The sequence below is a fragment of the Hafnia alvei genome (genome assembly GCF_034424155.1).
Classification (GTDB): domain Bacteria; phylum Pseudomonadota; class Gammaproteobacteria; order Enterobacterales; family Enterobacteriaceae; genus Hafnia; species Hafnia alvei.
Map to the genome: position 1 here is coordinate 2,360,763 of NZ_CP139992.1, position 115,343 is coordinate 2,476,105.

Consider the following 115,343-nt stretch of genomic DNA (forward strand, 5'->3'; position numbering starts at 1 on the left):
GACAACTGTATTACCCGCCTGCGCCTCTCGGTGAAAGACATGAAGCTGGTTGATGACGCAACGCTGAAAAATCTGCGTGCCATTGGCGTGGTGCATGTCAATGAGCATAATTTGCAGGTTGTTATTGGGCCACAGGTACAGTCGGTCAAAGATGAATTAGACTACCTAATAGCTCAGCCAAGCGTATAACCTTGTTTGACCATACATTTGGGGCGCTTAGCGCCCCGCTTTATTTCTCATTCGAGCAAACATCAAATTAAGGCGAATGAAATATGTTTGATTTTTCTAAGACTGTTGACCGTCACGGCACATGGTGTACCCAGTGGGATTATATTGGCGATCGTTTTGGTGTTAACGATCTGCTACCGTTCACCATTTCCGATATGGATTTTGCAACCTCCCCTTGCATTACGCAGGCACTGGAAAAACGCATTGCGCACGGCGTGCTCGGCTACAGCCGCTGGCAGCACGAAGATTTCCTCGGCGCACTGCGTCACTGGTACGCTAAGCGTTTTAATAGCGCTATAGATACCGACACCGCCGTTTATGGTCCTTCCGTAATCTATATGGTGGCACAGCTCATTCGCCTGTGGACTCAGCCCGGTGAATGCGTTGTCACCCATACGCCTGCCTACGATGCTTTCTATAAAGTAGTGCTTGGTAATCAGCGCCAATTGCTGGCCTGCCCGATGAAACAGTCTGAGGGTGAATGGTTCTGCGACATGGCCCACTTAGAGGCGCTACTGGCTCGCCCACAAACCAAAGTGCTGTTGCTATGCAGCCCGCAAAACCCAACGGGGAAAGTTTGGACACGTGCCGAACTGGAAACCATGGCTGAGCTGTGTGAACGGCACGACGTGAAGGTCATCAGTGATGAAATTCACATGGATATGACGTGGGGCGATCGTCAACACCTTCCGTGGAATGAAGTGGGAAAAACACCGTGGGCATTGCTCACCTCCGCCTCCAAGTCTTTCAACATCCCTGCCTTAACCGGTGCCTATGGCTTCATTAACGATCCCGCCACTCGTGACGCCTATTTCTTGCAGCTCAAAAGCAAAGATGGTCTTTCTTCTCCGGCGGTGCTTGCCGTTGCGGCGCATATCGCTGCCTATCGTGAAGGCCAGCCGTGGCTAGACGAACTGCGCGCGTATCTGCAGTCTAATCTGGAATACGTCGCTACCGAGCTTAACCAAGCCTTCCCACAATTGGCCTGGAAAATCCCACAGGCAACGTATTTGGCATGGATAGATCTGCGCGTTCTGGGCGTAGACGATCAAGAGCTACAGCGCGTACTCATCGACGAGGAAAAGGTGGCAATTATGCCCGGTTTTACCTACGGTGAAGAAGGCCGTGGCTTCGTTCGCCTTAACGTTGGTTGCCCACGCAGTAAGGTTGAATTAGGCGTGCAAAAACTGATTTCTGCCTTAAATAAGCTAGTTAAATAGCTAATCTAAACATCCCCCGTTGCAGCTCAGCGACGGGGAAATAAACCCCCGTCAAATTTAACGCCCAAACCGACTCCTCTCACGTCCCAGCAAAACCCTTGTGCTCAAAAGCGGCACACTTCCAGCGCCCCATTTACTGGTTGAAAGTTTGTTCGAACGCTTCTATAGTCAACGTACGGAAAAATACCGTACACATCCAATGTTGAATTTATTCGAACCGTTTAAAACCTATTTGTGAAAAATGACTGCCGCAAGCGCGAGCCGTCGAGGAATACAGTATGTCTGCATTAAAAAAACAGCGTATCGATCTTCGCTTAACTGACGAAGACAAAAACGCCATTGAAGAAGCTGCGGCGATGTCCAACCAAACTATCACGCAGTTTATGCTTACCAGCGCCTCTGAACGTGCAGCGGAAGTTATCGAGCAACACCGTCGCTTGATCCTCAGCGATGAGTCATGGAATCTGGTAATGGATGCCATCAGCACCCCACCGGCACCGAACGATAGACTTAAACGCGCAGCCAAACGCCTGCAAAGTATGGAATAGTCAATGCCTGACTTAACCATTGCGATTTTTTCGAGTGAGGCTGAATACGATTTCTCCGACTTTGACTGCGGCGAAGAATCCCTGAATGTATTCCTTACCGATCATTTGGCCCGCCAGCATAATGCGCGAATTTTACGTGGCTATTTACTCATAACCCAAACGCCAAAACCCAAAGTCGTTGGTTATTACACGCTATCTGGTAGCTGCTTCGAAAAGGAAACGCTGCCGTCAAATACCCAGAAGCGCAAAGTGCCTTATGTCAACGTACCCAGTATCACTTTAGGGCGTCTCGCCATTCAAAAAGATCTCCATGGACAAGAATGGGGAACGGCGCTGGTGACTCACGCGATGCAAGTGGTCTATCGAGCATCGCTCGCCGTGGGCGTTCACGGTATGTTTGTCGATGCACTCAATGAGAAAGCAAAGCAGTTCTACATGAAGCTTGGATTTATCGCTCTTACGGGCAATAACGCAAACTCGCTTTTCTACCCAACCAAATCCATCGAAAAGCTGTTCGAGGATTAACCGCCTATCTCATAATAGCCATACCTATTTTTTACCATTTTATTAATACTGTATATTTATACAGTCACCCGTAAAATTGAGACTAGCACCCATTATTTGTGATTAATATCACATTTTTATGCAACTCACTGGCAATTTGCAGTGTATTGTTTTTATACTGTTACGCACTTTATCCAGAATAACTGAGAGTGCATATCATGATTGACACCCGCCTTCCTCTGACCGATATCCATCGTCATCTTGACGGTAACATTCGTCCACAAACTATTCTGGAACTGGGTCGTCAGTTCAATTTGGCGCTGCCTGCCGAAGAGCTGGAAGCCCTGCGCCCTCACGTACAAATCACCGATACCGCACCAGACTTAGTCAGTTTTCTACAGAAACTAGATTGGGGCGTTGCTGTTTTAGGCTCTCTAGACGCGTGCCGCCGCGTTGCCTACGAAAACGTGGAAGATGCATTACGTGCCAGTATCGACTATGCAGAGCTACGTTTCTCGCCGTATTACATGGCGATGAAACACCAGTTGCCTGTGCAAGGTGTCGTGGAAGCCGTGATCGACGGCGTGCGTGCAGGCGTTCGTGATTTTGGCGTTGAGACTCGCCTCATCGGTATCATGAGCCGCACTTTTGGCGAAAGCGCCTGCTTAAAAGAATTAGATGCCCTGCTGGCCTGCCGTGAAGGCATCACCGCATTGGATTTAGCCGGTGACGAACTGGGCTTCCCAGGCTCTTTATTCCTCAATCATTTCAATCGCGCACGCGACGCGGGCTTACGTATTACGGTTCACGCAGGCGAAGCAGCTGGTCCTGAAAGCATCTGGCAAGCTATTCATGAATTAGGTGCAGAGCGTATCGGCCATGGAGTTAAAGCGGTTGAAGATACCAAGCTGCTGGATTATTTAGCTGAAAATCGCATCGGGATGGAATCCTGCCTGACGTCAAATATTCAAACCAGCACCGTAGCTTCACTGGAAAATCACCCGCTGAAAACCTTCCTACGTCACGGTATTCTGGCTTCCATTAACACTGACGATCCGGCAGTAGAAGGCATTGAGCTGGCGCATGAGTATAACGTCGCCGCACCTGCCGCAGGGCTGACGCCGGAAGAAATCCGCACCGCCCAGATCAATGGATTGGAGATGGCGTTTATTTCTGAAGATGAGAAACGCGCTCTGCGGGAGAAGAAATTAGGGTAAGGTTTCGTTCGCCAAGTGCCAATGCTGCCTTGGTGTAAAGTTTCGTCCGCCTATCAATAACGGCTATCACATATAGCTAAATCGAAGGCGTACGATGAGGGGCGCCAGCGCGCGCCCCTTCAATCCTCGCGCTTTTATCCGAGACGCCATCTCCGCACCGGGTCGGCATGCGCCATCCTTGGCGCCTCCTCCCCTAACGCTAACATCCTGTTAGCGTTGCTCCTTCTCCCAAGACTTAAACTAAATGCTGACAAAGTTATTTATCTTTTGATTTTGATTTTTTCTGGCACGTTACCGGACAGCCGAATGAATCATGCAGGTTAGGATTCGCCTACAGGGATGTAGGCGAAAGAACAGAGGAGCCATGGACAAATTTGCTGGGAGCAAATTTGAACAACGCTTGCGTTGGCCCCGTAGGGGTGAGGCGCAAGGATGCGCCGAATATCCGCGATTGCCGTTCGTTCCGTTAAGACCGGAATGATGAAATGAGGGCACCCGCGTAGCGGGCTGGAAGGGGGTGCCAAGCCGGGTTGTTAGGGGGCGGCGATTGGCCCCCTAACACGGACGCCTGCACGATGCACAGGTAGAATTCGGAATTTTAGGCGGACGTAACTTTACACCACACTTAAGCTATAAAGGCGATTGAGCCGCCTTGCTCGGACGCCTTCACTAGTATATCAATGGAACTCGGTATAATAGGCGGACGAAACCTTACACAAAACCCACATATTCATACCCTATTCCTTCCTCTGCTCCTCGGTCACCTTCCTCCCCCGATTGACATACCTTTGCGCCAATACCGCGCATACCATCAGCTGGATTTGGTGGAAGATCATCAACGGCAGAACCATCATGCCCACCGCTGAGGCTGGGAAAAGTACGTTTGCCATCGGAATGCCATTTGCCAAACTCTTTTTAGAGCCACAGAACACAATGGTAATTTCATCCGCGGTATTAAACCCTAGCCAACGAGCAGCAAAGGTATTGATAACCAGCACAATGGCTAGCAGCACGGTAGAGAAGACAACGATTGACAGCAATGACCAAACATCAATCTGGTGCCAGATGCCTTCAATAACGGCCTCGCTGAATGCGGTATAGACCACCAATAAAATCGAAGACCGGTCAGTAATATTAATCAGCTTGCGATGACGATCGACCCATTTGGCAATCAGCGGGCGAGACAAATGCCCCACCACAAACGGAACCATCAATTGCAGGATAATCGAGCCAATCGCGTGCAGCGTATCGGTTTCGCCCCCTTGCGTATGCATCAACAGTCCCACCAGCAGTGGCGACAGGAACACACCCAGAATGCTGGACGCCGATGCGCTGCAGATAGCGGCGGCAACGTTTCCCCCCGCCATCGAGGTATAAGCAATCGCCGACTGAACGGTGGCAGGCAAAGCGCACAAATAAAGGAAACCGAGATAAAGCGCGGGGCTCAAGAGATTAGGCACCACCACGTTGAGCGCTAACCCGAGCAGAGGAAAAAGCGCAAACGTACTGAGAAAGACCACTAAATGCAGCTTCCAATGGCCCATCCCAGAAACGATGGCCTCACGTGAAAGCTTGGCACCGTGCATAAAGAACAACAACGCAATCGCCGCCGTGGTGAGGTGTTCAAAGACCGTTTTGTAGATCCCTTCACAAGGAAACAACGACGCCAGAATCACCACGCAAATCAGAACCAGTAAAAACTTATCAATCCGCAAACGTTGCAGCCAAGACATAACTCAACATCCCTTACCAAAAAAAGTGCATTTACATAGGGTCGAATAAAAAAACAAAGCCTTCTTTCTGTGATTCTATAAATATACGAAAGAAGGCTTATCTGAGACTACTCGCCGTAACATCAGCGAACAGGTATCAGCACGGAGATAACGGAGCCGCACTAAACAGGTAACGGCAACGCTCTTTGCTGTAGCGAAGACTCTTGTCCCAGCTCTAGCAGTTCCATCACGGTTATCGCCTCGCAAGCCGGCACGGGATTATCACCGTCACCGTTAATCGCATCACGAATACCGGCATAATACGCCGGATAGTTACCCGGAATAGTCAGCAACGACTGCTCAGCCATAATGTCGTCTTGCACCAGCGTTAGCACGCCATCACGCATGTCATAACCCCAATCCGCCTGCGGTGGGCGCTCACCGGCCTTCAAACGATCTTCTTGCGGATCTAATCCATGCTTGATGTAACTGCCTTTCGTGCCATGAACCACATAACGTGGCGTTTCAGCGGCCGTTACCATGCTGCCGTGCAAAATAACGCGCTTATCGGAGTAATACAAAATGGCGTGAAAATAGTCCGTGGTCTGCGAGTTTGGCCGCATCGCTGCCAGATCCGCCAACAGACTTTGAGGTTTGCCAAACAGCTGTAAAGCTTGATCGAGCAAGTGTGAGCCAAGATCAAACCAGATCCCACTGCCCGCGCCCGCTTTTTCGCGCCAGCGGTCACGCACTTCCAGACGAAAACGATCGTAGTGGGATTCAAACTGCACCACATCACCCAGCGCGCCTTCCGCCAGTAGGGTTTTTAGCGTGAGAAAATCGCTGTCCCAACGGCGATTATGAAACACTGACAACAGCCGTTTTTGCTGCTTAGCCAGCATGTCTAACTCGCGTGCTTCCTGTAGATTTACCGTGAAAGGCTTATCCACCACCACATGTTTACCCGCTCGCAGCGCCTGCTTTGCGAGAGGGTAATGCGTAATGTTCGGCGTTGGGATAACCACCATATCAATATTGGGATCGGTAAAAAGCTGCCCTGGTTCACCCACCACCGTCATTCCCGGCCAATCAGCGCGCACTTTCTCGGCATCGCTGCTTGAAACCGCCGCTAATGTTAGCCCCGGCGTGCCAGCAATCAACGGTGCATGGAACGTTTTACCGGCAAAGCCATAGCCGATCAGCCCAACACGAATTGAATCCGCCATACAAAACCTCGCTGCCCTAGCAATCAAAAGAGTGAAAGACGACCTAAGATCATCTTTTCAACTTATACATTGTTATCGAAATATTAAGATAGTGCTATTTGATAGCCTGTTTTAGGACAAGGAGCAAGGGGACGCAGTGCGATCTTGATTAGGCGGGTAATTATTAAACAAGAACTCCGCTATGCAAACACAGCAACTGTGGCACTCGCATAGCGGAACAAAATCAAAATATTGGAGAGCAAAAAACAGCAGGAGTTTATGGTCAGAGAATACAAGAAAAGTGACATTGTCACCTATCTAAACTCTCAGCAACGTACTCTGTCTTTCGCTCTGCCGGCGCTCTCCCGCGCTCATCGATGAGGAATCATTAACTTCATGATTACGACGACGGTAATCGCTCGGACTAACACCAACGCGCTTGCGGAATACGCGTGAAAAATAGAGCTGATCGTCGTAGCCCACCACGCGGCCAATGGTTGCAATGGGTTCTTGAGTGGTTTGCAGCAGAAGTTTAGCGCGGATAACCCGCTGATCTTCACGCCATCGCAGAATATTCACACCAACCTGTTCACGGAAAAGATGTGCAAGGCGCGACGGAGATAAGCAAACGTGTTTCGCTACGTCTTCAATGCGCAACTCATCAGCCAAATTGCCGGTAATAAACTGACAGGCTTCAATAATACGAGCATCCATAATGCGCTGCGGTGCCTGAGGATCTTCTTCCATCGCGCGCAGCAGCAACCGCTCGAGTAAATTCATTGCCAGTTCTTCCGCAAAGCGACGACCCGATTTGTGTGTTTGCTCAATATTGGCAAACAAGCGATCAAACTCTAGCAATGTATTTTCAGGCAGCACCATGTGCCCTACGCCGTTAACCTGACTGTGCCATTCCAACCAGTCGGCCCAATAGGCGCGCGGACGAAAATAGACCCAGCGGTGATACCAACAATCGCTTTCCGATGAGCGTCCATAAAAATGACTGGCTTTTGGTGGAAATAACAGCAACTCTCCCGGTTTGCTGTATAACGTTTCTTCTCCCTCTTTGCCGCTAAAAATGCGGCCTTCACCTTTGATCGTCAAATTGAGGATATAGCCTTTCATGCCCTCAGGACGATCAATAAAGAAGTCTAATGGTCCATCGGCAGTAATCGGCGTTAATCCTGCGACCAAATAAGCGTTAAAACTGTATCCCGGTAATAAGGGGTTTGGTTGTGGGTCCTGCGTTAAACGTTGATACATCGTCCCTCCCATCCATTAGTAAACCACCTAATCAGTTTACAGAGCAGCGAAAACGCTGCTCATAATTGCTGTAAAAATGTGAAGCAGATAAATAATTATCTATAATTTAAACTTAACAATCAGGACTCACTCTATTTCAGCTCACGTTTCAGGCGTAAATTTTGTCCCCAATGGGATTACCCCAGACTTTTCTTGGAGAGCTGTTTGTAGCGGTCAAAAATTACCGCTGCCAGCAAGATAACCCCGCGCACCACGTACTGAGAGAACGGTGAAATATTCAGCAAATTCATCGCATTTTCCACCGTACCCAAAATCAGTACACCCGCGATGACATAAGATATTTTGCCAATCCCCCCCTTGAGCGATACGCCCCCCAGCACGCAGGCCGAGATCACAATCAGCTCATAGCCAATTGACGTCATTGGCTGACCGCTGGTCATGCGCGAAGCCAAAATGATCCCCGCCGCCGCCGATACCAACCCCGACAACACGAAGATAATAATTTTGGTACGCACCACCGGGACCCCAGCGAGACGAGCGGCCTCTTCGTTACCGCCAATCGCTAAGGTATTTCGCCCAAAAGTGGTTCTATTGAGCAAGAAACCGAACAGAATAAAACAGATAACGGTGATCCAAATCGGTGACGGTAGTCCTAGCCAGTTGGCATAGCCCAATTCAAAAAAGCGTTCGTCTTCGATACCCACCGCTTTACCATCTGAAATAATGTAGGCTAAGCCGCGCACAATCTGCATCGTAGCTAACGTGGTGATCAACGCATTAATCTTTAAACGAGCAATTACAAAACCATTCACCAAACCACATACCGCGCCCAGCAACAAACCGGCAAAAATACCGATCCACAGGCTTTCGGTCATGTTAATGACCACAGCCGTAGTAACGCCCGCGCAGGCAATGACCGAGGCAACTGACAGGTCAAAATCACCCGATGCTAAGCAAAACAGCATCCCACAGGCCACCATGCCCGACATCGAGATAGCCAGCCCCAGCCCCTTCATATTGATAAACGACCCAAAATTAGGCACAAAAATCAAACAGGCAATAAATAGCGCGGCAAACACCACTAGCATGCCGTAACTATCCCAAATGCGGCTGAGATGAAGCCCCTTTTTTCCTGCTTTAACCGTCGCCGGCGTAGACGTGACACTCGACATAATTCTGCTCCTAGACTTTTTCAGGCCGCATGAGAGGAAGTGGATATACCCGGCATGGCGAGCGCCAGCGCTTTGGCCTCGCTGGCGTCTTCACGCAGCAACTCGCCAGACACTGCGCCCTCACGCATCACAATGATGCGATCGGCAAGGCCAAGCACCTCAGGCAAATCACTCGATGCAAACAGCACGGCAATACCCTGATCTGCCAGCTGATAGATCACATGATAGATTTCGTGTTTAGCGCCTACGTCAATGCCGCGCGTCGGCTCATCCAGTAAAATGACCTTCATATCTTCAGACAGCCAGCGTCCCAAAATGGCTTTCTGCTGATTGCCGCCGGAGAGATTCATAATCAGTTGCTCTGGACTTGGGGTTTTGATATTTAGCGCACTGATACGTTGATCCGCATTCTTAACTTCCCACGGATGATTTATCAGGCACCCTGCGGTTAGCGTATTGCGCCGTGCGCTGATGTTAATATTCTCGCGCACCGAATGAACGGGAATAATGCCGTCTGCTTTGCGATCCTCGGGGCATAGCATCATACCTTGGCGTATCGAATCTATCGGGCTGCGCACCTGCATATCATGCCCGTCCAACAGCACTTTTCCCTGCGTGATTTTGGTGCCACCAAACAGTGCTTTCATTAGTTCGCTACGGCCAGCGCCGACTAATCCAAAGAGCCCAACAATTTCGCCTTGTTTGACCTGCAACGAAACCGGCTGCTTAACACCCGGTGCCAACACCTCTTCAACCGCAAGACGAACCGGCCCATGTTCACGCGGCTGATAGCCGTAAACATCACCCAAATCACGTCCCACCATGGCCTGAACCAACGACTCATGATTGACCTGCTGCATGTCGACAAACGTTTTTACATATTTGCCGTCTTTAAACACCGTAATGGCATCGCTCAATGCGAAGATCTCTTCCATGCGATGTGACACATAGATAATCACGCGCCCTTCCGCCCGAAGTTCGCGGATCACGCGAAATAGCTGTTCTATTTCCCGCGACGACAGCGAACTGGTGGGTTCATCAAAAGCAATCACTTTGGCATTTCGTGCCAGTGCCTTAGCGATCTCAACCATCTGCCACTGACCGATGGAGAGATATTTCAGCGGCGTTTGCGGATCAATATCCAACCCTAAATGTTCAAGCTGCAAACGGCTTTCGTAATTCAGCAGTGAATTATTCACGAAGCCTTTTTTAGCCGGTAACTGGCCCAGATAAATATTTTCAGCCACCGTCATTTCAGGCACTAAATGCAGCTCTTGGTAAATAATGGCCACGCCAGCATCTAGCGCATCGGTGGTTTTATTGAATTGAACCGACTCGCCTTTAAGCACAATTTCACCCTGCGTCGGCGTATAGCTGCCGCTGAGAATTTTCAGCAACGTTGATTTTCCCGCGCCGTTTTCGCCCATCAGGGCATGGATCTGACCGGCTTGGCAGCTAAAACTGATGTCATCCAGCGCCTTCACCCCAGGAAATGTTTTCCCGATATGACGGAATTCCAAATAGGGTACGTTGGAGGTCATAAACCCTCTCCTTGCCAGCCTGCGACCAAAACAACAGTTGGCTAAAGTCATGAATTGATAGGATCTCGCCCTCGAAGTACGAGATCCGTTTCACTTTAAAATGAAGACTGCCGCTATAACCCTTTCTTTTTCAGCTCTTCTTTGAAGTTATCACGCGTGATCAGCACCACGTCGGTCACCGCCGTGAACTTGGCGGGCTCAACGTCTTTCGTCACCCAATCATTCAGCATCTGGATGCTCTTGTAGCCATGGATATCGGGGCTTGGTAACAGAGAACCGTAGAAGCCCGTTGGGTTGGCTTTAGAAAGTTCGCTAACCGCATCGACGCCGTTGATACCAATACCGATGACGTTATCGGCTTTAAATCCTTGGCCTTCCGTTGCGCGCACGCCGCCAAGAACGGTGTTGTCATTCATGCCAACGATCAGCCAGTTTTTGACTTTCGGATACTGAACTAACATGGAGTTGGCCGCGTCAAACGCGCCGGGAATATCATTCGATTTGGTTGGCACCTTGTAGATTTGTTTTTCAGGGAAGCCCGCCGCTTTTAATGCATCCATTGAGCCTGTGGTACGGCGACGTGCGGTATCCAGTTCATCGGCGGTAATCGCCATCACCCCAGTTTCATCGACTTTCCAGCCGCGCTTGTTCATCTCTTTCCACAGCTCTTGCCCTTGGCGCGCGCCAATTTCACTGGCCGCCATCATCACCAATGGCACATTTTCCATCGGCTTGCCTTTGGCATTCACAAACTGATCGTCGACGGCGATGACTTTTAAATCGTAGCTACGCGCCTTAGCGATAATCGCAGGGCCTAACTTGGGATCGGGAGTACAAATGACAAAGCCTTTAGCACCGCTAGCCGCGAGGCTATCAATCGCGTTTAACGTTTTCTCACCGTCAGGAACGGCAATTTTAATCACGTCGAATCCCAAATCCTTTCCGGCTTTATCGGCAAATGCCCATTCCGTTTGGAACCAAGGTTCTTCCGGTTGCTTAACCAAGAAACCGAGTTTCATGTTCTCGGCCATAGCGGATTGTGACATAACGGCAGCCAGTCCAATGGCAGCCAAAGCCTTAGTGAATTTATGCATATTTCTAACTCTCCAATTTCGTCATTCTTATGTAGCAGATTTGTCATGCAGACCATGCTGTTTAACGACGCAAAGCTAGGTGTACGAATTTAGGGGGTTTAGCGCAGCAGATACCAAACATATTGATATCACGCTGCAATGTAAGGTCGTTGTGTAGGACGGGCTAAGTTGTAGCGGCTAATTAAAGAACAAATAGAGAGCAAAATCACACCAGAAAAATACAGCCATTTTGTGCATATATTTAGCAATTCAATAACATTCAAAACTTTTGATGCGGGTCACATAAAAGCAAGTCGTAGCTGAAAAATACATACATGTAGCTAAGCCATCCTCACGCTAAAGGGGGCCTATTTCCTATGTTGGTTAGCAGTGAAATCTATATAACAGGAGATAGGGAATGCGCGTGAACCCCATTGCAATCGGGCTGGATTTTGGTAGTGACTCGGTGCGTTCGCTCGCCGTAGATTGTGTGACCGGTCAGGAGTTAGATACCGAAGTCGTCTACTATCCGCGCTGGAAACAAGGACTGTTTTGCGATGCGCCCGCCAACCAATTTCGCCACCATCCGCTCGACTATATTGAATCGCTCGAAAAGGCGATCAAAGCTGTGGTAGCAAGGATGAATGCGGAACAACGTGCTGCGGTGGTCGGGATCGGTGTCGATTCCACCGGCTCAACGCCAGCGCCGATTAATGATGACGGCGATGTGCTGGCATTACTGCCGGAATTTGCCAATAACCCGAATGCGATGTTTGTGTTGTGGAAAGACCATACCGCTATCGAAGAAGCTGAGGAGATCAACCAACTATGCCGCAACGGTTTGTTCCCTGACTACACGCGCTATATCGGCGGCGTGTATTCGTCTGAGTGGTTCTGGGCGAAAATTCTGCATATCAGCCGTCAAGATCGCGCGGTACGTCAGTCCGCAGCCTCATGGATTGAACTTTGCGACTGGGTGCCTGCGCTGTTGTGCGGTAAACAGCAGCCGCATCAGTTAAAGCGTGGCCGTTGCAGCACCGGACACAAAGCCCTTTGGCATCCATCATGGGGCGGTGTTGCTCCACGCGAATTTCTTGAAGCGCTCGATCCTTGCCTCAGCGAAAACCTGCAACAGCCTCTGTTTAGCGAAACCTACACCGCCGATCTTCCCGTGGGGAAATTAAGCGATGAATGGGCGCAGCGCCTAGGCCTCTCTACCAATGTTGTTCTCTCCGGCGGCGCTTTTGACTGCCATATGGGCGCCGTCGGTGCGGGTGCACAGCCGTATACGTTGGTAAAAGTGATTGGCACTTCTACCTGCGACATTCTGATTGCCGATCAACAGTTAATCGGCGATCGCACCATTGCTGGCATTTGCGGACAAGTTGATGGCAGCGTGATCCCAGGCTATGTCGGGCTAGAGGCCGGCCAGTCGGCGTTTGGCGATATGTACGCTTGGTTCAGCCGTTTGCTGACTTGGCCGCTAGAACAAGTCGCCAAACAACACCCAGAGCTAGCACCACAGCTAGAATGCACCATGAAAAACCTATTGCCGACGCTCACTGAGGAGTGGGCCAAAGCGCCGCATCTTAATCATCTCCCCGTCGTTTTGGACTGGTTCAACGGCCGCCGTACGCCTTTTGCCAATCAGCGTCTGAAAGGCGTGATCGCCGATCTTAATTTAGGAACTGATGCGCCAGCACTGTTCGGCGGGTTTATTGCCGCGACGGCCTTTGGCGCCCGCGCCATCATGGAATGCTTTGAACATCAGGGCGTACCGGTGGAAAACGTCCTGACACTCGGCGGGATCGCACGTAAATCACCGGTGATCATGCAGGTATGCTGCGATGTGATGAATCGCCCGGTGCAAATCGTGGCCTCCGATCAGTGCTGTGCGTTAGGTGCCGCAATTTTTGCCGCCGTCGCCGCAGGCACCTATCCCGATATCGCCACCGCCCAGCAGAACATGGCCAGCCAAGTTGAGCGCACGTTACACCCTAACCCCGAGCGCGTGGCGCGTTTCCAACAGCTTTATGAACGTTACCAGCAGTGGTGTCAGAGCGCTGAGCCCTGCTACGCCGCCGTCAAACATTAATTCCATTTAGAATTTACGGAGTCATCATGCAACAGTTCCAACAAAACGAAGTTTGGTTCGTTATCGGTAGCCAGCATTTATACGGTCAGCGTACGTTACAGCAGGTAAAGGAGCAGGCCGAAAAAGTGGTCGCCCATCTTAATCAAGTGGGTTTACCGGTCAAACTGGTGCAAAAACCGTTAGCGACTACGCCCGATGAAATTACTGCGCTGTGCCGCGACGCGAACTATCAGGACAACTGTCTTGGCCTGCTCGTCTGGCTACACACGTTTTCTCCAGCAAAAATGTGGATCAACGGGCTACGCCGCCTAGAAAAACCATTGCTTCAATTCCACACCCAGTTTAATGCCCAGATTCCGTGGGACAGCATGGATATGGACTTCATGAATCTGAACCAAACTGCGCATGGTGGCCGCGAGTTCGGTTTTATCGGTGCACGTATGCGCCAACAGCACAGCGTGGTTGCTGGACATTGGGAAGATCGACAGGCACAGGAAGGCATCGCACGTTGGATGCGCGTTTGTGCCGCAAAACACGAGAGCCAGCATCTGAAAGTGGCGCGCTTTGGCGATAACATGCGTGAAGTGGCGGTAACCGAAGGAAATAAAGTCAGTGCTCAAATTCAGTTTGGCTATAGCGTGAACGGCTATGCACTGGGTGATTTAGAACAGGTCGTTAATGAAGTTAGCCACAGCGATATCAGCGCGCTGGTGGAAGAGTATGAGGCCAGCTACATCCTAACTGACGCGGTGAAAAACGGCGGTGCAAAACGCGAGAATCTGCTGGATGCTGCACGCCTTGAGTTAGGCATCGAACGTTTCCTTCAGCAAGGCGGTTTTCAGGCCTTCACCACCACATTTGAAAACCTGTACGGGCTGAAACAACTCCCCGGCCTCGCCTGTCAGCGATTGATGCAGAAGGGCTATGGCTTTGGCGCTGAAGGCGATTGGAAAACCGCGGCTCTGCTGCGCATTATGAAAGTAATGGCGTCAGACCTACAAGGCGGCACCTCATTCATGGAGGACTACACCTACAATTTCCAGCCGGGTAACGATCTGGTGGTGGGGTCGCATATGCTGGAAGTCTGCCCGTCGATAGCCAAAGAAGAAAAGCCGCTGCTGGATGTTCAGCATCTTGGCATTGGTGGTAAAGCCGACCCCGCTCGCTTGCTCTTTTCCACCCCTGCCGGCGCAGCGTTGAATGCCAGCCTGATTGATTTAGGCGATCGTTTCCGCCTCTTGGTTAACTGCGTAGATACCGTTGAACAGCCACGTGATTTACCAAAACTGCCTGTTGCACGCGCCATCTGGAAAGCCCAACCGTCATTAGCCACCGCGGCTGAGGCGTGGATTTTAGCCGGAGGCGCGCATCATACGGTGTTTACCCAAGCGCTCGACGTTGAATATCTGCGCTTATATGCAGAAATGCACAATATCGAGTTCTTACTCATTGATAATGCCACCACGCTTCCTGCATTTAAAAATGAGATCCGCTGGAATGAAATGTATTACATGTTGAACCGTAAATAGCCTAGCACGCGATATAACATGGTGGCGCAGTGGTTATAACTGTGACCGCCATTTTTATGGTTTCACACAACTAAACTCTGCACAAACTGCAATCACAAATATAAAAGCACACCTAGTTTAATTAACTGCTTCATTTTGTTTATAAGTATTTCAACACATTTAATTAGCCGCCAATGATCTTGTACCTATCCCCGTTGATATATTGGACAGAAGATTATCGCGTTACCTTTTAAATTATATCCTTTTTTTTGATTATGTAACACGTATCACTAATATTGTACTAGACAGATGGTTTTCACTACATATACTGGAATCTCTTCTGAAATCCTTCCTGTTGATGAACATATAAAATGAACGTAAATGATTATCTGCTCAAGTTCCGCAGAGTTAGCACGCTGGAAAGCTTAGAAAAACTCTTTGACCATCTTAATTATTCTCTCGACGAGGATGAGGAAATTATTAATATGTATCGCGCCGCCGATCATCGTCGTGCGGAATTAGCCAGCGGCGGTCGTTTATATGATGTGGGCTGTGTCCCGAAAGAGATCTGGCGCTACGTTCAATAAAAATCATTAACCGCATTATATTGCCAGCAATCACCGGCTATTCGTTTGAATGCGGTTTCACGTTAACATTTGCTGCTTAAATGAACATATTTTTTGTTATCTTTCGGCAATAAACCCATTTGCCGTAGCCTTATAGCTAATTCCCTTTAAATTCATTTTATTAATAAGCAAAAAGCATGAGAAAAGAGTACTTACTCAGCCCATTTTAGCGTTTACTGGCTGCTTATTTTTGCCAAGGAAAATGCCTACTATGCGCTCTCGTGCTGCCACCTTTCTCCCGCTTATTGGCTCATTATTTGCCCTGTATATCATTTGGGGTTCAACTTACTTCGTTATTCGTCTTGGCGTAGAGAGTTGGCCGCCGCTGATGATGGCAGGCGTACGCTTTTTCTGCGCGGGTCTGGTAATGCTCACGTTTCTACGTCTGCGCGGGCATAAAATGCCGAGCGGTCGACCGCTATTAAACGCGGCAATCATCGGTATTTTACTGCTTGCCGCCGGTAACGGCGCGGTGACCGTAGCCGAACATCAGGATGTTCCCTCGGGAATTGCTGCGGTTATGGTTGCCACCGTTCCCCTTTTCACCCTGTGCTTTAGCCGATTGTACGGAATGCCGACGCGTTGGCTAGAATGGCTCGGCATCGCGATCGGTCTGTGTGGCATTATCTTACTTAACAGCGGTGGACATTTGAGCGGCAATCCGTGGATGGCGCTGCTCATTTTGGCGGGCTCAATGACATGGGCGTTCGGCTCGGTGTGGGGTTCGCGCGTTGAGTTACCGGCAGGGCTGATGGCCGGGGCGATCGAAATGCTCACCGCGGGGATCGTGTTACTGATTGCTAGCGCCATCGCCGGTGAACGTATGACACAGATGCCAAGCCTGCAAGGGATTCTGGCGGTAAGTTATCTGGCGGTTTTCGGCTCTCTGATCGCGATTAGCGCATATATGTTTTTGATTCGTAACGTTCGCCCCGCCGTTGCCACCAGCTATGCCTATGTGAATCCGGTGGTCGCCGTATTGTTAGGTACCGGCTTAGGCGGTGAAACGCTGTCGTCAACCGAATGGCTGGCGCTGTGCGTCATTATCGTTGCGGTTCTTCTGGTGACACTGGGTAAATATCTACTGCCACAAAATTGATTTCTCGCAGAGTAAACGTTTGCGTAGTGTGAAATATTACGCGCGAAAAATGAGTGTCGGGCGGTTTTCTCCATTGAGTGTACTGCCCGATAGCCTATAATCGTCGCCATTAACCTGTTTGCCTTTACCTGTTTTTGCAAGGATCACGACCCCATGACGTCCCTCTCCGAACAGATGCATGCTCCTCAGTTAAAACCTATCTCCCAGATCGCTGAACAGTTAGGGATCCCAACGACCCATTTGATCCCCTATGGCCATTACGCGGCAAAAATAGACATCAAGGCAATTAAACCTGAGCAAGGTACTGGCCAGCTCGTATTGGTTTCCAGCATTACGCCAACTCCGCTCGGTGAAGGTAAAACCGTCACAACCATCGGTTTAAGCCAAGGGCTAAACTTTATAGGCAAAAAAGCGTTGGCCTGTATTCGTCAACCGAGCCTTGGCCCAGTGTTCGGGGTAAAAGGCGGCGCGGCCGGCGGCGGCGTAGCGCAAGTTTTGCCCATGGAGCAGCTTAATCTGCATCTCACCGGCGATATTCATGCCATCACCGCGGCACATAATTTAGCCGCGGCAGCGCTGGATGCCCGTCTGTTCCATGAACAACGATTGGGCGATAAGTTTACTGAGCACACCGGATTAAAACGTCTCGATATCGATCCAGAACATATCCTGTGGAAACGCGTGATCGACCATAACGATCGGGCGCTTCGTAGCATTGATATCGGCGTGGGCGGCGGCAATAACGGCGTTCCGCGTCACGACGGTTTTGATATCACCGCGGCATCCGAGTTGATGGCTATCTTGGCACTGTCTGAAAGTTTGACCGATATGCGCCAACGCATTGGCCGCATTATTTTGGCTTATACGTTACAGGGTCACGCCATTACCACCGAAGATCTGGAAGTGGCTGGCGCAATGACCGTATTAATGAAAGAAGCCATTCATCCCACCTTGATGCAAACCAGTGAAAACACGCCGGTGCTTATTCATGCGGGGCCATTTGCTAACATCGCTCACGGCAACTCTTCGGTTCTTGCCGATCGCCTCGCCCTACAACTGGCCGATTATGTGGTCACCGAAGCGGGCTTTGGTTCCGATATGGGTATGGAGAAGTTCTTTAATATCAAATGTCGCCAGTCGGGTATCAAACCCTCTTGTGTTGTACTGGTTGCTACGCTGCGCAGTTTAAAAGCCAACAGCGGTAAGTTTAATATGAAACCAGGGCAGTCTTTGCCCGAAGAAGTTAAGCATGCCAACCTGCCTTTACTGACCGAAGGCGCGAGCAATTTAGCGTGGCATATTGGCAACGCATCCCGCTATGGATTACCGGTCGTTGTGGCTATCAATCACTTCCCAGAGGACAGCGCGGAAGAGCTTGAGTTCATACGCCAATTCGCGATGGAACACGGCGCTTTCGGCGTTGAAATCAGCGATGCGTTCTCAGCGGGTGGTAAAGGTACAGCTCAGCTAGCCGAATGTGTCACAGCCGCCTGCCGCAGCGGCGGCGAAGTGTCGTTGCTTTATCCCGATGACATGTCTCTGGCGGATAAATTACAGACGCTGGCAAAAAATGGTTACGGCGCGTTACGTGCCGAACTCACCCCAGAGGCGCAGGACACAATGCAGCAGCTCGAGCTAGCGGGATTTGGTCATCTACCGTTGTGTATGGCAAAAACGCCGCTCTCAATCAGTGCCGATCCGGCCCTGAAAAACGTGCCGCGTGATTTTGTGCTGCCTGTCACCGATCTGAAAGTGTCGGCGGGCGCCGGTTTTATTCGTGTTTATGCCGGTAACATTATGACCATGCCGGGGCTTAGCACCTTGCCCGCCTACCGCCATATTGATATCGATAACGCGGGAAATATCGTCGGGCTGAATTAAAGGAATAACGAAGTTACGCCGTAACATCGAATAAATTATCGTCATTTCGTGCATGCCGTGACCCGTTGACGGCTCGGCAGCACGATATCGATGATAGCGTTTCAATTAGCCTGTATGATGCGTAACGCTGAAATTTGGATTTAACGTGACGGCTATGCTGAAGGCATGTCGAAAGAAGGTGGCATTATGAAAACAAAACGGATTGGTGGCTGGCTCGTTGCGCCGCTGGCTTACATGATTGTCTCCTTGCTGTCGTCGAGTCTGATGCTGATTATCTTTTTGATGACAATCATCCAGCCCGCGAGTCGCAGTCAGTTGCTTTCGCATAGCCCCACGTTCTCCAGCCAGTGGATGCTGTCGTTTGCCATTACCGTGATCATCTGGGCCTTCACGTTGTTTAATCTGTACCTTTTTGGCAAACGCTCTCGCCGCTTCCCTAAATTTTTCATTTTATGGCTGCTGGTTATGGTGCTTTTAGCGTTGAAATCCTTTGCGTTTTCTCCGGTTACCGACGCCGCGGCGTTACGTAACATGGTGATGCCGTTGTTGGCTGCCGCTATTTTTGTTCCTTATATCAAGCGCTCAAGCCGCGTACGCGATACGTTTATTGAGCCGTAATAGGCTGTTTTTATCGGCGTTCAGTACTCCCTCATTCGAGTTAATTCGCAATAAATCGAATAACCTTGTACTTGATCTGTTGTCGTCCGGCGGCTAAATCCCGATAATACGGCGGTTTTTCTTCGTCTACTGTTTTTCTTGCTAGGTTTAGTTGATGACCGATTATTTGCTGTTACTGGTCGGTACCGTTCTGGTCAATAACTTTGTTTTAGTTAAGTTTCTCGGCTTATGTCCATTTATGGGCGTATCTAAAAAGCTGGAAACGGCCATTGGTATGGGGCTGGCAACCACCTTTGTACTCACCCTCGCCTCTGTTTGTGCGTGGGCAGTTAACGAATTCATTCTGGTGCCGCTGGCGCTAGGATATTTGCGTACCTTAACCTTTATCTTAGTGATTGCGGTCGTAGTGCAGTTCACCGAGCTGGTGGTGCGTAAAACGAGCCCTGCGCTGTATCGACTGCTCGGTATCTTCCTGCCGCTGATTACAACCAACTGCGCCGTACTTGGCGTGGCGCTGCTTAACGTCAACCAGTCGCATAACTTTATGCAATCTGCTGTTTATGGCTTTAGCGCCGCCGCAGGCTTCTCGCTGGTAATGGTACTGTTCGCCGCAATTCGCGAACGTTTGGCCGTGGCTGACGTGCCCGCGCCGTTCCGCGGTTCTTCTATTGCACTGATTACCGCCGGACTGATGTCCCTTGCGTTTATGGGCTTTACCGGGTTGGTGAAATTCTAATGTCGTCGTTGTGGATTGCTATTTGTGCCGTCGGCGCTATCGCGCTGGTTTCCGGTATCGTGCTCGGCTTTGCCGCGCGCCGTTTTAAAGTTGATGCTGACCCTATCGTTGAACAGATCGACGCTATTCTGCCGCAAAGCCAATGTGGCCAATGCGGCTACCCGGGCTGTCGCCCTTACGCCGAAGCCGTTTCAGGCGGTAGCGAAAAAATTAACCGATGTGCCCCTGGTGGCGAGCAGATGATGTTGAAGATTGCCGAACTGCTCGCGGTAGATCCTCAGCCTTTAGACGGCGAAGCCGCTCAGTCGGACCCGGTACGTCAGGTGGCGCTTATTGATGAAGAGAACTGCATTGGCTGTACGAAATGCATTCAAGCCTGCCCCGTTGATGCCATCGTGGGCGCAACGCGCGCTATGCACACGGTAGTGAGCGATCTGTGCACCGGTTGTAACCTGTGCGTCGCTCCGTGCCCAACCGACTGCATCACGTTAGTGGCGGTGCCAACCACCACGGCAAACTGGAAATGGGACCTAAACACCATTCCAGTCAGAACAATTTCCGTAAATGAACGCGAAGTGGAACACCATGTTTAATCTGTTTGCAGCGCTGAAAAAAGACAAGTTGTGGGACTTCAAAGGCGGCATTCATCCGCCTGAAATGAAGCACCCATCCAGCCATGTTCCGCTGCGCCATGTTTCGCTGCCGCCGATGTTGATTATTCCCGTTCAGCAACATATCGGGCCGGAAGGTGAACTGTTAGTCAAGGTCGGCCAGCACGTCATGAAAGGTCAGCCGCTCACGCGCGGCACAGGTCGCATGCTGCCGGTTCACGCTTCTACTTCAGGGGTGATTAGCGCCATCTCGCCTCAGATCACCGCGCACCCGTCGGGCCTGCGCGAAACCTGTGTTACCCTCATTCCCGATAATCAAGACCGCTGGGGAGAGTTGCATCCGGTCGCGGATTACCGCGCAGAGTCACCGCTAGCCCTCACTGAGCTTATCCATCAGGCGGGTATTGCAGGCTTAGGCGGTGCGGGCTTTCCGACTGGGAACAAATTGGAAGGCGGCTACGGCAAAGTTGAAACGCTGATTATCAACGCCGCCGAGTGCGAGCCCTATATCACCGCCGACGATCGTCTGATGCGTGAACATGCCGCTGAAATCATCACCGGCTGCGAAATTCTGCGCCATATTTTGTCACCTCAGCGCACCCTGATTGGTATTGAAGATAACAAGCCGGAAGCCATCGCGGCGCTGAAGCTCGCATTGCAAGGCCACGACGATATCAAACTGCGGGTAATCCCGACTAAATACCCTTCCGGCGGTGCCAAACAGCTCACCAAAATTCTCACAGGGATGGAAGTGCCTTTTGGCAAACACTCCGCTTCTATCGGCGTTTTAATGCAAAACGTCGGAACGGTGTATGCGATCAAACGCGCCATTATCGACGGTGAGCCGTTGATTGAACGCGTGGTCACGCTTACCGGTGAATTGATGAAAAAACCGGGCAACGTGTGGGCTCGCTTAGGCACGCCGGTTAAACATCTTTTGCAGGCCGGTGAATTTGAAGCTCAGAACCGCTCGCCGATGGTGATTATGGGCGGCCCATTGATGGGCTTTACCCTCGCCTATCTCAATGTGCCGATTGTTAAAATCAGCAACTGCATTTTAGCACCGTCAAAAAGTGAGTTTGACGAAGCCAGTGAAGAGCAGGCCTGCATTCGCTGTAGCCAATGCGCCGATGCCTGCCCTGCGGGTCTTTTACCACAGCAGCTTTATTGGTTTAGCCGTGGTCAAGAACATGAGAAAGCGCGCCAGCATCATCTGTTCGATTGCATCGAATGCGGCGCCTGCGCCTACGTTTGCCCAAGCAGCATTCCGCTGGTGCAGTACTACCGCCAAGAGAAGGCTGAAATTAAAGCCGCCGATCAGGAAGCCGCACGAGCCGCTCAGGCGAAAGAGCGCTTCGAAGCTCGTCAGGCGCGTTTAGAACGTGAAAAAGCCGCTCGAGAACTGCGCCATAAACAGGCCGCGGTGAAAGTGACCGAAACCGACCAAAGTGCGGTACAGGCTGCGGTAGCGCGCGTCAAACAGCGTCAGGAACAGCAAAACGGTATCAGCTCAATTCATCCGTTTAACAACGATCAGGAAGATAACAGCATTCGCGCAGCTCGTGAGGCGCGTAAAGCCTTGGCTCGCGAACGTAAGCAGGAAAATGTTTCTCAACCTGAAACCGAAGCCGATCCGCGTAAGGCAGCCGTTGCCGCCGCGCTCGCTCGCGTTAAGGCCAAAAAAGCCGCTCAGGCGAATACCGCTGAAGGTGCTACGACGGCCGATGAGAATATCGTTGTTCCTACTGACGTTGCTGAAGATCCACGCAAAGCCGCCGTTGCGGCCGCTATCGCGCGCGCCAAAGCGAAAAAAGCGAATGTCACTTCTGCTGTGGAGCAAGCAGAAACTACCGTTGAGGCCGATCCGCGTAAGGCCGCTGTGGCCGCGGCGATTGCGCGCGCTAAAGCAAAAAAAGCGGCTCAGGCTCAAGAAACCGATACGGTTTCAGCGCCATCTAATGAAGGCATTGATACCCAACAAGACCCACGCAAGGCCGCCGTTGCAGCCGCCATTGCCCGTGTAAAAGCGAAACAGGCCGCGCAGAAATCCGCCGCGGTTAACGAGGAATAAATGGCTTTTAGAATCGCCAGTTCACCCTTTACTCATAATCAGCAATCAACTCAGCGCATCATGCTATGGGTGATTTTTGCCTGTATCCCTGGCATTGCTGCTCAAGCCTATTTCTTTGGCTATGGCAATCTGATCCAATGCGCATTGGCCATTGTGACGGCGCTGCTGACCGAAGCGCTGGTTTTGCGCTTGCGTCATCGAAACGTAGCTAAAACCTTGGGTGATAATTCCGCCCTGCTGACGGCGTTGCTGCTGGGGATCAGTCTGCCTCCGCTTGCGCCTTGGTGGATGGTGGTATTAGGCACGGTCTTCGCCATCGTGATTGCCAAACAGCTGTACGGTGGTTTGGGGCAAAACCCGTTTAACCCTGCGATGATTGGCTATGTCGTTTTGCTGATTTCGTTCCCAGTGCAGATGACCACGTGGTTGCCGCCAGAGAGCTTGATGAGCGCCCCGCTGAATGTGAATGATACGCTGCTGCTTATTTTTAGCGGGCATACCGCTGACGGCACGGTCATCCATCAGCTGATTCAAACCGCCGACGGCATCAGCCAAGCCACGCCGTTAGACAGCTTTAAAACCAGTCTTCGCTCTGGCCATGACGTGGCTGAAATTCTGCGTCAGCCAATTTATCAAGGCGAATTTGCCGGTTTAGGTTGGCAGTGGGTAAATGCCGGGTTCTTGCTGGGTGGTATCGTGTTACTGCTGCGCGGTGTGATCCATTGGCAGATCCCTGTGAGCTTCATTGTGGCCTTAGCGGCATGCTCGGCTCTCGGCGGTTATTTCTCTCCTGAAAGCGCAGTGCCGCCGATGTTAGAGCTGTTCTCCGGCGCAACCATGCTGGGGGCTTTCTTTATTGCTACCGATCCAGTGACGGCATCCACCACACCGCGCGGGCGTTTGATTTTTGGTGGGTTGATTGGCGCATTAGTGTGGATTATCCGTACCTATGGTGGCTATCCAGACGGCGTGGCCTTTGCCGTGCTGCTGGCGAATATCACCGTACCGCTAATCGATCACTACACCAAACCACGCGCTTACGGACATCGCTAAGGAAACGCTATGCTTTCAACTATGCGCCGCCATGGCACCACGCTGGCATTGTTTGCCGTATTAGCCACAGGTCTGACGGCGGTGGTGAATGAATTAACCAAAGACACCATTGCTCATCAGGCCGAACTACAGCAAAAACAATTATTTGATCAGGTTCTGCCAACCGAGATGTATAACAACGAACTGCAACATGAATGTTACGTTGTCACGGATAAGCGTCTTGGGTCTGCTGCACCGCACCATTTATATCTAGCACGCAAAGATGGCGTACCGGTGGCTGCCGCGGTTGAGTCTACGGCACCCGATGGCTATTCCGGAGCGATTCAACTGCTGGTTGCCGCTGATTTTTCCGGTAAGGTGTTGGGCGTACGCGTTTTAGAGCATCATGAAACGCCCGGTCTTGGGGATAAAATTGATGCCCGAATTTCTGACTGGATTAACAGCTTCCGTAATCAAACCGTTCACGGTGATAATGACCCACGCTGGTTTGTGAAAAAAGACGGCGGCATGTTTGATCAGTTTACCGGTGCCACCATTACGCCACGCGCGGTCGTCAATGAAGTTCGCCATACGGCGGTTTTCTTACAAGAGAACCGCGAACGTATTGAATCCATGCCACGCTGCCAGATAACAGCAGGAGAAAGTAACTGATGAGTGAAGCCAAAACGCTGCTGGCAAATGGCCTGTGGAAGAATAACTCCGCGCTGGTTCAGTTGCTCGGCTTGTGTCCTTTGTTGGCGGTATCCTCTACCGCCACCAACGCGCTGGGCCTGGGGCTGGCAACCACGTTAGTGCTGGTTTTCACCAACAGCGCCGTTTCTGCCCTGCGCCGCTGGGTTCCGCACGAGATCCGTATTCCAATTTATGTGATGATCATCGCCTCGGTGGTGAGCACCGTGCAGATGCTGATCAACGCCTATGCCTTTGGGCTCTATCAGTCGTTGGGGATTTTCATCCCGCTTATCGTCACCAACTGTATCGTGATTGGCCGCGCCGAGGCTTACGCGGCTAAAAATCCGGTCGGTCTTTCTGCCATTGACGGTTTAGCAATGGGGCTGGGCGCAACCTGCGCGCTGTTCGTCTTGGGTTCGCTACGCGAAATCTGCGGCAACGGTACGCTGTTTGACGGCGCCGATTTATTGTTGGGCTCTTGGGCCAAATCATTACGCATTGAAATCTTCCACACCGATACGCCATTCCTACTGGCTATGCTGCCACCCGGCGCATTCTTGGGCCTAGGATTTTTGCTGGCGCTGAAGTATGTTATTGATCAGAAAATGAAAGCACGTCAGGCAGCGCGTCAAACGGTTGCTCCGACTCTCGATAATGGAAGTGAACGAGCACTATGAATCAGGAAAAGCGCACGCTGATCCTCAAGCGGCTACAAGAGAATAATCCTCATCCCACCACTGAATTGGCCTACAGCTCAAATTTCGAGTTGCTGATTTCCGTGCTGCTATCGGCGCAGGCTACCGATGTGAGCGTAAACAAAGCAACGGCGTTGTTATATCCGGTGGCAAATACCCCTGCGGCGCTGCTCGAACTGGGCGTTGATGGCATCAAGCAGTACATCAAAACCATCGGCTTGTATAATAGCAAAGCAGAAAATATCGTTAAGACCTGCCGGATCCTGCTTGATGAGCATAATGGTGAAGTGCCAGAAAACCGCGCTGCGCTTGAAGCTCTGCCCGGCGTTGGCCGCAAAACAGCCAACGTGGTGCTCAACACCGCCTTTGGTTGGCCAACAATTGCCGTAGATACGCATATATTCCGCGTGTGTAACCGCACCAGTTTTGCTCCGGGAAAAAACGTTGATGAAGTCGAAGCCAAGCTGTTAAAAGTCGTCCCGAAAGAGTTCAAGCTTGATTGTCATCACTGGTTAATTTTGCACGGCCGCTACACCTGTATTGCGCGCAAGCCGCGCTGTGGCTCATGCATCATCGAAGATCTGTGTGAGTTTAAAGAAAAAGTTTATCCCGAATCCTAATCAAACCGAAACATAATGCGCAGGCATTTTCTTGCGCATTATTGAATTCCGTCTCCCCGATAGACCTCAAATGCCCCCCGCAATATCCTCCTTCGACTGTGAGCGTGTTCGCTTTTTTCACAATATGTGTGAAAAGCTATCCCAACGTTGAGATCAAGGGTTTTTGTTGTCATTTTTTTGAAATAGATCACATTTATTAGGTCACGAAAAATAACTATTTTCATACAAAATGTGAATTTTTTGGATAATTATGCACATAAACAGTTATGCATTATTATTACAATGACATTTTTATAGAAAGCAGTCGATCACACTGGATATCTTTACAATAGAAGAATATATAACGCAAAGCGCTCTGATTATGATTTAATCAAAACATTAATTTGGGAAAGAGCAAAAACACAATGCTTCACTCTGCATAACATTTGTAACAACTCGCGGATGTTCTGCATAGAGTTTATGTAACAGAATATTTCATAGGTATTGTCAGACTGCATCATATAGTGAACATTAACCCTCGATCTTCCCACTTATAACAATGCAAAAGGATGCTTCCCCGCATCACTCTTTGTTTCCCTGTCACTGATGGGGTATGAAAAAATTCGAGGTATTTGTGTCAACCGCAAACAACAACAGTAATAAGGCCGATGAGAGCGTTAGCCTAAACGCCTTTAAACAGCCTAGAGCTTTCTACCTGATTTTCTCCATCGAACTATGGGAACGTTTTGGTTACTACGGCCTTCAGGGCATCATGGCCGTTTACCTGGTCAAAATGCTTGGAATGACCGAGGCCGACTCGATCACCCTGTTCTCTTCCTTCAGCGCACTGGTCTACGGCTTCGTTGCTATCGGTGGCTGGTTAGGCGATAAAGTTCTCGGCGCCAAACGCGTTATCGTGCTGGGTGCATTAGTCCTCGCCGTAGGTTATGCCTTAGTTGCCTTCTCAGGCCACGACATCACGTGGGTCTACGCAGGTATGGCAACTATCGCCGTAGGTAACGGCTTGTTCAAAGCCAACCCATCTTCTCTGCTGTCAACTTGCTATGAGAAAAACGATCCGCGTTTGGACGGTGCATTTACTATGTACTATATGTCCATCAACATCGGTTCCTTCTTCTCAATGCTGGCAACCCCTTGGTTGGCTGCAAAGTATGGCTGGAACGTCGCATTCTCACTGAGCGTTGTGGGTATGCTGATCACGCTGGTTAACTTCATGATGTGCCGTCGCTGGGTTAAGAACCAAGGTTCTAAACCTGACTTTGAGTCTCTGAAGTTACACAAACTGCTGATGACCTTAGTGGGCATCGTCGTGCTGATCGGTGTTTCTTACTGGCTGCTGCATAACCAAATCGTTGCTCGCTGGGCGCTGGCAGTGATTTCTCTGGGTATCGTTCTGGTATTCGCTAAAGAGACTTTCGCCCTGCACGGTGCTGCTCGTCGTAAGATGATCGTTGCTTTCCTGCTGATGCTGGAAGCCGTTGTCTTCTTCGTTCTGTATAGCCAGATGCCAACGTCTCTGAACTTCTTCGCAATTCACAACGTTGAGCACTCTATTCTGGGTATCGCGTTTGAGCCAGAGCAGTATCAGGCACTGAACCCATTCTGGATCATGGTAGCTAGCCCAATTCTGGCGGCGGTGTATAACAAGATGGGTGACCGTCTGCCAATGCCGCACAAGTTCGCTATCGGTATGGTTCTGTGTTCCGGCGCATTCTTAGTGCTGCCATGGGGCGCAACCTTCGCCAACGAACAAGGCATCATGTCTGTAAACTGGCTGATCCTGAGCTATGCGCTGCAAAGTATCGGCGAGCTGATGATTTCTGGTCTGGGTCTGGCAATGGTTGCACAGTTGGTTCCACAGCGTCTGATGGGCTTCATCATGGGCTCTTGGTTCCTGACTACCGCTGCTGCTGCGCTGATTGCAGGTAAAGTTGCTGCGCTGACCGCTGTACCTTCTGACGTACCAGATGCTCACGCATCACTGGCTATCTATAGCCACGTGTTTATGCAGATTGGTATCGTAACGGCTGTTATCGCCGTGCTGATGATGCTGACCGCGCCTAAACTGAATCGTATGACTCAGAGCAGCGATGAAGAAGTCGCTCGCGAAGCTGCGACTGCTTAATCTCTTCAGGCTATCATTATGAAAAACGCCCTCATGGGCGTTTTTTTTTATCTGCGAGCACCAACAAAAATACATAAACCAGTCACTGACAATTATTCATTGTCGCCGTAATATGGTTCCTCGCTAGGTATATCGATACCCCACACGGGGATATCAATGTCTCAGGATCGTCTAAGGAGTATTTGATGAAACTGTTTTACAAAGCCGGAGCTTGTTCTCTTTCTCCGCACATTGTTCTGCGTGAGGCTGGGTTAGACTTTACGATTGAGCGCGTCGATCTTGCTACTAAAAAGACCGAGCACGGTGAAGACTTCCTGAAGATTAACCCGAAAGGTCAAGTACCTGCCCTGCAGTTAGATGACGGAAGCCTGTTAACCGAAGGCGTCGCCATTGTGCAATATCTGGCTGACAAGGTGCCAGACCGTAACTTGATCGCACCGGCTGGCTCACTGGCTCGCTATCATGCAATTGAGTGGCTGAACTATATTGCCACTGAGTTACACAAAGGCTTTAGCCCACTGTTTAACCCGAAAACGCCTGAAGAATATAAAGCCATCGCACGTCAGAAACTGGAACAGCAGTTCGCCTACCTTAATGGTGTACTGAGCAACCAAAGCTATCTGCTGGGCGCACGTTTTAGCGTCGCCGATGCCTATCTGTTCACCGTGTTAGGCTGGGCTAAAGCCCTGCATTTCGATCTGCCAGCCTATCCAAACATTGTCAGCTATATGGCACGCGTAGCTGCTCGCCCAGCCGTTGATGCTGCGCTGACGGCTGAAGGCCTTAAGTAATCTGTTTCTGCTTTATCTAAAAGGCCCCTCGAGGGTCTTTTTCATTTCGAATCAATACCATCCTGCATAAATTCGTCGATCATAAGTGACTTAAAGGCATGGCTTGCCGCGCTAATATAGTGCGTTTTATGCAACAACAAGGCTGCCGTGCGTTCGGGTAACGAGGGCACCAAACTGATGGCGTGCATTTCACGCTGTTTTTCAATAATGGCCTGAGGAAGCACAGAGACTAATTCACTGCTTTTAACCAAATCGAGGATCGTGCTAATGGAATTGGCCTCGATGGCCAAATGCGGTTTTAGCTGATGCTGGTCAAAGTAGCTGTCGATATAGGCACGCGTAGCGAAATCCTGACTTAATAGCGCCATCGGCACGGCTGAGATCTCATCCAGCGTCATTTTTTCTTTGCTGTATAGCGGGCTATTTTCCCCCACGGCGACGGCCAGTACTTCAGAAAACAGAGGGAGATAATCGATATGTTCAGCGTTGTGAGAAACAAACGCCAAGCCGAGATCCAACTCATTTTCCTGCAAGTCTTTTTCTAACTGCTCCTGCGAGAGCTCACGCAGATGCAGCTGAATGTTGGGATATAGCTGATAAAAACGTTTAAACAACGGGCCGATCAAATAGGCGCTAAACGTGGGCGTAAAGCCAACCCGTAAACTTCCTCGGCTTAAATCCTGCACATCATGGATCGCTCGATACCCCATTTCTAGCTCATTCAGCGCACGACGCGCATGTTCAAGGTAGACCTCTCCCACGTCGGTTGGACGCACTATCCGGTGTGAACGATCGAGCAAAGCAACGCCCAACTGTTCCTCTAACTGCTTAATTTTTTGCGAGAGCGCGGGTTGAGAAAGGCAGACCTCTTCTGAAGCGCGGGTGAAATTTCGATGTTTGACAACGGAAAGAAGAGCACGGAGATTGCGGAGAAACATAACACCTACTATTCAAAAAAATTATACAAAGTATAAAAAATGGCACTTAGACATTATAGAGAAATAACCGCATTCTTGCTGCACGTTTTAGCACGCAGGAAAATATGATGCAGAACATCATCAAAGGCTTTTTAAAATTTCAGCAGGAATGCTTTCCGCAGCGTACCAAGCTGTTCAAAGATCTGGCGAATAACCAGAGCCCTAGCGTCCTTTTTATAACTTGTTCCGACAGCCGTGTTGTGCCGGAATTTCTGACTCAGCAGGAACCAGGCAATCTTTTCGTTATTCGCAATGCGGGTAATCTGGTTCCCTCTTACGGCCCTGAAGTCGGCGGTGTTTCCGCCAGCGTTGAATACGCGGTAGCCGCTTTAGGCGTAACCGATATCGTAATCTGCGGGCATTCCGACTGCGGAGCCATGACGGCGATTAACCAAGGTGTCAGCCTAGACCATATGCCGATGGTGGCTCAATGGCTGAAACATGCCGATGCTGCCAAACTGGTCAATGCGACCCGTTTCTATGCGTCCGAAGCCGAGAGCTTGAATGGCATGGTGCAGGCTAACGTCGTAGCACAACTTTCCAACCTAAAAACGCATCCTTCGGTGGCGGTCGCCATCGAGCAAGAACGACTCAACCTGCACGGCTGGGTCTACGACATTGAGAGCGGAGAAATGCTGACCCTTGAAGGGAAAAGCAAACAATTCGTTTCGCTGAGTGAAAATCCTTACGCATGCGCTTTAGCATCACACCGCGCAGCCAATGCAGCCTAATTCATTGACTATTTTGGAGAACATTATGACTCAAACACTGACCACTCAAAACGCACGTATCACCCTGACAGAAAACATTATTATGGCCAAAATGGCGAAAAATCTGTCTTGGCAGGATCTGGCCGACGGCACGAATATGAGTATCGCCTTCGTTACCGCAGCGTTATTAGGCCAACATCCATTGCCGGAACATGCCGCGCAAAAAATCGTAAAACAACTCGAGCTGCCAGAAGATGCCGCTTTGTTATTGCAGGCGATACCATTGCGCGGTTCTATTCCTCAGGGCATCCCAACCGACCCAACCATTTATCGTTTCTACGAAATACTGCAGGTTTATGGCACTACGTTGAAAGCGTTGGTGCACGAACAATTCGGCGATGGCATCATCAGCGCCATCAACTTCAAGCTGGATATTAAGAAAGTGGAAGATCCTGACGGAGGTTCACGCGCAGTGATTACTTTTGACGGGAAATATTTGCCAACCAAACCATTCTAATTTTAGGCAAATAAAAAATCCCCCAGCGGTCGTGTTTAACCACTGGGGGATTTATTGATAACGTACTATACAGCCGCTTTTACAGCGCAACGGCCGCGAACTGATGCACCGGCTGAGCGATCAGATCCTGAGCTGCAACAACCTGCAACTCATATTCCCCCATTTCTTTGGTGGTCAGCATCACTTCATAGACTGCTGCGGTCACATGTTCTAAGGCTTTCTTCAATGGTTCACCCTTCAGCATGTTCACCAGCAACAAACCACTGGTTAAATCACCCACGCCAACCGGCTGGCGAGCGCCAAAATCGACCAGCGGACGGCTGATGTGCCACGCTTCGTCGGCGGTAACTAAGATCATTTCAAAGCGATCTTTATGATAACCGGCGTAGGACAAATGTTTGACCAGAACCACTTTCGGTCCGCGAGCAATAACGCTACGAGCAGAAACCAGCGCTTCTTCTACGCTGTTAATGGTATGTCCCGTCAACTGTTCCAGCTCCAACAGATTAGGGGCCATGATGTCACTGCTGGCAACGGCATCACGCGCAAAGAATTCCGCTACGCCTGGTGCAACGATACATCCTTTTTCTGGGTGCCCCATCACTGGGTCGCAGAAATACCAAGCATTTGGATTGGCAGCTTTGACTTTGCGTACAATATCCAAAATATGCCCGCCCTGTTCTGGCGAACCAATATACCCACTCAATACGGCATCGCAGTTTTTAAGCTGATCGATGTCTGCAATTCCCTGCACAATTTCTGTCAAATGATTGGCTGGCATCACACAGCCAGTCCAGTGACCGTACTGGGTATGATTTGAAAACTGAACGGTGTTCAGTGGCCAGACGTTTACGCCCATACGACGCATTGGAAACTCAGCGGCGCTGTTTCCTGCATGACCAAAAACCACATGAGATTGAATAGATAGGATATTTTTCATGGATGCGACCTACTTCACTGTCGCTCTCGACAGCGGGTTATTCATATTAAGGGGAAAATAAGGGGGACCTGAGTCCCCCTTTTATTGCATCCGTGGCTTATTTCCAGCAAATCAGGCAGTAATTCTTTTTACCGCGACGCAATAAAGTAAAGCGTCCGAACAGACGGTCAGCATCGCTGAAGGTATATTCCGGATCAGACTGTTTTTCACCATTGATGGTAATTGCATTTGACGCGATAGTTTTACGCGCTTGACCACGAGACGGCTGTAGCTCGGAATCCACCAGCGCCTGCTGCAAGTCTGCATCACGCTCTAGTTCAACCATTGGCATACCGTCCTGAGCTAACTGAGCAAAGTCAGCTTCGGTCATTTCGCTCAATGCACCAGAGAACAGGCTCTGGGTAATACGTTTTGCAGCGGCTAATCCTTCTTCGCCGTGAACCATGCGGGTCACTAGCTCAGCCAGCACGTATTGTGCACGCGGCGCTTTGCCACTGTTTTTGTCTTCTTCTTCCAGCGCGTCGATATCCTTCAGATCCATAAAGGTGAAGAACTTCAGGAAGCGATACACGTCCGCATCGGCGGTGTTGATCCAGAATTGATAGAATTTGTACGGACTAGTTTTCTTCGGATCCAGCCATACTGCGCCACCTTCGGTTTTACCGAATTTGGTGCCATCGGCTTTGGTGATCAACGGAACGGTTAAGCCCCAAACCTGTTTCTGGTGCAGACGACGGGTTAAATCGATACCTGAAGTGATGTTGCCCCACTGGTCAGAACCACCGATTTGCAGCTCAACGCCGTGCAGCTCATTCAGGCTAGCAAAGTCATAACCTTGCAGCAGGTTGTAGGAGAACTCGGTGAACGAGATACCCACATCATCACGGTTCAGGCGCTGTTTTACCGCTTCTTTGTTGATCATCTGATTAACAGAGAAGTGTTTACCGATATCACGCAGGAAGGTCAGCACGTTCATATTGCCGAACCAATCGTAGTTGTTGGCTGCAATAGCGCTGTTTTCGCCACAGTCGAAATCGAGGAACGGTGCAACCTGATGGCGGATTTTATCCACCCACTCGTGCACGGTATCCTGCGTATTCAGTTTACGCTCGGTGGCTTTAAAGCTTGGGTCACCGATAAGCCCAGTCGCGCCGCCCACCAAGGCAACAGGTTTGTGGCCTTCTAGCTGGAAGCGTTTCAAGCACAGCAACGGAACCAGATGGCCCAAGTGCAAGCTGTCAGCGGTCGGATCGAAACCGCAATACAGTGCTAGTGGCCCTTGCGCCAGTCGCTCTGCCAACGCTTCTTCATCCGTTACCTGGGCAATGAGGCCCCGCTCTTGCAGTTGTTTAATCAGGTTGCTGCTCGCCATTAAAGACTCCATTAGATTTTAATTTACTACCGCGCGTTCCATACGAGTGATAGTTCGTGCGGGTGATAAGCCCTATAGAATAAAGGGGTCACGCCCATCGCGCTAGATTTAACTGGTGTTTTTCGCTGATTAAGGCGCCAACCGGTCAATTTCCCACGCATCGCCTTGGCGCTGATAAATAAAACGGTCGTGTAAGCGGTTTTCTCGCCCTTGCCAGAACTCCATCGAGTTAATTTTTACACGATATCCGCCCCAGAAGCTTGGCAGTGGAATTTCGCCTTGTAGGAATTTCTGTTTCAGCTCGAGGAACTTGCCTTCCAAGATGCCGCGCGTTGAAATGCGCGATGACTGATGAGATACCCACGCGGCGATTTGGCTGTCTTTCGGCCGACTATGGAAATATTTCATCACTTCTAAGGTAGAAAGTTTTTCTGCCGTACCTAATACGCTGACTTGGCGATCGAGCATATGCCACGGGAAATGCAGGCTAATATGCGGATTCTCTTCCAGCTGTTGCGCCTTGCGGCTGCCCAGATTGGTGTAAAACACCATTCCTTGCTGGTCAAAATGCTTGAGTAACACAATACGCTGATACGGTTGGCCATTTTTGTCTACCGTCGCCACGCACATGGCCGTGGGGTCGGCTAAACGTGCCTCACAGGCCTGTTTCAACCAGCGCTCAAACATCTCCAGCGGATCGTCCGTCAGATCGCTTCGGCGCAGTCCACCACGCACGTATTCACGACGCAGATCGGCAACATCAAACTCGTTGTTTTCACTCATATTCAGCAGTCCGTCACAAGTCCAGAACGCTATTCTGCTCCCGTGGCGGGATAATCTCAATTCACTCACGGCTATCGTTGTCGCTACATTAGCCATTATTGAGGGAGAAAGGAGGCCTACGCGTAAACCACCTCTCCATCTGAAGACGGCAAAAGTTATCTATTAAACTGAATTAAAAGTGGTTTTTTATAACACCAGGAAATTTGCAGATAGGCAGTGACAGTACACCGCATGTTATAGGGACAGTCATCATACGCAAGGGATAAGACGGTTGGGGCCGCTGAAGCAGCCCCAGAAAGGATTAAGATTTCAGCACACAGTCGTTAATAATGATTTGATCGTTGCGTTCGATAAACGCGGTATTGCCTTTAGACCAGAAGGTGTACTTGCCGTCGCTGTAGCGCGCACCGGAAGCAGAAACGACCTGAGGCAACGTCAATTGGTTGCCATCCATGATGAAACTGACCTGATCCTTTTGGTTATCCACGGTTACGGTCAACGATGTGGTGCCACACTGGTAGCTCAACGCCTCAGGTGTAGCCTCTTTATGCGCGGTCTGGCAACCTGCCAGCAATAAAATCGCACCTGCGGTACAGATATATTTCAACATGAACGTTCTCCCACTGTACTTTCAAATTAGATAACAAAATCAAATGGCGTGATTGGCCGGATAGATAGCGCCAAGGACGGTTTCCTGTGAAGCGCCGGTGACGGAAGGCAAGTTACCGGGCAAACCGGATAACGTGCGGTAAGCCAGCCATGCAAAGGCCAACGCTTCCATATCATCGCCGCTCACGCCATAGGCGTCAGTACTACAAACTTCAGTTCCCGCCAGCAACGCCGCCATACGACTCATAATGAGCGGGTTTCTCGCCCCGCCGCCGCACACCAATAAGCGTTCACATCCCCCCGCTAATTGAACCTGATCGCAAATACTGATTGCGGTGAGTTCCACCAGCGTTGCCTGAACGTCTACGGCAGCAATCGGCGGGAATTGAGACAGTTGTTGTTCCAACCATCCCAAATTAAACAGTTCTCGTCCCGTGCTTTTCGGTGCAGGACGAGCAAAATAAGGCGCCGCCAAAAGATGTTGCAATAAAGGCTGATTCACCGAGCCCTGTTTTGCCCACGCGGCATCTTCGTCATAGGCCTTGCCGTGATTACGCCAAATCCAAGCATCCAGCAGCATGTTGCCGGGGCCGGTATCGAATCCTCTGACCGGTAAACCGGGCAAAAGCAGGGAGAGATTGGCAATGCCACCGATATTAAGCACCATGCGTCGCTCTACCGGATGCATGAGTAGCGCGTGGTGGAAGGCGGGAACTAACGGTGCGCCCTGCCCGCCGTAGGCCATATCGCGCCGGCGAAAATCCCCCACGGTGGTAATCGCAGTGAGTGCGGCAACACGGTTATTATCCCCTAACTGCATGGTAAACGGATTCTCGCCCTCGGGCTGGTGCCAAACGGTTTGCCCGTGACAGCCAATGGCCGTAATGTCCTGCGGTGTTAGCGAGGCTTGCTTTAATAAATGGTTAATCGCCTCGGCATAAAGACTTCCCATTTGCCGGTCTAACTCACCGACCTGCGCCAGCGTCACCGCCTGCCCTTGGCACATGCCTAAAATAGATTCTTTTACGGCTATAGGAATGGGATGTGAATATCTGCTTTGCTGTGCAACCATCCGCTCATCAATAGCGGCAATAACAACGTCGATCCCGTCAAGGCTGGTTCCTGACATCACGCCAATGTACCGTCCCGATCTCATTTCATCGTCCTTATTTATTTTCGTTAGTTGAAATTAGCCTCTTGTGACACTAAACGGAACCGGATTTATCTAATTTCCGTGTCAATATCATAAACATTCCTGACCTTTCTTGACGTAATATTTTCCTCGCGAACGATTCGTAGGCTGAGAAAATGCAGTAAAATAGTAAAAGAGTTGGTGATTATTTAAACCGACAAAACTTAAACGGTCGTTTATTGTTGGTTGAGTCAATCATCTGTATGCTACAGCGATACAGGCATTGGTATAGGCAATAGTTTGTTTATAGCCAACCTTTTAGAGTAAACACACAGCCGTAACGACAGGCAACAAACAAGCCAGCGCGTAGAAGGCTAGAATGGAAGGAATATTGTTATGATTAAGCGTCTTATTGTTATCGCTCTTGCCGGCGCTTCATTGGCTGGTTGTGCTAACACCAGCACATTATCTGGTGACGTTTATACTGCGGGTCAGGCTAAAGAAGTTCAGCAGGTTACTTACGGTAGCATCGTGTCAATTCAGCCGGTTCGTATTCAGGCTGGCAACGATAGCAACGTGATTGGCTCTATCGGCGGCGCGGTCTTAGGTGGTTTCTTAGGTAACACCGTAGGCGGCGGTACAGGTCGTAGCTTGGCAACAGCGGCTGGCGCAGTTGCGGGTGGCTTAGCCGGTAACAGCATCGAAGGCGCCGTTAACCGCACCGATGGTGTGCAGTTAGTGGTTCGTAAAGACGATGGCAAAACGATTGCCGTGGTGCAGAAAAACGGCAGCAAACCTTTCGCGGTTGGTCAGCGTGTCATGCTGCTGTCTAGCGGCAGCAGCGTCAGCGTCTCAGCGACTAACTAAGCCTAAATGGTTTAGCTAAACGAGATCACGAAACCGGAGGCAATGCCTCCGGTTTTTTTTGGTTTGCTGTTAGTAATTAAAAATAATTATAATTATTTGTTTTGTAAGTGAATTATATTTTGTTCCAGACGTTCAACTAAGCTAGTCAGCAGTGTCACTTCTTCTGGTGAAATTCCAGATAAGATCTCACCACGTGTCATCGTGATAACGTCATTAACTTCCTTGATAATTGGTGCAGCTTCTTCCGTTAACTTGATGCGTTTAGCGCGGCGATCGTTTGCACAGGTATGGCGCGTAATTAAGCCCTTCTCTTCAAGCTGGTCCAACGTACGAACTAATGAAGGTTGCTCTATGCCGATAGCTTTAGCCAGTTGGATCTGAGACTGCTCCGGCGGCAAACGATTAATATTGTATAGAGTGACCCAATGCGTTTGTGTCAATTCAAGCGGCTTCAAACGCTGGTCGATTAACGCTCTCCATACACGAACTAATCGTGCTAAATCTGAGCCTAGTGTCGATTCCAATTTATTCTCCTTATAATTAGCGTGCTAAGATACTCACCCAGAGTAGCTCCTAGTTTGGTTCTCAATCGTAAAAATTTCAAATGTATATCTATTACCTCCAAAAAATAATCTATGCTTATGGACAATTAACATCTATGTTACCTATAAATCTTTTAAGGGATCGGGAGTGGTAAACATGGACATCCTCTCATCATCACAAGGCTCGCCTTTACCGGATCTGATATTAGGCGCATCGCTCTATTTTCCGCCTATTTTTAAAGCTATTTTACTCGGCATTGTTTTCTGGCTGCTTATTCATCGCTTATTCCGTGATGTGATTTACTCTGGCGATATTTGGCATCCGACACTGATGGATTTGTCAATTTTCGTCATTTGTGTAAGCACCAGTCTTTGGCTATTAACCAGTTGGTAAAATAATATGAAACAGAACACATTACGCTACTTCTCAACGGTTATAGTTTGTGCAATTGCAATCACCGCTGGCTGGTGGGCTTGGAATTATTATATGCAATCACCTTGGACGCGAGATGGAAAAGTGCGTGCCGAGCTCGTCAATATTACACCAGAAGTATCGGGAAAAATAATTAAAGTAAATATCAGTGATAACCAACAGGTAAAACAAGGCGACCTGTTATTTGTTTTAGACCCAACCCCATTCGAAATTGCGCTGAGTAATGCCAATGCCGCGATGGCTAAAGCGGAGTCAGACTTGGCCAAAGCTAACCACGAAGCGACTCGCCGAGGCAACCTGCCGCGTAACGTTATCTCCGCAGAAGACTTAGACGAAGCCCAACTGAATGCGCAAGCAATGAAAGCGAATTATAAATCCGCACAATCTAATTTGGAACAGGCTCAGTGGAATTTACACCACACCAATATTTATGCTCCAGTCAGCGGGTTTATAACTAATTTACAAACCCGCGTAGGAAATTATGCCTCTATTGGCTCACCGCTCGTGGCTCTTATTGATATTAATTCGTTTTATGTGATGGGTTATTTCGAAGAAACTAAACTCAAACATATAAACATCGGAAATAACGTGGATATAACTCTGTATAACGGAAATATTCCATTACAGGGACGCGTAGAAAGTATTGGTCGTGCAATTTATGACCAAAGCGTCGAAAGCAGCGATAATATGCTACTTAATGTAAAACCGAACGTCCCTTGGGTACGACTAGCTCAACGGGTACCGATCCGAATTAAGCTTGAAAATATTCCTAAGGATGTTTTGCTGGTTGCGGGAACCACCTGCACAATTTCTGTTCGCAGCCATTAACAGGACAGTCTTGTGAATTTATCTTGGCTAGATTGGCGCAACACTCCATGGGCAAAAGCCAACGCTGGACAATGGCGTTACGCGCTGCGCAACGCCATCGCAATGTGTTTGGCGCTCTGGGTCGCTTTTTTATTGGATCTAGATGAACCCTATTGGGCGTTTACGTCTGCCGCCGTGGTCAGTTTTCCTACCGTTGGCGGAGTTATCAGTAAAAGTATTGGTCGTATCGCTGGGAGTTTGCTTGGTGCGGCGGCATCGGTTCTGATTGCCGGACAATGTCTTAATGACCCTTGGCTGTTTACCTTTTACATTGCAGCGTGGATTGCAGTATGCACCTACGTCTCGAATCATTATCAAAATAACGTCGCCTACGCTTTTGCTTTAGCGGGTTATACCGCTGCCATCATTGCTTTCTCAACGGCAGAATCTACCGACAGCATGCAAATTTTTGATATTGCGCAAGCGCGTGTCTGTGAGGTCATTACCGGTTTGCTGTGTGGCGCGTTTATGATGATGCTTCTGCCAAGTACCTCAGACGGAACGAACCTGCTCACGTCACTACGCCGCATGCATCAGCGCCTGCTTGAACATGCAGCCATGCTGTGGCATCCAGAAACCACACCGGAAATGCGCGCATCACACGAAGGATTAATTGGCCAAATCCTGACCATGAATATTCTCCGTATTCAGGCTTTCTGGAGTAACCATCGACTGCGTAGCCGTAACAATGTACTTAACTTCCTGCTCCATCGACAGCTACGCTTAACCAGCGTGATTTCCAGCATTCGTCGGATGCTGGTGAATTGGCCCGATCGCCCGGAGGTTTTGCAAGACGTATTACGAGACATCATAAAAGAACTGCAGGATCCCGAGACAAACAAATATCGTTTAGCCAAAATTCTCAGCCGTATTTATCCGCAGGATCCAAGCGATTATCGGCTACGCACGTTTTATCTACGCCTACGTTATTTCTGCTGGCTTTATCTGCAAGGTAGCCGCTGGATACGCCACGTCGAAAACTCAACGCCAGAAGATAGTTTTTCACCGCCAAAGGTTCACAGTATCGCACGGCACACGGACAGTATGGAGTCGGCCTATAATGCCCTGCGCACTTTCGTGGTCATCATTATCGGCTGCGCGTTCTGGATGAGTACTCAATGGGATGAGGGCGCTGGCGCATTAACCATTACAGCCATTACCTGTGTGCTTTATTCCACATCCGCATCCCCCATGACGAGCCTAACCACCTTGTTTAAAGCGATGGTGCTGCTGTCTATTGGTTGCTATCTGGCAAAATTTGGGTTGATGATTCAAATCGACGATTTCTGGGTATTTTGCGCATTCCTACTGCCGGTTCTGCTCACCATGCAGTTGCTCAAACTACAAAATCCCAAAACAGCGGCGCTGTGGGGACAGCTGATTGTCTTTATGGGCTCATTTTTGTTAGTAACCAACCCACCAGAATATAATTACAGCAGCTTCGTAAACGATAACATCGCGAAGATTTGTGGTGTTTTGCTGGCCGCCGTAGCATTTCAGATTTTGCGTCCAAGCTCTGATAAACGTAAAAGCCGCCGAATCATTCGAGCTCTGCGCCTAGATTTTATGGATCAGATAAGCCGTCATCCTCAACAAGATGAAAGCCAGTTCGAGTCACGGATTTATCATCGAATCAGCCAGCTCAACCAAAGCAAGGATGAAGTGTCGCGTATTTGGGTGCTGCGTTGGGGCGTGGTCTTACTCAATTGTAGCCATATTGTTTGGCAACTCCGTGAATGGCAGACGCGTTCCGATCCGCTTTCAGCGGTTCGCGACGTTTGCATACACTGCTTGAAAGGGATCATGACGGAGAAAGGCGTTCAGCATGAGTCGCTCGATGGAACCTTAGCTGAACTGTTAAGGATTAGCGATGTACTGTCTCGTCATCCTGACCAAAGCGGCCGTGATTTAGCCGGTCTGGTGTGGCGCTTATATTGTTCTTTATCACAGTTGCAGCAGAGTGTGGTACCAACGGTGGCAAATAAGGCCTGAAATATCAGAACAACGAGGGTTGTTCCGGCGAGTTAATTTGTTCGGCATTATCGTTGCGCCGCTGACGTAAAAAGCGTTGGCGGCACAAACGCAGTACATCACGTTTTTGTGGATCGCTCAGTTTCATCCAGCCAAACCGCTCTTCTCGGCTACGCATACAGCCGCGGCAATAACCCCGCTCATCCGCCTGGCATATACCTCGACACGGGCTGGGAATTTCAAAAAACTCAAGCTGCTGGGCCACAATATACCTCCTGCTTACCATCCTAAGTGAAGACGCAAACAAGGAACTGAGCAAATCAATTTCTAGTTAATATTCTGTATCTTTATATGTCTGGAAGTAATTCCGCAAGCAGAGCATGGCCTGTCGGCTCTTTTCTGTATGCACTCTCTCAAGCGTTAGCGCATGCAGCTTAAGCGGCGTTGGTCGCCATTCCGGTAATAACACTACCAGATCGCCTCTTTGCAGCTCATGGCTGATTTCATACAGCGGCTGCACTGAGATCCCTAATCCCTCCAAGGTAAATGCGCGCAACACATTCATGCTACTACTGCCGGTGGCGATATCGGGTAAACGAATTTTACACGTCTCCCCGCTGCGTTTTTGTAAGGTGATTGACGTCGGAATCGCATCGTTGGTATTGATCAGCCATTGATGCTGCGTCAATTCATGCGGCGCCTCAGGTATCCCGCTGCGATTTAAATAACGCGGCGATGCACATAACACCATCGGCCACGTTGCGAGCGGATGAGCAATATAAGACGCGTCATCCAGTTGTCGATTGACCCGCAAAGCAATATCCGCGCGAACCTCAATTAAATTGATAATTTCATCGTTAGCTAAGATCCGCAGGCTCAGCTTAGGATGCGCCTGCAATAATGGAGCAAGTGCCTGCGCAAGCGGCGTTCCACCAAGCCCTATCGTTGTGGCAATGCGCAACTCACCGACCAACGTATCGCGCATTTCGGCCAATCGTTGCTCTGCCTGACTCGCCTCATTCAACATAGCTTTGCAGCCAGGGTAAAATGCCGCGCCTGCATCGGTGAGCGTGAGTTTTCGCGTCGAACGATGCAGCAGCGTTACCCCGAGATCTTGCTCCAGCGTTCGCATATGTTGACTCACTGCGGAAGCGCTCATGCCTAAACGTCGCCCCGCCGCACTCAATGAGCCTTCCGCGACAACAACGGCAAAGACCGCCATACGATTAAGTTTATCCATCGAATTACGCCCTTCATCTTGAAGTTTTACTTAAAGAAGTTAGTGGCAATATGCCACTTATCAGCCATGCTGTTAAGGCTTAAAGTTTCTCTATCGCAACCAATATCGCAACCAATGTTGAAAAAGGAATGAATGATGAAACTCGCTATTATCGGTGCAACAGGTTTTGTGGGTCGTGTGGCTGTTCACGAAGCGTTGGCTCGGGGTCATGAAGTGACCGCCATCGCGCGTCATACCAAAGATTTACCCACTAACAGCCATTTGCATATTGCACTTGGCGACGTGACCGACATTGATTGGCTAGCACAAACGTTGAAAGGCGTAGATGCCGTAATTAGCGCCTTTAACCCTGGTTGGACCGATCCCGATTTGTATGCCAACTTTGTCAAAGGCAGCAATGCTATTTTGAAAGCGGTCGAAAAATCAGGTGTGAAACGCTTCTTGGTCGTTGGTGGCGCGGGGAGCCTTGAAGTTGCGCCTGGCGTTGAGCTGATCGATACCCCACAGTTCCCCGCAGAGATCCGCCCTGGCGCGCAAGGTGCTCGCGAGCTACGCGACGCTTTACGTGCAAGTAGCTCACTGGATTGGACGGTATTATCCCCTGCGGCCATGCTGGCACCGGGTCAACGTACCGGCAACTTCCGTTTGGGTACAACGTCATTGCTGATGAACGGTGATGCGCCGGCCAATATTTCCGTCGAAGACCTTGCCGTTGCCATTCTGAATGAAATTGAACAACCACAATTTATTAAGCAGCAATTCACAGCCGCTTACTAAGCCACAATTCCCTCCAAATTCCTCTTTCTCACGGACAGCAATACGCTGTCCGTGAGCGTTTTGTTATCTATAACCGCCTATAATTACTGCATTTAAAATTATTTCTTCACAAACTATCTTCGCTTGCATTGACTTAGACCAACTGGTCTATTAGTCTTTGCCCAAGCCTCGCTATCACGTTTTACCCACGACTAACGAGCAAACCTAAACTTCGTCGCGCAAGATAATGCGCAACAACTGCAACAGGATTGACTATGAAAATCGAAAAGTTATTCACACCAGTCACCGTTGGTGACGTTACTCTACCTAATCGCGTTTTCATGGCTCCGCTGACGCGTTTGCGCAGCACAGAACCGGGTGATATCCCAACGCCGCTGATGGGCGAATATTACAACCAGCGCGCAGGCGCAGGTTTGATCATTACCGAGGCCACACAGGTTTCATTCCAAGCCAAAGGTTACGCCGGTGCTCCAGGATTACATACGCCAGAGCAGCTAGCCGCATGGAAAAAAATTGTGTCTGGCGTCCATCAGCACGGCGGGCATATTGCCGTGCAGCTGTGGCACGTGGGCCGCATTTCTCATAATAGCCTCCAGCCAAATCAACAGGCTCCGGTTGCGCCTTCTGCGATTGCCGCCGATACCCGCACCACCGTACGTGATGAAAATGGTCACTGGGTACGCGTACCTTGCTCAGAACCACGCGCCTTAGAAACCAGTGAAATTTCAGGCATCGTTAACGATTTCCGCCATGCGGTAAGCCTTGCGAGCCAAGCCGGCTTTGATCTGGTTGAACTGCACGCCGCACATGGCTATTTGCTGCATCAATTCATGTCACCGGCTTCGAACCACCGTACCGATCAATACGGTGGCAATATTGAAAATCGTGCACGTTTAACGCTGGAAGTGGTTGATGCTGCAATTGCCGAATCTGGCGCAGGTCGCGTTGGGATCCGTATTTCGCCATTGGGCCCGTTCAATGGTCTGGACAATGGTGAAGATCAAGAAGAAGCAGCGCTTTACCTGATCGGCCAACTTAACCAACGTAAAATTGCATACCTGCATATTTCTGAACCAGATTGGGCGGGCGGTAAACCTTATTCTGAGGCATTCCGTCAGGCGGTTCGCAAACAGTTTAGCGGTGTCATTATCGGTTCAGGCGGTTACAACGCTGAAAAAGCCGAAACGTTGCTGAATCAAGGTCTCATTGACGCGGTGGCTTTTGGCCGTAACTTTATCGCTAACCCTGATTTGGTCGAGCGCTTAGAGAAAAAAGCCCCACTGAATACGCCACATCCAGAAACCTTCTACGGCGGTGACGCCAAAGGCTATACCGATTATCCAACGCTGTAATAGTCATACCTTGGCATAGCTGCCAACCCTCTGACCGCCTCCACTCGGCCAGAGGGTTTTTTATTTACCGCAGCGGCGATTAATCAGGGGCTTTTATTGATCGCTGAAAGTAGGCTGTTACAATGTGTCTACATCCTGTCGCTATTCCAATAGCGAAGCCTTGTCATCAAGGCCATTCTAATTTCAGAGGAAAATTATGCGTTTACTTCATACCATGCTGCGTGTTGGTCACCTGCAACGCTCAATCGACTTCTATACCAACGTTTTAGGCATGCGTCTGCTACGTACCAGTGAAAACGAAGAGTATAAATACTCTCTCGCGTTCGTCGGTTACAGCGATGAAAGCGTAGGTTCCGTTATTGAACTGACCTATAACTGGGGCGTAGACAGCTACGACATGGGCACCGCATTTGGCCATTTGGCATTAGGCGTTGATGATGTTGCGGCAACCTGTGAAAACATCCGCAAAGCGGGTGGCAAAGTCACGCGTGAAGCTGGCCCCGTTAAAGGTGGTAATACTATTATCGCTTTTGTTGAAGATCCTGATGGCTACAAAATCGAACTGATCGAAAACAAACAGGCGGGTGCGGGCTTAGGGAATTAATTTCCCTCCCTTCGGGATAAATCCCGACCGTTTTGCTTAAAAATCCAGCGAACGCATAGCCGTTCGCTTTTTTATGTTTGGCCTGAATGAGAGTCGCCCCACGTTTGCTGACTGCAAACTGCAAAAAAATTTGCCATAATGCGCGCTGCATTCCATAGACCAGAAGTTGAACATGGCTGAAACCACCAATCTTAATACGCTGAGCGCGCGCTTTCGCGGGTTCTATCCTGTTGTCATTGATGTCGAAACTGCGGGTTTTGATGCCAACACCAACGCGCTACTTGAAATTGCGGCAGTCACGTTACGTATGACTGACGATGGATGGTTAGAGCCACATGAAACACTTCATTTCCACGTTGAGCCTTTTGTTGGCTCCGTTCTTGTTCCAGAGGCTCTGGCATTCAACGGTATTGATCCTGAAAATCCATTGCGTGGCGCGGTGAGCGAATACGAAGCCCTGCATGCTATTTTCAAAGCAGTTCGCAAAGGCATTAAAGATCAGGACTGTAATCGTGCGGTAATCGTTGCGCATAACGCGCACTTCGATCATTCATTTGTGATGGCCGCAGCAGAACGTGCTGGTTTAAAACGTAACCCATTCCATCCGTTTGCCACCTTTGATACTGCCGCGCTAAGCGGTTTGGTATTAGGACAAACCGTGCTTGCAAAAGCCTGTATTGCCGCCGATATTCCTTTTGATAGCACTCAGGCTCACTCTGCGCTGTATGATACAGAGCAAACCGCAACGCTGTTTTGTGAGTTGGTAAACCGCTGGAAACGTATGGGTGGATGGCCATTGCCAACACCTGCACCAGAAGAAGCCACCGAATAATCCACCGCTCTTGCTTACTGAACATCGAGTCGGTGTAAGATTTTTTGTTTATAAGTTAACGCGATAAATAATAAAGGCGCCCTTAGGCGCCTTTTATTTTGCTCACAATAATCATCAACGATTACTGTTCTTCCTGTGCAGGATGCTTCGCCGCAGTCTCTTTAATCAGCTGCTGCAATTCGCCAGCGCGGTACATCTCAATGATGATGTCACAGCCGCCAACCAGTTCACCCTCGACCCACAGCTGTGGGAAGGTTGGCCAGTTCGCATATTTTGGCAGTTCAGCACGAATATCTGGATTTTGCAGAATATCTACATAGGCAAAACGCTCACCACAGGCTGACAATGCCTGAACTGCTTGCGCAGAGAAGCCACAGCTTGGCAATTTAGGTGAGCCTTTCATGTACAAAATAATCGGGTTTTCAGCCAGTTGGCGCTGAATTTTTTCAATGGTGGTCATTGTCATTTTAGTTTACTTCCTCTAGCCAGTGTTATGCCTACAGCATGCAAGTGCATATCGAATTATTGTACTGGATTGTACCGAGTGTCGCTCTGAGAAAAAAACGCCATCTTTTGTGTGGCTATTATCTGATTTTCAACACACCGTCACAGCGTAAGCTCAGTTTAATCTAAAAACGTGCTATGCTATATCCGTTTTGCACATGATCAGATATGCAGCGTTTTGTGAATAAAACAGCATCTGATTCAATCATCGTAACATTTAGTCACAAAGAGAATATAAATAGCAGAAATGAATGCTGTTTTGTTGCGGCTGTTTATTTAATACTGTTTGCCATGTTTTTTGCTTGGGACAAAGCCTGGAACCTATCGATGCGTCTATATATCGCGCTCTTTGTTCTGCTGTTTACACAGCTATTTGCTAATGCAGCGAATGCCTCTCCGGGGCATAAAGTCGTTGCCGATCAGCGAAAGTCGCATGTGACAAGTAGCGAATCTGCCGATCGTAAAAAACGAAAACCAGCCACCAGCAAAAAAGAAAAAGCAGCGACGCCTACAACGACAGCCAAAAATAAAAAATCGTTAGAACAAAAGAGCAAAACGACTAAAAAATCAGCGACAACTCAGCCTAGCGCTCTCGCTACTAAGTTTGCCAAAAATAGAGAAGTCGCGCGCAATAAAGCAAATAGCAAAAAAATAGATAAAGCGGTACTAGCATCTATTTCTAACCCTAAGACAAAATCCAGCGCCAAGAAAAGCGGCTCACATTCCACCGCTACGTTGGCTCGCGTAAGTAATAAAAAAACCTATGGCCGCCAGCGCGGTGAATTGAATAGCCATGGCAGAAGCAGCAAAGGTGAATTAGCCAAGCTCAAGCTGAATCAAAACAATATTGAAATCGTTGATGGCAAACCCATTCGTCTGAGTCCTCAGCATAAAAAGCGTTACCAGCATGCTAAGCAAACGGCGATGAATAAGCTGATGAATCAGGTAGGAAAACCGTATCGTTGGGGTGGTGCTTCACCAAGCACAGGCTTCGATTGCAGTGGATTGGTTTATTACGCCTATCAGGATTTACTGAGCATCAAGATCCCTCGTACCGCCAATGAAATGTATCATCTGCGTGATGCGGCTCCGGTGAAAAAAACAGAGCTACAAAAAGGCGACTTGGTCTTCTTCCGTATTAATAATCGGGGTGCCGCCGACCATGTGGGTGTTTATATGGGTGAGGGCAAATTCATTCAGTCACCTCGCACCGGCGAACAAATTCGGATCAGCTATTTAGATAACGATTATTGGCAAGGACACTACGTTGGCGCTCGCCGCGTGATGACGCCAAAAACGATTCGTTAATAGCAGAAGATCATTGTTAAACAGATTTATGGTAGGGATTCATTGCATTTTATGATAATCCCTATCATTTAGATTTACCCCGTCTTTGTATTATCCCCTCCCCTTATTTTATGTTCTGTGGCCGTTTTGAACGAATGGTGCACAAATCGCCAATTGATAACCAAAAACAAAAATTTTGCCTGTTATTAGATTCAAAACTTGCTAAAATCGATCCCCATAACAAGAGCACAACAAGATCGTTTCAATTTTAAAAACCCGCTCACTGACATTAACGTTGGTGTGATGCATGAAACATAAAACACTTACGTGTAACTGTTTCATTGCAAAATAGAGCAATAATAGGAGAGAGCAATGTCTTTTGAATTACCTGCATTACCATACGAAAAAAACGCACTCGAACCGCACATCTCCGCAGAAACCTTGGAATACCACTACGGTAAGCATCACAATACCTATGTGGTAAACCTGAACAACCTGATCAAAGGCACTGAGTTCGAAGGTAAATCACTGGAAGAGATCATCAAGACCTCTACTGGCGGTATCTTCAACAACGCCGCTCAGGTTTGGAACCACACCTTCTACTGGCATTGCCTGTCACCAAAAGGTGGCAACGCACCAACTGGCGCCGTGGCTGAAGCCATTAACAAAGCGTTTGGTTCATTTGATGCATTCAAAGAAGAACTGACTAAATCTGCCATTGGCAACTTCGGTTCTGGTTGGACTTGGCTGGTTAAAAAAGCAGACGGTTCTTTGGCGATTGTAAACACCTCAAACGCTGCAACTCCACTGACCAACGGTGACAAACCACTGCTGACCGTGGACGTTTGGGAACACGCCTACTACATCGACTATCGCAACGCGCGTCCTAAATATCTGGAGAACTTCTGGGCTCTGGTAAACTGGGAATTCGTGGCGAAAAACTTGGCATAAGTTTGCTGAGTGACGTACATGAAAAAGGCGGTCAACTGACCGCCTTTTGTTTTAGCCATGTTAATGGCTATCGATAAAAAACTTAGCGATAAATCAATGTAGCGCAGCAACAAAACTAAAGATAACAATCACAGCCAGTGCTGCGACCGTTGTCATTAGAGAATATTTCAGATCGGTTTCCATTTCTTCTTCTCCCGCATTTCGTTATCAGATCAATTTTGATTATACATAAACACTTGCATAAAGTGTGTGAAATCATTTTCACATACCTTAAATGGGATCGCACGCAGTAAAACTTTCGATTATTCTTTCTGTTAACACACAATTTTGACTTCCCCTTTTGCATTTTATAGGCCAAAATTTACGGTTTACTGCTACGTATCAGCTTTCATAACGTAAAAGAATAGGCTGGCGCTTGATATATCCGCATATTCCTCTCTTTGATGCGATTGTAATCAGTGTATTTTGATGTACGTAAGCAAACGATTAACACAATAGCTATGTCATAGTTACATTAGCTTAGGAGTCATCTGTTTCATGGCAACGATTAAAGATGTGGCAAAACGCGCGGGCGTTTCAACCACGACAGTGTCTCACGTTATTAATAAGACGCGTTTTGTCGCAGAAGAGACCAAGACCGCGGTTTGGGAAGCAATTAAAGAATTGCACTACTCCCCCAGCGCCGTCGCCCGTAGCCTGAAAGTTAACCACACCAAATCGATCGGTTTGCTGGCGACGTCCAGCGAGGCGCCCTATTTTGCTGAGGTCATTGAGGCCGTTGAAAACGCCTGTTACAGCCAAGGCTATACGCTCATTTTATGTAACTCTCACAACAACCCTGAAAAGCAAAAAGCTTATTTAGCGATGCTGGCGCAAAAACGCGTCGATGGATTATTAGTGATGTGTTCTGAATACCCAGAAAATCTGCTGCAAACCCTTGAGGACTACCGCAATATTCCAATGGTGGTGATGGACTGGGGGACACAACGCAGTGATTTTACCGATGCCATTCAGGATAATGCGTTCGAAGGTGGCTATTTAGCCGGCCGCTATTTAATTGAACGTGGTCATCGTGATATTGGGGCGATTACCGGTCAGCTTTCTCGTAACACCGGCGGAGGTCGCCTACGCGGCTTCCTGAAAGCCCTACAAGAAGCCAACATTCCCGCTCGTGATGAGTGGATGGTAGAAGGCGATTTCGAGCCAGAATCCGGTTACAAAGCCATGCATCAAATTCTGTCGCAAAAAAATCGCCCAACGGCGGTCTTTGTGGGTGGGGACATCATGGCGATGGGCGCAATATGTGCCGCCGATGAGATGGGCTTGCGTGTACCGCAGGATATATCGGTGATCGGTTATGATAACGTGCGCAACGCCCGCTACTTCTCACCAGCGTTGACCACCATCCACCAGCCGAAAGAGCGTTTGGGCTCAATGGCCTTTGACATGCTACTCGACCGTATCGTGAGCAAGCGTGAAGATTCTCAAACGATCGAGGTGCATCCAAAACTGGTGGAACGCCGCTCCGTTGCCGATGGCCCATATCTGGACTATCGCCGCTAAGTGATGAAGAACAGCCCTTTTCTGTTAGCGCTGTTCCCCGTTGGGCTGTTCATAGCAGGAGCGCTGCCAATATTGGCAGCGCTCTTGGCACTGATTCAGCCGCTGTCTGACATTTCCTCTTTCAACACCTTCATCCAGCCGTGGACGCTTTTACTCCAATGGCCAGGTTTGATGCGCTCGGTTGGCCTGAGCTTATGGAGTGCAATCGCCGCGACGTTAATATCACTTTGGTTGGCATTAGCGCTTTGCAGTCAGGTTATACAGCGCGCCAGCTGCACCGCTCGCGCTATTTCGAGTGCGATTTTAGCCATGCCGCATATTGCACTGGCGACCGGTCTCATACTGCTGTTATCCCCCTCAGGTTGGCTACTCAGGCTTATATCCCCAACATTTACGGGTTTTGTGCGCCCGCCAGATTGGCCAATCGTGAATGACCCTTATGCCCTATCCTTAATTCTTTTATTGGTGATCAAAGAGACACCTTTTTTATTTTTGATGGCGTTTAACATCGCGGGCCGAATTGATGTCGCTCGCCAGATGCAGGCTGCTAACGCATTGGGTTACCACAGTGAGAAAGCCTGGTGGTTGCTATTAGTTCCGCAAATACTTGTGGCTCTGCGTTTGCCGTTGTTTTGTGTGCTCGCCTTTGGCCTATCCACCGTAGATATTGCGATTCTATTGGGGCCACAGCAGCCCACAACCTTGGCGTTGTTAGTTTGGCAATGGATAAGCGAACCCTCGATGGGGCATCAATCTTTAGCCGCTGCTGGTACGCTGCTACTTATTGTTATCACATTAGCCAGCTTTGGTGCGTGGCGATATGCTGAAAAGAGCTGGTTAACATATTGCCGCAACGCTTATGGACAAAGGCGCAGCACGTGGCGCATGCCGCTTACCCCACTCTGGGCAATGGGTATTGTGTTAACGCTGGGCGCCTATGCGGTACTCTTCGTGTGGTCGGTTGCATGGCGTTGGCCTTTCTCGTCTTCTTTTCCACTACAGTGGAGCTATGATTATTGGCTTACCAGCGTTCATCAGCTTAGTACTCCGATCATAAATAGTCTGCTCATTGCGAGTGTGGCGAATCTGTTAGGTTTACTTCTGTGCGTTGGTTTTTTGGAATGGCAATTTTATACGCGTATAAATACAAACTTATGGTTTCTGCTCGCCCCGCTGTTGACTCCACAAATCAGCCTAATTTTCGGCTTGCAGCACATGGCCGCTTGGTTGGATGTGATTGGTCTGCTGCCCAGCGTGATCTTTGCTCATATGGTGTTTATCGTTCCGTATTATTTTCTTAGCCTCAGCGGCACGTGGCAAACTTTCGATCCGCGGCTGATCTATACCGCACAATCACTTGGAAAGTCGCCTTGGGCCTGTTTCTGGCGCATCAAGATCCCATTATTGAGTAAGCCATTGGCGCTTTCCGTCGCTTTAGGTTTCGCGGTTAGCATGGGATTATATTTACCCACGCTGGGTTTAGGCGCTGGGCGCTTCCCCACGTTGGCAACGGAAACCGTCGCTTATGCATCCGGTATCGATCGCCGCATGGCCGCCGTTGCGGCTCTGTGGCAAACGTTCATCCCACTTTTGGTTTACGGTATCGCGCTATTTTTGCCATTCATACTGACAAGGAACAAAAAACTGTGACGGTTTTAGCGTTTGAGCAATTTCAAGTTTTGCTACATGGCACGCCGCTAACTTCAGCGTTGAATACCCGCGTCGAAGGCGGCCAAATACTCACGCTGATGGGGCCAAGCGGCTGCGGGAAATCGAGCTTATTGCTGGCTATGGCGGGGCATGCTCACGCCCCGCTATCAACGCAGGGAAAAGTGCTGATTGATAGTCAAGATGTGACGGCGCTCCCCGCCTATCAGCGAAAAATCGGGCTGCTATTCCAAGATGATTTATTGTTTCCCCACCTAAACGTTACACAAAACCTGCTTTTCGCCTTACCTGAAAATATCAGCAGAGAAAAACAGCATCAGCAGGTCGCTCAAGCATTGAATAAAATTGACATGAGTGCGTTTTCATCTCGCTATCCCGATGAACTATCTGGCGGCCAGCGCGCCAGAATCAGTTTGTTGCGCACCCTGCTTTCTCGCCCTCGCGCGGTGGCATTGGATGAACCTTTTTCCAAGCTTGATAAATCGCTGCGGCAACAGTTTCGCCAATGGGTTTTTGGCGAATTACAACAGACGAATATTGCCACCCTGCTAGTGACACACGACGAAGACGACGTTCCGCCAAACGGCCAAATCATCATGCTCTAAAACCCTATTCAGGGCTGAGCCACTCTTGATTCATCGTTTCAGTATCACCGAGGTAATCCAGTAACCAATCAATGGCCGGTGAGCGGGTATGGTCTTCCCAAGTGACACAGCAGGCGCTATCTGGAAACGGCTGAGCCAATTGTAAGATCTTCAGCTTACCCGAATGCACCAGCGGTTCCGCCATGTGCGCGGGCATCAGGCCTACGCAAAGCCCATTCTCTAAACAATCGCAGGCTGACTGCCAATCAGGCACCACTAGGCGTCGCTGATTATCTAATAGCCATGTATCGCGCTTAGGCAGATCTCGAGATGTGTCTTCAATACACAAGGCAGGAAAAGGGCGAATTTTGTCATCACTTAACTCGCCTTCCAATTTTGCCAGCGGGTGATCGGGGCTCACCAGACAATGCCAGCGTAGAAATCCCATATCGCGAAAAGAAAAACGCCCTCCGGCCGGAACCGCACGCGTCGCCCCTATCGCCACCTCTACGCGTCCGGCGACTAAGGCATCCCATACGCCATTAAACACTTCGGGGTGGATCATTAATTCCATATCAGGGAAATGACGATAAAAATCGACCACCAATTGGCGGCTTCGACGGGGATTAACGATACGATCGACGGCAACATTTAGCTGTCCACGCCAGCCATTTGCCACCTGTTGGCACTGACGGCGGGTGGAATTCATTTTTTTGATAATAGTTCGCGCTTCATCAACAAAAAATGCGCCAGCTTCGGTGAGTTCAACATCTCGATGACGTCGTTCAAACAGTGACACTGCCAGCCAAGTTTCCAATTGGCGTACCGTGTAACTCACGGCAGACGGCACTCGGTGCAGCTCTTGTGCTGCGGCGCTAAAACTTCCCGTCCTTGCAACCGCATCAACAACCTCTAAGGAGTATTCCGACCACATGTGCGCTACCTCACTTTTCTTGCTTTCAAAAATTTTCATCCATGATAGCAAATATTAGCGTTTCACAAGTAATTAGAGAGATCGCTACACTCCACGCGTCACACATTCATTCTGCAACAAATATATAACGAGTCAAAATAATGCGAACTTCATCATTTTTCATGTTCTATCTGGCCGGATTGAGCATGCTGGGATATCTGGCCACTGATATGTATCTTCCTGCTTTTGGTGCGATGCAGCAGGATCTCAATGCTTCCGCGGGTGTCATCAGCGCAAGCCTCAGCATTTTCCTTGCCGGGTTTGCCTTCGCGCAGCTGGTTTGGGGGCCTCTGTCCGATCGTATTGGCCGTAAGCCGGTTTTAGCCATGGGCTTAACCCTGTTTAGCCTTGGCTGCTTAGGCATGCTGTGGGTGGATACCACTACTGAACTTCTCGTGCTGCGCTTTGTACAGGCAATTGGGGTGTGTTCTGCCGCCGTGACATGGCAGGCGCTGGTTATCGATCGCTACAGCAAAGGCGTTGCCAATCGAGTGTTCGCCACCATCATGCCGCTGGTGGCATTGTCCCCAGCCCTGGCTCCGCTATTAGGCGCGTGGTTACTCAACCATTTAGAATGGCAGGCTATCTTTGCCGTGCTGTTTGGTATTTCTTTACTGCTGCTGATCCCAACCCTCATGCTCAAAGATGAGCGCCGGAAACCCACAGAAAATCAGCCAAAAGAGAACATTAGCTTTTTCCAACTGATGCGCTCCAATATATTCTCCGGCAACGTAATGATTTTCGCAGCGTGTTCCGCTGGTTTCTTCGCCTGGCTCACCGGTTCTCCGTTCATTTTAGGCGATATGGGCTATAGCCCGAATGACATTGGGCTAAGCTATGTGCCACAGACTATCGCATTCTTGATTGGTGGCTATGGCTGTCGTGCGCTGCTGAGCCGTATTGGCGGAAACTTGATGCTGCCATGGCTTTTAGTCGTGTATAGCCTGAGTATGATTGGAATGTTTGCGATGGCGCTGCTGAGCTCTCCGGGACTCTTTGCGCTGTTAGTTCCTTTCTGCATTATGGCCATGGCCAACGGAGCAATTTACCCAATCGTGGTTGCGAATGCACTGACCCCATTCCCAGAAAGCAGTGGCAAAGCGGCCGCATTGCAGAATACGCTACAGCTAGGTGTCTGTTTCTTGGCTAGCTTACTGGTATCCGTTTATGTCGAATCCGCATTATTAGCCACGACAGCTATCATGGCTGGTACTGCAATCTTAGTCGCTGTGGGTTACTGGCTTAAAAGTGACAGCGTCACAAAAAGATTGACTCATGAATCCCTAACGGCAAATGAATCCGACAAAAAACACCTGTCACAGCATTAATTTATTTTTGTCTCCTTTAGCCTAAACCATTGAGCAGCGGTGTAGATTCTTACTTGAGTCTCTCACCGCTGCGTCCTATACTGCGAAGGTTGCTTTTACAATTATTTTGTCAGTAAGTAACTTTTTGCTTTTTGATGTGCGGATCACATCACATTTTTACTTAAGGATGAGTCCCTGCTAAACGCATGGGTTTCCTCAGTTTTCCATTTTTCTAAGTCGGGTTAAACACCGCGGATTATCCGTTGGTACTCGTGCGCCTTTAGATTGCCAACGCTCTCTAGCAGGTCAGTTTTATGAAGAATTTGGGTCATGGAGAAACTATGAGTTCATCGTGTATAGAAGATCTAAGCGTGCAAAACAGTCAATGGTATCGAATTGCCAGTGAAATGTTGCAGTCGGCAGATATCGAGGTTAATGGCTCGCGCCCTTTTGATATTCGCGTTAAAAATCCGCACTTTTTTAAGCGCGTGTTGCAAGAAGGCTCACTCGGTCTCGGTGAGAGCTATATGGACGGCTGGTGGGAGTGCGACCGTTTAGATATCTTCTTTCAGAAGGTGCTTCGCGCTGGGCTTGAGAATCAGCTGCCACACCATATCAAAGATACCTTGCGTGTCGCCGCGGCGCGTCTTACTAATCTTCAATCGAAAAAACGTGCGTGGATCGTCGGCAAAGAGCACTACGATTTAGGCAATGACCTATTCAGCCTAATGCTCGATCCCTACATGCAATATTCTTGCGCCTATTGGAAAGATGCAACGACGCTTAAACAGGCTCAGGAAGCTAAGCTAAAACTGATCTGCGAAAAGCTTCAATTACGGCCTGGAATGACCCTGCTAGATATCGGCTGTGGTTGGGGCGGTTTGGCGGCTTATGCCGCGAAGAACTACGGCGTATCCGTTCACGGCGTCACCATTTCAGCAGAACAACAGAAAATGGCGCAGGAACGTTGTAAAGATTTAGACGTACAAATTTTGCTACAAGACTATCGTGACCTTAACTCACAGTACGATCGCATTGTGTCAGTGGGTATGTTCGAGCATGTTGGGCCAAAAAACTATCAAACCTACTTCAACGTGGTGGCGCGTAATTTAAAACCTGATGGGCTTTTCTTGCTGCATACCATTGGTGCAAACGAAACCAATATGAATGTAGATCCTTGGATCAATAAATATATCTTCCCTAATGGCTGCCTCCCCTCTGTTAAGCACATCGCAACCACCAGTGAAGGTAAATTCGTGATGGAAGACTGGCACAATATTGGGGCTGATTACGACCGAACGCTAATGGCTTGGTATGAACGCTTCGTGCAGAATTGGCCGAAGATCGAGCATAACTATTCTCAACGCTTCTTCCGCATGTTTAGCTATTATCTTAATGCCTGCGCGGGCGCATTCCGCGCTCGAGATATTCAGCTTTGGCAAGTGGTGTTCTCTCCACGCGGAGCCGAAGGTGGCCTACGCGTTGCACGGTAATATCTGGTTTATCGGATAGTAAAAAGGAGCCATACGGCTCCTTTTTATATGTAACGTGCGATCTCTGCCATCGATGACAAATCTAAATTACTTCAGATATTGGCCGGTACGTAAGGCTTCAATACGCTTATCTAACGGCGGATGTGACAGGAACAGTTCGCTAAATGATTTATTACGACCATTGATGCAAAATGCCATCATGCTCCCTTCTTCCTGCGGCTCATAGCTGGTTTTCAAACGCTGTAGCGCGGCGATCATTTTCTCACGCCCCACTAAATTAGCTGAGCCAGCATCGGCGCGGAACTCGCGATAACGTGAGAACCACATGGTAATAATGCTCGCCAGAATACCGAACACGATTTCCAATACCATGGATACCGCGAAATAAATCATTGGGTTGCCGCTGCTGCTTTCACCTTCATCACGGTTGCCCGACAAGAATCCAGCCGCCACCTGCGCGATCAGGCGCGAGATAAAGATAACGAAGGTGTTCACCACACCCTGAACCAGTGTCATGGTGACCATGTCGCCATTAGCCACGTGGCTGATTTCATGCGCAAGCACGGCTTCAGCTTCATCACGGCTCATGTTTTGCAGCAAACCGGTGCTCACCGCAACCAGTGACGCATTACGACGCGCGCCCGTTGCAAATGCGTTCATATCCGGTGCGTGGTAGATCGCCACCTGCGGCATATCAATACCTGCCTGCTGAGACTGACGGCGAACGGTTTCAACCAACCAACGCTCAGTTTCATTGCGCGGTTGCTCGATAACTTCTCCCCCAACCGAACGCAAGGCCATCCACTTTGACATCAACAACGAAACAATAGAACCACCAAAGCCGAACAGCAGTGCCATCACCATCAGCCCTTGCACGCTGCTGGACTGGATCCCTGTCAGGCTTAACACCACACCAAACACCAGCATGACAGCCAGGTTGGTTAGCAGGAACAAAGCGATACGCATCATGTTATTTATTAATCCTCATTTATGGAGCACGCATTATGCGATGCATATACTCGTTTTACTTCAAGTGGCACAAGCACAACAGTTATTGTCTGTTGATAACAACTGTTTGCTGCTTTGATGCAACTCGAATGATTTAGTGTATAGATCGTAAGGCCATCTGCGCGGTATTCAAGTGGTGTTAAGCAATAACACACTAAAGAAACATAACTTTACAATTTGACGTACAAAAAATCACACAATTGACTATTTACCCACCATACAGTTAGCGCTGCAGGCATAAAAAAAGAGCGATTTCTCGCTCTTTTTACTGTAACCCAACTCACCTATTTTGAGCTGCCCTGCATTTGCTGAGCAAGATCAAGCGCAATTTTCACCGTTTCATCCAAGTAAGGATCGGGTTCTTGATAATCTTTTGGCACATCATCAAGTGATTTAATTGGCTTTTTACCCGCGACTTTCAGGCGTTCATTAATGCGTTTCAGGCGCGTTGCATCATCATCTTTATTCTCTTTCTCACGCTGTGCATAGTTAAGAGAGACGATATTTTTACGATCTTTGAGTGCCTTATAGTGAGCGATGTCTTGCTCAATGTATTGGAACTCAGGATTCGACGCGATGCGCTGGTTGTGATCGGCTAACAGCACCGGATCAAACTTCTGCACATCACCTGCTTTATCGTAGGTAGCGGCTTTAATGCTATCCCAAGGCAAGGCGTTGTCTTCAAAGCTTTCGCCGGTATCAATCGATTCCAGCCCCGTCGGCATAATAATATCCGGCGTCACGCCCTTGCGCTGCGTGCTACCACCGTTAATGCGGTAGAACTTCTGAATAGTGTATTGAACCGAACCCAGCTCCGGCCACTCTGGACGCAGCATCTGATCGTAAATACGGTTTACCGAACGATACTGCTGTACAGTGCCTTTACCAAAGGTTGGTTCGCCAACAATCAGCGCACGATCGTAATCCTGCATAGCTGCTGCGAAGATTTCTGACGCTGACGCACTGAAGCGATCAACCAGAACCACCAGCGGGCCTTTGTAATAAACAACGCCGTCAGTATCCGCATCTTCACGAATTTTACCGTTATTATCACGTACCTGAACAACCGGACCACTAGGAATAAACAAGCCAGAAAGTGATACCGCTTCGGTTAACGCACCGCCACCGTTGCTGCGCAGATCGATAATCACGCTGCTTACGTTCTGTTTTTCCAGCTTCTGCAACTGTACTTTGACATCGTCGGTCAGACCAACGTAGAAGCCAGGAATATCCAGAACCCCGACTTTCTTGCCATCAACGGTTTTCACGCTCATTTTCACCGCGCGATCTTCCAAGCGGATGCGTTCACGCGTTAACGTGATAGTGCGTGTTTTGGTGCCCTTACCTGCTGGCAGAATTTCCAACCGAACTTTGCTGCCTTTTGGCCCTTTGATCAGCTCAACCACGTCATCAAGACGCCAGCCAATCACGTCCACCATCGGCTTACCCGGCTGCCCAACGCCAACGATGCGATCGCCGACCTTGAGGGATTTACTCTTCGCCGCAGGTCCACCGGCAACCATTGAGTTAATCTGAGTGTAGTCGTCTTCGGTCTGCTGAAGCACGGCGCCAATACCTTCCAGAGACAAACTCATTTCGGTATTAAACTGCTCAGTATTACGCGGAGACAGATAGTTGGTATGGGGATCAATCTCGTGCGCAAACGCATTCATGAACAGTTGGAAAACGTCTTCGCTTTTGCTTTGCGTAAGGCGTTTAATCGCAAACTGGTAGCGCTTGGTCAGGATCTTTTGAATCTCTGGCCAATCTTTGCCGGCCAGCTTCAGGTTCAATTCATCGTATTTAACTTTGGCGGCCCAAAGCTTGTTCAACTCTTCCGTGCTGGTTGGCCACGGTGATTTACTACGGTCGACATCAATGGTGTCGTTACCGTCGAAGGTCATCGGGGATTTCAGCAAAGAAAGTGCATATTCGTAGCGTTCGAAGCGACGTTTTTGGGCCAAATTAAACAGCGCATAAGCGGTATCTAATTGACCGGATTTTAACTCATCATCCAGCGTCGTCTCACGGTCTTTGAACTGTGCTACGTCAGAGGCCAACAACACGTTATGGTTGTAGTCCAACATATTGAGGTAGCGAGCAAAGATCTTTTTAGAAAAATCATCGTTCAAATCGAACTGACGATAATGAGAGCGCGTAAAACGTGACGTCACCCGTTCACTGACGGTCGCGTGCTGCGGCTCTTGGCGCAACTGCGGTAACTGATTAATGTTGTAAGCAACATTATCAGCCGCAAAGCTGGCACCAGCGAATAACGCCAGGGCTATCGCTGATACCCTGAAAAATTTGTTCATGCCTTGGCTGGCCTCCGTATCAGAACTGCAAGTGTTCTGCGCGCACAATCATCGCCAGACCGTTAGAAAGCTGAACGCGTACACCATCTTTGGTGATTTCCAATACGGAAGCGTCCATCGCACTTTTACCTGCGCTGACTTTTACGCCCTGACCTACGGTCAGTTTAGTAATGTCAGTTACCGGTACAGCACGCGGTTTAGCTGATTCTGTGTTCGCGCGAGGCGTGCGATCCTGTTGCGGACGAGGAGTGCGTGGTTTACGCGCTTCTTTATCGCCGTTAGCAGCATCGGTACGACGTGCAGCAGGTTTTTTACCCGCTGGACGTGGGCGACGATTCTCAGTCGTTTCCCCGGCCTCACGTTTTTTCGCCTGCTGTTCTGCACGTTGTGCTTGAACTCGCGCTTTGGCTTCTTCTAACTGTTGACGAGCGTGTTCCACATGCTGCTCTTCCAGCACACCACACGAATTACCGTCAAGATCGACACGTTCTGCACCCACTTTCACGCCGTGCAGATAACGCCAGCTTGAGGTGTACAGACGGAGCGCTGAACGTAGCTGAGTCTTGCTCAGTCCGTTTTCATCTCCCTGCATCCGCTCAACCAGATCCTGAAAGATACCGATTTTCAACGGACGTGCTTCGCCCTCTGCGCTAAAGCACTGCGGGAAACGCTGGGCTAAAAATGCAATGACTTCTTTACTACTATTCAACTTGGGTTGATTTTCCATGAAATTTCCTGATTACAACGGGTTTGCCAACCAGCGATGGCATGAACAGGCGACATTATAATGGCGCTACCGCCAAAAGCCACGCCATACGCACGACAACCTTATGCAAATGTCACAAATTTTGTGCTGTCGCACTCTTTTAAGTGCTCAGAAAGAGCGGAAACCACTGATTTTAAACCATTTTCATCTTCTTTATCGAATCGGTCATAAACTGTGCTATCGATATCTAAAACCCCAATAACTTGTCCATTCACCTCAATAGGCAGCACAATTTCAGCATTACTGGCTGCATCACAGGCAATATGACCGGCAAAAGCGTGCACATCAGCAACGCGTTGGATCTCATTTTTTGCAAACGCAGTACCACATACGCCTTTACCAACAGGAATTCGCACGCAGGCTAATTTTCCTTGGAAAGGCGCAAGTACCAACGTATTTCCATCAACCAAATAGAATCCGACCCAGTTAACATCCTCTAATCGCTCATAAATTAGCGCACTCGCGTTGGATAATGTTGCGATAAAGTTATATTCGCCGCTGCTTAGGGCAGCCAAATCACGCGCTAGATCGGTATAAAACTCTTTTTTACTCATGTAAATCTCGTTATCTTGTTACTGGGCGGTAGCCATAAGGCTCGAATACGTCACATAAAATAAGCATTAAATGCGTTATCACACAAGGCCTATCCAACATCACTACACATTAACTCGTTACACATTGTATCTTTACACAAGTTCGACCTACATTTTTATAACAACCATTCTGTTTTAAGGCCATCAATGCGATACTTTCCCCCCTTGCGCCACCCATCTTGCGTTTCTGAATGAATATCACTCGAATAACCGCGCTACCCGAACAGCACATCAAACGCTGCCACGAATGCGACTATGTTTTCCAACTCCCCGAGCTGGATAAAAACCATACCGCATACTGCCCACGTTGCTGTGCCAAAATCTGCTCTGGGCGTGATTGGTCCATGACGCGCTTAACCGCGCTGTCTATCGCTATTTTGCTATTGATGCCGTTTGCCTTAAACGAGCCGCTGATTCAAATCCGCCTACTGGGAACCACCATTTATGCCAGCCTGATTGAAGGTATTTGGCAAATGGCGATCCAAGGCGATCCGGTCACGGCCAGCATGGTGGCATTTTGTACCGTCGGAGCCCCGCTGACGCTTCCACTCTCCATTCTCTATCTGCGGTTCGGGCATAAGCTGGGGATGAATCTGCGTCCGGTATTATTGATGCTAGACAGATTAAAAGAGTGGATCATGCTCGATATCTATCTTATCGGCATGGGCGTAGCCTGCATAAAGGTTCAGGAATACGCGGATATCAACGTGGGAAACGCTTTCTTTGCCTACGTGATGATGACGTTGCTCACTCTGGTCACGTTGATTCATCTCAATTTGAATCAGCTGTGGGAGCGTTTCTATCCACGTAGCCAGCCCAAAACGTCACCGTATGATATGAAACTCTGCTGTGCCTGTCATTATACGGGGCTGCCTGATGCACGAGGCCGCTGCCCGCGCTGCCATACGACGCTGCATGCTCGTCAGCCATACAGCCTACAAAAAACATGGGCCGCGCTCATTGCCGCAATCGTGATGCTCTTCCCCGCCAACATGCTGCCGATTTCAATTTTGTATGTGAACGGCGTGCGGATGGAAGACACTATTTTTTCTGGCGTGGTTTCTTTAGCAACGTCAGGCAATATTCCTATTGCGGCAATCGTATTTATTGCCAGTATTTTAGTTCCTTTCACTAAGGTGATCGTGATGCTGTTCTTGTTGATCAGCATCCAATTTAAAACCCAGCACAGCCTTAAAACACGCATGCGTCTACTACGCTTAGTGACGTGGATTGGCCGCTGGTCGATGCTCGATCTTTTTGTCATCGCGTTAATGATGTCGTTGGTTAATCGTGACCAGCTACTTTCTTTTACTATGGGACCGGCGGCCTTCTATTTTGGCGCCGCCGTATTCCTAACCATCCTTGCCGTAGAATGGTTAGACAGCCGACTGATTTGGGATGCTCATGCAACAGGAAACGCCGAATACACCGACTAACGCGACGCTACGACGTAAACGTCGTATATCACCGTTTTGGTTATTACCTTTTATCGCCCTTCTGATTGCAGGCTGGCTGATTTATTCCACGATGCAAGAGCGCGGAGATACCGTCATTATCGATTTCCAATCGGCGGCAGGCTTGGTGGCTGGCCGCACGCCGGTACGCTATCAAGGCGTTGAAGTTGGAACGGTACAAAAGATAGCGCTAAGCAATGACCTCAATAAAATTGAAGTCAGCGTGAGCATTAAAAGCGATATGAAAGACGCTCTGCGTGACGGTACCCAGTTTTGGCTTGTCACGCCCAAAGCATCGCTGGCGGGGATCTCAGGATTAGATGCGTTAGTCGGCGGCAACTATATTGGGATGATGCCGGGTACGGGAAAACCTAGTCAACATTTCGTCGCGCTGGATACCCAGCCCAAGTTCCGCCTTAATACCGGTGAATTGCTGATCCACTTGTTTGCACCCGATCTGGGATCTTTAAGCACCGGTTCACTGGTTTATTACCGTAAAATCCCGGTAGGCAAAGTCTATGATTTTACGATTGCTGAAAACCAACAAGGGGTTAGCATCGATGTGCTTATCGATAAGCGCTTTGCTAATTTGGTGAAAGATAACAGCCGTTTCTGGAATGTTTCTGGTTTCAAAGGCGATTTTGCCTTAGATGGCATTTCAGTTCAGATGGAAAGCATGGCTGCGTTAGTGAATGGCGCGATTGCTTTTGATTCACCACAGGGTGGCAAACAGGCTGTTGCCAACCACAACTACACGCTCTATCCCGATCTGGCCCACAGCCAGCGCGGTGTTGTCATCGGCTTGGATTTGCCAAATGGCGATGGCCTCACTGCGGACAGAACGCCGCTTATCTATCAAGGGTTACAGGTCGGTACGCTCACCAAAATGACGCTGGAGAAAGATAGCAAAGTTAGCGGCGAATTAACGATTGACCCCAGCATCGTCGATCTAATGCGCAGTGGAACCCGCATCAAAATGACCAGCCCTCGACTCAGCTTGGACAATGCCAAACTGAGCCAACTCCTCACGGGTAACGTATTTGAACTGCTGCCTGGCGAAGGTGAACCGCAAAACCATTTCACCGTACTGCCAAGCGCAGAGTCATTGCTGCAGCAGCCTAATATCCTGAAGCTATCGCTCAGCGCATCACAAAGCTATGGCGTGGACGTTGGGCAACCTATCAGTATGAACGGAATCAAAATTGGCCAAGTCCTTAATCGGGTTCTGAAAGATAACTCGGTTGTTTTCGACGTCGCTATTGAGCCGCAGTATCGCAGCCGTATCCATGCCGACAGCAAATTTGTGGTTAACAGTCGCCTTGACGTTAAGTTTGGCGTTGACGGTGTTCAGGTGCTCGGTGCAAGCGCACAAGAATGGTTAGATGGTGGTATTCGCGTTATCCCAGGCAGCAAAGGTGAGCCCAAGGACAAATACCCACTCTACCAAAACAGCGAACATGCGGAACAAGGTATTACTGGCAACCTACCGCCATCAACACTCACCTTACGTGCCGAAACCTTACCTGACATTCAAGCAGGTTCCGTGGTGTTGTATCGCAAATTCCAAGTCGGCGAAATTGTTGATGTTCGGCCGAAATCGAATGAATTTGAAGTTGATGTTTATATTCAACCGGCCTACCGAAAACTGCTTACGCCGCAAACTATTTTCTGGGCAGAAGGCGGAGCTAAAGTACAGCTCAACGGCAGCGGTTTGACGATTCAAGCTTCTCCGCTAGATCGCGCTATCAAAGGCGCAGTGAGCTTTGACAATATAGAAGGCGTCAGCGTTACCAAGGGACAGAAACTTGAGCTCTATGCTTCAGAAACGGCGGCCCGAGCCATTGGTAGCCAGATCACCTTACGGACTTACGATGCGTCAAAACTCTCAGCTGGCATGCCCATTCGCTATCTCGGTATCGATATTGGACAGGTTGAATCGCTAAAACTCTCCAACGAACGCAACGAAGTGTTAGCGAAAGCGGTGCTTTATCCAGAATACGTAGATTCCTTTGCACGCCAAGGAACACGCTTCTCCATCGTAACGCCTGAGATCTCTGCCACCGGCGTCAGTAATTTAGAAACATTGCTACAGCCCTATATCAACTTAGAACCGGGTCACGGTCGCACCATGCGTACTTTCGAGCTGCAACAGGCCTCGATCGCAGATTCGCGCTATCTCGATGGTTTGAGTGTGATTGTCGATGCACCGGAAACAGGATCGCTACAAATTGGTACTCCGGTTCTTTTCCGAGGCATCGAAGTGGGTACCGTGACGGGTCTATATTTGGGTTCCATGTCTGATCGCGTGCACGTGGCGCTGCGCATCAGCAAGAAATACCAAAAGCTGGTACGCGAAAACTCCGTATTCTGGCTCGCATCGGGCTATAACGTAGAGTTTGGGTTAACCGGTGGGATGGTTAAAACGGGCACGTTCCAGCAATTTATTCGCGGCGGCATCGCTTTTGCAACACCACCAACGACGCCGCTCGCGCCACAGGCTCAACCGAATACGCACTATCTTCTGAATGATAATGCGCCGGATAAATGGCAAAGCTGGGGTACCGCAATCCCCCTTCGCTAACTCCAGACAAAAAAGCACCGCCTACTGGCGGTGCTTTTTTTATATCTGATTGACACGATTGTCATATGTCCTGTTTTGCACGCTCTCAACACGACTCTTCGACACAACAAACGCCACGTTTTTTATTAAGTATTAGAGATAAATAGAACATCGCTTGAGTAATGGCATAATCTCTCGCACAAATGCATCCTCCATCAAAAGAAAGACTTAACATTTGGCGCAACTCTCTTCCACAGCATGATTTGCTAAAAACTGGCAAAAAAAATACCGTCGACTACTCTTAAATAGCAAGGCAATCCAAGCCTGCATTAATGCCAACTTTTAGCGCACGGCTCTCTCCCAAGAGCCATTACCCTAGACCTGATACAGGAATCGTATCAGGTCTCTTTTTAATCAATAAGAAAATATCTTTTAAAACAAAAACTGATATACAAAACTCCCCTGAGATCAAAATCGGTGGCTATACCCATTCAACTCATCAACAGTTGCCCTAAGATATTCATCAATCCACAATAAAGAGCTTTGCACCGATTGTTGTTCTGGACTGATGTGGCTCTGCATTATCCCCTACCTGATAACTCATTCCAGCGCTCAGAACGAATTTTCGCCCATCATTCAGGGTTGTTTCTAGTTCTCCTTCCAAACAGAAAAGAATATGCCCCTTTTGGCACCAGTGGTCGGCAAGATAGCCTGGGGAATAATCAACCATTCGCACACGGATTTGATTAGGTTTCTTGCCAAAATATTGTGTACGCCAGTAAGCCATGCCGATTTCTCCGGGATGCTCCGTTAGCTCAATTTCACTCCAGTTGGTGGTACCAAAAGCAAACGCATCGATTTTCATTCTATAGTCTCTCTTATGGGTAAGTTTTCCCGTATTGAGGTTAGAACGCAATATCGGAATTCACCATTCAATAGTGAACATTTTTATATTCGCACCGGTTACCCTTATCCGCAGAGATACAATTATTTGAGCTTTTTCATCATAAGCGCCAGGCTAAATTCTGAAATATAAGATACGGATGATTATTACATTGATTTATGTGAGATTGAAAAATTCAAATTTTCACTTGTCATTACCCCTAATAAATCTCAAATATCTAGGTTTTAATTCTTTGTCTTATGTCATTGAGAACAAGCTACAGCTGTTATTAATCAGTTTGATAGAAGTTGCTTAATCTGCGCTGGGTACATATCCCTCACACTACGGATAATCGCTATAACAGTCATCACCTTGCGTGATTATACCCCATAGTAATGTAGACACATGCTGATTCATCTAAGCTATCATTTTTTGTGGTTTATCTTGATTATTGATATTTACTAATCTCATTGGCTTATGGTTCACTTTGTATTAGGATTGAGCAGAATTAAATAGGGAGTTTGAAGACTTGTGTTAAATTTCAATCAAAATAAAATTTCAACCCAAATTATTTAGTTTAAACACGTAACTATTGTTGCAATTTATTGCGCTATATAGTTGAATGCATATCGCATTTAGTGGCTGCAATATATCAGACTTTATGTATTTCTATTATTTTACTTATAAAACAATTGCGAATGTAAATTAAACATTCGTTGATACGTCAGGGATAAAAAATGATTAAACATCATGTGGCGAAAAAAATTGTATTAGCAGTGGCATTGGGTTGTGCTTCTTTTTCCTCGCTCGCAGAAATCACGCTGTTAGAGCAAAATCCTCAGGCAGGCGATCCACTTAGCCGCTTGAAGTTTCAGGTTGGCGGTAGTATTCGTCCGCAGTTTATTGATGAAATGGGCAACAGCGATAAAGGGTCTTATAAGCGCAACGGTTATGACGGAGGGACACGTTTCCGTTTCTCCGCAGATTATTACCTGTTCGACGATGTTAGCCTGATTGGTTACTACGAACTGGGTGTGAATATTCCAGCGCTGTTTAACTGGGATAATCACTATGCAGATGGCGCAGCAAATACCGATCGCCGCATGTTGTTCGGAGGTTTGAAAAGCGCAACATGGGGTACTCTAACCTACGGTAAACAAAACAGTATTTACTACACCGTTGTGGGTGCTAAAACGGATATCTGGGACTTCGATATGCAGGCTCAGGCTCCAGGTAACGGGTATAACGGTAACTACGACGGTTCATACCGCAGCTACAATCTGGTCCAGTATAAAAATACTTTTGGGCCTGTTGATCTGTATGTGGGCGGTGTTTTACACGATGACTCCCACCCTGCCGGTGTAAATAACGGCAACCCGCTGCGTTATCAACGTAAAGGCGGCGGCGCATTGGGTGTGGATTACCACATCACCGATGAGCTAACTTGGGGTACCGCGTACAGCTATATCCAACAAAGCATCAAGCAAAATAACGGTGCGGATAGTGGCAAAAACGATAATGGCCAACAGTTGCTGGGTTCTGGTTTAAGCTGGAAACCTGACAATTGGACTCTGGCAGCATCTGCCGGTTGGTATCGTAATTTCTTAATGACCGGTGTTAAAAACCGTCATGATTACTTTGCTGGAAATGGCTACGGCGTTGAATATTATGCGGGTTATACTTTCCCTATCAGCCAATATCTGGTGAAAAATATTACACCTTATTATGCTGGTGACCGCCTGAAATTTAACACTGGTCGTGATTATCAGAGCAACCATCAGACGCTGGGTATTTCCACCAAGTTTGATTATGGCTTCCAGATCGACGTCGAACATGTATTCACAAATACCACAGACAATAAAAGTGATCTGAATCTAGTTCGTCTGCGTTACGACTTCTAAGTTAAATCAATTTAATTACTCAAGCACCTAAATCCTATTTAGGTGCTTTTTTAAACAAAACCCTAATCTAATCTCACATCTTATCAAGATTATTTGCCGCGTTATTGAACGCCTTTGCTAGAGAGGCATCGGTCCCTTTCAACGTAATTGAATTCATATAAGCCAACCATTTTACATGTACATCATTAAGCGCAGCTAACTGGGCAGAACCTGTCGTTACGCTTTGGACTCGGCTAACCTGAGGCTGTACGATATCTATGGATGCTTGGCGTATTTCACTGCTGCAGGACTCAATTTTCGCTTTCTCACTGGCATCTGTAGTTTGCTGTGCCCATTGTGCCGCCACGACGTTTTTACGTTCCGCATCAACACCCAACTTGCGCATGTTCACTAGCAGATCTGACGTAGACTCGATTATAGGATAATGACTTGCCGCAGGGATATCGCAGGAGAAATAGCTCTTAAATGGCGATTGACCCTCGCTGCTTGCACACCCTGCCAATAATAGCGAACTCAAACATAGGGTAAGAATCTTTTTCATCCGATAGACCTCGTTATTTTTTTGTTGTTCGATAATAGCAAGACAACGAGATAACGCATATCGACGAGAGATAAAATGGCATTTCATGGATAACATGTGGCGTAAAAAAAGCCGCATCAGCGGCTTTTAAACATAACGCGAACCGATGACCCAATTATTTTTGTGGAATAATGAGCATCTGCCCAGGGTAGATTTTATCTGGATGCGACAGCATCGGTTTATTGGCTTCAAAAATGCGCATGTAATCATTGGCGTTGCCATACTGTGCTTTAGCAATCGCACTCAGCGTATCACCTGCTTTAACCGTATAAAAATGGCTCTCCACACCAGACTGTGCAGCCGCGAGCTGATCGTCTACTTTGCTGATACCTGCAACATTACCAATAGCAACCAAGATCTTCTCTTTCAGTTCCTGGCTTACACCTTCACCTGAAACCGTGGCAGTACCATCATCAGCAACTTTTACGTCGACTTTATCTGCTCCTGGTAAACCAAGCTTATTGATATGCTCTTTGAGTTTATCATCACGATTCCCACTAACCGCGTCCCAAAGCTTTTCTCCCGCATCTTTAACGAAACTTAGCAAACCCATTTAGACCTCCAATAACCTATGCCCAACCCAAATTGGCGAGCACAATTGATATCGTTGATAAATTTAATCCTATTAAGCTTAGCAGAATATCTAAGATAATCGGTTTTCAGACACCATTCGATTTGTCATTTTCACGTGCCAAAATTGTAAAGCAAATAATTAGCTTTAATAACAATAAATTAAAGTCTGAATTCAAACCATTTTCTCAGAGGGTGAACCCGATCACGCTTCACATTGAAGCATCGCGTTATGGTACTTAAACCGCAGGTCATGAAGGAGTCAAATGAAGAAGTTGATTTCATTAGTGTTGGTTGTTGCTTCAAGCACAATGTCGGCCACCGCGATGGCTTACCCGGCGGAAACCCACCCAAATGGCGGGACGGGATAACACCTAATGGTGGCTCTATTCCAAACTCAATTTATCTCTAGAATCAAGGCCTCATTCGAGGCCTTGATTTTTTTCACCTAAGACTCAACGGTCTGCGATGCCACTGGTCGCAAGAAAAGCAGAATGACGATAATACCCAGTGCAGAGCATGCTGCGCCAACGGCAAATACCGATGAATAGCCCAGCGTGGTTGCCAAAATACCTGTTAATGGCCCAGCGATAGCGTAGGAAACATCCTGAAAAGCAGCATACCCGCCCATCGCGGTGCCTCGTACATGAACCGGTACTCTTTTTACGACTTCAACACCCAAGGCGGGGAACATTAACGAGCACCCGGCTCCCGTTAAAGCAGCACCGATAAGAGCTAAAATGGAGGTGCTTGCTAAATAGATTAGAACTAGCCCGATGGTTTCAACAACTAGAGAGGCAATAGCGACCTTCATTCCCCCCATTCGGTCTGGCAACTGGCCAAACAATACTCGCATTAATACAAAAGAGAGCCCGAAGCTGGTGAGCGCCAATCCCGCATGTGCCCAACCGTGAGAGCTAAATAATAGCGAAATGAACGTGCCAATAACGGCAAAACCGACGCCTTGCAGCGCCAGAGCCACACCCGGCTGCCAAATTTTACCCAGCATCCGCCACATAGGAATACGTTGCCCAGCATGAGGCGCAACGGGCTTGACTTTAAAATTAATCAAAATAGCAACAAGCGGTAAAATAAGCGTAGAAATGCCTAATGCGGCAAATCCCCAATGTTGATTTAGCAGTAAGCCAAGCGGCGCACCTGCCGCAAGAGCACCGTAAATGGCCATGCCCGTCCATGACATGACTTTACCTGAGCGGGATGGTCCTAATAGACCTAAACCCCAGGTCAAATTTCCTGTTAAAAGCTGGCTTTCACCAAAACCTAATACCAATCGTCCAACCAAAAGAATGACAAATTTGGTCATGGCATCAACCGGCAACAATGCAGCCAATAGATAAGCAACGCCCGCCAACGAGCAGGCCAGCATTCCTTGAAGCGTGGAGCGCTTAGCGCCCTGCTGATCGGCTAGCCGTCCCGCATAACCGCGAGTAAGTACGGTTGCAAGAAACTGCATTCCCACAGCGATCCCCACCATGGTATTACTCATGCCTAATTGGTTATGCACATATAAGGGAATAACCGGTAAAGGTAATCCTACCGTGAGATAGGTAAGAAAAACGGCTGACGTCAAAGGAAACAGCGCATGATTTGCTTTGGGGGTACTAATAAAATGAGACTGAGACATACAAGTGCTAACTCCAAAAGCAAGGAGAAGCTAAAAAGAAACGCCTTCTCCCCTGCATAAATAACAAACAGGATTAAATGCGTTGGATGACGTGAACGCTTACGCACAGATATTGCCTATCAGTGTTGAAGTGGAGCTTAGTGAGATTTGAAATTTATGTCAATTAAACCGTGACCTGGAGCACAGAAAACGACCAAGTAACTAATATACAAAATAAAGCGGCCCTAAAAGGCCGCCTGACAAACGCGAATTTATTAACATCATCGAGATTTATTTTTGAGGATTGGTGTCATATTCAGAGCAAGACTGATAGCCCTTATTGAGAACCTTTCCGGTATCATCAAAACTAACAAAATAGTTTTGTGGTTTTTTATCTGTTCCACTAATCAGGTAGGTACTACAGGTACCGCGAGCATTAACCATCGTAATACTGGTTGCCGGCTGGCCGGCAATATCAACAACCTGTTGCTTAGTCATGCCAACTTTAACGTCTTTAACTACAGGTTCGGTAACATAACTTGCCGCACGGTCGTAGGTACTACAGGCAGATAATGCCAAAGCCGTCGTCAGTGCGGCGATCCCCATAACAGCTGATTTTGTATATTTCATTTTCTCTTTCCTTGTAGCTATTGTGTTCTATAAGCCTAGGAGAAGAATGAGCATTATTCAAACCCATCGTTTTTTTTACTTAAGTTTGCCCGCTTTTTAAGATTGATCCGAAAGTCATTTTATCGATTAAATATCGTCCTAATCCGCGATTCCTAGCCATACTTTAGCCATTGGCTTCAAAGCCATGCACGGTATACTGTCCCAACGAAGTATTAAGTTTCCTTACTATTTACCGAATTTGGAGTCACATCATGGGATTATTAGATAACCTAGGCGGTATTTTAGGTGGCCAAGGTGGAAACGCCGATCACGTTAAAGCCATCTTAGCTTGGGTCGAACAGCAAGGCGGTATCAGTGCGTTAGTTGAAAAATTTCAAAGCCAAGGGCTCGGCAGTATCGTTGAGTCATGGATTAGCAGCGGTAACAACCAACCCATTTCCGGCCAACAAGTCGAGAATGTGTTTAGCATTGAATCCATCACCTCGCTTGCAAGCTCTCTAGGTATTAACACCGACAGTGCATCACAACTGTTGGCAACCTATTTACCTAAACTGGTTGATGGCCTTTCACCTAACGGTGAAATTCCACAAGGAGGATCATTGGTCAGTGCAGGATTAGATGTGTTGAAAGGTAAATTCTTTAGCTAAAGAAAAACATTACCTTGCCGCTTATACGGCAAGGTAATCGAGAAGAAAATAATGCTTCACGATTACATCGTTATTATATGGTTCAGCTTATTTTACTTTTACCCGGTAACTTTAGCCATTACAGGTCTTATCGTTTTTTTAGTATGGCCGAAGAGAAAGCAAGTAATAATTAAAATACTGCTATTAACTCTCACCATCTTTATTCTTTTGGTTACCTATAACGCGATTGAACGACATGTTCTAGGGTAACACGGCGTAATCAAAATGCGTCAAACGCAGGCTTTAGCCGCTTCCAACAGGGCTTGCTGGCTGTTGCCGCGCGATGTTAGATAGATTTCCACATCAGACTGATTGTCGCTTATTGTTTGAATTTTTGCCGATGCCATTTCGCCTTGCCCATCTAAATAGCTAGCAATAGTATGCGTATTATTATTGTTATAATAACGTGTGGCCGGATTAATATCAGACCATTTTTTATTTAGGCACTGAGAATAGATACCCGCAGCTCGGCTTATTTTTAAATCCATGACCTGATGCTTATTCGCTGTAATTGATTCAGGACTACTGCATCCAGCCAATGCGAATAAAATCGCGGCAGTCAATATGGTTCTCATTGGTTAATTCCCCTTCTGTTGGCTGAGATCATACACTGCGTGAATAGCTCGCGTGTTGCCGTTAGTGTGATCGATATCACGCACTATCCCGGCTTTGATAAAAAGCCTCAAGGAGAAAAGTCTTAAAGGAAGAGTTTGAGTGTTTCCATACGAAAGCTAAACCATGGAAACACTCAGCACAGGAGTTCTTAGTGATAGTTAATCACTAAATGCCCCAGATTGGGGTGACCATCGATGGGTTTCAAATGAACATCAGCCACATTAGTGGGCAAACTAACTTTATCACCGCTTTTTAACACTCTGTGGGCACGCTCTAGGTAATCACCATCTCTGTAGCATGATGAATGGAAACCTTTGCCGTTGGGTGTAATGTCACAGGTTGACTCTACGATCGAACCTACGAAACGAATTGTGCCCTTGTTAGCGGCGTATACTGGCGCATGCAGGGCAAGCAACAATGCTATCCCGCCTACCCATGCTCTATTCCTAAGCATATGTAACCTCCATTTATTATTCACCTTAAGAATACAAATTAAAGAGAAAGATAAACTTGATTTACATCAGCTGAATATTCCGCATGGCGCTATTTTAATAGTTTGAAATGTCAATTACCGTAAAATAGTTGCAATAAAATAAAAATATTTTTTAGAAATTACATGCAACTGTTTAATTAATCTAACAAAACCAACAAATAGCAGCATTTTACTCATCAATCGCAGCATCCATCAGAAACTCTGAACTGAGTTCAGAACCTAGTCATTGGCGCTCCAAAAATCCGAATTAGAAAAGCAATATCCAACCCATTAAGCATTCATCATATGAATATGTTAGGATCATGCCTGAAAGTAAGGAAATAGAAGTCATGATTAAGCAATTTTATTTTTGGATGGTCGTTGGTTGTGGGTTGTTCTTGTTCATGTCCGGCTTTGTGATGAGATCAACGTTCGAAGGCGCAATGGGTGCATTATTGATTTTGTATAAAACGGTGATGGACTAACGGTTCTACCCATCATTTGGATGGGTAGTGATTCGGGGCGCAATTTACATATCGTTAAGCGGGGTTTGTTGCTGGCATAGATAGCTATAGAGCGCATTCACGTCATTCTGCTGGCAAAGGCGAGTTCCTTTATTTAGGGTTGCGGCACTCCCCGCAGCAACGCCATATCTAACAATATCCAGTAAATCAGCCTGCTGTGACAATTTAAGCACCATCGCTCCTACCATGCTGTCACCTGCGCCAACAGTGCTTTTCATTTTTACCGGCGGTGGAACAACCTGAACCCAATGATGCTGCCCAACCGCCAGCGCTCCCTGAGCACCCAGCGAAACCACTACGTATTTTGATTTCCCAGCCGCGACAATAGACTGTGCCGCTTCGAGCACGGCGCTAGGTTCTGCCAGTAAATCTTTGCCACTGAGCTCAGACAGCTCTTTTTGATTCGGTTTCACCAGCAATAGATTGCCTACTTCTAAACCCGCCATCAACGCACGACCAGAACTATCAAGAACGCATTGGATATGTTTATTTTGTGCCTGACGCAAGAGTATCTGAAGCTCTTCAGTGGTGACGCCTTCAGGCAGACTTCCGCTGATAACCAGAATAGATCCCTCAGGAATACCTAGTACGCACTCGCGTAAACGGTCAAATTCCTGTGGCGTCAATTTCGCACCAGGCATAACGAAGCGGTACTGCTCTCCGGTTATCTCTGTGTGCACATGCATGTTTTGTCGAGTCCATGCCTGTGTTGTCACCGTTTGAATAGCCACTTGTTCTTGCTCAAGCAATTCGGCTAAATGCTGCCCCGTTGGACCGCCGGCGGGAAAGATGGCATTTGCCTCTCCACCAAGGTGGGCTATCGCACGAGCCACATTGATTCCGCCACCACCGGGTTCATAAACCGGCTCTGAGCAACGTAATTTGCCATCAGGATAGAGTTTGGCCGTTGTGGTGGAGCTATCAAGCGAAGGAGCTAGCGTCAGCGTAAATATCGGTGTCATAACATCTCCTCGTTATATGTATGCTTTTCTCAGCCTACCACTTCACCCCATGTATTCATTGTTTTAGTTCATTAAAGGATCTTTCCAGCCGAGCTAAACGATCATTCGATACACTGTTCTTCGGCTACTCACGGACAGCCCTGAACGATATGATTATTTTATAGGCGATTAATACAAGATAAGCCGATCTTGATCGTGTCACAAAAAAGTCATACTGCAATGTTATTGATATTGGTGCTATAACAAAGAGGTCAGCTCCGTGCTGACAGACACATATTTTGACGGATTTATGTATTACGGAGCCTGTATGAAGCGAATCATTAAAGGCGATACAAACTTCTCTCACCTCGTTGTCGCGCATGCAGCGATCGATCAGCATGCCAAAGCCTATGGCCTTGCCCGTCAAGGGTGGCCTTCTACTTACCATATTAAATATCGAGATAAACTCATCGCGGTGGAAGTTGTGACCCGCCGTCAATCCTACGTTGCCACCGTTATGGTTGGCGCTCGAAGTTTAACCAAACTATGCGGTATGCCAGCCGCTGCATAAATCACTTCCGGTGGTACTCTGGCAAGTGCCACCTTACTCAGACCATAAAACAAAGAAGCGGCTTTACGCCGCCTCTTATCGTTAACTATACAAGCAATATCCGTGCTGACTACTGACAAAGCTGACGCGCGTGCTTAATAAAAGGCGCAACGCTCATCTTTTGCCCCGGATGATTCGGATCGTCCAGCAAAATCGTCTCTAACGGTAATGCAGCCATCTTCTTGGCTTTCACCAAGTTATTTGCCTTCTCATCTAAAGGATACTGCGCCAGCGTGCTTGCATTGATGACAAACAATGCCTGATTTTTCGTACACTGTAGCTGCACTTCTTCTTTTACGAAGGCCCACTGGCTACCAAATTGCGCTTTACTTACCGTCTCCACGGTACGTGCCGCTAATGCATCCGCAGATAAAAAACCGCCAGCCAACGTCAATAATCCTGTCAGTAATACACTTTTTTTCATCACGAAGTTCCACTATCGTCCAATCATAAACTGTCGTTATCTTATTCTAAATAGGTGGCTGAGTTGCGAAAAAACTCACCGTAAACAGTACCAATAGGGCCAATATCCATTCAACCATGGCATTGCCCGCCAGTTGCGTTAATGCCCGTTGCCGATTTTGCCCCATGCTCCGCACCACGTAGTAGCGGTTATAAAGCGCAATCGCGATCATCGTCGCCACCAATAGGATCTTCAACCACAACCCACGCTGATAGATAGAGTCGAACGCCAGCGGCCAGCGACCTAGAATCCACGCCGCATTGCCTATTCCCGTGACTATTACCAGAGCCACCGCAAAATGTCCCCAACGTGAATAACGAATAACCGCCTGCATCGCAAAGGCTTTGTCGGTGCTTGAGAGTTGTCGTACGCAAAGCCAGAACGGCAACAAACCACCAAACCAAAAACCACCGCTCAGCAGGTGAATACCATTATTAGCCCGGTGCGCGATACCGCTGATACCCTGCTCCGCCGATGCATGGCCTGTGTGAGCCAAGGTTATCAGCAATAGTGCAGAAATAAATATGAATGAAAAACGGCGAATATTTAGTTCGAATAAAGGCGTTATCAGCAACAAGGAGGAAAATATCAGTTGTAACCGCCACGCTTCGCCAAATGTTGTTTGCATTACAGCAAGCCAAATTTCCGGGCTGAAAAAGTCTTGCCAGCCATCGCCCATCAGGCCAGCTTGTAACGCCACCATAAGCCAAGAGCTAAAAGCGCAAAGCGCTAAACTTACACTTAATAACATTCGGGTTTGTGTTTCTAAGCTACGCCGAAGCATGGGTGGAGCGATCCACCCAACAAAAAGAGCCAAGCCAAAAATTTGTAACGCACTGGCAAAATGAACCCAACGGCACAAAACATAGAGAGCCGTGATACTCATAATCAGCCTTATTTAACAGAGAAGGTATACTGGCCCTTGGTTTTATGTCCATCGACGGAAACAACGTTCCAACTCACCGCGTATTCGCCTTTGTTTAAGGGCTGGGTGAAAGGAACGGAAACATGGGTTTTATCATTTCCCGCTACGGATAACTTGCCTGTTGCAATGGGTTGGTTTTCAGGCCCTACAACCTTCACTTTGCTAAACCCCGTTTCAATACCTTCACTAAAAACGAACGTCAGCTCAGAAGGCGCACTCACTTGGCTTTTGGCCGCCGGAGTTTGATCGGTGAGATGTGCATGAGCAAATACCTGCGGCGAAACGGCCAGCAGCAGCGCGGCACCGATACCAGATAGATGAAATTGAGCCGTTTTAAGCATTTTCATAGAGTCGCATTCCTTTTATAAGTCGCAGGTAAGCGCATTGGTGACGTTCGCAATCAGATTTGGGCTTTCAGGCAAAGTCACCAAATACGCTAGCATATTGATTTTTATCTTACATTTTCCTCTCACGTATTGCCATGAAGTCAGCAACAAAATCACAACCGGATATTCACGTTTTTCTACTATGCGATAAACGACTTACTGACATACTTTTCCTATTCGTCGCCATCGATTAATAAAACCATATAAATCATTATGTTGAACTATCTATACAAAATGTCGCTTGCAAGTTTGGGCGTAGAGAGCTTTAGTTAACAGGCATACCAACCTAACTACGGTTAAGAGAGGCCAAAATGAGTAAGGGAATGGATAGCAAAAAGAATGCGAAGAAAAAACCGTTGAAGAGCCCTGCAGAGAAACGCGCGGAAAAGAGAGCAAAACGCGCACATCCAGATGGTGATTAATCAGTAAACGTATTTCGTATCTTAAACCCGCCGTCGGCGGGTTTTTTATTGCCTAAATTATGCCATCAGCACAGAAAACACGAATCGGGAAAATCCGCAGTTCGACAACAATATCGTTACAGTATTTCGATGTTCATCCCCTTCGTTATTTATGTCTTGGATACTCGAATAGAACGTTTAGCAACCAATAAGCGTTCTCGATATCGACATATCAGCTATATTTTTCCTCTTGATTATTTTCACCCAAGATGGTCGTCATGCCGTGTCATATTTAAATGTCACACTGCTTAAAATTTATCAATTCTTGATTATATGTGCTGTTTATTTCTTTAAGCATGAATGGTCAAAGAAAGATTTTGTTCGGCAGAAGAAATGAACATAGTCGAATTACGGCGAGGGATATATGGCGGAATGGCACAAATAGCTAAAAACTTATTTATGAACGGCATTATTTGACAAGTAATTTCTTATTATAGCCTATCTTCAGACTTTTTCCATAATAGAGTAAGTGGACGTCACACTTACAACAAACCAACTCAACATATTGATAAGTAAGGAATTTATTAAACGCACAGCTAAAAAAAACCGAACCTTAAATAAAGGTTCGGTGTAAAAAGAATCTTAAGACACAGTAAAAAAATGCAGTAACAATGATGAGATTTAATTATACATCATATTCTTCATTGTAATTTGCAATTTGTGTGGTCAGCGATTTCTTATAAATCAGGCAAGAATATTCGAATGATGAATTATCACTTAAGGGTATCTTTTTTCGAGAGAAAATGAGGATCCACACCTGAGTTTTGTATATTTATCTTTGCTTCATTTACATTTCAATACATTTAATTACCATAAAAAATAAATAAACGTCGCATAGGCACTTTTTATTTATAGCGCATTAAACATATTATTAAGCTATGCTTGTACCGTGAACTTTGACTGATGGAACGCACTTAAGTTCACATAGCAAGTGTAAAAAAACATAAATAAGCAGTGGCACATATAACTGACCTTGGCCGGTCAAAAAACTAAGAAGGAATATCATAGTGAAACGTAATCTGCTGGCAGTAATCATCCCTGCACTTTTAGTTGCAGGCGCAGCAAACGCTGCAGAAATCTACAACAAAGACGGCAACAAGCTGGATCTGTTCGGTAAATTAGATGGCCTGCACTACTTCTCAGACGACAACGGTTCAGACGGCGATCAGTCTTACGTTCGTTTCGGCTTCAAAGGTGAAACTCAGATTAACGACCAGCTGACCGGCTATGGCCAGTGGGAATATCAAGCAAACCTGAACCATGCAGAAAGCCAGGATAACAACAACTTTACCCGTGTTGGCTTCGCTGGTTTGAAATTTGCTGAGTTCGGTTCTTTGGATTATGGCCGTAACTACGGTGTGATCTATGATGTTGGTTCTTGGACTGACGTGCTGCCAGAGTTCGGTGGCGATACCTACGGTGCGGACAACTTCCTGTTCCAACGTGGTAACGGCATGCTGACCTACCGTAACACCGACTTCTTCGGTCTGGTTGACGGCCTGAACTTTGCTCTGCAGTATCAAGGCAAAAACGATAGCCCAGAAGAATCCAACAATGGTCGTTCAGTTCAGGGCCAAAACGGTGACGGCTACGGTATGTCTCTGTCCTACGATCTGGGCTGGGGCGTTAGCGCAGCAGCTGCATACTCTTCATCTGACCGTACCAACGAACAGAACCGTATGCAGTATGGTCACGGCGATAAAGCAGACATCTACACTGGTGGTCTGAAATATGACGCTAACAACGTTTATTTAGCCGCTATGTATACTCAGGCTTATAACGCTAACCGTTTCGGTGATTTCTCTGCAAGCGGCCCAGATGCAGTTTACGGCTTTGCTAACAAATCCCAGAACATTGAAATCGTTGCACAGTACCAGTTCGACTTCGGTCTGCGTCCATCCGTTGCTTACCTGCAATCAAAAGGTAAAGACATCGGCAACGGTTACGGCGACCAGGATCTGGTTAAATACGTTGATGTCGGCGCGACTTACTACTTCAACAAAAACATGTCTACCTACGTTGATTACAAAATCAACCTGCTGGATGACAACCGCTTCACTAACAACGCTGGCATCAACACTGATGACATCGTAGCGCTGGGTGTTGTTTACCAGTTCTAATTCGTTAATTAACGAATCAAGCTATATGTGAATGCATAAAGGGGCCTTAGGGCCCCTTTCTTGTTTCTCGCCAACACACATTACAATTTATCAAATTCGCTGTCTGGTGCCATCTCAAGCGCTAGTGCGGTCAACGCGCTTTTGTTCGTAATAATGTATCCTGATTTCTGCTTAATCAGCACCCCATCCTGCGTGAATTGAGCGATCACATACAGCAGGTGACGATATGAAACGCCCATATACTCCGCCACAGAAGTATGCTTTTCGCGATACACATCACAATGCTGAGTTAATAAAATAAATGCGGCCAAGCGATTAATCAGTGGGAATGATTGGTTTTGCGTCAGCGAAATAATATTGCGATAATTTTTTTTACTGAGCGCAACGCAAAGATTACGTAAAAAAGTAGCGTCGTTTAAAAGCGGAGCACGAAACTGTTTTATTGGTAACGCGAGGCACCAACACGCCTCGATAGCCTGAACGGCGCGTGGCTCGTGATCCATATCGACCAGCTCAATTTCTCCAATAAAACAAGGCGCTGCAAAGAAATCGATCAACGACACGCGACCATTCGCCAGCGTTGAATACAGCTTAGCCCTCCCCTGTGCAAGGTAGAACAGATAGCTCGGAGGATGACCTTCTTTGACAATAAAATCACCTGCCAGCACATGGAACAGCTTTGTATTACCCACAACATCAATAGAAAAATTTTGGCTATAGCCCGTAGCCTCCAGCAGTTGCTGTTTCAGACTCGTGTCCAAGACTTCCTTCATCGCTATCCCCCGATATGAGATTTCTCATATTTAATATACGTTTTCCATTGTTATGCTTCAAACGCTGCGAATAAACATACCTGAACTTATTAAATTGATAATAAATTATTTTTAATACAAAAGAGGATATAACAATGAAAAAAAGAAAAATCATACTCGATTGCGATCCAGGCCATGATGATGCTATTGCTATTATGCTAGCCGCAAGACATCCAGCCATTGATTTGCTTGGAATAACCATTGTTGCCGGAAACCAAACGCTAAATAAAACGCTCGTCAATGGATTAAACGTGTGTCAGAAACTAGATATTAACGTACCTATTCATGCCGGTATGCCAAAGCCCATTATGCGTGAGCAAATTGTAGCTGACAATATCCATGGTGAGAGCGGATTGGACGGGCCAAAATTTGCACCATTAGTTCGTAAAGCCGAAAGCAAGCATGCTATTCAATATATTATTGACACGCTAATGAACAGCGATGGTGACATAACATTAGTTCCCGTTGGCCCATTAACCAATATTGCCGTTGCCATGCGTATGCAACCGGCTATTTTGCCAAAAATTCGTGAAATTGTATTAATGGGTGGTGCCTATGGCACAGGGAATTTTACTCCTTCAGCCGAGTTTAATATTTATGCCGACCCAGAGGCCGCACGCGTAGTATTTACCTCCGGAGTTCCGCTGGTCATGATGGGATTAGATTTAACCAACCAGACGACCTGTACTGCAGACGTCATTTCCAGAATGAAAAAAGTGGGTGGCCCGGCAGGTGAGTTATTCAGCGACATCATGAGCTTTACGCTTACAACACAATATGAGAATTATGGTTTGGCTGGCGGCCCCGTGCACGATGCAACCTGCATAGGCTATCTCATCAATCCTGACGCCTTCAAAATGCAGGATATGTATGTTGAAATCGATGTGAACAACGGCCCATGCTACGGACGTACCGTGTGTGATGAACTTGGCGTAACCGGAAAACAGCCTAATACCAAGGTTGGCATGACCATTGATACCAAATGGTTCTGGGACTTAGTAGAAGAGTGCGTTCGGATGTATATTTAACCCATGCTGATGAGTCATTTTTGAGGCATGTATTATACCGGCAATACTCAAAGCAATATTTTTATTAAGCCATATTCGCACACCAGCACGTCTGGCTTACGTAAGTTTGTCGAGATGAATTTGTTTTTCTCAATATAACTTAAGTTGCTTTTGGCATACGGCATATAAATACGTTGTCCATCTAATCTTAATAGGCAACATATTGTTGCCTATTAACATCAGTCATACCATAAGACGTTTATAAAAGGTATTCATAATGGATACGATGAGAAGCATTCTAGGTATGGTGGTACTGTTAGTCATTGCTTTTTTGCTATCAGTAAATAAAAAGAATATTAGTATTCGCACCGTTGGCGCGGCGCTAATATTACAAATATTGATCGGCGGTGCAATGCTCTATTTCCCACCTGGAAAATGGTTAGCAGAGCAGGCTGCATTCGGCATACATAAAGTCATGCTTTATAGCGATGCGGGTAGTGCATTTATTTTCGGCTCATTAGTTGGGCCAAAAATGGATAAACTGTTTGACGGCTCTGGTTTTATTTTTGCCTTTCGTGTCTTGCCAGCGATTATTTTTATCACTGCGTTAGTCAGTCTGCTTTATTATATTGGCGTAATGGGAATATTAATTCGCATCTTAGGCGGAATTTTCCAGAAAGCACTTAACATTAGTAAAATCGAGTCATTCGTCGCCGTAACAACTATTTTTCTTGGACAAAATGAAACACCTGCGATTGTAAAACCGTTTATTGACCGCCTAAATCGCAATGAACTGTTTACCGTCATTTGTAGCGGTATGGCCTCCATCGCCGGCTCGACGATGATTGGCTATGCCGGATTAGGCGTACCAATTGATTACCTTCTGGCGGCATCTTTGATGGCGATCCCCGGAGGTATTTTGTTTGCTCGTATTCTAAGCCCCGCAACAGAAGCCTCTCAGATCGACTTTGATAATCTTTCATTTACTGAAACACCGCCCAAAAGCTTTATTGAAGCTATCGCAGCAGGCGCCATTGCTGGGATGAAAATTGCCGCCGGAGTAGCAACGGTCGTCATGGCGTTTGTGGCTATTATTGCACTCATCAACGGCATTATTGGCGGAGTTGGTAGCTGGTTTGGCTTTGACCATGTCACGCTCGAAGGTATCTTTGGTTATATATTAGCGCCGCTTGCATGGCTGATGGGTGTCGATTGGGGAGATGCATCGCTTGCAGGAAGTCTGATCGGACAGAAATTGGCAATCAACGAGTTTGTTGCCTATCTCAGTTTCTCCCCTTACCTGCAAGCCGGTAGCATGTTGGATACTAAGACTATTGCCATCGTCTCGTTTGCACTGTGTGGTTTTGCAAACTTTGGTTCCATTGGCGTAGTTGTAGGCGCATTTTCAGCAATTGCACCACAGCGTGCATCTGAAATTGCTCAGTTGGGACTTCGTGCGCTGGCTGCAGCCACCCTTTCGAACTTAATGAGTGCCACCATTGCAGGTTTCTTTATTGGTTTTGCTTAAACGATAACGCGCCAGACTAAGCTGGCGCGTTATCGTTTATTTTGTACTGCGCTACGTAAACTGCATAGAACGATACCAAGCGGTATCAAATCACCCGCGTTGACTGGCCTATTACAGCGCCCCTATCGTCTAACAATCGACATGAGGAAATTCAGCAAGGCCTCGTTGACCCACTCGGGCTGTTCAAGCGTGCAAATATGTCCTGCCTGAGGGACAACAAGCTGCTTACAATTCAACATTTCAGCCATCAGATAGCCTTCTAACGGTGGTCTTGGTGCGTCTTGCTCACCGGTGATTACCAGCGCAGGCATCTTGAGCTCTTCCAGCAGCGGGCAGCTATCACCGCGACCAAAGATCATGCGGCCAAGCGGCACAATACTTTGGCGTAAAACGGATTCGGATAGATTGCTTAGATGCTCAGCTAATGCCTCCAGCAGATGGGGCTCGGGTTCGCGGCGGAAAAACATGGGTGCGATTTGTTCAACTAACACTGCAGGTACTTTTCCCGCTGCATCAATCGCATTTAGCATGGCGTCATATTTCTTGAATGTGACTTCAGGCTCCAATCCAACAAAGGTATCCATCAATACCAGCGCGCGCACGCGGTCGGGAACCATCGCGGCTAACTCTACGCCCCACATTCCGCCAACCGACAGCCCAACGACGGCAAATTCATTGATATCCAGTGCATCCATCAGAGCCAAGTGATCGCTGGCTAAATCTTTCAGAGAACGTCGTGACTCCGGCAGTGGATCGGACTTTCCATGCCCCCATAAATCTGGCGCTATGACGCGAAAATGCTGGCTCAGCGCCTCTATTTGTGGCGCCCACATGTTGGAGTCAAACATATAACTATGACCAAGAAGCAGAGCAAAACCTTCACCGCGATCGATATAGTGCATTTGACGGTCGTTTACTTGGATAAAAGGCATTGGGGATCCTTGCGAATAGAAGAAAAATACAAAAAAACCTATGCCGTAAGCGATATCACGCTCACAAGCATAGGTCTTAAAATCTACTGATGAATACCGGCTAATGCCAGAATAAAGGCATATTCTAATGCAATATCTTCATAGGCTTTGAAGCGCCCTGATTTGCCACCATGCCCAGCATCCATATCCGTGTAGAGTAGAAGCTGGTTGTCATCCGTTTTCATCTCACGCAGTTTCGCCACCCATTTCGCAGGTTCCCAGTATTGCACCTGAGAATCATGTAGCCCAGTGGTCACCAACATATGTGGGTAATCCTGCGCTTTCACCTGGTCATAAGGGCTGTACTGCTTGATATAGTGGTAGTACTCAGCATCATTCGGATTGCCCCATTCGTCATATTCGCCCGTTGTCAGCGGAATAGATTCATCAAGCATCGTGGTCACGACATCGACAAATGGCACCTGAGCCACGATACCGTGATACAACTGAGGAGCCTGATTCACAATCGCTCCCATCAGCAATCCCCCAGCACTGCCACCCATGGCGTAAACCTGTTTGGCATCGGCATATTTCTCATCAACGAGGTATTGAGTCACGCTAATAAAATCGCTAAAGGTGTTTTGCTTATGAAGCAATTTGCCATCGTCATACCACTGTTGCCCAAGATCCGCGCCGCCGCGAATATGGGCAAGAGCAAATACAAACCCGCGGTCAAGCAAGCTTAAGCGGCTAACACTGAAAGCAGGATCCATGCTGCTTCCGTAGGAACCATAACCATAGACCAATACAGGGTTGTGCCCAGCACGGAAGAGATCCTGTCGATAGACGATGGAAACCGGCACCTTCACGCCGTCGTGAGCCGCCACCCATAACCGCTCGCTGCGATAAGCACCAGCATCAAAGTTTTTTACTTCTTGCTGCTTAAGCAACGTACGCTCACCCGTGTCCATATTGATTTGGAATACGGAGCTGGGCGTAGTCATTGAAGAATAGCCGTAGCGTAGCAGCTCGGTATCTGGTTCTGGGTTAAACGACAGCCACGTCATATAGGTTGGATCATCGAAACGAATATGTTTCTCTTCACCGGTTTGCCAATTTATCTGACGCAGATTAGTTAATCCCTGCTCCCGCTCCTCAACCACCAGCCAATCTTTAAACAGGCTAAAGCCTTCAAGCATCACATCGTCGCGCGCGGCAATAATAGCCTGCCAGGTCTGTTCCTGACTTGAGGTAGATTGATAAAGACCGAAATTTTTCCCATCTTTATTAGACCGGATATAAAAGGTATCGCGGTAGTGATCCAAACTATATTCATGGTCGCGGCGACGCGCTGAAAATATCTCTGGATTAGCATTAGTATCGTCAGCATCCAACAGCAAGATTTCAGAGGTTGTGGTGCTCGAAATATGAATCAGAATATATTTGTTAGAGATGGTCTTCTCTAAGCCAACGTAGAAAGTATCGTCAGACTCTTCATAGATCAGTTGGTCTTCAGCAACCGGTGTTCCTAAACGATGGCGATAGACCTGGTAAGGCAGCAGCGTTTGAGGATGTTTACGTACGTAATAGATTGTGGTGGAGTCGTTAGTCCACTCAAAGTGCCCCGCCGTATTGTCCAGAACTTCGTCGTACCAGCTGTTGTCGCTCAGACGTTTAATGCGAATGTCATACTGACGCCGAGAGAGAAAGTCCTCAGCGATAGCCATCAGTTGATTATCAGGGCTAACTTCAATGCCACCTAAAGCGTAGAAATCATGTCCCTCAGCGCGCTCATTGCTGTCGACGAGCAATTCCCAGGCGCTATTATCTGTCGCATCAGCTTTTTGTCTAACATACAGCGCATATTCCTGTTCAGGTTTATATCGCGACTGATATCGATAGCCGTTACGTTGATAAGGCACAGATTCGTCTTCTTGAGGAATACGCTCAACCATTTCATTAAACAGTTGCTCTCGAAGTTCTTCTTCACCGCGCATGCACGCCTGAGTATAGGCATTCTCAGCTTCAAGATAACTCAGAACCGCTTCGTTGCTGCGTTCATCGTCACGCAGCCAATAGTAATTATCGATTCGTGTATCGCCATGCATTTCCATGACGTGCGGGTGTTTTGCTGCAATCGGTGCTTTCTTCATTATCTACGCTTACCGCCTGTAATCTGATGCATGTAACTTAGAAGCGCTCGCCCAGAGATAACTCACGAAAGGGCAAAAATTAACGCTTGTAGTCGACAGGAGATAACTCCCCTCTCTCTACATTATTATACGACCTGCGGATCTCGGTAAGCTGTTTACATACAATAAAAAAGTTTTTTTCATTCATCGGGCTAAAAAGGTAGTAGCCTTGCAGCGCTGGGCAACCTAGCGCCTCTAACGCCTTAAACTGCTCTTCGGTTTCAACATGCTCTGCTATCACGTTCATATTCAACGCATTGGCGATCAAAATAAGGTGCTCTACCAACATACAGGCATCGGGGTTTTGCATGGCATGGATCAGCTCGCCGGGAATTTTTATCTGCGTTAACGGCAAATCAGCGATCAAAGAAAGTAATTGATAGTTATCTCCAAAATGGTCAACCGACAACCCACAACCTAATGCACGAAGCTTATGTAATTCCGTAATGATTAACGGATCGCTAAACAAATCATTATCCCCGAGCAACTCAATGACTAACCTATTTGCTGGAATATCATAGCGCTGTAAAACATTACCAATCTGTTCACTGAATTCCGTCGTGTAAAGTTGAGCTAATGGCAAATTGAATGACAATATTAAATCAGGGGATATTTCACGATGAACACGCTGCAACAGTTGGCAGACATTATCAGCAATCCAAAGATTCAATGCATGCATCAAACCAAAACGTTCTAAGGAGTCCAAAAAATCATAGGGCAAAAGTGTCCCCTGCTGAGGATGGCGCCAACGCACTAAGGCCTCAGCACCTAATAAAGTGCCATTAATATTGCATTGTGCTTGGTAGTCTAAATAAAATTCATGCTCAGTGAAGGCCGATTGCAACGCTGTTTGCAATGCCATCTCTAATTCCAAAGGAGAAACACTCTGGTCTAAAACACCCAAAATATTATAGTGCTTATTATTCATTTTGTTATCTAATTATTAATAAAATGATGCTTGATTTAACTGCATTCAGATTAGAATTCGCTAATCTCAAAACACTTAAATTACAATCCTAAAGAAATAGTGAATATTCTTACAGCCTACCAGCGAGTTCGCACATTAAAATGGCGGCCTATAGCTACCAAACATCACATCCATCGTAAAATAACACATGTGTGTATACTCGATGGCACACTCGGCCACGACATCAAGAGATAAATTACACCAAGCAAAACGAGAAGATATCTCAATAAGTCTTAAATTTCAAAAAGATAAGCTTTATCGTAAAACTATTTTACATTATATTCTCTGAAGTGAGAAACATACAATTTAGCACTTTTGCCCTAATAAGCAAAATTTTTAGACCATGATATCGAACTAAGTCAAATTCTCAGCTCAAGATATTTATTAGCTTAATATTTATAGTCAAAAATGTTTCTTTGCGCCTCAGATTTTAAATCCATGTTCATCAGGACAATAACGGGAAAAATTTAATAGGAATAAGATTTATAACTGAGATTAATACATATGGACTTTGTGGTTTTTCCTAAAAAGAAATTTTAAAACCTCTTTAACTTTAATAAAGAGGTTTTAGATGATACAAAAATAAGTTTTATTCTGGGTGGGAATATTCGAGTTTTCCAGCTTTGCAATCAACGTTAACGGTATAGTTTTTGTCAACTTTTGTACCGCGTACGGTGAGCTTAAGCACCCAGTCACTCCCCTTTTGGGTAACCTGATCCTGATTCACCCACACCACTGGCGTACTCGTGCCCAACAGTGCTTTATCATCAGCCCAGCGCGGAATTCTATTTTGTAAGAAGTCGTTCTTCACCATCGTAGAAAGCTGAGTTGCTGTAGTTTGCTCACAGTTCGCAATGGTAACCACCCGCTGCTCACTTTGCTGAGCTTGAGCAACACCCGCTGAAAGCGCCAACGCTAATCCAGCCACACCTAACGTAATTTTGTTCATTTTCAATCCTCATTTAGCTTTGGCGCAGAGATCTTCCCTGCAGCCGATGGCTATTCCATGATATGAACGCACGCTCTGTGTGCCTGAACACGGCAAAGCGCGCTAACGTATGTGGAAACTAATCACATACAGTTCATTAAGCCCTGGATAAATCTCGCTGATAACCTGCTTCAGCTCGTCCAGTGTCATATTCTCTTGCGCCGCATGAAGCTCTGTCAGTTCACTCATCAACACAGGGGTGACACTCTCAACTTCGATCGTGCAAAAATAGAACCCGTCTTCATAGCGACTCACGCTGAGCAACTCTCCTTTCTCGAAGTGAGATTCGCTGCTATCACGGATCGTGATGGTTTTCTTACCTGACAAAATATCAGCTTCAAAACGACGGTAAAATGTTATCTCACGTTTCATTCTAGATCCAGAAAAGTAAATAATATGTGAACTAAAACACTAGGCGGCGTTATCAATCGCAACTTTTACCTTTTTAGGCGTATTTTTTTCTTCGTCGCCTGCCTTTAGCGATTCAAGAGAGTTACCACGCAGCAGCAACGAAAGCTGATCTTTATGCTCTGCAAGGTAAAAACTGAGCGATTCCAAAACGCCGTCTTCTAAATCAACAGATGAATCCGCCAGCCACTCACTCAAATTGTCTGCCAGATCCAGCATCTTATCGTAAGCATCGGCTTCTTTTTTACTGGCAAAGGTCATTTTTTCTACTCCATCACGAACTACCACGTACTGAATTTCAACGCTCATAAACCACTCCGAAATACTGTATATAATATCAGTATATTTATTTTTATCTCTTTCTGCAAAATTGACAACGAGTAAAAGTGACGTTTAGACATAAAATGTTTAGAAATAGTAGAACATCGCCACTCGCTGAATAAGCCCTGCATTGCGTTCTTCCAGCAACGCGCGTTCTAAGAAAGGAAATTGCTCATCCCCCACCAGCGTAAAGCCGACTTTCTGATAGAAAGGCGCATTCCAAGGTAAATCGAGAAACGTAGTCAGTCCTACCCCGCTAAAACCACGCTGGCGGGCTGCAACTAAAGCGTGATCAACCAGATAGTGCCCTATTCCGCGCTGGCTGAATGCGGGTAGCACATTCACCTCAGCTAAATGAGCAAATTCACCGATAACCTCGAGCATGGCAAAACCAATAGGTTTCTCATTGCGGATGGCTACCCATAGGTTTTGCGCCTGGTGTGCCTGCAATAAGCGCTCAGCAGATAGCGTAGCATTGCGTAAAGATTCTGGGAGTCTGTCTGCGGGAAACTGTGCGGCGGCGAGGCGTTCCACTTCGGCTAACATCGTGAGATGCTGCAGTTCTGCGTACTGGAACGTTATGTTTTCATTAGTCATTGCTTGGTTCTATCCATTCTGAGGCTAAAATGCAAAAAACCCGCACTCGGCGGGTTTTGTCAGCATGATAGTATCAGCTTAATTACAGCGCAATAACATCAGCCGCAGACGGGCCACGTGGGCTGTCCTGAATGGCGAATTCTACCTGCTGGCCTTCAGCCAGAGTTTTGAAGCCGTCACTCTTGATGGCAGAGAAATGGACGAATACATCTTTGGAACCATCAGCTGGAGTGATGAAGCCAAATCCTTTGCTTTCGTTGAACCATTTAACGTGACCAGTTTTCTTGCTCATTTAACTTTCCTTTACTTAAAATTACTTGCCGTTAGGCATGGTAGACCCGTTTACTAACATAACCTAGACAAATCGTATCCTAACGCTCGGTTAATTAAACGCCCATTTAAGAATAGGCAGAAATATAAGCCGAATCATTAAGCAAACAAAAACGATATGATTACATCAGCATTTCAGGCGTCAGTATTAACGCATAGTTTCATGCTCAGCGCAAATATTTCGTGGGTGATAGCCTTGTTTATAAATACTGTACGTACAGTCTGTTCTAATTCTATATATTGACAAATATTCGCCTATACAATAATCAGCAACTAAAAAATAAATTGTTAATAATCAACAGAGTAAAAAAACACACCGTGCTTACATTATTTTTTATTAATACGCAAAAACATTCATAAATAAAATAGCGACGTACATCACAAATATAACTATGATGTCGATAAAACAAACGAACAAGGCTTTGAATAACAGACTGAAATAAACAGCGCGTCGCTGTCATCTTTTTATTACACGAATATATAATGAACACAGGATCCGCAATCGACACTGCGGACCCCTTCATTATCAGCGAGGAACACGAATTCCACCTTCCACACCTTTAGGGCTTAGAAGGACTTGCCAGAGTTGGATGTTTCTTGCTCTAAATGCTCCTGCACACGCATTAAGATAATAAGTGAACATCCGATAGAAACGATCGCTATAGTTGTCTTTAATTTCCGGCCAGCTTTTCTGGAATGCCTCAAACCAAGCCATCAATGTACGGTCATAATCGACGCCAAAATTATGCCAATCCTCCAGCACGAACAAATCCTCACTGTTCGAAGCAATATGTGCCACCGACGGTAAACAGCCATTCGGGAAGATGTACTTATTGATCCATGGGTCGACGTTCAGGTCAGTCTGATTAGAACCGATGGTGTGGAGCAAGAAAAGCCCATCTGGTTTTAGATTGCGCGCAGCCACTTCGAAATAGGTACGGTAATTTTTTGGTCCCACGTGCTCAAACATTCCAACAGAAGCAATACGGTCAAATTTTTCGTTTAAGTCTCGGTAGTCTTGTAGCAAAATCTCGACATCTAAGCCTGCACAACGTTCTTGCGCCATTTTTTGCTGCTCAGCAGAAATCGTCACTCCTTTCACCGACACACCGTACTCTTTCGCCGCGAACTGTGACAATCCTCCCCAGCCACAGCCAATGTCCAGTAAGGTCATTCCCGGCTTCAGTTGCAGTTTTTCACAGATCATCCGCAATTTTGCCTGCTGAGCCTGCTCCAGCGTTTCTGCATCTTTCCAGTAAGCACAAGAATATTGCATATACGGATCGAGCATTCTGCTAAATAGGTCGTTACCCAGATCGTAGTGCTCTTTCCCCACTATCCATGCACGTTTCCGAGTCTGATAATTAAAAATGCGAGCTGAAGCAATTCGTACAATATCACTGAAATGTTTCGGCAAATGCTCATCAAGTTCAGCGGCTAAAATGTGTTGGAAAAAGATATCTAAACGATCACACTCCCACCAACCGTCCATATAGCTCTCGCCAAGCCCCAACGATCCCTCTTGCAACACGCGATGAAAGAACTCGGGGTTTTTGACGCGAATATCCTGCGGTCGAGTCCCATTGATAGTAATTCCGGCCTGGCTTAGCATTTCCTCTGCAATTCTGTACCAATTGTCTTCTTTTAATTCTGTCTCAACAACACACGTCGAACTCATGGTTCACTTTCTCCCCTATACCGCGCTAACCCTCCAGCTGCACGGCTATTGCTGTTTTAATTATTCAAAATTCAGTACCCAACAGGGATTCACCCTCGCCGATAGCTGTATTTATCATACAATAGATTTATCATACAAATGAAATTTAACTTAATCAACCTGTGATAAGCCGATTGAACTGAGCAACGTATTTTTTTGTCTGTTGTCTGCATCCAACCGAAACTCATATATAAATATAATTAATATCCTAAATAAATAATTAGCAACACATGTTATTTCACCCCTGTTTGACTGACCTATCGTATTCTTCAGTCCTGAGTAAAATTGGCAGCTCAACCTTATTTTCATGGTGCAAATTAAATCGAATTACTGACACGCAAACGTTTTCGTATATACTGCAACCGATTTTTTGCAAGCTCATAGGATGATGATTATGTTGTCGATTGGAACTGCGCTCCGCCCACACGCCACTCGCGTCATGCTTTTAGGGTCCGGTGAATTAGGTAAAGAAGTGGCTATCGAATGCCAACGTTTAGGCATTGAAGTTATCGCCGTCGACCGCTATGCCGATGCGCCCGCCATGCAGGTTGCCCACCGTAGCTATGTGATAAACATGCTAGACGCTGAGGCCCTTAAAGAGCTGGTCGAGCGTGAACGCCCAGATTTTATCGTGCCAGAAATTGAAGCTATCGCCACATCGATGCTGGTTGCGTTGGAAAACGACGGACAAAAGGTCGTCCCATGTGCACGGGCGACCCAGCTCACCATGAACCGCGAAGGCATCCGTCGTCTGGCCGCTGAAACACTAGAGTTGCCCACCTCTCCTTACCGTTTTGCCGAAACAGAGGAAGAATTCAACGCAGCTACGCAAGAAATTGGTCTGCCGTGCATTATCAAACCTGTGATGAGCTCATCCGGCAAAGGCCAAAGCTTGATTCGCCATGCCGATGAAATGACTAGCGCGTGGCAATATGCCCAGTCTGGTGGCCGTTCGGGTCAAGGGAAAGTGATTGTTGAAGGTCTGGTGAAATTTGATTTTGAGATCACCTTACTCACCATTAATGCCTGTGATGGATTACATTTCTGTGCGCCAATTGGTCATCGACAACAAGACGGCGACTACCGCGAATCATGGCAGCCTCAGGCGATGAGCGACAACGCACTCGCGAAGGCTCAGGAGATCGCGGGTAAAGTCGTCACGGCTCTGGGGGGCTATGGACTATTTGGCGTTGAGCTATTTGTTTGTGGCGACGATGTCATTTTCAGCGAAGTATCTCCACGCCCACACGATACTGGCATGGTGACGCTGATTTCTCAGGATCTGTCAGAGTTTGCACTGCACGTTCGTGCGTTTCTTGGTTTACCTATCGGTCATATTCGCCAATTTGGTCCCAGCGCCTCTGCGGTGATCCTGCCACGTTTGCACAGCAACGATGTCGTCTTCGAAAATGTGAAACAGGCACTGAAGCCACAAACGCAGTTAAGATTGTTTGGCAAACCAGAAATCGATGGCACCCGCCGTTTAGGCGTTGCGTTAGCGTATGAAGAGACGATTGATAAAGCGATTGCGCTTGCCAAGCAAGTCAGCTGTTGTGTGGTAGTGAAAGGATAAAACATCGGGCGCGGAAACGTCTCCGCGCCGCTTCATTACAGATTATTCTTCATTTTGTTTGTCGATTTGTTTTTCGTTTTCGTTTTCATCTTCATCATCAAATAAGACTTGGATGTGTCCGCCGGTGTGGTTAGCACGAATTTCCGCCGCGACCAGAGCAATAGCTTCGCCGCTGCTCATGCCCTGTTCCATCAGTTTGTGAATGCGATCGGCAGCCTCTTGCTGTTCTGTATGTGATAACGCTGGCATTCCGCTGTTCATCAATAACTCCTGCTGCTGAATGGTAATACGGGGGCAAGAGTATAGCCGCAAACCACGCACAAGCCTAGATAATGCAAGGGCATTTATCCGCTAATCTTGCCTGCAATTTATGGTAGTCTTATCTTTGTCATATCAACATCGACGTTGAACCAAAATATCTGCATACCTATAAAAGTGATCTCTCGTCCATGACTGCCATAACCTCTTCACCTGCTGCACTGTCGCGTATTGATTTAGACTATACACCGGATGCCCTGCTGCATTATTTTGCTCCGCTCGTGCAACAACCTTGGGCAATGCTGCTGTATTCCGGCGGCGCTAATCATCACCATAATCGGTTTGATATTTTAGTCGCCCAGCCTTTGCTCACCCTAACCACCCGAGGGCAACAAACCGCCATCGCAGAAAACGGCCATGTTCGTTATAGCGAGCAAGATCCGCTGCGCTTGGTTCAAGCAGAATTATCGCGTCTGCTTCCAACGATGTCAGAACAAGCCGACACCCCGTTTTGCGGCGGTGCCGTCGGTCTATGGGGCTACGATCTTGGGCGACGCTTTGAAACCCTGCCTGAACAGGCCGATGCTGATTTATCAACACCTGATATGGCGGTGGGAATTTATGATTGGGCACTGATTGCGGACCACAGATTAAAACGCTTAACTTTAATCGTTCATGGCGACGCTCAAGCACGCCTTGCGTGGTTGAGCTCTCAGGTCAAAACGCCGCAGCCTTCTCATTTCCGGTTAACGTCATCTTGGCAAGCCAATTTAACCCAGGAAGAATATAGCCAGCGATTTGCCCGCATTCATGATTATCTATATGCGGGTGACTGCTATCAGATTAATTTGACCCAACGCTTCAGCGCGAGCTACCAAGGTGATGAGTGGCAGGCCTTTTTACGTTTGAATGAGCACAACAAAGCACCGTTTTCGGCGTTTGTGCGCTTACCTGAAAGCGCCATTTTGAGCGTGTCACCTGAGCGTTTTTTGCAGCTTGAGCAGAAAAATATCTCAACGCGCCCCATTAAAGGTACGCTGCCGCGCTTAGCCGACCCTATTGCCGATAAATTACAGGCTAAAAAGCTGGCGAGCTCTCGTAAGGATCAGGCTGAAAACCTGATGATTGTCGATCTCATGCGCAATGATGTAGGACGCGTCGCTCAGGCAGGCAGCGTGCGCGTTCCCGAGCTGTTTGTTGTGGAACCCTTCCCTGCGGTACATCATCTGGTGAGCACGATCACCGCAACGCTGCCGAATAACCTTGATGCAACCGATCTGCTGCGCGCGTGTTTCCCCGGAGGATCAATCACCGGAGCACCTAAAATTCGCGCCATGCAGATAATTGAAGAATTAGAGCCTCAGCGACGTAATGTCTACTGCGGCAGTATTGGCTACATGAGCTGCTGCGGGAATATGGATACCAGCATTACCATACGCACGCTATTGGCCGAGAATGGCAAGATATATTGCTGGGCCGGCGGTGGCATTGTCGCTGACAGTCAGGTCGATGCGGAATACCAAGAAACTTTCGACAAAGTTGGGAAAATATTGCCGATCCTTGGCGACGTCGAGGTGTCAGCATGATGCGGCTTTCTCCTGAACTCAGCGAATTTGTGGCGCGCTTTCAGCTGCAGGCCCCTATCCAAACGAACGAAGGCCATAATCTGCGCCAAGCCGCGGTTCTGATCCCCATCGTTAATCGCCCACAGCCGACGCTGTTGTTAACTCAGCGTTCAAGCCATCTACGTAAACATGCCGGGCAGGTTGCTTTTCCGGGAGGTGCCGCTGATGTAACCGACGGTTCTTTGATTGCGACGGCGTTACGCGAGGCTCAGGAAGAGATCGCACTCCCTGCCGAGAGCGTTCACATTATCGGACAGCTACCGGCGGTAGACAGCATCACTGGCTTTCGGGTGACTCCCGTGGTTGGACTTTTGCCTCCCAGTATCACCCCTATCGCCAGTGAAGACGAAGTTGCTGCCGTTTTCGAAATGCCGCTGCGGGAAGCGCTCGCCCTTTCCCGCTATCACCCGCTAGATATCCACCGCGGCGAACATCGCCATCGAGTCTATCTGTCTTGGTATGAGCATTTCTTTGTTTGGGGTATGACGGCCGCCATTATTCGCCGACTGGCTCAGCAAATCCACGTTTAGCCAGCCCTACTAATCATCAAACAAACTAATCCGATATCTCAACAATAGGGTTAGTTTATTCCCTCATCGAGATGGATTAGAGATTCCTCGATCCCTATCACTCTCTTTTTTCTGTTATCCGCTAAAGTAAACCCTACAAACCTTGGTAAATACGGGTAAATTCGTAGCTCATTACTTGATTTATCTGGCATATGTCGCAATATCATAGATAAGCCACTATGAATTAGCCTGTTTGTAGTGACAGATATTTCCGTCAGATTATCTTTTCACAGGTAGGGAAATGCCGATCAAGCGCCGGTTATTTGTCGCATAAATCGGCGTACAGACCTCACCTGATGTAGGGTTAATCGATTTTTTTGCGTTTATTGTAGATAAATTGAAGGATTGCACGTGCGTCACCCGTTAAGTTCGGCTATTGTTGGCGCGCTTTAGTCATGGCGTGAGCAATATGCGAATTCTTACATTAAATTTTATAATGTGAAACTGCTTCCACGGCAGCAAACTCATTGAACGTTAAAGCAAACAGCACCAGAAAAAACACCACGGACTAACGGTGGCGAATCCGTTTTCCGCAGTCTAATAACTTTTATATAAAGACAGTATTTCACGAAGCACGATTATATGTTTCTGAAAGCAATGTCTACTAAGGAGTCCCAACGTGATTAGCGTTTTCGACATGTTTAAGATCGGTATCGGCCCTTCCAGTTCACATACCGTGGGCCCGATGAAAGCCGGCAAACAGTTTGTCGACGATCTGATTGATAAAGGGTTGCTACCTTCTGTCACGCGCATTTCCGTCGATGTTTATGGTTCTCTCTCCCTCACTGGTAAAGGCCATCACACTGATATTGCTATCATCATGGGACTCGCAGGCAACATGCCTGATACCGTGGATATCGATGCAATTCCGGGTTTTATTCGCGACGTAGAGCAACGTCAGCGCCTGCTGTTGGCTCATGGCCAGCATGAGGTTGATTTTCCTCGCGAAGGCGGGATGAACTTCCGTAGCGATAACCTATCGCTGCATGAAAACGGCATGCAAATCCATGCATTTGCGGGCGAAAAATTGCTGTATAGCAAAACTTATTATTCTATCGGCGGCGGCTTCATCGTTGACGAAGAGCACTTTGGTAAAGATAGCGCGGGCGGCGTGACTGTGCCTTACCCGTTCCACTCCGCGCAAGAGCTGCTGGATCATTGCAAAGAGACAGGGCTGTCTATCAGCGGTCTCGTTATGCAAAACGAACTCGCGCTGCATACCAAAGATGAAGTTTATGCCTATTTTGGCGACGTTTGGGCAACCATGCAGGCCTGTATCGACCGTGGTCTAAATACTGAAGGTCTTCTACCTGGCCCACTGCGTGTACCGCGTCGTGCATCGGCGTTACGCCGTATGCTCGTCACCACCGACAAATACGACAAAGATCCGATGACGGTGATCGACTGGGTGAACATGTTTGCCTTAGCGGTTAACGAAGAAAACGCCGCCGGTGGCCGTGTCGTAACTGCGCCTACCAATGGCGCCTGTGGCATTGTTCCTGCCGTACTGGCCTACTATGACCACTTCATAGAGCCCGTCACACCAGACGTTTTCGTGCGCTACTTCTTGGCGTCCGGCGCTGTAGGTGCTCTGTACAAAATGAATGCCTCCATCTCCGGTGCTGAAGTCGGTTGTCAGGGTGAAGTCGGTGTAGCCTGTTCGATGGCCGCAGCGGGTCTGACAGAATTGATGGGCGGTAGCCCTGAGCAAGTGTGTATCGCGGCAGAAATTGGCATGGAGCATAATCTGGGCCTAACCTGTGATCCGGTTGCGGGTCAGGTACAAGTGCCTTGCATTGAACGTAATGCCATTGCGTCGGTGAAAGCCATCAACTCTTCACGTATGGCGCTGCAACGTACCTCAGAACCGCGTGTTTCGTTGGATAAAGTCATCGAAACCATGTACGAAACTGGTAAAGATATGAACGCGAAATATCGTGAAACTTCGCGTGGCGGCTTGGCGATTAAAGTTCAGTGTGATTAAGCCGTAGCTAAATTCGCGCAATAGCTAAAGTCATTTTAGATTGCGTTGATAAGCCTAAAGCCCTAAGCGTGCTATCAGTCAAACTGATAACGGCTTGGGGCTTTTTCATTCCCTACAAACAATTACTGCGCAAACTCTCGCCAAAATGCCTCCGGCGTCAAACCACCCAGTTTTTTCTGTGACCAGCGTTGATTATACTGTTCGCATATCTGCTGTAGATAATCATCAAGGCCAATATCCCCGACAGCAGGAATGAGCTCACTTAAGAAACACTCTAGTCGTAGCGTAATATCAGCGGTGTCGCTTGCTCTTAGCGTCAATGGTAACCCATGTTCAGCGCTCCATTGCTGTAATGGATGATCGGGTGACAATTCATTACCAAATAGCTTCTTATTTTCAGTCTCAACAGATTGTATAGCAGCCGGTGTGATTTTCATCATCGCCTCCAGCCAATGCACCACCAACGTTGGAGATGCCCCTGCGTAAGCACGTGCTGCAATCCAGCCGCTCACCTCTTCTTGCGCCCACAGAATATGATGTTCGCCGCCGTCTTCAGGCAGCAAACTCACGCGCTGATAAAATAAACGTAGTTTCCCCAGGTTCATACCGGCCTTAACGGCTTTCTTGCCGCGCAGCTCGCGCGCCTCTAATACGTTCATATGTGCTAATTCTGCACGCCGCATATAGCGGTCTAAACCCGCACGTGAAACACTTTGCTGCATCCCTGAATTAACCAACGTAAACAGCTCGTCGAGAGGGATCATCAGCTTTTGTCTCAGCCAGTTGATCAGCATGCTTTGCTCTGGTCTCAATACCTTGTGCACATTCTTCGGTGCCGTATGTTGATCGGCAACGCTTTGTCGCTGCCGCCAGCGACGTACCGTCGCCACCGAAATACCAAGCTCCTGTGCTAGCACCCTATCGCTCTTATCAGACTGTTGGATATACCGCCGAACTCTGGGCGTGGTTGTCGCGTTAGCGTGTAGCTTAATTTCCATTTCAGATCTCCTTGAATGATCGAATTAATGATATCCAATCATGTGAGACTTGTTTGTTGTAACCGTCACATTGTGAACTAACGCAACTTTATCATCACCTCATTCACACATAATCGCCGCATTAAGATCCCGTTACTTCATCATTAAAAAGCAATTTACGGAGTTCTCTATGAGCAACGTTTTAGGATTTCTTGAGGCGAAACTGATGCCGCTGGCGGCTAAAGCTGCACAGCAGCGGCATCTGTGTGCAATACGTGGCGCTTACGTTTCATTTATGCCATTCATCATTGTCGGCTCCGTTTTACTGATCATTTCGTCATTTCCAAGCCAAAGCTATCAACAGTTTATGGCCGGCATGTTTGGCGCAACGTGGAGCAACATCGTTGAAATCCCGTTTAACGCCGTCTTCTCGACCATGTCGCTGTTCATCAGTTTTCTGGTCGCTTATCGGCTCGCGGAGCACTATGAAGAAGATCGCGTATCCTGCGGCATTTTAGCTCTGGTATCTTTCCTCATCCTGACGCCATTCATTAAGGTAGAGGCGCTCGGCAATATTACTGTGGTTCCCACTGAATGGATCGGCAGTAAAGGGCTGTTTGTCGCCATGATCGGTTCACTGCTATGGACCGAGCTATTTTGCTTCTTAAAGCGCAAAAAACTGGTTATCAAAATGCCGGAAGGCGTACCACCGGCGGTACAAGAATCTTTTGCGGCGTTGATACCGGCGCTGGTCGTGATCGTTCTGGTATTAGCCATTCGCATCGTTTTCGAACATACCCATTACGAAACCATTCATCAGTTCATCTATCAAGTGGTTGCCACACCGGTACGTCATTTTGGTACCTCTTATATTGGTGCGCTGCTGACGGTGTTATCGATCACCATTCTATGGTCGGTGGGGATTAACTCCGGTTCAATGGTGAACGGCATTATTCGTCCACTATGGATGGAAAACCAAACCGACAACATCGCAGCCATTCAGGCAGGTGTCACACCACCGCACATTATCACCGAGCAATTTTTCGATATGGTCTGGATGGGCGGCGCAGGGGCTACGCTCTCGCTCGTGATTGCCATGCTCTTCTTTGCCCGCAGCAAAAGTATGCGTGAGGTTGCTCGATTAGGCGCTGGTGCCTCGGTATTTAACATCAATGAACCGATCTTGTTTGGCCTGCCTATCATCATGAACCCGATCATGCTGATCCCGTTTAACTTGGTTCCCTTGGTTCTGGTGACCGTTCAATACATCGCCATGAAAATCGGCATGGTTGCCGTTACCACCGGCGTGTTTATTCCTTGGACTCTACCGCCGGTCATCAGCGGGTTTATCGTCACCGGTCATATCAGCGGCAGCTTGATGCAAATCGTCAACCTGCTGATTGGGGCCATGCTGTATCTGCCCTTCCTACGCATTCTGGATAAACAATATTGCGTTGCAGAAAAACAATAGATTATGTCTGTTATACAAAGAATTAGGAGCTTTACATGTGGGGAATGATCGCGACATGGCGCATGGCGCTAGAAGGCATCACACACGCCAGCACCCTGCTGGCGAAGGGGGAAAAGTCAGCCAAAGCCGTGGTCAATGCCGTTGCCGACGTTGAGGATTTTCCATTTTATAAATCCGTGGGCTACGGTGGTTTGCCCAGCGAAAACGGTGAAGTTGAATTAGACGCCGCGTTTATGGATGGCGATACCTTAGCGTTTGGCGCCGTCGGTAATTTGGTTGATATCGCCAACCCCATTCGCGTGGCGCATGCGCTGAGTAGAGAACGGTTCAACAGTTTGCTGGTTGGCGTTGGTGCCCGTGAATGGGCGCTGAGTCAGGGATTTGCCGAAAAAACCATGCTCACCGAGCGCGCCATGCAACACTATCGCAAGCGCTGTCGAGAAACTATCGATCAGGGGCTTAGCCCCTACGATGGCCATGACACCGTCGGCATGATTGGGCTGGATACCCATGGTTCGATGAGTGTAGCAACGTCCACCAGCGGTTTATTCATGAAACGTCGTGGCCGACTGGGCGATTCCCCTATCATTGGTTCCGGATTCTACTGTGATAGCCAAATCGGTGCGGCAACCGCCACCGGCGTTGGCGAAGATTTGATGAAAGGCTGCACTAGCTACGAGATTGTACGACGCATGGAAGGCGGAATGACACCGCAGGACGCCGCTGACTCGGTGATATTTGAGCTCGAAGACAAACTCATGGCGCGTTTTGGTCGCGTGGGTGATTTGTCAGTCGTTTGCATGAATAAACTGGGCGAATTTGGTGTCTCCACCAATATCAAAACATTTTCATTTGTTGTCGCCACGCGCGATCTTCCTCCTACCGTTTACCTCGCCGAGCGTCAATCCGACCGCACTCACTACGTCCCTGCCGATGAAGCATGGATGAATGACTATGCGGCGCGGATCCGCGCACCTATCGGAGAACCTCAATATGATTAAATCTCAGGTCATAAACGCTGCATCACATGCCGTCTTATCAAGTAAAGATAGCCACCTGATTTCCTTTGCTGGCAGTGCGCTGTTAACGCAGACCGAAATCGATACCTCGCTATTATCGGCTCTGCAAAAAGACGCGGTACACTCCGTCGCCGATTGTGCCTACGGCTGCGCCCCCTTTGGTCGAGTGACCTTATTGCCCAAGGATCATTGGCTAGATTCGATAACCACTAAGCTCCATGCCGCACTACGCCCTCTGTTACGTAAAACGGCATGTAGCGAACTTATTGTTGATTGCAGCCTGTGGGACACCAAAAAAAGCGCAGACCGCGCCATGCTCTCTTCATTGCTGATCTTCTTGTTTAATCTGGATTATCAACTGAGCGATTTAGGGCTCAAAACACGCACTGAGCCTGCGATTCGGATTAAACATATCTCCCTTTGCTGTCCGCCACAGGATCAAGCCGCGGTGGAGAAAATACGTTGCCAGGCTGAAGCCTCGGCTATTGGCATGATCGCCGCTCGACGTATCGCAGACATTCCCAGCGATACATGCACACCTGAATTTGTCGTAACCGAAATCGAGAAAATCATCGCGCCGCATCGAACACTGCGCTGTGAGATTTTGGAAGAAACACAGATTGAGCGCCAAGGCTTAGGTCTGTTACATGCGGTGGGTAAAGGTGCAGCCAACCCTCCTCGATTGATGGTTCTACGCTATGAAGGCCGCGCCGACGGGCCATTCAGCGCCTATGTAGGCAAGGGAATTACCTTCGATACCGGCGGGCTGTGGCTCAAAGGCGGCGAAGGCATGTACACCATGAAATACGACATGTGCGGTGCCGCCAACGTCTTTGGATTACTACTCGCCGCCGCTGAAATGAAGCTACCAGTACGCTTAATTGGCGTCTTGGCACTCGCTGAAAATATGATAGGCCCAGAAGCCATGCGCCCAGGTGACGTTGTCACAAGCTATGCCGGCCTTAAGGTTGAAATTAACAACACCGACGCAGAAGGACGCCTTGTTTTAGCCGATGCCATTGCCTATGCCGGCCAGCTTACCTTAGACGATCAGCATCCTCAGTACATCATCGATATGGCAACGCTCACCGGTGCTGTCGTCAAAGCCTTAGGCTACGACCTCAGCGGGTTATGGAGCCAAAATGCTGAACTCAGCCGCAAGCTCATTCAAGCCGGGCTGCACGCACACGATGAGGTGTGGCCACTACCGCTCGACCCGCGCTTTGCGCCACAGGTTGAAAGCGCTATTGCCGATGTTTGCAATACCCCGACTAACAACGCCGCCATCAGCACGTCGGCGGCTTATTTCCTGAGCCGTTTCTGCCCAGCAGATATCCCTTGGGCGCACCTCGATATTAGTGGAACCGCGCTGTGGCGCGAAGGTGGCCGAAGCGTCGCCTCTGGACGCCCGATCCCTCTTTTAATGCAGCATTTGATAGAAGATTTGGAGAAATAACATGAAAAAAATTCTGTTGGTTTGTGATCTTGGTATGTCGACCAGTTTGATGGTTAAGAAAATGCTGGAGTCAGCTAAAGCACGCGGTATCGACGCTGAAATTTGTGCAAAATCAGTCCGTGATTACAAGACCTGTGCTGCTGATTTTGACGTCGCCTTATTAGGCCCGCAGATCCGCTATAAGCTGCCTGAATGCGAAAAAATCGCTCAGGAACACGGCAAGAAAATCGCCTGTATCGATATGATGGCCTACGGCACCATGAAAGGCGATAAGGTTCTTGACCAAGCATTAGCGTTGATTGAAGAGGCTTAAGCATGGATCTTGAAAATGAAGTGATGGAGCTCATTGCAAACTCTGGTTATGCACGTAGCTTAGTTTTTCAGGCCATTCGCTGCGCTCGTGAAGAAAAAGATTTTGCTCAGGCCGAAATCTACATGCAGCAGGCACAAGAGGCATTATCTTCAGCCCATCACGTGCAAACCAAACTGATCGAAATGGATGAAGGAACAGGAAAGATCCCTGTGCATTTGGTGATGGTTCACGCGCAAGATCATCTAATGAATGCCATTATGTTGATGGAATTAGGCCGTGAAATTATCGCCCTGCATCAACAATTCGCTCACTAATGAGTTCCCCCCTTACCAAAAGTAAGGGGGTTTTAGCCAAGATCAGTAAATTATATTAAAAACGCTAAGGTATTTTTTTAGAAAGCCCTCTGCCTATACATCAGAATTTTCTCTAAGTCTGTACAGAAAACAGTAAGATCTGCGTAGATAAATCCTAATTTAGCTGTTTTTTAATCACCTACCGGTTTTATTATCTTTACAATATCGACCTGCCATTGATATTTACGCTACTATCCGTCCACATTTTCTTTTCAATAGCTACACTTACGCAAAGAGTGAACAATTCATTGACTGTATGTTGGCTAGGATTTTCCTGTCAAAGGATGCTTGATGCGCTTCTCAAAGGTGGCAGTTAAAAAGTATCGCTTGTACCGTTTACTGCTCGCCGCTGGAGCAGGATTGTTTGCTTTTGCTATTTCCATGGGTGGACGCTACAGCCAAGAGCTAGATACCGTGCGCACCGCGCAGCACAAAGCCGCCCTCTCTGCCGTACAACAAATCGACCGCCTGCTTAACTCAGCCAATGAAATTTCAACTACCCACAACGAGCTGGTCAACAGCAGTTGCCCTCAGGCTCAGCCACGCTTGCTAAACATGTCAGTGCAGTTACAGACCGTACGGGCTATTTTGTTGGTTAAAAATGACGTTATTTTTTGCTCTAGCCTGTTCGGCCACCGCGACTATCAGCTCGATGTGATTTTTCCCACCTTTGCTAAGCCCGGTCATAACCTGATGCTTAAAGCCGCATTATTGGTTAAGCGTGGAAGCCCTACGCTGCTTTTTTGGGTGCCGACTCGCTCAGATCCTCACAGCGGCATGATTCACGTATTTCATATCGCCATGTTGTCGAGCTTCATTCTTGAGCCGCAAAAGCCCTATGTGAATTACATGGCTCTCAACGTTGAAGGACAGACGTTGATTTATGGCCAAGAGATGATCCGTCAAACGCGAGATATCACGGATAAACCCAACGTCGCGCTGAATTCTGACCAATATGCTTATTCCGTGGGGGTTTTCTCCGATCCTGATTGGCAGCTCGCGCTGCGCTCACTTCCTCAGCACATTCCGCTTTCTCTGCTGGTCTTTTTACTCGCAGGGATTATTGTCTTTATGGTTTCGGCTAATCGGATGAATTTGGCCTATCACATTTCTTCGGCGATCCAGCGCAAGCAATTCCAGCTCTATTGCCAGCCGATTATTCAAAGCCAGAGTGGCGAATGTGATGGAGTGGAAATCCTGCTGCGTTGGTACGATGAGCGCCAAGGATGGATCTCACCGGATATCTTTATTCCTCTAGCCGAACAGCATGGCTTAGTTCAGTCGCTCACACGCCACCTTCTGTACTCGCTAGAACAAAACAAGCACCTGTTTCCACAAACGCCTGATTTTTATATCAGTATTAATATTGCTGCCGAACATTTTGCTCAAGGCCAGCTTGCGCGCGATCTGCATAAACTGTGGTATCAATTTAATCCCGCAACAAAGCTTATGCTAGAACTCACAGAACGCTCGGAATTGCAGCCAGCGGATTATACTCAGCTAGCCCAACTGCGCGCGATGGGGGCATCTCTCGCGCTGGATGATTTTGGCACGGGGCACAGTTCATTGAGTTACCTGCAAAACCTGCATCCCGACGTACTGAAAATTGATAAGACATTCTGCGCAACCATTGGTACAGATGCCATCAATGCCAAAGTGCTCGGCAGCATTGTTGCATTGGGCAAAGAGCTCAAACTGAAGCTCATCGTTGAAGGGGTTGAGACTCGCCAGCAGGCTGATTATCTGCGCCAATTAGGCGTTTGTGCGATGCAGGGATTTTACTTTGCACGTCCGATGCCGATTGCAGAGTTTCCGCAGTGGTTGGCTCAGCAATATGCCAAACCGAAGCAGGATGATTGATTAAGTCATTAAACTTCCCTCCCGTTTGGGAGGGAAGTATTAACTGTAATTAGGAACGACTGTTATTAACGGCTGTTATTCCTCTTCGTACTCATCAGGCATTTTAATACGCTCAATGTGAATCAGCTCAATGCGGTAGTCTTTAACTTCCATAACTTGGAAGCGAAGACCGTGCAGATCTAATTTCTCGCCGGCCTGCGGCATCTGATCGAAATGAGCCAACAGCAAACCGGCCACCGAAGCGCAATCTGATGAAGATTCGCTGACTAAGCCATCCCAGCCCAGCATTTGCTCCAAGGTATGCAGGTCGGTACCGCCTTTTACTAACCAGCCATTTTCCTGTTTGATGACATCTAGCGTTTCATCTTCATCTGGGAATTCACCCGCAATCGCTTCTAATACGTCCAGCGGCGTCACCAAGCCTTGAACCATACCGAATTCGTCGCTCACGATGACTAACCGCCCTTTTGCCTGACGCAATACATCTAGCACGTTAATTACGTCCAAACTTTCCAGCACCACAATCGGCGCGCTTTTCGCGGCATATTCAGCCACGGAGATCCCTTCGTCCAACGCCACCAGCAGATCTTTGGCGCGGACAATGCCAATCAACTGGTCTAACTCACCATCACAAACAGGGAACAGGCTATGAGGCGTTTCCAGGAGCTGGCTGCGAATTTCCTGCGGCGTGCGCTGGCAATCTATCCAAGTAATTTCATTACGCGGCGTCATGATGGTACGCAAAGATCGTGAAGCCAGCGTCAGCACGCCGCTAATCATGTAGCGCTCTTCGGCGGCAAAAGTCTCTTCTTCTTTGGTAGCGACCACGTCTTCGCTACGGTGCCCATTTTGCTTATCTTTCTTACCGCCCATCATGCTGATGATGGCCTCGGCAGTACGCTGGCGCATTGGGAGACGACGCTCGTGTTTGATGTGGTTACGACGCGCAATTTGGTTAAACATTTCGATAAGAATTGAGAAACCAATTGCCGCATACAGATAACCTTTCGGAATATGCAGGCCGAAACCTTCTGCCAACAAACTCAAACCAATCATCAGCAGGAAGCTTAAACATAGCACCACGACGGTAGGATGTTCGTTCACAAAATTGGTCAGCGGCTTAGACGCCAGCAGCATAATCGCCATCGCAATCACAACCGCACACATCATTACCGGCAAGCTATCGACCATGCCCACGGCCGTAATCACCGCATCAAGCGAGAACACCGCGTCAAGAATGACGATCTGCACCACCACCGACCAGAAACTGGCATATCCACGGTTGTTCACCTCATGGGTCTGCCCTTCCAGCCGTTCATGTAACTCCATGGTGGCTTTAAACAGGAGGAACAGCCCTCCGACTAGCAAGATTAAATCTCGCCCTGAAAAGCTAAAATCACCTACGCTAAATAACGGACGGGTTAGCGTTACCATCCAAGAGATGACGGACAATAGCCCCAATCGCATCAGCAGCGCTAAAGAAAGGCCAATGATACGCGCCTTATCACGCTGTTTCGGCGGTAGCTTGTCTGCCAAAATCGCAATAAATACCAGATTGTCTATGCCCAGAACAATTTCGAGAACCACCAGCGTGAGTAACCCCACCCAAATTGACGGATCGAGTAAAAATTCCATGTTTTATTCCGCGTTAATGTGAAAAGAGAATTGTTGAACGGCAACAGGATCTTGCTGTGCACGACGTTTCAGCCCGTTTGCAAACTGGCTAAAACCAAGATGTGATTCCCAAAGACCTGCAATAAAACGCAAAACATGAGGAAAGCATGCATTCAGCAAAGACAAGCCACGGAACAAAACATCACCGGGCATAAAGAATAGTGTAGAGAATAGCGAAGAAATTAAAGGGCGTCGGGGACGGTCCATACGGTGGGTTTAACCCAATACTCCTGACAGTGATAAGAAACTTTATGCTAACAAGAAATAAAGCTATCCAAAAGAGCATCAGCGCACACATTTTGTCATTTTTTGTCAATACTCTGTTACTCATATTGCGCACAAATCCAGCATCTAAATATTTCTTATAATTTACATGTGCTAATAGCAGATGGTCGTCACATAAATTATTTTTTTACTGACTAAAATAAATCTCGCTAAAGAAGATTTGGGATTTTTCGCCTGAATCGATTCATGAAGCTAACTGATTGATACTTAAGACACTTAGCATTCATCAGTGAGATCCAAGAATTATTTGGCGAGCAGTTACTCCACAAGGACGTATCTACAAACGGTTTTTTGACTTAATTCCATGCTGAGAAAGTGAGTTATTTCACACCGTAAAAGCATGCTAGCAAGTAGAGAGGAGGTAGCGAGTGAGTATTGCTATTATCATCGGCACTCACGGGGCAGCGGCTGAGCAATTGCTCAAAACCGCAGAAATGCTGCTAGGCGAACAAAGCAACGTCGCCTACATCGATTTCGTTCCCGGTGAAAATGCTGAAACGTTAATTGAAAAGTACAACGAGAGATTGACCCATCTGGATACCAGCAAGGGCGTGATCTTCTTGGTTGATACTTGGGGCGGAAGTCCTTTCAATGCGGCAAGCCGTATTGTCACGGACAAAGAGCACTATGAAGTCATTACCGGCGTCAACGTTCCGATGCTGGTAGAAACATTCATGGCTCGCGACGATGACCCTAGCTTTGACGAGTTGGTTGCATTAGCGCTGGAAACAGGCCGTGAAGGCGTCCGAGCTCTGCGCGCAAAAGAACCTGAAGCTGCCAAACCACAGCCAAAGCCGGCTGCGCCAAAAGCACCTCAGGCTCCGATGAGCCCAGAAGACCACATGAAGATCGGTTTAGCACGTATCGATGACCGTTTGATTCATGGTCAGGTTGCTACTCGCTGGACAAAAGAAACTAACGTGAGCCGCATCATCGTTGTCAGTGATGAAGTTGCAGCTGACCACGTTCGTTCCACCCTGCTAAAACAGGTTGCTCCTCCAGGCGTTACCGCTCACGTGGTTGACGTCGAAAAAATGATCCGTGTTTATAACAACCCCGCTTATGGTCGCGACCGTGTCATGCTGCTTTTCACTAACCCAACCGACGTGGTTCGTTTAGTCGAAAATGGTGTGAACATCACTACCGTAAACATTGGTGGTATGGCGTTCCGTCAGGGCAAAACCCAGATCACCAACGCAGTATCCGTAGACGAGAAAGACATCGAAGCATTCAAAAAACTGGATGCACGCGGCATTGAATTGGAAGTCCGTAAGGTCTCCAGCGATAGTCGTCTGAAGATGATGGAATTAATCAATAAAATGAACTAACGCTGAATCGCGCACTTGCCGATTCGTGTTTTTAAACTCAGCTCTTTGGTTAGAGGAGAAGTGCAATGGAGATTACAACTCTTCAGATTGTACTGATATTTATTGTTGCGTGTATTGCAGGGATGGGTTCCATCCTTGATGAATTCCAGTTTCACCGTCCACTGGTAGCTTGTACCCTGATCGGTATCGTTCTGGGTGACATGAAAACCGGTATTATTATCGGTGGTACTCTGGAAATGATCGCTTTGGGTTGGATGAACATCGGTGCAGCTGTTGCACCCGATGCGGCACTGGCCTCCATCATCTCTACCATTCTGGTTATCGCCGGTGGGCAAAGCGTTGGTGCAGGTATCGCACTGGCCATTCCATTGGCAGCAGCAGGTCAGGTTCTGACCATCATCGTTCGTACTATCACCGTGGGCTTCCAGCACGCGGCTGACGGCGCGGCCGAGCGTGGCGACCTGCGTGCGATTAGCGTTCTGCACTGCTCTGCGTTAATTCTGCAGGCAATGCGTATCGCGATCCCTGCGGTTGTTGTTGCAATCTCTGTAGGTACTGATGCTGTTCACACCATGCTGAATGCAATCCCTGAAGTCGTGACCTCTGGTCTGGCTATCGCGGGTGGCATGATCGTCGTTGTTGGTTATGCGATGGTTATCAACATGATGCGTGCTGGCTACCTGATGCCTTTCTTCTATTTAGGTTTCGTTACCGCTGCGTTCACTAACTTCAACCTGGTTGCGTTGGGTGTTCTAGGTCTGATGATGGCTATTCTGTATATCCAACTCAGCCCTAAATACAACAAATCTCAGGTTGTACAAGTTGCTGCCGGCAATAACGACCTTGATAACGAATTAGACTAGGAAAGGGTGAGAGAAATGGTTGATACAACATCATCAGTTGCAACTCCAAAAACTGAAACGAAACTCACCGCAGGCGATCTGCGCGGCGTATTCCTGCGCTCTAACCTGTTTCAAGGTTCTTGGAACTTTGAACGTATGCAAGCATTGGGTTTCTGTTTCTCCATGGTGCCGGTTATCCGTCGCCTGTACCCAGAGAATACAGATGAACGCAAGCAAGCAATCAAGCGTCATTTAGAATTCTTCAACACACATCCATACGTTGCGGCCCCTATCTTGGGTGTTACAGCGGCAATGGAAGAACAGCGTGCAAACGGCGCTCCGATCGACGATGGTGCCATTAACGGTATCAAAGTAGGTCTGATGGGGCCATTAGCCGGTGTGGGTGACCCAATTTTCTGGGGTACTGTACGTCCTGTATTTGCAGCGTTAGGTGCAGGTATTGCGATGACAGGTAGCCTGTTGGGCCCTATCCTGTTCTTCGTTCTTTTTAACCTAGTTCGCCTACTGGTTCGTTACTACGGTGTAGCTTACGGTTATAAGAAAGGTGTTGATATCGTTAGCGATATGGGCGGTGGCTTCCTACAGAAACTGACGGAGGGGGCATCGATCCTAGGTCTGTTTGTTATGGGGGCCTTGGTTAACAAGTGGACGCATGTCAACATTCCACTTGTGGTATCCCGCATCACTGACCAAACCGGTCACACCACGGTAACCACGGTTCAGACCATTCTGGACCAGTTGATGCCTGGCCTGATCCCACTGCTGCTAACCTTCGGCTGTATGTGGCTGCTGCGTAAGAAAGTCAACGCACTGTGGATCATTATTGGCTTCTTCTTCATCGGTATCTTCGGCTACTGGATCGGTCTGCTCGGTCTGTAATCGTATGAATAGCCGGATAGGGTTCGCCCTATCCGGCTTTTTTATTTTGTGTTTGGAGTATTCATGTCTTTAACTGATATCGCACTGTTGGCTTTTATCCTGTTGTTCATTCTTTACGCCGTCTATGATGAAATCATCATGCCAAGGCGCAACGGAAAGACACGATTGCAGGTTAATTTAAAACGTCGTAATAAAGCCGATAGTGGAATATTTGTTGGATTGTTAGCCATTCTCGCTTATCAAAATATAAATAATAATGGTTCTCACTTCACGACGTGGTTACTCTTTACTCTCGCCATTATCGCTATCTATGTTTTTTATATTCGCTGGCCAAAAATCTTATTTAAAGAAACCGGTTTTTATTACGGTAATGTTTTTATTTTATACAGCCGCATAAAAAATATGAACATGTCCGAAGACGGTTATCTGGTGATTGATTTAGAGAAGCGTAGGCTACTGATTCAAGTCGCTAAAATGGACGATCTGGACTTAATATTGAAGTTTTTCGTTGAGCAGAAATAACGAATAAATCCCGCCATTAATGAGATTCAGTATATTAATACTGCTATTTGTACTGAATCTCACAACGACTTAAACATTATTATTTCTCTACTGCAACCCACTTAATAATAATTATCATTAGCATTGATTTCCCCTGCAAAATATGCCGTTGTTATTCTTTAAAGAAATAGAGTATGATCGTTTCCGTCAATTTGGGGAGTAGCCGGCGTTCTTGCTGATTAATATTCAGTTTTTGAGCGCGCTCGTGTCAACATACTCGTTCCTAGCATGGAACGTGGTGCGAGCAGCCCGCTTGCTGATTATCAGCATTATAAGCGCGGACAGGCGAGACCATAGACACGTAGCTCCGTCGTATGGTTGGGGGTGGGCTGCGTGTATATGGAACACCCGGCCGAGTATTTTTCATGAATTTATCCGCAACAGTTATCCTCGCTTTCGGCATGTCCATGGACGCTTTCGCTGCGTCAATTGGCAAAGGTGCCGCTCTGCACAAGCCTCGTTTCCGTGAAGCATTCCGTACTGGTCTTATTTTTGGTGCCGTAGAAGCGATTACCCCACTCATTGGTTGGGGAATTGGTCTACTGGCCAGCAAGTTCATTATGGAATGGGATCATTGGGTCGCCTTTGCCCTGCTCTTCGTGCTAGGCAGCCGTATGGTTTATGAAGGCTGGAAAGGCAATCATGATGAAAATGCTGAGCCGGTGCGCCGTCACGGATTCTGGCTACTCGTCACCACGGCGATTGCAACCAGCTTAGATGCGATGGCTATCGGCGTTGGATTAGCCTTCCTGCAGGTCAATATTCTCCACACCGCGATGGCGATTGGTTTAGCCACGATGATTATGGCGACCTTGGGCATGATGATTGGCCGCTTTATTGGCCCGCTGTTGGGCAAGCGCGCGGAGATTTTAGGCGGCGTGGTACTAATCGGTATAGGTTTCTCAATTTTACATGAGCATATCGGCCCCTTCTTCTAAGAATCAACCAAATAAAAAAGCCCGCATGAAGCGGGCTTTTTTATTTCAATCAGACGCTTAATCACGGCGATATACACGAATAGCAAAATCGGTTTCACACTCAAATTCTATGCTGCTTCTCAATGCCTCAGCCACATCAGGCGTTGCTCGCCAAGCAAACGGTGTCATTTGCAGCAAATTGGCGGCCTGCTCACCCGGCAACATCATGGTATACGTCAGTTGTTGATCATCGATGAGAGTAAACCCTTCAAACGACTCTGTGTTTTCTGCGTGCAACTGCACCGTGTCATAAACTTGTGCTTTAAGCTGATAGAGATGGCGCGGAGCCGGTGACACTGTCACAAGAATGCCTTCAGGAGCAACAACGCGAGCTAGTTCTTCCGCCTTACATGGCGCATAGATTCGAACCACGGCATCCATCGAAGCATCGGCGTATGGCAAGCGATGGCTTGAAGCAACACAGAATGACACCGTCGGGTAGCGTTTAGCCGCATACCGAATAGCAACCTTGGCAATATCCAGTCCAAAAACCGCAATATCCCGCTCACTAAACTGTTTTGCCAGTTCAGAGGTGTAATATCCCTCTCCGCAGCCAATATCGAGAATACGGCGGGTTTGAGGCGCCATATGCGCCTTAATCGCGTGACAAACGGCGTCACGCAGTGGCTGATAGTAGTTTTGATCCAAAAATGCACGCCGTGCCTGCATCATTTCAGTACTGTCTCCCGGCTGCTTGGAGTGTTTGTGCTGAACAGGCATCAGATTTACGTATCCCTCTTTTGCACAATCAAACTGATGATTATTGGCGCAACGCCACTGATGATCGTTTTTTTCCAGCGGTTGCTGGCAAAGAGGACACTGATAAGGCATTGGATTTTCCGCATACAGACGTTAAAGCGCAACAGTCTAAATAACGCCAGTCAGCGATGCAACCGGCTAAGCATGTCCAAGTCACAGCAAAACGCGTTATCCCCTTTTCTATCACACCAATAATCCCTAAGCTGAAGTCCTCAAGTTTGATAAATGTTTAATAGGACAGCGTATGACAATCTTAGGTTGGCACAGCATCCCTATTATTCGTTATGGATTTGGTCACAAGACCGCATTAATGCCAACAGCTTTAATTCCTCATCGGGCAACTATGCCTGAGAAAAAGCAGGTGCATGGTATCCGCGTGGTGGATGTGACTATACCTAATCAGGAGTGCGGAGAATGTGATGCGCTTTATACGAGCCAGCCAAACATCCTGCTGACCATTCTTACCGCTGACTGTCTGCCTGTGATTTTCAGTCGCCAAGACGGCAAAGCTATTGCGGTGGCACATGCTGGCTGGCGTGGACTCATAGACGGCGTTTTAGAGCAAGTTGCGAAGCGTATTTCACAAGATGATGATATATCACAGTGGATGGCCGCTATTGGCCCTAGCGCAGGGGCATGCTGCTATGAAGTGGATGAACCGTTGGTCGAGCGGTTTCATCAAGCGCTGCCTTATGAGTCAGCATTGATTTCACCCCGCTTCCGGCATTTGGATCTCGTGGCTATTGCACAGGCCAAACTTCGTGGTCTTGGATTCGCTCATGTCGAAAACCTATCCGAATGCACAATTTGCACCCAAGAACGTCAGCCTGAAGCAATTAACTATTTCCGCTATACCAGTTTTCGGCGCAATGCTCATCGGCGCGAACGAGAGCCTGAGCATCCTGGAATCAAAGGCCGTAATCAGTATTCCGGCTTAATCATCCTACCCTAACGCCCCCACCTCAAATTTCAGGCATAAAAAAACCCGCATAAAGCGGGTTTTTAACAGCTGACGCTGTCTTAGATTGCAGTTACGTTAACTGCAGATGGGCCTTTCTGGCCATCTTGGATTTCAAACTCAACGTGCTGACCTTCAGCCAGAGTTTTGAAACCGTTACCCTGGATTGCAGAGAAGTGTACGAACACGTCTTTGCTGCCGTCAGCCGGGGTGATGAAACCGAAACCTTTAGCTTCGTTGAACCACTTTACTTGACCTTTGATCTTAGCCATCTTGAGTATTTCCTTTGGATTGTTTAAACCGCCCTAGGGCGTTAGATAGACAAACTAGAGTCGTTACTGCTTGAGGCACTAAGATAAGAATCGGCAGAGAAGTGGTAGTCAACGCTATGGTTTTTACTCAGAACTTCTTTACTGAAAATGCCACACATATACAGAACTGTACCTCGTTTTACCCAGATGCGTTATCACACACTACGTATTCAATGGCAAGCCATTTTTATCCAGTGAACGACACGTCGCACAGAAATAAAACGGTCGGCGGAAAACTAAGCTAATTTGTGCCAAAAACTGTTGCCACTCGCAGAATTATCTGCTGCATGAAACTGCTTATTTAAGCACCGATTTATGCCGTTCTCCATCTCCTCCGTCGCTACCTTTTTACGCTATTCTGAACGGAGAGTCACCTATTCCGACGATGAAATTAACTAATAATGAGTACGAAAATTGAATGTGTGATGCATAATACGATTCTACGGGGATTTATTGCAGTAACAGCAGGGAGTTTGCTAAAAAATTGTTACATTTCTATCGCATTTTATAACGCGATGGTGTCTTGGTATAGCTTGAAACCAGAGACGCGCCGCATCCCTCCCTTCTCTAATCCACAAAAAGAACAAACTCTCAGGCTAAGATCATGTAGTACCACTGCTTTCTATAGCAGAAAGATCATAATACCATTAGCTTACCAATGCGAATTTGATAAGTTTTTTGTGTCCATTATTGGCCCATTTTCGATTCAGGAAAATCTGTATTTTTCCTGTTGTTTATACTTCATTCAACTTTGCCCACAATCCTATGATATAATTTATTTCTAACTATAAAAGACTTGCTTCGATATAATTCTTCGATCGCGCCTCTCTGCTAAAAGACTTCCCAAATTAATAACAAGATATTACCGAGAATAATAATGAAACTAGTGAAAACAGGTCGCCTGTATATTGGTTGTCTATCGCTATTGGCGCCTGCCTTTGTTTTTGCGCAAACACCAATAACAACCAACGAATCACCTGAGTCACACGCAAAAACGCAGCAAGACAGCAGTTTTTGGGGCTCGTTTACCGATCAAGTCAAGCAAACTTGGGATGCCGATAATTACGAATTATATGTACCACTAAACACTTGGCACAACCGCGCCATGTATGACAAAGAAAAAACCGATAGATACAACGAACGCCCTTGGGGCGCGGGTTTTGGCGTCTATCGTTACGATGAAAACGACAACTGGCACTCATTGTATGCCATGGTGTTTAAAGACTCTCACAATAAAATTGAGCCTATTATCGGCTATGGTTTTGAGTGGATGTGGATCCCCGGGGACCGCGACGGCTGGCGCTTTGGCGCAGGATATACGGCCAGCATCACGGCTCGTGATGATTATTCTTACATCCCTATCCCACTTGTATTGCCTTTAGTTTCGATTGAATACAATCGTTTATCTATTCAAACAACGTATATTCCAGGAACTTACAATAACGGAAATGTCTTATTTACATGGATGCGTTGGAAATTTTAATTAATAACCTTAGATAGATTAAGCTTATAAAAAAAGGAGCCATGCGGCTCCTTTTTCGTTAGAGAATATTTTTATTTAATCGGCAGCTTTATATCTTTAAACATTGCCTCAATTTCTTCATTAGAACGCAATGCAACCGCGGTATCAACAACGTCTCGTGTCAAATGTGGTGCAAAACGTTGGATGAAATCATACATGTAGCTACGCAGGAACGTACTGCGGCGGAAACCGATTTTTGTTGTGCTAAAGGTAAAGATATCGCTGGTATCCACCGTGACCAAATCGGGATCCTGAACAGGATCGACCGCCATATTCGCAATAACCCCAACGCCTAACCCCAAACGCACGTAGGTTTTAATCACATCAGCGTCGGTTGCAGTAAACACGATCTTAGGTGTCAGACCTGCACGATTAAAGGCCGTATCCAACTCTGAACGCCCCGTAAAACCAAAGGTATAGGTAACAATAGGATATTCAGCCAGCTCTTCAATGGTGATTGAGGTTTTCCCAGCCAATGGGTGATCGGGCTTGACCACCACGGCGCGATTCCAGTGGTAACAAGGCAACATGATCAAATCATCATAAAGATGCAGGGCCTCGGTCGCGATAGCAAAATCGGCGTTCCCTTTAGAAACTGCTTCCGCAATCTGCGTCGGGGAGCCTTGATGCATATGCAGAGACACGCGTGGATAACGCTCGATAAAACCTTTAATTACCGGAGGCAAAGCATAACGCGCTTGCGTATGCGTCGTAGCCACATACAGCGATCCTTTATCTGGATAGGTATGTTCCCCTGCAACAGCTTTGATGGCATCAACTTTGGATAAAACTTCACGCGCAATGCGGATAATTTCTTGTCCTGCTGGCGTGACCTGCGTCAGATGTTTTCCACTGCGGGAAAAGATCTGGATACCTAATTCATCCTCGAGCATTCGTACTTGCTTACTAATACCCGGCTGAGAGGTATACAGGCCTTCTGCGGTCGATGACACATTTAAATTGTGGTTCACTACTTCCACAATGTAACGAAGCTGCTGCAATTTCATAGCTAATACCATCCTAGGTTGAAACTTAACGCGATGGCAGTCTGGATAGGAGCACCCCTTGGCAATAGGCTTACACTCAAGCCTTGGGCTTTCTGTGCCGATTTAAACCCGTTTTGCCCTACATTGACCGCAATGTTAATAACTCAACAATCATTTAAAT

General features: G+C 47.8%; 113 protein-coding genes (1 of these 113 only partly in view). 63 read left to right on the top strand and 50 right to left on the bottom strand.

Annotated elements, in window-relative coordinates:
• From malX to add, 5 genes are all read left to right on the top strand, one after another.
• Positions 1–189 carry the 3' end of a maltose/glucose-specific PTS transporter subunit IIBC gene (gene malX / locus U0008_RS11035; protein ID WP_025801383.1) on the top strand. 1,407 nt of this gene lie to the left of the window's left edge, so only the last 189 of its 1,596 coding nucleotides appear in the window; the start codon falls outside the window, past its left edge; its stop codon occupies positions 187–189.
• Between the two features lie 83 nt (positions 190–272).
• Positions 273–1,448, top strand: a complete 1,176-nt coding sequence (locus tag U0008_RS11040; RefSeq protein ID WP_043493239.1) for a MalY/PatB family protein — start codon at positions 273–275, stop codon at positions 1,446–1,448.
• Positions 1,449–1,726: 278 nt separating this feature from the next.
• Positions 1,727–1,996, top strand: a complete 270-nt coding sequence (locus tag U0008_RS11045; protein WP_025801385.1) for a type II toxin-antitoxin system TacA family antitoxin — start codon at positions 1,727–1,729, stop codon at positions 1,994–1,996.
• A 3-nt stretch (positions 1,997–1,999) separates the two neighbouring features.
• Positions 2,000–2,521: a GNAT family N-acetyltransferase gene (locus U0008_RS11050; RefSeq protein WP_043493240.1), complete on the top strand. Its 522-nt coding sequence runs from the start codon at positions 2,000–2,002 to the stop codon at positions 2,519–2,521.
• A gap of 197 nt (positions 2,522–2,718) precedes the next feature.
• A complete protein-coding gene (add, locus tag U0008_RS11055) occupies positions 2,719–3,717 on the top strand; it encodes an adenosine deaminase (protein WP_043493242.1) in 999 nt (332 codons plus the stop codon).
• A gap of 737 nt (positions 3,718–4,454) precedes the next feature.
• Here the strand turns inward: add and U0008_RS11060 are convergent.
• The 6 genes from U0008_RS11060 to U0008_RS11085 form a co-directional block, all read right to left on the bottom strand.
• Complete coding sequence (locus U0008_RS11060; RefSeq protein ID WP_043493243.1) at positions 4,455–5,450, bottom strand: bile acid:sodium symporter family protein; 996 nt, start codon at positions 5,448–5,450, stop codon at positions 4,455–4,457.
• Positions 5,451–5,611: 161 nt separating this feature from the next.
• The gene (locus tag U0008_RS11065; RefSeq protein ID WP_043493244.1) at positions 5,612–6,655 is read right to left on the bottom strand and encodes an oxidoreductase; all 1,044 of its coding nucleotides are present in this window, start codon (positions 6,653–6,655) and stop codon (positions 5,612–5,614) included.
• A gap of 297 nt (positions 6,656–6,952) precedes the next feature.
• A complete protein-coding gene (araC, locus tag U0008_RS11070; protein ID WP_025801031.1) occupies positions 6,953–7,894 on the bottom strand; it encodes an arabinose operon transcriptional regulator AraC in 942 nt (313 codons plus the stop codon).
• A gap of 176 nt (positions 7,895–8,070) precedes the next feature.
• Positions 8,071–9,066 (bottom strand): L-arabinose ABC transporter permease AraH, encoded by a 996-nt coding sequence (gene araH, locus U0008_RS11075; RefSeq protein ID WP_051874139.1) that lies wholly within the window; start codon positions 9,064–9,066, stop codon positions 8,071–8,073.
• A gap of 20 nt (positions 9,067–9,086) precedes the next feature.
• Entirely contained in the window at positions 9,087–10,607 is a 1,521-nt protein-coding gene (araG, locus tag U0008_RS11080; protein WP_043493246.1) for an L-arabinose ABC transporter ATP-binding protein AraG, read from the bottom strand.
• A gap of 113 nt (positions 10,608–10,720) precedes the next feature.
• Complete coding sequence (locus U0008_RS11085) at positions 10,721–11,701, bottom strand: arabinose ABC transporter substrate-binding protein (RefSeq protein WP_025801034.1); 981 nt, start codon at positions 11,699–11,701, stop codon at positions 10,721–10,723.
• Positions 11,702–12,098: 397 nt separating this feature from the next.
• Here U0008_RS11085 and U0008_RS11090 point away from each other — a divergent pair, with 397 nt between their 5' ends.
• The 15 genes from U0008_RS11090 to gstA all read left to right on the top strand — a co-directional run bounded on the left by U0008_RS11090 (position 12,099) and on the right by gstA (position 28,881).
• Complete coding sequence (locus tag U0008_RS11090; protein WP_043493247.1) at positions 12,099–13,775, top strand: ribulokinase; 1,677 nt, start codon at positions 12,099–12,101, stop codon at positions 13,773–13,775.
• A 26-nt stretch (positions 13,776–13,801) separates the two neighbouring features.
• On the top strand, positions 13,802–15,304 hold the full coding sequence (gene araA, locus U0008_RS11095; protein ID WP_043493248.1) for an L-arabinose isomerase: 1,503 nt from the start codon (positions 13,802–13,804) through the stop codon (positions 15,302–15,304).
• A gap of 350 nt (positions 15,305–15,654) precedes the next feature.
• Positions 15,655–15,870, top strand: a complete 216-nt coding sequence (ydgT, locus tag U0008_RS11100; RefSeq protein WP_025801037.1) for a transcription modulator YdgT — start codon at positions 15,655–15,657, stop codon at positions 15,868–15,870.
• 250 nt (positions 15,871–16,120) lie between these two features.
• The gene (gene yedA, locus U0008_RS11105; RefSeq protein ID WP_043493250.1) at positions 16,121–17,008 is read left to right on the top strand and encodes a drug/metabolite exporter YedA; all 888 of its coding nucleotides are present in this window, start codon (positions 16,121–16,123) and stop codon (positions 17,006–17,008) included.
• Between the two features lie 153 nt (positions 17,009–17,161).
• Positions 17,162–18,889, top strand: a complete 1,728-nt coding sequence (locus tag U0008_RS11110) for a formate--tetrahydrofolate ligase (protein ID WP_043493251.1) — start codon at positions 17,162–17,164, stop codon at positions 18,887–18,889.
• Positions 18,890–19,075: 186 nt separating this feature from the next.
• Positions 19,076–19,507, top strand: coding sequence for a DUF2569 domain-containing protein (locus U0008_RS11115; protein WP_046360009.1), 432 nt, complete (start codon positions 19,076–19,078; stop codon positions 19,505–19,507).
• A gap of 154 nt (positions 19,508–19,661) precedes the next feature.
• Positions 19,662–20,243 carry an electron transport complex subunit RsxA gene (rsxA, locus tag U0008_RS11120; protein WP_025801041.1) on the top strand — a complete coding sequence of 194 codons (582 nt, stop codon included), beginning with the start codon at positions 19,662–19,664 and terminating at the stop codon, positions 20,241–20,243.
• Positions 20,243–20,836, top strand: a complete 594-nt coding sequence (gene rsxB / locus U0008_RS11125) for an electron transport complex subunit RsxB (RefSeq protein WP_043493253.1) — start codon at positions 20,243–20,245, stop codon at positions 20,834–20,836. The genes rsxA and rsxB overlap by 1 nt, the downstream gene beginning before the upstream one ends.
• Positions 20,829–22,925, top strand: a complete 2,097-nt coding sequence (gene rsxC / locus U0008_RS11130) for an electron transport complex subunit RsxC (protein WP_043493255.1) — start codon at positions 20,829–20,831, stop codon at positions 22,923–22,925. Before rsxB ends, rsxC begins: the two co-directional genes overlap by 8 nt.
• On the top strand, positions 22,926–23,978 hold the full coding sequence (rsxD, locus tag U0008_RS11135; protein ID WP_043493257.1) for an electron transport complex subunit RsxD: 1,053 nt from the start codon (positions 22,926–22,928) through the stop codon (positions 23,976–23,978).
• A gap of 9 nt (positions 23,979–23,987) precedes the next feature.
• The gene (rsxG, locus tag U0008_RS11140) at positions 23,988–24,629 is read left to right on the top strand and encodes an electron transport complex subunit RsxG (protein ID WP_043493258.1); all 642 of its coding nucleotides are present in this window, start codon (positions 23,988–23,990) and stop codon (positions 24,627–24,629) included.
• A complete protein-coding gene (locus tag U0008_RS11145) occupies positions 24,629–25,327 on the top strand; it encodes an electron transport complex subunit E (protein WP_043493259.1) in 699 nt (232 codons plus the stop codon). Before rsxG ends, U0008_RS11145 begins: the two co-directional genes overlap by 1 nt.
• Positions 25,324–25,965 carry an endonuclease III gene (gene nth / locus U0008_RS11150; RefSeq protein ID WP_043493260.1) on the top strand — a complete coding sequence of 214 codons (642 nt, stop codon included), beginning with the start codon at positions 25,324–25,326 and terminating at the stop codon, positions 25,963–25,965. Before U0008_RS11145 ends, nth begins: the two co-directional genes overlap by 4 nt.
• Before the next feature lie 613 nt (positions 25,966–26,578).
• Positions 26,579–28,090, top strand: coding sequence for a dipeptide/tripeptide permease DtpA (gene dtpA / locus U0008_RS11155; protein ID WP_043493382.1), 1,512 nt, complete (start codon positions 26,579–26,581; stop codon positions 28,088–28,090).
• 185 nt (positions 28,091–28,275) lie between these two features.
• Positions 28,276–28,881 (top strand): glutathione transferase GstA, encoded by a 606-nt coding sequence (gene gstA / locus U0008_RS11160; protein WP_043493262.1) that lies wholly within the window; start codon positions 28,276–28,278, stop codon positions 28,879–28,881.
• 41 nt (positions 28,882–28,922) lie between these two features.
• On the opposite strand, the gene cynR is transcribed toward gstA, so the two are convergent.
• A complete protein-coding gene (gene cynR, locus U0008_RS11165; protein WP_043493264.1) occupies positions 28,923–29,819 on the bottom strand; it encodes a transcriptional regulator CynR in 897 nt (298 codons plus the stop codon).
• 107 nt (positions 29,820–29,926) lie between these two features.
• Between cynR and U0008_RS11170 the strand changes: the two genes are divergently transcribed.
• Positions 29,927–30,589 carry a carbonic anhydrase gene (locus U0008_RS11170; protein ID WP_025801051.1) on the top strand — a complete coding sequence of 221 codons (663 nt, stop codon included), beginning with the start codon at positions 29,927–29,929 and terminating at the stop codon, positions 30,587–30,589.
• 25 nt (positions 30,590–30,614) lie between these two features.
• Positions 30,615–31,085, top strand: a complete 471-nt coding sequence (cynS, locus tag U0008_RS11175; protein ID WP_043493265.1) for a cyanase — start codon at positions 30,615–30,617, stop codon at positions 31,083–31,085.
• Positions 31,086–31,164: 79 nt separating this feature from the next.
• Here the strand turns inward: cynS and pdxY are convergent, their stop codons facing one another.
• The 5 genes from pdxY to anmK form a co-directional block, all read right to left on the bottom strand.
• On the bottom strand, positions 31,165–32,025 hold the full coding sequence (pdxY, locus tag U0008_RS11180; RefSeq protein ID WP_025801053.1) for a pyridoxal kinase PdxY: 861 nt from the start codon (positions 32,023–32,025) through the stop codon (positions 31,165–31,167).
• A gap of 97 nt (positions 32,026–32,122) precedes the next feature.
• Positions 32,123–33,397 carry a tyrosine--tRNA ligase gene (gene tyrS / locus U0008_RS11185; protein WP_008813567.1) on the bottom strand — a complete coding sequence of 425 codons (1,275 nt, stop codon included), beginning with the start codon at positions 33,395–33,397 and terminating at the stop codon, positions 32,123–32,125.
• Positions 33,398–33,526: 129 nt separating this feature from the next.
• Positions 33,527–34,180, bottom strand: coding sequence for a pyridoxamine 5'-phosphate oxidase (pdxH, locus tag U0008_RS11190; protein ID WP_040044902.1), 654 nt, complete (start codon positions 34,178–34,180; stop codon positions 33,527–33,529).
• Positions 34,181–34,481: 301 nt separating this feature from the next.
• Positions 34,482–34,790, bottom strand: a complete 309-nt coding sequence (locus U0008_RS11195; protein WP_043493266.1) for an MliC family protein — start codon at positions 34,788–34,790, stop codon at positions 34,482–34,484.
• Between the two features lie 39 nt (positions 34,791–34,829).
• A complete protein-coding gene (anmK, locus tag U0008_RS11200; protein WP_043493268.1) occupies positions 34,830–35,945 on the bottom strand; it encodes an anhydro-N-acetylmuramic acid kinase in 1,116 nt (371 codons plus the stop codon).
• Positions 35,946–36,317: 372 nt separating this feature from the next.
• Here anmK and U0008_RS11205 point away from each other — a divergent pair, with 372 nt between their 5' ends.
• A complete protein-coding gene (locus tag U0008_RS11205; RefSeq protein ID WP_025801058.1) occupies positions 36,318–36,788 on the top strand; it encodes an outer membrane lipoprotein in 471 nt (156 codons plus the stop codon).
• 92 nt (positions 36,789–36,880) lie between these two features.
• Here the strand turns inward: U0008_RS11205 and slyA are convergent, their stop codons facing one another.
• Positions 36,881–37,312 carry a transcriptional regulator SlyA gene (slyA, locus tag U0008_RS11210; protein ID WP_025801059.1) on the bottom strand — a complete coding sequence of 144 codons (432 nt, stop codon included), beginning with the start codon at positions 37,310–37,312 and terminating at the stop codon, positions 36,881–36,883.
• 175 nt (positions 37,313–37,487) lie between these two features.
• On the opposite strand from slyA, the gene U0008_RS11215 reads away from it, so the two are divergent.
• The 3 genes from U0008_RS11215 to U0008_RS11225 are packed head-to-tail and all read left to right on the top strand — an operon-like array spanning position 37,488 to position 40,622.
• Positions 37,488–37,724: a DUF1656 domain-containing protein gene (locus tag U0008_RS11215; RefSeq protein ID WP_025801060.1), complete on the top strand. Its 237-nt coding sequence runs from the start codon at positions 37,488–37,490 to the stop codon at positions 37,722–37,724.
• Positions 37,725–37,730: 6 nt separating this feature from the next.
• Positions 37,731–38,591, top strand: coding sequence for an efflux RND transporter periplasmic adaptor subunit (locus U0008_RS11220; protein WP_043493269.1), 861 nt, complete (start codon positions 37,731–37,733; stop codon positions 38,589–38,591).
• Positions 38,592–38,603: 12 nt separating this feature from the next.
• On the top strand, positions 38,604–40,622 hold the full coding sequence (locus U0008_RS11225) for an FUSC family protein (RefSeq protein WP_043493271.1): 2,019 nt from the start codon (positions 38,604–38,606) through the stop codon (positions 40,620–40,622).
• Between the two features lie 4 nt (positions 40,623–40,626).
• Here the strand turns inward: U0008_RS11225 and U0008_RS11230 are convergent, their stop codons facing one another.
• Positions 40,627–40,866: a DUF1289 domain-containing protein gene (locus U0008_RS11230; protein ID WP_025801062.1), complete on the bottom strand. Its 240-nt coding sequence runs from the start codon at positions 40,864–40,866 to the stop codon at positions 40,627–40,629.
• Positions 40,867–40,932: 66 nt separating this feature from the next.
• Positions 40,933–41,841 (bottom strand): LysR family transcriptional regulator, encoded by a 909-nt coding sequence (locus tag U0008_RS11235; protein WP_025801063.1) that lies wholly within the window; start codon positions 41,839–41,841, stop codon positions 40,933–40,935.
• Between the two features lie 135 nt (positions 41,842–41,976).
• Here U0008_RS11235 and U0008_RS11240 point away from each other — a divergent pair, with 135 nt between their 5' ends.
• The 4 genes from U0008_RS11240 to rnt all read left to right on the top strand — a co-directional run bounded on the left by U0008_RS11240 (position 41,977) and on the right by rnt (position 45,406).
• Positions 41,977–42,618: an NAD(P)-dependent oxidoreductase gene (locus tag U0008_RS11240; protein WP_043493272.1), complete on the top strand. Its 642-nt coding sequence runs from the start codon at positions 41,977–41,979 to the stop codon at positions 42,616–42,618.
• A gap of 254 nt (positions 42,619–42,872) precedes the next feature.
• Positions 42,873–43,970, top strand: coding sequence for an alkene reductase (nemA, locus tag U0008_RS11245; RefSeq protein ID WP_043493274.1), 1,098 nt, complete (start codon positions 42,873–42,875; stop codon positions 43,968–43,970).
• Positions 43,971–44,166: 196 nt separating this feature from the next.
• Entirely contained in the window at positions 44,167–44,574 is a 408-nt protein-coding gene (gene gloA / locus U0008_RS11250) for a lactoylglutathione lyase (protein WP_025801066.1), read from the top strand.
• Between the two features lie 172 nt (positions 44,575–44,746).
• Positions 44,747–45,406 (top strand): ribonuclease T, encoded by a 660-nt coding sequence (gene rnt / locus U0008_RS11255; protein ID WP_043493276.1) that lies wholly within the window; start codon positions 44,747–44,749, stop codon positions 45,404–45,406.
• A gap of 121 nt (positions 45,407–45,527) precedes the next feature.
• On the opposite strand, the gene U0008_RS11260 is transcribed toward rnt, so the two are convergent.
• Positions 45,528–45,872 carry a Grx4 family monothiol glutaredoxin gene (locus tag U0008_RS11260; RefSeq protein WP_025801068.1) on the bottom strand — a complete coding sequence of 115 codons (345 nt, stop codon included), beginning with the start codon at positions 45,870–45,872 and terminating at the stop codon, positions 45,528–45,530.
• 365 nt (positions 45,873–46,237) lie between these two features.
• On the opposite strand from U0008_RS11260, the gene U0008_RS11265 reads away from it, so the two are divergent.
• Both U0008_RS11265 and sodB read left to right on the top strand, forming a co-directional pair.
• Positions 46,238–47,218: a C40 family peptidase gene (locus U0008_RS11265; protein WP_043493384.1), complete on the top strand. Its 981-nt coding sequence runs from the start codon at positions 46,238–46,240 to the stop codon at positions 47,216–47,218.
• A gap of 351 nt (positions 47,219–47,569) precedes the next feature.
• Entirely contained in the window at positions 47,570–48,148 is a 579-nt protein-coding gene (sodB, locus tag U0008_RS11270; RefSeq protein ID WP_025801070.1) for a superoxide dismutase [Fe], read from the top strand.
• 93 nt (positions 48,149–48,241) lie between these two features.
• Here sodB and cydH read toward each other — a convergent pair whose 3' ends face one another.
• On the bottom strand, positions 48,242–48,331 hold the full coding sequence (cydH, locus tag U0008_RS22540; RefSeq protein WP_020303734.1) for a cytochrome bd-I oxidase subunit CydH: 90 nt from the start codon (positions 48,329–48,331) through the stop codon (positions 48,242–48,244).
• Between the two features lie 354 nt (positions 48,332–48,685).
• On the opposite strand from cydH, the gene purR reads away from it, so the two are divergent.
• From purR to U0008_RS11285, 3 genes are read left to right on the top strand one after another with little or no spacing between them, the layout of a single operon-like run.
• The gene (gene purR, locus U0008_RS11275) at positions 48,686–49,711 is read left to right on the top strand and encodes an HTH-type transcriptional repressor PurR (protein ID WP_025801071.1); all 1,026 of its coding nucleotides are present in this window, start codon (positions 48,686–48,688) and stop codon (positions 49,709–49,711) included.
• A gap of 3 nt (positions 49,712–49,714) precedes the next feature.
• On the top strand, positions 49,715–51,361 hold the full coding sequence (locus tag U0008_RS11280; protein WP_043493277.1) for an ABC transporter permease: 1,647 nt from the start codon (positions 49,715–49,717) through the stop codon (positions 51,359–51,361).
• A complete protein-coding gene (locus tag U0008_RS11285; protein ID WP_043493279.1) occupies positions 51,358–51,984 on the top strand; it encodes an ATP-binding cassette domain-containing protein in 627 nt (208 codons plus the stop codon). The genes U0008_RS11280 and U0008_RS11285 overlap by 4 nt, the downstream gene beginning before the upstream one ends.
• A gap of 4 nt (positions 51,985–51,988) precedes the next feature.
• On the opposite strand, the gene punR is transcribed toward U0008_RS11285, so the two are convergent.
• On the bottom strand, positions 51,989–52,897 hold the full coding sequence (punR, locus tag U0008_RS11290) for a DNA-binding transcriptional activator PunR (RefSeq protein ID WP_043493387.1): 909 nt from the start codon (positions 52,895–52,897) through the stop codon (positions 51,989–51,991).
• Positions 52,898–53,037: 140 nt separating this feature from the next.
• Between punR and punC the strand changes: the two genes are divergently transcribed.
• Both punC and cfa (U0008_RS11300) read left to right on the top strand, forming a co-directional pair.
• The gene (gene punC, locus U0008_RS11295) at positions 53,038–54,264 is read left to right on the top strand and encodes a purine nucleoside transporter PunC (RefSeq protein WP_043493280.1); all 1,227 of its coding nucleotides are present in this window, start codon (positions 53,038–53,040) and stop codon (positions 54,262–54,264) included.
• 320 nt (positions 54,265–54,584) lie between these two features.
• The gene (gene cfa, locus U0008_RS11300; RefSeq protein WP_043493281.1) at positions 54,585–55,736 is read left to right on the top strand and encodes a cyclopropane fatty acyl phospholipid synthase; all 1,152 of its coding nucleotides are present in this window, start codon (positions 54,585–54,587) and stop codon (positions 55,734–55,736) included.
• An 87-nt stretch (positions 55,737–55,823) separates the two neighbouring features.
• Here cfa (U0008_RS11300) and htpX read toward each other — a convergent pair whose 3' ends face one another.
• The 4 genes from htpX to U0008_RS11320 form a co-directional block, all read right to left on the bottom strand.
• Positions 55,824–56,705 carry a protease HtpX gene (gene htpX, locus U0008_RS11305; RefSeq protein ID WP_008813588.1) on the bottom strand — a complete coding sequence of 294 codons (882 nt, stop codon included), beginning with the start codon at positions 56,703–56,705 and terminating at the stop codon, positions 55,824–55,826.
• Between the two features lie 323 nt (positions 56,706–57,028).
• Positions 57,029–59,059 (bottom strand): carboxy terminal-processing peptidase, encoded by a 2,031-nt coding sequence (gene prc, locus U0008_RS11310; protein WP_043493283.1) that lies wholly within the window; start codon positions 59,057–59,059, stop codon positions 57,029–57,031.
• 19 nt (positions 59,060–59,078) lie between these two features.
• Entirely contained in the window at positions 59,079–59,786 is a 708-nt protein-coding gene (gene proQ, locus U0008_RS11315; RefSeq protein ID WP_025801078.1) for an RNA chaperone ProQ, read from the bottom strand.
• A gap of 101 nt (positions 59,787–59,887) precedes the next feature.
• Complete coding sequence (locus U0008_RS11320) at positions 59,888–60,379, bottom strand: free L-methionine (R)-S-oxide reductase MsrC (RefSeq protein WP_043493284.1); 492 nt, start codon at positions 60,377–60,379, stop codon at positions 59,888–59,890.
• 230 nt (positions 60,380–60,609) lie between these two features.
• Here U0008_RS11320 and yebS point away from each other — a divergent pair, with 230 nt between their 5' ends.
• Both yebS and U0008_RS11330 read left to right on the top strand, forming a co-directional pair.
• Positions 60,610–61,854: a membrane integrity lipid transport subunit YebS gene (gene yebS / locus U0008_RS11325; RefSeq protein ID WP_025801080.1), complete on the top strand. Its 1,245-nt coding sequence runs from the start codon at positions 60,610–60,612 to the stop codon at positions 61,852–61,854.
• Positions 61,823–64,453 carry a PqiB family protein gene (locus U0008_RS11330; protein WP_043493389.1) on the top strand — a complete coding sequence of 877 codons (2,631 nt, stop codon included), beginning with the start codon at positions 61,823–61,825 and terminating at the stop codon, positions 64,451–64,453. Before yebS ends, U0008_RS11330 begins: the two co-directional genes overlap by 32 nt.
• Positions 64,454–64,955: 502 nt before the next feature.
• Here U0008_RS11330 and U0008_RS11335 read toward each other — a convergent pair.
• On the bottom strand, positions 64,956–65,297 hold the full coding sequence (locus U0008_RS11335) for a DHCW motif cupin fold protein (RefSeq protein ID WP_043493285.1): 342 nt from the start codon (positions 65,295–65,297) through the stop codon (positions 64,956–64,958).
• Positions 65,298–66,067: 770 nt separating this feature from the next.
• Between U0008_RS11335 and U0008_RS11340 the strand changes: the two genes are divergently transcribed.
• A complete protein-coding gene (locus U0008_RS11340; protein ID WP_227660086.1) occupies positions 66,068–67,216 on the top strand; it encodes a porin in 1,149 nt (382 codons plus the stop codon).
• 73 nt (positions 67,217–67,289) lie between these two features.
• Here U0008_RS11340 and U0008_RS11345 read toward each other — a convergent pair whose 3' ends face one another.
• From U0008_RS11345 to osmE, 4 genes are all read right to left on the bottom strand, one after another.
• Positions 67,290–67,757: a hypothetical protein gene (locus U0008_RS11345; RefSeq protein WP_043493287.1), complete on the bottom strand. Its 468-nt coding sequence runs from the start codon at positions 67,755–67,757 to the stop codon at positions 67,290–67,292.
• A gap of 154 nt (positions 67,758–67,911) precedes the next feature.
• Positions 67,912–68,349: a peptidoglycan-binding protein LysM gene (gene lysM, locus U0008_RS11350; protein WP_025801085.1), complete on the bottom strand. Its 438-nt coding sequence runs from the start codon at positions 68,347–68,349 to the stop codon at positions 67,912–67,914.
• Between the two features lie 465 nt (positions 68,350–68,814).
• Positions 68,815–70,011 carry an MFS transporter gene (locus U0008_RS11355; RefSeq protein WP_043493288.1) on the bottom strand — a complete coding sequence of 399 codons (1,197 nt, stop codon included), beginning with the start codon at positions 70,009–70,011 and terminating at the stop codon, positions 68,815–68,817.
• A 270-nt stretch (positions 70,012–70,281) separates the two neighbouring features.
• A complete protein-coding gene (gene osmE, locus U0008_RS11360) occupies positions 70,282–70,620 on the bottom strand; it encodes an osmotically-inducible lipoprotein OsmE (RefSeq protein ID WP_046449249.1) in 339 nt (112 codons plus the stop codon).
• A 251-nt stretch (positions 70,621–70,871) separates the two neighbouring features.
• On the opposite strand from osmE, the gene U0008_RS11365 reads away from it, so the two are divergent.
• Positions 70,872–71,267, top strand: a complete 396-nt coding sequence (locus tag U0008_RS11365; RefSeq protein ID WP_043493289.1) for a YidB family protein — start codon at positions 70,872–70,874, stop codon at positions 71,265–71,267.
• A 269-nt stretch (positions 71,268–71,536) separates the two neighbouring features.
• On the opposite strand, the gene U0008_RS11370 is transcribed toward U0008_RS11365, so the two are convergent.
• Positions 71,537–71,881 carry an RNA helicase gene (locus U0008_RS11370; protein WP_025796763.1) on the bottom strand — a complete coding sequence of 115 codons (345 nt, stop codon included), beginning with the start codon at positions 71,879–71,881 and terminating at the stop codon, positions 71,537–71,539.
• A gap of 188 nt (positions 71,882–72,069) precedes the next feature.
• On the bottom strand, positions 72,070–72,375 hold the full coding sequence (locus tag U0008_RS11375) for a YmdA family protein (protein ID WP_025796765.1): 306 nt from the start codon (positions 72,373–72,375) through the stop codon (positions 72,070–72,072).
• 368 nt (positions 72,376–72,743) lie between these two features.
• Here U0008_RS11375 and U0008_RS11380 point away from each other — a divergent pair, with 368 nt between their 5' ends.
• Complete coding sequence (locus U0008_RS11380) at positions 72,744–72,878, top strand: hypothetical protein (protein WP_255407687.1); 135 nt, start codon at positions 72,744–72,746, stop codon at positions 72,876–72,878.
• Between the two features lie 44 nt (positions 72,879–72,922).
• Here the strand turns inward: U0008_RS11380 and pfkB are convergent, their stop codons facing one another.
• Positions 72,923–73,879, bottom strand: coding sequence for a 6-phosphofructokinase II (gene pfkB / locus U0008_RS11385; protein ID WP_043493292.1), 957 nt, complete (start codon positions 73,877–73,879; stop codon positions 72,923–72,925).
• Positions 73,880–74,186: 307 nt separating this feature from the next.
• On the opposite strand from pfkB, the gene U0008_RS11390 reads away from it, so the two are divergent.
• Positions 74,187–74,429 carry a DUF4060 family protein gene (locus U0008_RS11390; RefSeq protein ID WP_008813610.1) on the top strand — a complete coding sequence of 81 codons (243 nt, stop codon included), beginning with the start codon at positions 74,187–74,189 and terminating at the stop codon, positions 74,427–74,429.
• 109 nt (positions 74,430–74,538) lie between these two features.
• Here U0008_RS11390 and U0008_RS11395 read toward each other — a convergent pair whose 3' ends face one another.
• The 3 genes from U0008_RS11395 to copC are packed head-to-tail and all read right to left on the bottom strand — an operon-like array spanning position 74,539 to position 76,203.
• Positions 74,539–74,892: a YebY family protein gene (locus tag U0008_RS11395; RefSeq protein WP_043493293.1), complete on the bottom strand. Its 354-nt coding sequence runs from the start codon at positions 74,890–74,892 to the stop codon at positions 74,539–74,541.
• A gap of 46 nt (positions 74,893–74,938) precedes the next feature.
• Positions 74,939–75,817, bottom strand: coding sequence for a copper homeostasis membrane protein CopD (gene copD / locus U0008_RS11400; RefSeq protein ID WP_043493294.1), 879 nt, complete (start codon positions 75,815–75,817; stop codon positions 74,939–74,941).
• Positions 75,818–75,825: 8 nt separating this feature from the next.
• Entirely contained in the window at positions 75,826–76,203 is a 378-nt protein-coding gene (copC, locus tag U0008_RS11405; protein WP_043493296.1) for a copper homeostasis periplasmic binding protein CopC, read from the bottom strand.
• 1,507 nt (positions 76,204–77,710) lie between these two features.
• Here copC and ompC point away from each other — a divergent pair.
• Positions 77,711–78,823 carry a porin OmpC gene (gene ompC / locus U0008_RS11410; protein ID WP_043493298.1) on the top strand — a complete coding sequence of 371 codons (1,113 nt, stop codon included), beginning with the start codon at positions 77,711–77,713 and terminating at the stop codon, positions 78,821–78,823.
• Between the two features lie 80 nt (positions 78,824–78,903).
• On the opposite strand, the gene yeiL is transcribed toward ompC, so the two are convergent.
• On the bottom strand, positions 78,904–79,596 hold the full coding sequence (gene yeiL, locus U0008_RS11415) for a transcriptional regulator YeiL (RefSeq protein ID WP_043493300.1): 693 nt from the start codon (positions 79,594–79,596) through the stop codon (positions 78,904–78,906).
• Between the two features lie 134 nt (positions 79,597–79,730).
• On the opposite strand from yeiL, the gene rihB reads away from it, so the two are divergent.
• Positions 79,731–80,663, top strand: coding sequence for a ribosylpyrimidine nucleosidase (gene rihB / locus U0008_RS11420; RefSeq protein ID WP_043493303.1), 933 nt, complete (start codon positions 79,731–79,733; stop codon positions 80,661–80,663).
• Between the two features lie 256 nt (positions 80,664–80,919).
• Positions 80,920–82,170 (top strand): NupC/NupG family nucleoside CNT transporter, encoded by a 1,251-nt coding sequence (locus U0008_RS11425; protein WP_043493304.1) that lies wholly within the window; start codon positions 80,920–80,922, stop codon positions 82,168–82,170.
• Between the two features lie 122 nt (positions 82,171–82,292).
• Here the strand turns inward: U0008_RS11425 and U0008_RS11430 are convergent, their stop codons facing one another.
• The 9 genes from U0008_RS11430 to cfa (U0008_RS11470) all read right to left on the bottom strand — a co-directional run bounded on the left by U0008_RS11430 (position 82,293) and on the right by cfa (U0008_RS11470) (position 90,562).
• Positions 82,293–83,102 (bottom strand): alpha/beta fold hydrolase, encoded by an 810-nt coding sequence (locus U0008_RS11430; RefSeq protein ID WP_025796782.1) that lies wholly within the window; start codon positions 83,100–83,102, stop codon positions 82,293–82,295.
• An 83-nt stretch (positions 83,103–83,185) separates the two neighbouring features.
• Positions 83,186–85,234, bottom strand: a complete 2,049-nt coding sequence (locus tag U0008_RS11435) for a S9 family peptidase (protein WP_043493306.1) — start codon at positions 85,232–85,234, stop codon at positions 83,186–83,188.
• Positions 85,235–85,313: 79 nt separating this feature from the next.
• The gene (locus tag U0008_RS11440) at positions 85,314–86,201 is read right to left on the bottom strand and encodes an EAL domain-containing protein (RefSeq protein WP_043493307.1); all 888 of its coding nucleotides are present in this window, start codon (positions 86,199–86,201) and stop codon (positions 85,314–85,316) included.
• Between the two features lie 628 nt (positions 86,202–86,829).
• On the bottom strand, positions 86,830–87,189 hold the full coding sequence (gene yebF / locus U0008_RS11445) for a protein YebF (protein ID WP_025796788.1): 360 nt from the start codon (positions 87,187–87,189) through the stop codon (positions 86,830–86,832).
• 102 nt (positions 87,190–87,291) lie between these two features.
• Complete coding sequence (gene yqfB / locus U0008_RS11450; RefSeq protein ID WP_043493308.1) at positions 87,292–87,600, bottom strand: N(4)-acetylcytidine aminohydrolase; 309 nt, start codon at positions 87,598–87,600, stop codon at positions 87,292–87,294.
• 39 nt (positions 87,601–87,639) lie between these two features.
• The gene (locus U0008_RS11455; RefSeq protein ID WP_043493310.1) at positions 87,640–87,945 is read right to left on the bottom strand and encodes a YebG family protein; all 306 of its coding nucleotides are present in this window, start codon (positions 87,943–87,945) and stop codon (positions 87,640–87,642) included.
• Positions 87,946–88,044: 99 nt separating this feature from the next.
• Entirely contained in the window at positions 88,045–88,554 is a 510-nt protein-coding gene (locus tag U0008_RS11460) for a GNAT family N-acetyltransferase (protein ID WP_043493311.1), read from the bottom strand.
• Between the two features lie 82 nt (positions 88,555–88,636).
• Positions 88,637–88,846 (bottom strand): transcription antiterminator/RNA stability regulator CspE, encoded by a 210-nt coding sequence (cspE, locus tag U0008_RS11465; protein ID WP_004094959.1) that lies wholly within the window; start codon positions 88,844–88,846, stop codon positions 88,637–88,639.
• Between the two features lie 564 nt (positions 88,847–89,410).
• Positions 89,411–90,562: a cyclopropane fatty acyl phospholipid synthase gene (cfa, locus tag U0008_RS11470; RefSeq protein WP_025796797.1), complete on the bottom strand. Its 1,152-nt coding sequence runs from the start codon at positions 90,560–90,562 to the stop codon at positions 89,411–89,413.
• Positions 90,563–90,995: 433 nt separating this feature from the next.
• On the opposite strand from cfa (U0008_RS11470), the gene purT reads away from it, so the two are divergent.
• Complete coding sequence (gene purT / locus U0008_RS11475; RefSeq protein ID WP_043493314.1) at positions 90,996–92,174, top strand: formate-dependent phosphoribosylglycinamide formyltransferase; 1,179 nt, start codon at positions 90,996–90,998, stop codon at positions 92,172–92,174.
• A gap of 42 nt (positions 92,175–92,216) precedes the next feature.
• On the opposite strand, the gene U0008_RS11480 is transcribed toward purT, so the two are convergent.
• Positions 92,217–92,435, bottom strand: coding sequence for a YoaH family protein (locus U0008_RS11480; protein ID WP_025796801.1), 219 nt, complete (start codon positions 92,433–92,435; stop codon positions 92,217–92,219).
• Between the two features lie 188 nt (positions 92,436–92,623).
• Between U0008_RS11480 and pabB the strand changes: the two genes are divergently transcribed.
• The 3 genes from pabB (at position 92,624) to sdaA (ending at position 96,610) form a co-directional block, all read left to right on the top strand.
• A complete protein-coding gene (gene pabB, locus U0008_RS11485; RefSeq protein ID WP_043493315.1) occupies positions 92,624–94,018 on the top strand; it encodes an aminodeoxychorismate synthase component 1 in 1,395 nt (464 codons plus the stop codon).
• Positions 94,015–94,587: a CoA pyrophosphatase gene (locus tag U0008_RS11490; protein ID WP_043493316.1), complete on the top strand. Its 573-nt coding sequence runs from the start codon at positions 94,015–94,017 to the stop codon at positions 94,585–94,587. Before pabB ends, U0008_RS11490 begins: the two co-directional genes overlap by 4 nt.
• Positions 94,588–95,245: 658 nt before the next feature.
• Positions 95,246–96,610 (top strand): L-serine ammonia-lyase, encoded by a 1,365-nt coding sequence (gene sdaA / locus U0008_RS11495; RefSeq protein ID WP_025796805.1) that lies wholly within the window; start codon positions 95,246–95,248, stop codon positions 96,608–96,610.
• 122 nt (positions 96,611–96,732) lie between these two features.
• Here sdaA and U0008_RS11500 read toward each other — a convergent pair whose 3' ends face one another.
• Positions 96,733–97,608, bottom strand: a complete 876-nt coding sequence (locus U0008_RS11500) for a hypothetical protein (RefSeq protein WP_043493317.1) — start codon at positions 97,606–97,608, stop codon at positions 96,733–96,735.
• Positions 97,609–97,777: 169 nt separating this feature from the next.
• Between U0008_RS11500 and celB the strand changes: the two genes are divergently transcribed.
• The 6 genes from celB to U0008_RS11530 all read left to right on the top strand — a co-directional run bounded on the left by celB (position 97,778) and on the right by U0008_RS11530 (position 104,059).
• Positions 97,778–99,058, top strand: coding sequence for a PTS cellobiose transporter subunit IIC (celB, locus tag U0008_RS11505; protein ID WP_043493319.1), 1,281 nt, complete (start codon positions 97,778–97,780; stop codon positions 99,056–99,058).
• A gap of 35 nt (positions 99,059–99,093) precedes the next feature.
• Entirely contained in the window at positions 99,094–100,059 is a 966-nt protein-coding gene (locus U0008_RS11510; RefSeq protein ID WP_043493320.1) for a glycosylasparaginase, read from the top strand.
• The gene (locus U0008_RS11515) at positions 100,052–101,533 is read left to right on the top strand and encodes a leucyl aminopeptidase family protein (RefSeq protein ID WP_043493321.1); all 1,482 of its coding nucleotides are present in this window, start codon (positions 100,052–100,054) and stop codon (positions 101,531–101,533) included. Before U0008_RS11510 ends, U0008_RS11515 begins: the two co-directional genes overlap by 8 nt.
• Before the next feature lies 1 nt (position 101,534).
• Positions 101,535–101,846, top strand: coding sequence for a PTS sugar transporter subunit IIB (locus tag U0008_RS11520; RefSeq protein WP_040044857.1), 312 nt, complete (start codon positions 101,535–101,537; stop codon positions 101,844–101,846).
• A 2-nt stretch (positions 101,847–101,848) separates the two neighbouring features.
• Positions 101,849–102,160, top strand: coding sequence for a PTS lactose/cellobiose transporter subunit IIA (locus U0008_RS11525; protein WP_025796815.1), 312 nt, complete (start codon positions 101,849–101,851; stop codon positions 102,158–102,160).
• A 330-nt stretch (positions 102,161–102,490) separates the two neighbouring features.
• A complete protein-coding gene (locus U0008_RS11530) occupies positions 102,491–104,059 on the top strand; it encodes an EAL domain-containing protein (RefSeq protein ID WP_043493322.1) in 1,569 nt (522 codons plus the stop codon).
• 75 nt (positions 104,060–104,134) lie between these two features.
• Here U0008_RS11530 and U0008_RS11535 read toward each other — a convergent pair whose 3' ends face one another.
• The gene (locus tag U0008_RS11535; RefSeq protein ID WP_043493324.1) at positions 104,135–105,694 is read right to left on the bottom strand and encodes a TerC family protein; all 1,560 of its coding nucleotides are present in this window, start codon (positions 105,692–105,694) and stop codon (positions 104,135–104,137) included.
• Positions 105,695–106,386: 692 nt separating this feature from the next.
• Here U0008_RS11535 and manX point away from each other — a divergent pair.
• The 5 genes from manX (at position 106,387) to mntP (ending at position 110,587) form a co-directional block, all read left to right on the top strand.
• On the top strand, positions 106,387–107,346 hold the full coding sequence (gene manX / locus U0008_RS11540) for a PTS mannose transporter subunit IIAB (protein ID WP_025796819.1): 960 nt from the start codon (positions 106,387–106,389) through the stop codon (positions 107,344–107,346).
• A gap of 65 nt (positions 107,347–107,411) precedes the next feature.
• Positions 107,412–108,209, top strand: a complete 798-nt coding sequence (locus U0008_RS11545) for a PTS mannose/fructose/sorbose transporter subunit IIC (protein ID WP_008813635.1) — start codon at positions 107,412–107,414, stop codon at positions 108,207–108,209.
• 15 nt (positions 108,210–108,224) lie between these two features.
• Positions 108,225–109,088 carry a PTS mannose transporter subunit IID gene (locus U0008_RS11550; protein WP_025796822.1) on the top strand — a complete coding sequence of 288 codons (864 nt, stop codon included), beginning with the start codon at positions 108,225–108,227 and terminating at the stop codon, positions 109,086–109,088.
• A 63-nt stretch (positions 109,089–109,151) separates the two neighbouring features.
• Positions 109,152–109,610, top strand: coding sequence for a DUF986 family protein (locus U0008_RS11555; protein ID WP_025796823.1), 459 nt, complete (start codon positions 109,152–109,154; stop codon positions 109,608–109,610).
• A gap of 404 nt (positions 109,611–110,014) precedes the next feature.
• Entirely contained in the window at positions 110,015–110,587 is a 573-nt protein-coding gene (gene mntP, locus U0008_RS11560) for a manganese efflux pump MntP (protein WP_025796825.1), read from the top strand.
• A 57-nt stretch (positions 110,588–110,644) separates the two neighbouring features.
• Here mntP and rlmA read toward each other — a convergent pair whose 3' ends face one another.
• The gene (gene rlmA, locus U0008_RS11565) at positions 110,645–111,457 is read right to left on the bottom strand and encodes a 23S rRNA (guanine(745)-N(1))-methyltransferase (protein ID WP_043493408.1); all 813 of its coding nucleotides are present in this window, start codon (positions 111,455–111,457) and stop codon (positions 110,645–110,647) included.
• Positions 111,458–111,629: 172 nt separating this feature from the next.
• On the opposite strand from rlmA, the gene U0008_RS11570 reads away from it, so the two are divergent.
• Positions 111,630–112,337, top strand: coding sequence for a purine nucleoside phosphorylase YfiH/LACC1 family protein (locus tag U0008_RS11570; RefSeq protein ID WP_043493412.1), 708 nt, complete (start codon positions 111,630–111,632; stop codon positions 112,335–112,337).
• A 68-nt stretch (positions 112,338–112,405) separates the two neighbouring features.
• Here U0008_RS11570 and cspE (U0008_RS11575) read toward each other — a convergent pair whose 3' ends face one another.
• Both cspE (U0008_RS11575) and U0008_RS11580 read right to left on the bottom strand, forming a co-directional pair.
• Complete coding sequence (gene cspE / locus U0008_RS11575; RefSeq protein WP_004094893.1) at positions 112,406–112,615, bottom strand: transcription antiterminator/RNA stability regulator CspE; 210 nt, start codon at positions 112,613–112,615, stop codon at positions 112,406–112,408.
• A gap of 41 nt (positions 112,616–112,656) precedes the next feature.
• Positions 112,657–112,773, bottom strand: a complete 117-nt coding sequence (locus U0008_RS11580) for a DUF2627 domain-containing protein (RefSeq protein WP_071842629.1) — start codon at positions 112,771–112,773, stop codon at positions 112,657–112,659.
• A 758-nt stretch (positions 112,774–113,531) separates the two neighbouring features.
• Between U0008_RS11580 and pagP the strand changes: the two genes are divergently transcribed.
• Entirely contained in the window at positions 113,532–114,137 is a 606-nt protein-coding gene (gene pagP, locus U0008_RS11585) for a lipid IV(A) palmitoyltransferase PagP (RefSeq protein WP_043493414.1), read from the top strand.
• A gap of 71 nt (positions 114,138–114,208) precedes the next feature.
• Here the strand turns inward: pagP and cysB are convergent, their stop codons facing one another.
• Complete coding sequence (cysB, locus tag U0008_RS11590) at positions 114,209–115,183, bottom strand: HTH-type transcriptional regulator CysB (RefSeq protein WP_025796834.1); 975 nt, start codon at positions 115,181–115,183, stop codon at positions 114,209–114,211.
• Between the last annotated feature and the right edge of the window lie 160 nt (positions 115,184–115,343).

Excerpts from the sequence above, each read along its gene's own strand:
- yedA (WP_043493250.1), top strand. The coding sequence starts at position 16,121 with ATGCGCTCTCGTGCTGCCACCTTTCTCCCGCTTATTGGCTCATTATTT.
- punC (WP_043493280.1), top strand. The coding sequence starts at position 53,038 with ATGCGAACTTCATCATTTTTCATGTTCTATCTGGCCGGATTGAGCATG.
- pdxH (WP_040044902.1), bottom strand. The coding sequence starts at position 34,180 with ATGAGTGAAAACAACGAGTTTGATGTTGCCGATCTGCGTCGTGAATAC.
- araG (WP_043493246.1), bottom strand. The coding sequence starts at position 10,607 with ATGACCTCCAACGTACCCTATTTGGAATTCCGTCATATCGGGAAAACA.
- cspE (WP_004094893.1), bottom strand. The coding sequence starts at position 112,615 with ATGGCTAAGATCAAAGGTCAAGTAAAGTGGTTCAACGAAGCTAAAGGT.
- U0008_RS11265 (WP_043493384.1), top strand. The coding sequence starts at position 46,238 with ATGCGTCTATATATCGCGCTCTTTGTTCTGCTGTTTACACAGCTATTT.
- U0008_RS11260 (WP_025801068.1), bottom strand. The coding sequence starts at position 45,872 with ATGACAATGACCACCATTGAAAAAATTCAGCGCCAACTGGCTGAAAAC.
- rsxB (WP_043493253.1), top strand. The coding sequence starts at position 20,243 with ATGTCGTCGTTGTGGATTGCTATTTGTGCCGTCGGCGCTATCGCGCTG.
- yqfB (WP_043493308.1), bottom strand. The coding sequence starts at position 87,600 with ATGAAACGTGAGATAACATTTTACCGTCGTTTTGAAGCTGATATTTTG.
- U0008_RS11435 (WP_043493306.1), bottom strand. The coding sequence starts at position 85,234 with ATGAAGAAAGCACCGATTGCAGCAAAACACCCGCACGTCATGGAAATG.
- U0008_RS11280 (WP_043493277.1), top strand. The coding sequence starts at position 49,715 with ATGAAGAACAGCCCTTTTCTGTTAGCGCTGTTCCCCGTTGGGCTGTTC.
- U0008_RS11220 (WP_043493269.1), top strand. The coding sequence starts at position 37,731 with ATGAAACAGAACACATTACGCTACTTCTCAACGGTTATAGTTTGTGCA.
- U0008_RS11580 (WP_071842629.1), bottom strand. The coding sequence starts at position 112,773 with ATGTGTGGCATTTTCAGTAAAGAAGTTCTGAGTAAAAACCATAGCGTT.
- U0008_RS11530 (WP_043493322.1), top strand. The coding sequence starts at position 102,491 with ATGCGCTTCTCAAAGGTGGCAGTTAAAAAGTATCGCTTGTACCGTTTA.
- yebF (WP_025796788.1), bottom strand. The coding sequence starts at position 87,189 with ATGAACAAAATTACGTTAGGTGTGGCTGGATTAGCGTTGGCGCTTTCA.
- U0008_RS11045 (WP_025801385.1), top strand. The coding sequence starts at position 1,727 with ATGTCTGCATTAAAAAAACAGCGTATCGATCTTCGCTTAACTGACGAA.
- rsxC (WP_043493255.1), top strand. The coding sequence starts at position 20,829 with ATGTTTAATCTGTTTGCAGCGCTGAAAAAAGACAAGTTGTGGGACTTC.
- anmK (WP_043493268.1), bottom strand. The coding sequence starts at position 35,945 with ATGAGATCGGGACGGTACATTGGCGTGATGTCAGGAACCAGCCTTGAC.
- prc (WP_043493283.1), bottom strand. The coding sequence starts at position 59,059 with ATGAACAAATTTTTCAGGGTATCAGCGATAGCCCTGGCGTTATTCGCT.
- U0008_RS11345 (WP_043493287.1), bottom strand. The coding sequence starts at position 67,757 with ATGAAAAAGATTCTTACCCTATGTTTGAGTTCGCTATTATTGGCAGGG.
- rsxD (WP_043493257.1), top strand. The coding sequence starts at position 22,926 with ATGGCTTTTAGAATCGCCAGTTCACCCTTTACTCATAATCAGCAATCA.
- proQ (WP_025801078.1), bottom strand. The coding sequence starts at position 59,786 with ATGGAAAATCAACCCAAGTTGAATAGTAGTAAAGAAGTCATTGCATTT.
- U0008_RS11460 (WP_043493311.1), bottom strand. The coding sequence starts at position 88,554 with ATGACTAATGAAAACATAACGTTCCAGTACGCAGAACTGCAGCATCTC.
- nemA (WP_043493274.1), top strand. The coding sequence starts at position 42,873 with ATGAAAATCGAAAAGTTATTCACACCAGTCACCGTTGGTGACGTTACT.
- U0008_RS11375 (WP_025796765.1), bottom strand. The coding sequence starts at position 72,375 with ATGCTTAGGAATAGAGCATGGGTAGGCGGGATAGCATTGTTGCTTGCC.
- U0008_RS11205 (WP_025801058.1), top strand. The coding sequence starts at position 36,318 with ATGATTAAGCGTCTTATTGTTATCGCTCTTGCCGGCGCTTCATTGGCT.
- yeiL (WP_043493300.1), bottom strand. The coding sequence starts at position 79,596 with ATGAAGGAAGTCTTGGACACGAGTCTGAAACAGCAACTGCTGGAGGCT.
- punR (WP_043493387.1), bottom strand. The coding sequence starts at position 52,897 with ATGTGGTCGGAATACTCCTTAGAGGTTGTTGATGCGGTTGCAAGGACG.
- U0008_RS11335 (WP_043493285.1), bottom strand. The coding sequence starts at position 65,297 with ATGAAAATCGATGCGTTTGCTTTTGGTACCACCAACTGGAGTGAAATT.
- rlmA (WP_043493408.1), bottom strand. The coding sequence starts at position 111,457 with ATGCCTTATCAGTGTCCTCTTTGCCAGCAACCGCTGGAAAAAAACGAT.
- U0008_RS11525 (WP_025796815.1), top strand. The coding sequence starts at position 101,849 with ATGGATCTTGAAAATGAAGTGATGGAGCTCATTGCAAACTCTGGTTAT.
- U0008_RS11390 (WP_008813610.1), top strand. The coding sequence starts at position 74,187 with ATGAAGCGAATCATTAAAGGCGATACAAACTTCTCTCACCTCGTTGTC.
- rihB (WP_043493303.1), top strand. The coding sequence starts at position 79,731 with ATGAAAAAAAGAAAAATCATACTCGATTGCGATCCAGGCCATGATGAT.
- U0008_RS11370 (WP_025796763.1), bottom strand. The coding sequence starts at position 71,881 with ATGAGAACCATATTGACTGCCGCGATTTTATTCGCATTGGCTGGATGC.
- U0008_RS11115 (WP_046360009.1), top strand. The coding sequence starts at position 19,076 with ATGAAAACAAAACGGATTGGTGGCTGGCTCGTTGCGCCGCTGGCTTAC.
- cfa (WP_025796797.1), bottom strand. The coding sequence starts at position 90,562 with ATGAGTTCGACGTGTGTTGTTGAGACAGAATTAAAAGAAGACAATTGG.
- U0008_RS11145 (WP_043493259.1), top strand. The coding sequence starts at position 24,629 with ATGAGTGAAGCCAAAACGCTGCTGGCAAATGGCCTGTGGAAGAATAAC.
- cysB (WP_025796834.1), bottom strand. The coding sequence starts at position 115,183 with ATGAAATTGCAGCAGCTTCGTTACATTGTGGAAGTAGTGAACCACAAT.
- U0008_RS11500 (WP_043493317.1), bottom strand. The coding sequence starts at position 97,608 with ATGGAAATTAAGCTACACGCTAACGCGACAACCACGCCCAGAGTTCGG.
- U0008_RS11555 (WP_025796823.1), top strand. The coding sequence starts at position 109,152 with ATGTCTTTAACTGATATCGCACTGTTGGCTTTTATCCTGTTGTTCATT.
- mntP (WP_025796825.1), top strand. The coding sequence starts at position 110,015 with ATGAATTTATCCGCAACAGTTATCCTCGCTTTCGGCATGTCCATGGAC.
- U0008_RS11550 (WP_025796822.1), top strand. The coding sequence starts at position 108,225 with ATGGTTGATACAACATCATCAGTTGCAACTCCAAAAACTGAAACGAAA.
- U0008_RS11320 (WP_043493284.1), bottom strand. The coding sequence starts at position 60,379 with ATGAGTAAAAAAGAGTTTTATACCGATCTAGCGCGTGATTTGGCTGCC.
- pdxY (WP_025801053.1), bottom strand. The coding sequence starts at position 32,025 with ATGAAAAATATCCTATCTATTCAATCTCATGTGGTTTTTGGTCATGCA.
- U0008_RS11090 (WP_043493247.1), top strand. The coding sequence starts at position 12,099 with ATGCGCGTGAACCCCATTGCAATCGGGCTGGATTTTGGTAGTGACTCG.
- U0008_RS11040 (WP_043493239.1), top strand. The coding sequence starts at position 273 with ATGTTTGATTTTTCTAAGACTGTTGACCGTCACGGCACATGGTGTACC.
- U0008_RS11110 (WP_043493251.1), top strand. The coding sequence starts at position 17,162 with ATGACGTCCCTCTCCGAACAGATGCATGCTCCTCAGTTAAAACCTATC.
- U0008_RS11425 (WP_043493304.1), top strand. The coding sequence starts at position 80,920 with ATGGATACGATGAGAAGCATTCTAGGTATGGTGGTACTGTTAGTCATT.
- U0008_RS11355 (WP_043493288.1), bottom strand. The coding sequence starts at position 70,011 with ATGTCTCAGTCTCATTTTATTAGTACCCCCAAAGCAAATCATGCGCTG.
- rsxA (WP_025801041.1), top strand. The coding sequence starts at position 19,662 with ATGACCGATTATTTGCTGTTACTGGTCGGTACCGTTCTGGTCAATAAC.
- U0008_RS11430 (WP_025796782.1), bottom strand. The coding sequence starts at position 83,102 with ATGCCTTTTATCCAAGTAAACGACCGTCAAATGCACTATATCGATCGC.
- araC (WP_025801031.1), bottom strand. The coding sequence starts at position 7,894 with ATGTATCAACGTTTAACGCAGGACCCACAACCAAACCCCTTATTACCG.
- U0008_RS11065 (WP_043493244.1), bottom strand. The coding sequence starts at position 6,655 with ATGGCGGATTCAATTCGTGTTGGGCTGATCGGCTATGGCTTTGCCGGT.
- U0008_RS11480 (WP_025796801.1), bottom strand. The coding sequence starts at position 92,435 with ATGAACAGCGGAATGCCAGCGTTATCACATACAGAACAGCAAGAGGCT.
- osmE (WP_046449249.1), bottom strand. The coding sequence starts at position 70,620 with ATGAAATATACAAAATCAGCTGTTATGGGGATCGCCGCACTGACGACG.
- htpX (WP_008813588.1), bottom strand. The coding sequence starts at position 56,705 with ATGATGCGTATCGCTTTGTTCCTGCTAACCAACCTGGCTGTCATGCTG.
- rnt (WP_043493276.1), top strand. The coding sequence starts at position 44,747 with ATGGCTGAAACCACCAATCTTAATACGCTGAGCGCGCGCTTTCGCGGG.
- rsxG (WP_043493258.1), top strand. The coding sequence starts at position 23,988 with ATGCTTTCAACTATGCGCCGCCATGGCACCACGCTGGCATTGTTTGCC.
- pfkB (WP_043493292.1), bottom strand. The coding sequence starts at position 73,879 with ATGACACCGATATTTACGCTGACGCTAGCTCCTTCGCTTGATAGCTCC.
- U0008_RS11240 (WP_043493272.1), top strand. The coding sequence starts at position 41,977 with ATGAAACTCGCTATTATCGGTGCAACAGGTTTTGTGGGTCGTGTGGCT.
- U0008_RS11365 (WP_043493289.1), top strand. The coding sequence starts at position 70,872 with ATGGGATTATTAGATAACCTAGGCGGTATTTTAGGTGGCCAAGGTGGA.
- U0008_RS11060 (WP_043493243.1), bottom strand. The coding sequence starts at position 5,450 with ATGTCTTGGCTGCAACGTTTGCGGATTGATAAGTTTTTACTGGTTCTG.
- lysM (WP_025801085.1), bottom strand. The coding sequence starts at position 68,349 with ATGGGTTTGCTAAGTTTCGTTAAAGATGCGGGAGAAAAGCTTTGGGAC.
- U0008_RS11380 (WP_255407687.1), top strand. The coding sequence starts at position 72,744 with ATGATTAAGCAATTTTATTTTTGGATGGTCGTTGGTTGTGGGTTGTTC.
- pagP (WP_043493414.1), top strand. The coding sequence starts at position 113,532 with ATGAAACTAGTGAAAACAGGTCGCCTGTATATTGGTTGTCTATCGCTA.
- pabB (WP_043493315.1), top strand. The coding sequence starts at position 92,624 with ATGACTGCCATAACCTCTTCACCTGCTGCACTGTCGCGTATTGATTTA.
- cynR (WP_043493264.1), bottom strand. The coding sequence starts at position 29,819 with ATGTTTCTCCGCAATCTCCGTGCTCTTCTTTCCGTTGTCAAACATCGA.
- purR (WP_025801071.1), top strand. The coding sequence starts at position 48,686 with ATGGCAACGATTAAAGATGTGGCAAAACGCGCGGGCGTTTCAACCACG.
- U0008_RS11195 (WP_043493266.1), bottom strand. The coding sequence starts at position 34,790 with ATGTTGAAATATATCTGTACCGCAGGTGCGATTTTATTGCTGGCAGGT.
- U0008_RS11515 (WP_043493321.1), top strand. The coding sequence starts at position 100,052 with ATGATTAAATCTCAGGTCATAAACGCTGCATCACATGCCGTCTTATCA.
- yebS (WP_025801080.1), top strand. The coding sequence starts at position 60,610 with ATGAATATCACTCGAATAACCGCGCTACCCGAACAGCACATCAAACGC.
- araA (WP_043493248.1), top strand. The coding sequence starts at position 13,802 with ATGCAACAGTTCCAACAAAACGAAGTTTGGTTCGTTATCGGTAGCCAG.
- U0008_RS11050 (WP_043493240.1), top strand. The coding sequence starts at position 2,000 with ATGCCTGACTTAACCATTGCGATTTTTTCGAGTGAGGCTGAATACGAT.
- cynS (WP_043493265.1), top strand. The coding sequence starts at position 30,615 with ATGACTCAAACACTGACCACTCAAAACGCACGTATCACCCTGACAGAA.
- nth (WP_043493260.1), top strand. The coding sequence starts at position 25,324 with ATGAATCAGGAAAAGCGCACGCTGATCCTCAAGCGGCTACAAGAGAAT.
- copD (WP_043493294.1), bottom strand. The coding sequence starts at position 75,817 with ATGAGTATCACGGCTCTCTATGTTTTGTGCCGTTGGGTTCATTTTGCC.
- U0008_RS11440 (WP_043493307.1), bottom strand. The coding sequence starts at position 86,201 with ATGAATAATAAGCACTATAATATTTTGGGTGTTTTAGACCAGAGTGTT.
- celB (WP_043493319.1), top strand. The coding sequence starts at position 97,778 with ATGAGCAACGTTTTAGGATTTCTTGAGGCGAAACTGATGCCGCTGGCG.
- U0008_RS11170 (WP_025801051.1), top strand. The coding sequence starts at position 29,927 with ATGCAGAACATCATCAAAGGCTTTTTAAAATTTCAGCAGGAATGCTTT.
- U0008_RS11570 (WP_043493412.1), top strand. The coding sequence starts at position 111,630 with ATGACAATCTTAGGTTGGCACAGCATCCCTATTATTCGTTATGGATTT.
- ydgT (WP_025801037.1), top strand. The coding sequence starts at position 15,655 with ATGAACGTAAATGATTATCTGCTCAAGTTCCGCAGAGTTAGCACGCTG.
- tyrS (WP_008813567.1), bottom strand. The coding sequence starts at position 33,397 with ATGGCGAGCAGCAACCTGATTAAACAACTGCAAGAGCGGGGCCTCATT.
- copC (WP_043493296.1), bottom strand. The coding sequence starts at position 76,203 with ATGAAAATGCTTAAAACGGCTCAATTTCATCTATCTGGTATCGGTGCC.
- cydH (WP_020303734.1), bottom strand. The coding sequence starts at position 48,331 with ATGGAAACCGATCTGAAATATTCTCTAATGACAACGGTCGCAGCACTG.
- U0008_RS11085 (WP_025801034.1), bottom strand. The coding sequence starts at position 11,701 with ATGCATAAATTCACTAAGGCTTTGGCTGCCATTGGACTGGCTGCCGTT.
- U0008_RS11330 (WP_043493389.1), top strand. The coding sequence starts at position 61,823 with ATGCAACAGGAAACGCCGAATACACCGACTAACGCGACGCTACGACGT.
- gloA (WP_025801066.1), top strand. The coding sequence starts at position 44,167 with ATGCGTTTACTTCATACCATGCTGCGTGTTGGTCACCTGCAACGCTCA.
- U0008_RS11545 (WP_008813635.1), top strand. The coding sequence starts at position 107,412 with ATGGAGATTACAACTCTTCAGATTGTACTGATATTTATTGTTGCGTGT.
- U0008_RS11395 (WP_043493293.1), bottom strand. The coding sequence starts at position 74,892 with ATGAAAAAAAGTGTATTACTGACAGGATTATTGACGTTGGCTGGCGGT.
- gstA (WP_043493262.1), top strand. The coding sequence starts at position 28,276 with ATGAAACTGTTTTACAAAGCCGGAGCTTGTTCTCTTTCTCCGCACATT.
- add (WP_043493242.1), top strand. The coding sequence starts at position 2,719 with ATGATTGACACCCGCCTTCCTCTGACCGATATCCATCGTCATCTTGAC.
- araH (WP_051874139.1), bottom strand. The coding sequence starts at position 9,066 with ATGTCGAGTGTCACGTCTACGCCGGCGACGGTTAAAGCAGGAAAAAAG.
- U0008_RS11510 (WP_043493320.1), top strand. The coding sequence starts at position 99,094 with ATGTGGGGAATGATCGCGACATGGCGCATGGCGCTAGAAGGCATCACA.
- U0008_RS11535 (WP_043493324.1), bottom strand. The coding sequence starts at position 105,694 with ATGGAATTTTTACTCGATCCGTCAATTTGGGTGGGGTTACTCACGCTG.
- cspE (WP_004094959.1), bottom strand. The coding sequence starts at position 88,846 with ATGAGCAAGAAAACTGGTCACGTTAAATGGTTCAACGAAAGCAAAGGA.
- sodB (WP_025801070.1), top strand. The coding sequence starts at position 47,570 with ATGTCTTTTGAATTACCTGCATTACCATACGAAAAAAACGCACTCGAA.
- U0008_RS11455 (WP_043493310.1), bottom strand. The coding sequence starts at position 87,945 with ATGAGCGTTGAAATTCAGTACGTGGTAGTTCGTGATGGAGTAGAAAAA.
- U0008_RS11490 (WP_043493316.1), top strand. The coding sequence starts at position 94,015 with ATGATGCGGCTTTCTCCTGAACTCAGCGAATTTGTGGCGCGCTTTCAG.
- purT (WP_043493314.1), top strand. The coding sequence starts at position 90,996 with ATGTTGTCGATTGGAACTGCGCTCCGCCCACACGCCACTCGCGTCATG.
- U0008_RS11520 (WP_040044857.1), top strand. The coding sequence starts at position 101,535 with ATGAAAAAAATTCTGTTGGTTTGTGATCTTGGTATGTCGACCAGTTTG.
- U0008_RS11235 (WP_025801063.1), bottom strand. The coding sequence starts at position 41,841 with ATGGATAAACTTAATCGTATGGCGGTCTTTGCCGTTGTTGTCGCGGAA.
- cfa (WP_043493281.1), top strand. The coding sequence starts at position 54,585 with ATGAGTTCATCGTGTATAGAAGATCTAAGCGTGCAAAACAGTCAATGG.
- U0008_RS11215 (WP_025801060.1), top strand. The coding sequence starts at position 37,488 with ATGGACATCCTCTCATCATCACAAGGCTCGCCTTTACCGGATCTGATA.